This window comes from Chryseobacterium mucoviscidosis, assembly GCF_002177115.1.
Lineage (GTDB): Bacteria > Bacteroidota > Bacteroidia > Flavobacteriales > Weeksellaceae > Chryseobacterium > Chryseobacterium mucoviscidosis.
Map to the genome: position 1 here is coordinate 1 of NZ_MVAG01000080.1, position 95,455 is coordinate 95,455.

General features: G+C 36.9%; 87 protein-coding genes and 3 tRNA genes. 52 read left to right on the forward strand and 38 right to left on the reverse strand.

All coding sequences use genetic code 11. From position 1 onward, the window contains the following. The first annotated feature begins 317 nt into the window (after positions 1 to 317). Positions 318 to 2,843, forward strand: coding sequence for a DUF5686 family protein (locus B0E34_RS03755; RefSeq protein ID WP_087706874.1), 2,526 nt, complete (start codon positions 318 to 320; stop codon positions 2,841 to 2,843). A 41-nt stretch (positions 2,844 to 2,884) separates the two neighbouring features. Here B0E34_RS03755 and B0E34_RS03760 read toward each other — a convergent pair whose 3' ends face one another. The 3 genes from B0E34_RS03760 to rplU form a co-directional block, all read right to left on the reverse strand. Beyond that, positions 2,885 to 3,070 (reverse strand): bacteriocin-like protein, encoded by a 186-nt coding sequence (locus B0E34_RS03760; protein ID WP_076391300.1) that lies wholly within the window; start codon positions 3,068 to 3,070, stop codon positions 2,885 to 2,887. Positions 3,071 to 3,493: 423 nt separating this feature from the next. Beyond that, positions 3,494 to 3,751: a 50S ribosomal protein L27 gene (gene rpmA / locus B0E34_RS03765; RefSeq protein WP_047399085.1), complete on the reverse strand. Its 258-nt coding sequence runs from the start codon at positions 3,749 to 3,751 to the stop codon at positions 3,494 to 3,496. A 29-nt stretch (positions 3,752 to 3,780) separates the two neighbouring features. After that, positions 3,781 to 4,170 carry a 50S ribosomal protein L21 gene (gene rplU / locus B0E34_RS03770; RefSeq protein ID WP_076391298.1) on the reverse strand — a complete coding sequence of 130 codons (390 nt, stop codon included), beginning with the start codon at positions 4,168 to 4,170 and terminating at the stop codon, positions 3,781 to 3,783. A 181-nt stretch (positions 4,171 to 4,351) separates the two neighbouring features. Between rplU and B0E34_RS03775 the strand changes: the two genes are divergently transcribed. Together B0E34_RS03775 and B0E34_RS03780 are read left to right on the forward strand one after the other, a co-directional pair. Further along, a complete protein-coding gene (locus B0E34_RS03775; protein WP_087706875.1) occupies positions 4,352 to 5,239 on the forward strand; it encodes a neutral zinc metallopeptidase in 888 nt (295 codons plus the stop codon). Positions 5,240 to 5,349: 110 nt separating this feature from the next. After that, the gene (locus B0E34_RS03780; protein WP_087706877.1) at positions 5,350 to 6,441 is read left to right on the forward strand and encodes an acyltransferase family protein; all 1,092 of its coding nucleotides are present in this window, start codon (positions 5,350 to 5,352) and stop codon (positions 6,439 to 6,441) included. Here B0E34_RS03780 and B0E34_RS03785 read toward each other — a convergent pair. Further along, positions 6,438 to 6,680 (reverse strand): hypothetical protein, encoded by a 243-nt coding sequence (locus B0E34_RS03785; RefSeq protein WP_087706879.1) that lies wholly within the window; start codon positions 6,678 to 6,680, stop codon positions 6,438 to 6,440. The genes B0E34_RS03780 and B0E34_RS03785 overlap by 4 nt on opposite strands. Positions 6,681 to 6,832: 152 nt before the next feature. On the opposite strand from B0E34_RS03785, the gene B0E34_RS03790 reads away from it, so the two are divergent. The 5 genes from B0E34_RS03790 to B0E34_RS03810 all read left to right on the forward strand — a co-directional run bounded on the left by B0E34_RS03790 (position 6,833) and on the right by B0E34_RS03810 (position 13,145). Continuing rightward, positions 6,833 to 7,414: a MiaE family protein gene (locus tag B0E34_RS03790; RefSeq protein ID WP_087706880.1), complete on the forward strand. Its 582-nt coding sequence runs from the start codon at positions 6,833 to 6,835 to the stop codon at positions 7,412 to 7,414. Between the two features lie 11 nt (positions 7,415 to 7,425). Next, positions 7,426 to 8,043, forward strand: a complete 618-nt coding sequence (locus tag B0E34_RS03795; RefSeq protein ID WP_072963666.1) for a DUF502 domain-containing protein — start codon at positions 7,426 to 7,428, stop codon at positions 8,041 to 8,043. A 202-nt stretch (positions 8,044 to 8,245) separates the two neighbouring features. Then, positions 8,246 to 9,331 (forward strand): FAD-dependent oxidoreductase, encoded by a 1,086-nt coding sequence (locus B0E34_RS03800; RefSeq protein ID WP_087707057.1) that lies wholly within the window; start codon positions 8,246 to 8,248, stop codon positions 9,329 to 9,331. Between the two features lies 1 nt (position 9,332). After that, positions 9,333 to 10,490, forward strand: coding sequence for a pyridoxal phosphate-dependent aminotransferase (locus B0E34_RS03805; RefSeq protein WP_087706882.1), 1,158 nt, complete (start codon positions 9,333 to 9,335; stop codon positions 10,488 to 10,490). A gap of 219 nt (positions 10,491 to 10,709) precedes the next feature. Beyond that, positions 10,710 to 13,145: a TonB-dependent receptor plug domain-containing protein gene (locus B0E34_RS03810; protein ID WP_087706884.1), complete on the forward strand. Its 2,436-nt coding sequence runs from the start codon at positions 10,710 to 10,712 to the stop codon at positions 13,143 to 13,145. A 65-nt stretch (positions 13,146 to 13,210) separates the two neighbouring features. Here the strand turns inward: B0E34_RS03810 and B0E34_RS03815 are convergent, their stop codons facing one another. Next, positions 13,211 to 14,431, reverse strand: coding sequence for a PQQ-dependent sugar dehydrogenase (locus tag B0E34_RS03815; protein WP_087706886.1), 1,221 nt, complete (start codon positions 14,429 to 14,431; stop codon positions 13,211 to 13,213). Positions 14,432 to 14,538: 107 nt separating this feature from the next. Between B0E34_RS03815 and B0E34_RS03820 the strand changes: the two genes are divergently transcribed. The 3 genes from B0E34_RS03820 (at position 14,539) to uvrB (ending at position 18,429) form a co-directional block, all read left to right on the forward strand. Further along, positions 14,539 to 14,913: a BlaI/MecI/CopY family transcriptional regulator gene (locus B0E34_RS03820; RefSeq protein WP_087706888.1), complete on the forward strand. Its 375-nt coding sequence runs from the start codon at positions 14,539 to 14,541 to the stop codon at positions 14,911 to 14,913. A gap of 74 nt (positions 14,914 to 14,987) precedes the next feature. Continuing rightward, the gene (locus B0E34_RS03825; protein WP_228423013.1) at positions 14,988 to 16,283 is read left to right on the forward strand and encodes a M56 family metallopeptidase; all 1,296 of its coding nucleotides are present in this window, start codon (positions 14,988 to 14,990) and stop codon (positions 16,281 to 16,283) included. 154 nt (positions 16,284 to 16,437) lie between these two features. Then, positions 16,438 to 18,429, forward strand: coding sequence for an excinuclease ABC subunit UvrB (gene uvrB / locus B0E34_RS03830; RefSeq protein ID WP_087706892.1), 1,992 nt, complete (start codon positions 16,438 to 16,440; stop codon positions 18,427 to 18,429). Positions 18,430 to 18,482: 53 nt separating this feature from the next. Here uvrB and B0E34_RS03835 read toward each other — a convergent pair whose 3' ends face one another. The 4 genes from B0E34_RS03835 to B0E34_RS03850 all read right to left on the reverse strand — a co-directional run bounded on the left by B0E34_RS03835 (position 18,483) and on the right by B0E34_RS03850 (position 21,370). Further along, entirely contained in the window at positions 18,483 to 18,737 is a 255-nt protein-coding gene (locus B0E34_RS03835) for a DUF3820 family protein (RefSeq protein ID WP_087707060.1), read from the reverse strand. A 13-nt stretch (positions 18,738 to 18,750) separates the two neighbouring features. Further along, the gene (locus B0E34_RS03840; RefSeq protein ID WP_087706906.1) at positions 18,751 to 19,836 is read right to left on the reverse strand and encodes an AI-2E family transporter; all 1,086 of its coding nucleotides are present in this window, start codon (positions 19,834 to 19,836) and stop codon (positions 18,751 to 18,753) included. Next, the gene (locus B0E34_RS03845; RefSeq protein ID WP_087706908.1) at positions 19,836 to 20,573 is read right to left on the reverse strand and encodes a beta-carotene 15,15'-monooxygenase; all 738 of its coding nucleotides are present in this window, start codon (positions 20,571 to 20,573) and stop codon (positions 19,836 to 19,838) included. Before B0E34_RS03845 ends, B0E34_RS03840 begins: the two co-directional genes overlap by 1 nt. A gap of 74 nt (positions 20,574 to 20,647) precedes the next feature. Then, positions 20,648 to 21,370: a hypothetical protein gene (locus B0E34_RS03850; RefSeq protein WP_087706909.1), complete on the reverse strand. Its 723-nt coding sequence runs from the start codon at positions 21,368 to 21,370 to the stop codon at positions 20,648 to 20,650. A gap of 47 nt (positions 21,371 to 21,417) precedes the next feature. Between B0E34_RS03850 and B0E34_RS03855 the strand changes: the two genes are divergently transcribed. Then, positions 21,418 to 22,395 (forward strand): aminodeoxychorismate synthase component I, encoded by a 978-nt coding sequence (locus B0E34_RS03855; RefSeq protein WP_087706911.1) that lies wholly within the window; start codon positions 21,418 to 21,420, stop codon positions 22,393 to 22,395. Further along, positions 22,379 to 23,005: an aminotransferase class IV gene (locus B0E34_RS03860; protein ID WP_087706913.1), complete on the forward strand. Its 627-nt coding sequence runs from the start codon at positions 22,379 to 22,381 to the stop codon at positions 23,003 to 23,005. The genes B0E34_RS03855 and B0E34_RS03860 overlap by 17 nt, the downstream gene beginning before the upstream one ends. Here the strand turns inward: B0E34_RS03860 and menD are convergent. Further along, entirely contained in the window at positions 23,002 to 24,678 is a 1,677-nt protein-coding gene (gene menD / locus B0E34_RS03865) for a 2-succinyl-5-enolpyruvyl-6-hydroxy-3-cyclohexene-1-carboxylic-acid synthase (protein ID WP_087706915.1), read from the reverse strand. The genes B0E34_RS03860 and menD overlap by 4 nt on opposite strands. A gap of 86 nt (positions 24,679 to 24,764) precedes the next feature. Between menD and B0E34_RS03870 the strand changes: the two genes are divergently transcribed. Further along, complete coding sequence (locus tag B0E34_RS03870; RefSeq protein WP_087706917.1) at positions 24,765 to 25,715, forward strand: isopenicillin N synthase family dioxygenase; 951 nt, start codon at positions 24,765 to 24,767, stop codon at positions 25,713 to 25,715. Between the two features lie 83 nt (positions 25,716 to 25,798). On the opposite strand, the gene B0E34_RS03875 is transcribed toward B0E34_RS03870, so the two are convergent. Then, positions 25,799 to 26,068, reverse strand: coding sequence for a bacteriocin-like protein (locus tag B0E34_RS03875; protein WP_076391252.1), 270 nt, complete (start codon positions 26,066 to 26,068; stop codon positions 25,799 to 25,801). Positions 26,069 to 26,290: 222 nt separating this feature from the next. On the opposite strand from B0E34_RS03875, the gene B0E34_RS21225 reads away from it, so the two are divergent. Further along, positions 26,291 to 26,458 carry a bacteriocin-like protein gene (locus B0E34_RS21225; protein ID WP_165762945.1) on the forward strand — a complete coding sequence of 56 codons (168 nt, stop codon included), beginning with the start codon at positions 26,291 to 26,293 and terminating at the stop codon, positions 26,456 to 26,458. A 61-nt stretch (positions 26,459 to 26,519) separates the two neighbouring features. Here B0E34_RS21225 and B0E34_RS03880 read toward each other — a convergent pair whose 3' ends face one another. Then, complete coding sequence (locus B0E34_RS03880) at positions 26,520 to 27,566, reverse strand: PA0069 family radical SAM protein (RefSeq protein WP_087706919.1); 1,047 nt, start codon at positions 27,564 to 27,566, stop codon at positions 26,520 to 26,522. A 123-nt stretch (positions 27,567 to 27,689) separates the two neighbouring features. Continuing rightward, entirely contained in the window at positions 27,690 to 27,884 is a 195-nt protein-coding gene (locus tag B0E34_RS03885) for a hypothetical protein (RefSeq protein ID WP_087706921.1), read from the reverse strand. Between the two features lie 171 nt (positions 27,885 to 28,055). Between B0E34_RS03885 and B0E34_RS03890 the strand changes: the two genes are divergently transcribed. After that, entirely contained in the window at positions 28,056 to 28,406 is a 351-nt protein-coding gene (locus tag B0E34_RS03890; RefSeq protein WP_087706923.1) for a hypothetical protein, read from the forward strand. A 26-nt stretch (positions 28,407 to 28,432) separates the two neighbouring features. Here the strand turns inward: B0E34_RS03890 and B0E34_RS03895 are convergent, their stop codons facing one another. Genes B0E34_RS03895 through B0E34_RS03905 form a run of 3 tightly spaced genes read right to left on the reverse strand, consistent with a single transcriptional unit; the run spans position 28,433 to position 33,042 of the window. Further along, entirely contained in the window at positions 28,433 to 31,117 is a 2,685-nt protein-coding gene (locus tag B0E34_RS03895; RefSeq protein WP_087706925.1) for a hypothetical protein, read from the reverse strand. A gap of 32 nt (positions 31,118 to 31,149) precedes the next feature. Further along, on the reverse strand, positions 31,150 to 31,947 hold the full coding sequence (locus B0E34_RS03900) for a DUF2797 domain-containing protein (RefSeq protein WP_087706927.1): 798 nt from the start codon (positions 31,945 to 31,947) through the stop codon (positions 31,150 to 31,152). A gap of 36 nt (positions 31,948 to 31,983) precedes the next feature. Further along, a complete protein-coding gene (locus B0E34_RS03905) occupies positions 31,984 to 33,042 on the reverse strand; it encodes a DUF389 domain-containing protein (RefSeq protein WP_087706929.1) in 1,059 nt (352 codons plus the stop codon). Positions 33,043 to 33,117: 75 nt separating this feature from the next. On the opposite strand from B0E34_RS03905, the gene B0E34_RS03910 reads away from it, so the two are divergent. The 7 genes from B0E34_RS03910 to msrA all read left to right on the forward strand — a co-directional run bounded on the left by B0E34_RS03910 (position 33,118) and on the right by msrA (position 43,327). Beyond that, the gene (locus tag B0E34_RS03910) at positions 33,118 to 34,140 is read left to right on the forward strand and encodes a GDP-mannose 4,6-dehydratase (RefSeq protein ID WP_087706931.1); all 1,023 of its coding nucleotides are present in this window, start codon (positions 33,118 to 33,120) and stop codon (positions 34,138 to 34,140) included. A gap of 141 nt (positions 34,141 to 34,281) precedes the next feature. Continuing rightward, complete coding sequence (locus tag B0E34_RS03915) at positions 34,282 to 34,503, forward strand: DUF2795 domain-containing protein (RefSeq protein ID WP_027382805.1); 222 nt, start codon at positions 34,282 to 34,284, stop codon at positions 34,501 to 34,503. 127 nt (positions 34,504 to 34,630) lie between these two features. Next, positions 34,631 to 37,705 carry a preprotein translocase subunit SecA gene (gene secA, locus B0E34_RS03920; RefSeq protein WP_087706933.1) on the forward strand — a complete coding sequence of 1,025 codons (3,075 nt, stop codon included), beginning with the start codon at positions 34,631 to 34,633 and terminating at the stop codon, positions 37,703 to 37,705. 149 nt (positions 37,706 to 37,854) lie between these two features. After that, positions 37,855 to 39,990 (forward strand): TonB-dependent siderophore receptor, encoded by a 2,136-nt coding sequence (locus B0E34_RS03925; RefSeq protein ID WP_087706935.1) that lies wholly within the window; start codon positions 37,855 to 37,857, stop codon positions 39,988 to 39,990. A gap of 64 nt (positions 39,991 to 40,054) precedes the next feature. After that, positions 40,055 to 41,266: a PepSY-associated TM helix domain-containing protein gene (locus B0E34_RS03930; RefSeq protein ID WP_087706937.1), complete on the forward strand. Its 1,212-nt coding sequence runs from the start codon at positions 40,055 to 40,057 to the stop codon at positions 41,264 to 41,266. A gap of 84 nt (positions 41,267 to 41,350) precedes the next feature. Continuing rightward, positions 41,351 to 42,319, forward strand: a complete 969-nt coding sequence (locus B0E34_RS03935; protein ID WP_087706940.1) for an ROK family protein — start codon at positions 41,351 to 41,353, stop codon at positions 42,317 to 42,319. A 453-nt stretch (positions 42,320 to 42,772) separates the two neighbouring features. Continuing rightward, a complete protein-coding gene (gene msrA, locus B0E34_RS03940) occupies positions 42,773 to 43,327 on the forward strand; it encodes a peptide-methionine (S)-S-oxide reductase MsrA (protein ID WP_087706943.1) in 555 nt (184 codons plus the stop codon). A gap of 152 nt (positions 43,328 to 43,479) precedes the next feature. Here the strand turns inward: msrA and B0E34_RS03945 are convergent, their stop codons facing one another. Beyond that, positions 43,480 to 44,280, reverse strand: coding sequence for a hypothetical protein (locus B0E34_RS03945; RefSeq protein WP_087706946.1), 801 nt, complete (start codon positions 44,278 to 44,280; stop codon positions 43,480 to 43,482). Positions 44,281 to 44,688: 408 nt separating this feature from the next. Here B0E34_RS03945 and B0E34_RS03950 point away from each other — a divergent pair, with 408 nt between their 5' ends. From B0E34_RS03950 to B0E34_RS03980, 7 genes are all read left to right on the forward strand, one after another. Then, entirely contained in the window at positions 44,689 to 44,898 is a 210-nt protein-coding gene (locus tag B0E34_RS03950) for a hypothetical protein (RefSeq protein ID WP_087706948.1), read from the forward strand. Between the two features lie 66 nt (positions 44,899 to 44,964). After that, positions 44,965 to 46,605 carry a tetratricopeptide repeat-containing sensor histidine kinase gene (locus tag B0E34_RS03955; RefSeq protein ID WP_087706951.1) on the forward strand — a complete coding sequence of 547 codons (1,641 nt, stop codon included), beginning with the start codon at positions 44,965 to 44,967 and terminating at the stop codon, positions 46,603 to 46,605. Beyond that, positions 46,598 to 47,257: a response regulator gene (locus B0E34_RS03960; protein ID WP_087706953.1), complete on the forward strand. Its 660-nt coding sequence runs from the start codon at positions 46,598 to 46,600 to the stop codon at positions 47,255 to 47,257. The genes B0E34_RS03955 and B0E34_RS03960 overlap by 8 nt, the downstream gene beginning before the upstream one ends. 146 nt (positions 47,258 to 47,403) lie before the next feature. Continuing rightward, on the forward strand, positions 47,404 to 47,715 hold the full coding sequence (locus B0E34_RS03965; RefSeq protein ID WP_087706956.1) for a hypothetical protein: 312 nt from the start codon (positions 47,404 to 47,406) through the stop codon (positions 47,713 to 47,715). Positions 47,716 to 47,742: 27 nt separating this feature from the next. Continuing rightward, positions 47,743 to 48,081: a YegP family protein gene (locus B0E34_RS03970; RefSeq protein ID WP_087706959.1), complete on the forward strand. Its 339-nt coding sequence runs from the start codon at positions 47,743 to 47,745 to the stop codon at positions 48,079 to 48,081. Positions 48,082 to 48,085: 4 nt separating this feature from the next. Beyond that, positions 48,086 to 49,156, forward strand: coding sequence for a type I restriction endonuclease (locus tag B0E34_RS03975; RefSeq protein WP_087706962.1), 1,071 nt, complete (start codon positions 48,086 to 48,088; stop codon positions 49,154 to 49,156). Positions 49,157 to 49,158: 2 nt separating this feature from the next. Continuing rightward, positions 49,159 to 49,683, forward strand: a complete 525-nt coding sequence (locus tag B0E34_RS03980; RefSeq protein ID WP_087706965.1) for an SH3 domain-containing protein — start codon at positions 49,159 to 49,161, stop codon at positions 49,681 to 49,683. 142 nt (positions 49,684 to 49,825) lie between these two features. Here the strand turns inward: B0E34_RS03980 and B0E34_RS03985 are convergent, their stop codons facing one another. The 3 genes from B0E34_RS03985 to B0E34_RS03995 form a co-directional block, all read right to left on the reverse strand. After that, complete coding sequence (locus tag B0E34_RS03985) at positions 49,826 to 50,275, reverse strand: GNAT family N-acetyltransferase (RefSeq protein WP_087706968.1); 450 nt, start codon at positions 50,273 to 50,275, stop codon at positions 49,826 to 49,828. Continuing rightward, complete coding sequence (gene yihA / locus B0E34_RS03990; protein WP_087706970.1) at positions 50,268 to 50,891, reverse strand: ribosome biogenesis GTP-binding protein YihA/YsxC; 624 nt, start codon at positions 50,889 to 50,891, stop codon at positions 50,268 to 50,270. Before yihA ends, B0E34_RS03985 begins: the two co-directional genes overlap by 8 nt. 67 nt (positions 50,892 to 50,958) lie before the next feature. Continuing rightward, a complete protein-coding gene (locus B0E34_RS03995) occupies positions 50,959 to 51,720 on the reverse strand; it encodes an alpha/beta fold hydrolase (RefSeq protein WP_087706973.1) in 762 nt (253 codons plus the stop codon). Between the two features lie 272 nt (positions 51,721 to 51,992). On the opposite strand from B0E34_RS03995, the gene mraZ reads away from it, so the two are divergent. The 19 genes from mraZ to B0E34_RS04090 all read left to right on the forward strand — a co-directional run bounded on the left by mraZ (position 51,993) and on the right by B0E34_RS04090 (position 72,909). Then, a complete protein-coding gene (mraZ, locus tag B0E34_RS04000; protein WP_087706975.1) occupies positions 51,993 to 52,451 on the forward strand; it encodes a division/cell wall cluster transcriptional repressor MraZ in 459 nt (152 codons plus the stop codon). Between the two features lie 36 nt (positions 52,452 to 52,487). After that, the gene (gene rsmH / locus B0E34_RS04005; RefSeq protein ID WP_087706978.1) at positions 52,488 to 53,381 is read left to right on the forward strand and encodes a 16S rRNA (cytosine(1402)-N(4))-methyltransferase RsmH; all 894 of its coding nucleotides are present in this window, start codon (positions 52,488 to 52,490) and stop codon (positions 53,379 to 53,381) included. A gap of 71 nt (positions 53,382 to 53,452) precedes the next feature. Then, entirely contained in the window at positions 53,453 to 53,821 is a 369-nt protein-coding gene (locus B0E34_RS04010; RefSeq protein WP_076391186.1) for an FtsL-like putative cell division protein, read from the forward strand. Continuing rightward, complete coding sequence (locus tag B0E34_RS04015) at positions 53,805 to 55,796, forward strand: penicillin-binding transpeptidase domain-containing protein (protein WP_087706981.1); 1,992 nt, start codon at positions 53,805 to 53,807, stop codon at positions 55,794 to 55,796. Before B0E34_RS04010 ends, B0E34_RS04015 begins: the two co-directional genes overlap by 17 nt. 71 nt (positions 55,797 to 55,867) lie before the next feature. Then, complete coding sequence (locus tag B0E34_RS04020; protein ID WP_087706984.1) at positions 55,868 to 57,328, forward strand: UDP-N-acetylmuramoyl-L-alanyl-D-glutamate--2,6-diaminopimelate ligase; 1,461 nt, start codon at positions 55,868 to 55,870, stop codon at positions 57,326 to 57,328. A gap of 16 nt (positions 57,329 to 57,344) precedes the next feature. After that, positions 57,345 to 57,710, forward strand: a complete 366-nt coding sequence (locus B0E34_RS04025; RefSeq protein ID WP_087706985.1) for a hypothetical protein — start codon at positions 57,345 to 57,347, stop codon at positions 57,708 to 57,710. 17 nt (positions 57,711 to 57,727) lie between these two features. Then, positions 57,728 to 58,969, forward strand: coding sequence for a phospho-N-acetylmuramoyl-pentapeptide-transferase (gene mraY, locus B0E34_RS04030; protein WP_076391180.1), 1,242 nt, complete (start codon positions 57,728 to 57,730; stop codon positions 58,967 to 58,969). A 65-nt stretch (positions 58,970 to 59,034) separates the two neighbouring features. After that, on the forward strand, positions 59,035 to 60,372 hold the full coding sequence (gene murD, locus B0E34_RS04035) for a UDP-N-acetylmuramoyl-L-alanine--D-glutamate ligase (RefSeq protein ID WP_087706988.1): 1,338 nt from the start codon (positions 59,035 to 59,037) through the stop codon (positions 60,370 to 60,372). A gap of 22 nt (positions 60,373 to 60,394) precedes the next feature. Further along, positions 60,395 to 61,633, forward strand: a complete 1,239-nt coding sequence (locus B0E34_RS04040; protein WP_076391176.1) for an FtsW/RodA/SpoVE family cell cycle protein — start codon at positions 60,395 to 60,397, stop codon at positions 61,631 to 61,633. Positions 61,634 to 61,667: 34 nt separating this feature from the next. Then, entirely contained in the window at positions 61,668 to 62,828 is a 1,161-nt protein-coding gene (murG, locus tag B0E34_RS04045; RefSeq protein WP_087706991.1) for an undecaprenyldiphospho-muramoylpentapeptide beta-N-acetylglucosaminyltransferase, read from the forward strand. Next, the gene (locus tag B0E34_RS04050) at positions 62,828 to 63,478 is read left to right on the forward strand and encodes a hypothetical protein (protein ID WP_087706994.1); all 651 of its coding nucleotides are present in this window, start codon (positions 62,828 to 62,830) and stop codon (positions 63,476 to 63,478) included. Before murG ends, B0E34_RS04050 begins: the two co-directional genes overlap by 1 nt. A gap of 10 nt (positions 63,479 to 63,488) precedes the next feature. After that, positions 63,489 to 64,847, forward strand: coding sequence for a UDP-N-acetylmuramate--L-alanine ligase (gene murC, locus B0E34_RS04055; protein ID WP_087706996.1), 1,359 nt, complete (start codon positions 63,489 to 63,491; stop codon positions 64,845 to 64,847). A gap of 117 nt (positions 64,848 to 64,964) precedes the next feature. After that, a complete protein-coding gene (locus tag B0E34_RS04060) occupies positions 64,965 to 65,342 on the forward strand; it encodes a GxxExxY protein (protein ID WP_087706999.1) in 378 nt (125 codons plus the stop codon). Positions 65,343 to 65,458: 116 nt separating this feature from the next. After that, positions 65,459 to 66,403 carry a cell division protein FtsQ/DivIB gene (locus tag B0E34_RS04065; protein WP_087707001.1) on the forward strand — a complete coding sequence of 315 codons (945 nt, stop codon included), beginning with the start codon at positions 65,459 to 65,461 and terminating at the stop codon, positions 66,401 to 66,403. Positions 66,404 to 66,493: 90 nt separating this feature from the next. Then, positions 66,494 to 67,885 (forward strand): cell division protein FtsA, encoded by a 1,392-nt coding sequence (ftsA, locus tag B0E34_RS04070; protein ID WP_087707063.1) that lies wholly within the window; start codon positions 66,494 to 66,496, stop codon positions 67,883 to 67,885. A 100-nt stretch (positions 67,886 to 67,985) separates the two neighbouring features. After that, a complete protein-coding gene (ftsZ, locus tag B0E34_RS04075; RefSeq protein WP_087707004.1) occupies positions 67,986 to 69,890 on the forward strand; it encodes a cell division protein FtsZ in 1,905 nt (634 codons plus the stop codon). Positions 69,891 to 70,000: 110 nt separating this feature from the next. Beyond that, positions 70,001 to 70,447, forward strand: coding sequence for a GatB/YqeY domain-containing protein (locus tag B0E34_RS04080; protein ID WP_076391162.1), 447 nt, complete (start codon positions 70,001 to 70,003; stop codon positions 70,445 to 70,447). 431 nt (positions 70,448 to 70,878) lie between these two features. Continuing rightward, on the forward strand, positions 70,879 to 71,289 hold the full coding sequence (locus B0E34_RS04085) for a BrxA/BrxB family bacilliredoxin (protein ID WP_076391160.1): 411 nt from the start codon (positions 70,879 to 70,881) through the stop codon (positions 71,287 to 71,289). Between the two features lie 105 nt (positions 71,290 to 71,394). Continuing rightward, positions 71,395 to 72,909, forward strand: coding sequence for a GH3 auxin-responsive promoter family protein (locus tag B0E34_RS04090; RefSeq protein ID WP_087707007.1), 1,515 nt, complete (start codon positions 71,395 to 71,397; stop codon positions 72,907 to 72,909). Positions 72,910 to 72,957: 48 nt separating this feature from the next. On the opposite strand, the gene B0E34_RS04095 is transcribed toward B0E34_RS04090, so the two are convergent. From B0E34_RS04095 to B0E34_RS04170, 16 genes are all read right to left on the reverse strand, one after another. Beyond that, a complete protein-coding gene (locus B0E34_RS04095; protein ID WP_087707010.1) occupies positions 72,958 to 73,368 on the reverse strand; it encodes a hypothetical protein in 411 nt (136 codons plus the stop codon). 41 nt (positions 73,369 to 73,409) lie between these two features. Further along, positions 73,410 to 73,763 (reverse strand): hypothetical protein, encoded by a 354-nt coding sequence (locus tag B0E34_RS04100; protein ID WP_087707012.1) that lies wholly within the window; start codon positions 73,761 to 73,763, stop codon positions 73,410 to 73,412. Positions 73,764 to 73,767: 4 nt separating this feature from the next. Continuing rightward, positions 73,768 to 74,742 carry an endonuclease/exonuclease/phosphatase family protein gene (locus B0E34_RS04105; protein ID WP_087707015.1) on the reverse strand — a complete coding sequence of 325 codons (975 nt, stop codon included), beginning with the start codon at positions 74,740 to 74,742 and terminating at the stop codon, positions 73,768 to 73,770. A 74-nt stretch (positions 74,743 to 74,816) separates the two neighbouring features. Further along, positions 74,817 to 75,803: an endonuclease/exonuclease/phosphatase family protein gene (locus tag B0E34_RS04110; RefSeq protein WP_087707018.1), complete on the reverse strand. Its 987-nt coding sequence runs from the start codon at positions 75,801 to 75,803 to the stop codon at positions 74,817 to 74,819. A gap of 5 nt (positions 75,804 to 75,808) precedes the next feature. Continuing rightward, the gene (locus B0E34_RS04115; RefSeq protein ID WP_087707021.1) at positions 75,809 to 76,540 is read right to left on the reverse strand and encodes a rhomboid family intramembrane serine protease; all 732 of its coding nucleotides are present in this window, start codon (positions 76,538 to 76,540) and stop codon (positions 75,809 to 75,811) included. Between the two features lie 5 nt (positions 76,541 to 76,545). Beyond that, positions 76,546 to 78,333, reverse strand: coding sequence for a DNA mismatch repair endonuclease MutL (mutL, locus tag B0E34_RS04120; RefSeq protein ID WP_087707024.1), 1,788 nt, complete (start codon positions 78,331 to 78,333; stop codon positions 76,546 to 76,548). A 329-nt stretch (positions 78,334 to 78,662) separates the two neighbouring features. Further along, complete coding sequence (locus B0E34_RS04125; RefSeq protein WP_076391144.1) at positions 78,663 to 79,505, reverse strand: YoaK family protein; 843 nt, start codon at positions 79,503 to 79,505, stop codon at positions 78,663 to 78,665. A 28-nt stretch (positions 79,506 to 79,533) separates the two neighbouring features. Continuing rightward, complete coding sequence (locus B0E34_RS04130; RefSeq protein WP_087707026.1) at positions 79,534 to 80,028, reverse strand: hypothetical protein; 495 nt, start codon at positions 80,026 to 80,028, stop codon at positions 79,534 to 79,536. A gap of 164 nt (positions 80,029 to 80,192) precedes the next feature. Then, complete coding sequence (locus tag B0E34_RS04135) at positions 80,193 to 81,602, reverse strand: sensor histidine kinase (RefSeq protein ID WP_087707028.1); 1,410 nt, start codon at positions 81,600 to 81,602, stop codon at positions 80,193 to 80,195. A gap of 2 nt (positions 81,603 to 81,604) precedes the next feature. Beyond that, positions 81,605 to 82,312 (reverse strand): response regulator transcription factor, encoded by a 708-nt coding sequence (locus tag B0E34_RS04140; protein ID WP_087707031.1) that lies wholly within the window; start codon positions 82,310 to 82,312, stop codon positions 81,605 to 81,607. Positions 82,313 to 82,423: 111 nt separating this feature from the next. Further along, complete coding sequence (locus B0E34_RS04145; RefSeq protein WP_087707034.1) at positions 82,424 to 84,061, reverse strand: hypothetical protein; 1,638 nt, start codon at positions 84,059 to 84,061, stop codon at positions 82,424 to 82,426. Between the two features lie 3 nt (positions 84,062 to 84,064). Then, positions 84,065 to 87,397 (reverse strand): WGR domain-containing protein, encoded by a 3,333-nt coding sequence (locus B0E34_RS04150; RefSeq protein WP_087707037.1) that lies wholly within the window; start codon positions 87,395 to 87,397, stop codon positions 84,065 to 84,067. A gap of 46 nt (positions 87,398 to 87,443) precedes the next feature. Next, entirely contained in the window at positions 87,444 to 88,958 is a 1,515-nt protein-coding gene (locus B0E34_RS04155) for a reverse transcriptase family protein (RefSeq protein WP_087707040.1), read from the reverse strand. Positions 88,959 to 89,478: 520 nt separating this feature from the next. Next, a tRNA-Leu gene (locus B0E34_RS04160) sits at positions 89,479 to 89,562 on the reverse strand. A gap of 5 nt (positions 89,563 to 89,567) precedes the next feature. Further along, a tRNA-Gly gene (locus B0E34_RS04165) sits at positions 89,568 to 89,643 on the reverse strand. A 6-nt stretch (positions 89,644 to 89,649) separates the two neighbouring features. Continuing rightward, positions 89,650 to 89,731, reverse strand: a tRNA-Leu gene (locus tag B0E34_RS04170). A gap of 191 nt (positions 89,732 to 89,922) precedes the next feature. Between B0E34_RS04170 and B0E34_RS04175 the strand changes: the two genes are divergently transcribed. The 3 genes from B0E34_RS04175 to B0E34_RS04185 are packed head-to-tail and all read left to right on the forward strand — an operon-like array spanning position 89,923 to position 91,890. After that, a complete protein-coding gene (locus B0E34_RS04175; RefSeq protein ID WP_087707043.1) occupies positions 89,923 to 90,300 on the forward strand; it encodes a DUF3127 domain-containing protein in 378 nt (125 codons plus the stop codon). A gap of 59 nt (positions 90,301 to 90,359) precedes the next feature. Beyond that, a complete protein-coding gene (gene aat, locus B0E34_RS04180) occupies positions 90,360 to 91,013 on the forward strand; it encodes a leucyl/phenylalanyl-tRNA--protein transferase (RefSeq protein WP_087707045.1) in 654 nt (217 codons plus the stop codon). Beyond that, positions 91,000 to 91,890: a DMT family transporter gene (locus B0E34_RS04185; protein WP_087707048.1), complete on the forward strand. Its 891-nt coding sequence runs from the start codon at positions 91,000 to 91,002 to the stop codon at positions 91,888 to 91,890. Before aat ends, B0E34_RS04185 begins: the two co-directional genes overlap by 14 nt. Positions 91,891 to 91,939: 49 nt before the next feature. Here the strand turns inward: B0E34_RS04185 and B0E34_RS04190 are convergent, their stop codons facing one another. Further along, on the reverse strand, positions 91,940 to 93,319 hold the full coding sequence (locus B0E34_RS04190; protein WP_087707051.1) for a tetratricopeptide repeat protein: 1,380 nt from the start codon (positions 93,317 to 93,319) through the stop codon (positions 91,940 to 91,942). Positions 93,320 to 93,642: 323 nt separating this feature from the next. Continuing rightward, on the reverse strand, positions 93,643 to 95,025 hold the full coding sequence (glmM, locus tag B0E34_RS04195; RefSeq protein WP_087707054.1) for a phosphoglucosamine mutase: 1,383 nt from the start codon (positions 95,023 to 95,025) through the stop codon (positions 93,643 to 93,645). Positions 95,026 to 95,455: the final 430 nt, after the last annotated feature.

Consider the following 95,455-nt stretch of genomic DNA (forward strand, 5'->3'; position numbering starts at 1 on the left):
CCTTCTTTTTCTTCAAATTTCACAATATCAAAATAATCCACTAAGTATGGTGGAAGCAAAAACTTTAGTAATTCTTGATCGTTTAGCATTATACAAAGATAAAACTACTTAACATTCCTCCCCAACTTTTGAGACTGATCCGTTTAAACATCATCATATTTTAACAAAACAATAACTATAACACCGTCAAAACGATGGTGTTATTTCATTACATTTGCAGTTTTGTATTTAAACCCTGAAAAGTTTAAATAATATTTATTTTTTTATAATAAAAGTGCATAATTTTTGTTTATGCAAATAGCTTGAAGAAACAACAAATGTTAATTAATAATTCCAAATATTACTCCCTCTTTCTATTTCTATTTTTTGCGGATCTCGTATACTCACAAAATTCGGCAAACGGCAGAATTGTAGACGCAAAAACCAATAAAGAAGTTTCCGGAGTGGATATTTTCATCAATGAAAATGAAAAGGCTGCTCTTACCACAACTTCGGGAAACTTTTCCGTACAGTCGGACAGCGTGATTTATAAACTTCGGTTTTTAAGAAAAAAATATTCTTTAGAAAGCATAGATGTAACTCCTCAAAACGCCACCAATATTTTTGTAAAACTGGCTCAGGAAAAAGTAAGCAGCATACAGGAAGTTGTTATCCACAACGAAAAGCCGAAATACAAAAACAAAAAAGAAAATCCCGCTTATGCCATCATGCAGAAAGTCTGGGAACGAAAAAGAAACAACGGTTTAGATAAATTCGATACCTATACTTATAAAGAATACGAGAAAATTCAGTTTGATGCCAACAATCTGGACAGCGCATTTATGAAGAGAAAAATCTTTAATAAACTTGAATTTATTTTCGATTATAAAGATTCTACCGCAAGCGGAAAAATTGGACTTCCCGTTTTCCTGAATGAAGCCATCTATGAAAACTATGGCGAAAACAGACCTTCAAAAAGATCAAAAAGGCTTTTGACTGCTCAGAAAACATCAGGCTTTCAGGACAATCAGATCATTACTTTAACGGCAAAAAACCTTTATCGCGATATCAATATTTACGATAATACGTTAAATTATTTCGACATCGGATTCCCAAGTCCCGTTGGAGAAACAGGGTTCAGTACGTATGATTATAATTTGGTTGATACCATTTCCATGCGGGGAGAAAATGCCTTTAAAATCCGTTATCAGCCGAAAAGAACGGAAGTTTTAGCATTTCAGGGATATCTTTATATTGATACCGACAGTTATGCAGTTTTAGGGGCAACTTTGAAATCGACTCAAAAGATCAACGTAAACTTCATCAACGGGATTTCTACAGAACTGGAATACGACAACCCCGATGAAAACACTTTTCTGCCAAGAAAATTTGTAACGGAGATCGAGATGACTCCTTTTTCCAAGAAGAAAACCTCAAAGAGCATTATTGCCAAAAGATCCGTCGATTATTCGGAATATCAGTTCAACAAACCTCTTGAGGATAAAATTTTTAAAAGAAACGAGGAAGAATATGATGATAAATTCGTAGAAAAAGATGATGCTTACTGGGTAAAAGCCAGACCGGATTCTCTCTCAAAAAGCGAACAGGGAATTTATGATATGCTTGATAAGCTTCAGCAGACTCCGAAGTTCAACCGTATTGTAAAGCTTTATGAAACGTTGGGTTCAGGATATTACAACATTACAAAAGGAATCGATTTAGGTCCGATTTTCTCCGTTTACGGAAAAAATGATGTTGAAGGAGACCGAATCAGAATCGGAGCAAGAACTTATTTCACAAGAAATGATCCTTGGAGAGTTCAGTTTTACACCGCTTACGGTTTTAAAGACCAACAGGTAAAATATGGTGCTGAAGGAAGATTCATGTTTAACAGAGTAAACCGTTTTACAATAGGTGCAGGAACAAGAAGAGACATTTTACAGTTGGGTGTTCAGCTCACGAATGATGACGGAATTATGGCAAGAACGTTTGCTTCTTCAACGCTTTTCGCAAGAGGAGAAAATGCTTCTCTAAGCTCCGTTAATCAAACCAACCTGTTTACGTCTATTGAGCCATGGAAAAACTTCCAGATCAGATTAGATGGAACAATGCAAAGCATTAAATCGGCAAATCCGAGCGGATTTAATCTGATGTATTACAAAAACGGAGATCTGAGAAAAACAACCAACGATTCGCATTTTACTTTAAGTTTGATTGCAAGACCGGGGGCAAAATTCTCACAAACCGGAATCGACCGATATGAGCACGGAACTTTGGCTCCGACTATTGTCTTAAAATACACAAGAGGAATTGAGGGATTATTCGGTTCAGATTTTAATTATAACAAACTGCAGTTCATGTTCTATAAACCCGTCTTAATTGGAAGCTGGGGAAAAACATTAATCAACTTTGAAGCCGGAAAGAACTTCGATACGGTTCCATTGGCTTTGCAGAACGTCATTCCGGGGAACCAGTCGTACAGTCTGGCGCAAAATACTTTTGCACAGCTTAATTATTATGAATTTGTTGCAGACACTTATACAACGCTGCATTTAGAGCATCATTTTAACGGAAAAATCCTTTCTTATATTCCTTTGATCAAGAAATTGAAATTAAGAGAAATTGCCTTCATCAGAGGAGCTTACGGAACATTAAGCGATGCTTCAAAAGCAATTAATGTGGAAGGATTCAAATATTCTGCTCCAAGCGAACACGTTTATTATGAATACGGTTTCGGGATTGAAAATATAGGTTTCGGAAACCTTAGAATTTTCAGAGTGGATTTCAACTGGCGCGGAAATCACCTCAACAGACCGGATATTTCAACTTTCGGAATTAAAGCTGGTTTTCAGGTCGGCTTTTAAAATATAAAACTCCTTCAGCGCGAAGGAGTTTTTTTTATTTCTTAAGATTCTTCACCATAACCTTTGCAGCTATTGCAATGCGCTACAATGTAAACAATTTTACACGGAGGTCTCTGCCCTTCCGGAATGCTGCAATAGACATCGCATGGTAAACATCCCTGATCCGGAGCAGCTCCTCCCATTACATTTTTAAGATCCTGTCTTTTGATTTTTTTTAAATTTTTCATAGTAATAGATTTTATAAAGTTGACAAAAAGCCCCGATATGAGGCTTGAGTTTCAGATTTAGCAGTCACAAGGCATTACATCAATAACCGAATTAATACAGTGTTGTTTCTGCCATGCTGTCCACGTACACCATTCGTAACACCAATCTGCGGGAATCGGACATCTTTCTCCTCCAGCAATGGCTTTAAGCTGTCTTTTCGTTAGTTTTTTTTAGATTTTTCATATTAGCTTGGTTTAATTTGTCGCCTACTCTGTTTGCTTTTTGGCTTACGCAATATATTAGTTATTTGATAGTTACCAAATATATAAATATTTCCCGTTAAATTGAATAAATATAAAAACTTTAACTTTTCCTTACTTCATTGCACAAAAAAAAGCCTCAGCAAAATTGCCAAGGCTTTTAATTTTTATAAAACGCTGAAATTATGCGTTTGCTTCTACAGATACGAAAGATCTGTTATTTGCTTTCTTTCTGAAAACTACTTTTCCGTCAACTAATGCGAACAAAGTGTGATCTTTACCGATACCCACGTTTGCACCTGGGTGGTGTTGAGTACCTCTTTGTCTAACGATGATGTTACCCGCAATAGCATCTTGACCACCGAAAATCTTTACACCTAATCTTTTAGAGTGAGATTCTCTACCGTTTTTGGAACTACCAACTCCTTTCTTGTGTGCCATTTTATTTTAAGGTTTTTTGGTTTAAAAAATTATTCTGCGCTTTCAGTTGCCTCAGCGTCAGCTTTTTTAGTTGTCTTTTTAGCAGGTTTTTCTGCTTTTTTAGCTCCTTCAAATCCTGTAATACCAGTAATCTGAATTTGAGTTAAAGATTGTCTGTGACCATTTTTCACTTTGTAACCTTTTCTTCTTTTCTTTTTGAAAACGATTACTTTATCAGCTTTTACATGATCAAGGATCTCTGCTTCTACAGTGATTCCGCTTACAGCTGGGGCGCCTACCGTGATTGCTCCGTTTACAGTAAGAAGTACTTTATCAAAAGATACTTTTCCTCCTTTATCTCCTTTTAAACGGTTTACAAACAACTTCTGGTCTTGCTCAACTTTGTATTGAAGCCCTGCTATTTCTACAATTGCAAACATTGTTTATAGATTTTTAGTTATTTCGAGGTGCAAATATAAGAAATATTTTCTAATCTGTTCAAATTCAATTCAATCTTTTTTTAAAATAAAATTTTAACTATGTTTTGAATAATTTTTCACAATAAAGTGATATGAAATTCCGTTTAAATTTATATCTTCGTTTTCACCAAAATATTTATATATGAAAAGAAAAATCCAATTCCCGATTCTTTTGGGAGCCATCGCTGCACTTTCTTTGTCAGCATGTAACGACGACACCATGGAAACGCCTGTACAGCCAGAACAACAGGCAGAAAACCTGAAACCGGAACAGCCGAATGCTCTTGAAAAAGTTTGTTATTACGTAGATCAGTACTGGAGTTCTTCATCTGTATTGCTTACTTCACTGCAGAATTCTGCAGACACCAACTTTATGAATTCCCAGATGACAAAAATTGCCAGTATGTGGGGAAGAAGCAATCCAACCTTAAGATTTGTGAATGATCCCTCAAATTTTAATTCTACCTACAATGCCATTTCGTATTCTACAGGAAAAATTTATTACGGCTATGCCATTTATTATGATGCAAAAGCAAAAGGAGGAGATATTGTAAATGCAATGATCCTTGCTCATGAGTATGGTCACCAGTTACAGTATATTTTCGGACTTCCTACGGTAACAGAATCCACAGCAAGACCCAACGAACTGGAAGCAGACGGCTTTGCAGGATATTACCTTAGAAGACCCAACGGCTATAACCAGACAAGTTTTGCACAGATTGCAGCCGCTTATGAATTTGCACAGAGCATCGGAGATTATCAGACCACAAGTCCGGGACACCACGGAACACCTCCGCAGAGAAGATCCGCAGTCCGTTTAGGATTTTTATTAGGACAGTACAACCTTAGTGCAACAGATTTCGATTACAACTTCTTCTATTATTATCAGGGAGTTTTAAACGGAACCTACAAAATGGCAAAAAACAGCCAGTATCCGGAACTTGATGCTTACATGAAGCAGTATCTTGATGAGTTGAAACAAATTCAGACCGGCGAAATTTCTGCTGAAGAATTTAAAAACTTAAAGTAAATCATCATTTTTGAAATATCTTTCTCGGGAGGCAGGACATTATTCCTGTCTCTTTTTCTTTATCCTGATATTCGTAAAGTTTCTTACTTTTGAAGCATCATACCTAACAAATGAACAGAGACCTCTATATTGATTTCGCAAAAGGACTGGCTACCATTTCCATCATCTTTATCCATACCGCTTTCTGGTCGGGACAGTTTTATATTCAGCCGGAAGTAAGGGTTTTCTCTTTAGTTTTCGATGTTGCCCTGTTTTATGCCTTAAGTGGAATTACATCCGGTTCCAATATCGAAAAAACATTATACAGACTGCTGAAACTGCAGATCACGTATATGATTTTTGTAACATTCCTCTTCTTTCTGGATTATTTCTTTAAAGTTTTCGGGCTCACTTTCTTTTCTCTGGAATGGCTGCAGAATTTTTATTCAACCTTCGGATCAAAGTATGCTACCACAAGTATTTCTACCGCTCCGCAATGGGAAAATTTGGGCAACTGGTATCTTCACCAATACATCAATGCAGATACTTTTCCTGTGGTAATGGGAAGCTTCTGGTATTTAAAAGTCTATTATATTTTAACGGTGTTCGGAGTTTTAATATTAAAATTCTTCCCGAAACATGTTAACTGGTTCATTGGACTCTGTGCCGGATTAACTTTATTATTTAATATTTTTCCGGAAATTTATCCTTCGGGACAGGTGGGATATGTTGCTTTTTACATGACTGTATTTCTAACTGGAAACAGAATGAAAGGCAAGAAAATTCCCGACAGGATGATTCCTGTATTATACGGATTGGTTGCGGTTGCACTGGCAGGACTGTTCGGGTTTTACGGACAGGAAATATTTTACAAAATCAATAAAAATAAATTTCCGCCACAAATCCCGTACATTATCTGGACTTTCTTCTCTTTGGTAACGCTTTTTGTTTTTTATAACCGATTAAAGATCACAAAAGAAAATGTGGTGACCTACATTGGTAAAAACGCGATATTTTTCTATTTCGCACAAGGGATAAGCTCTTCACTGGTTTACTTTTTAGTCGTTCCAATGAAGGGAAATATGCCTTGGTGGATTTTAATGATTTTAATTTACGGGATCAATATTATTCTGGCATTCATCATTTCAGCCGGCTTGAAAAAAGTTGATGAATGGGGTTGGAAAATATTAGAGTTTTTAAGAAGCAAAACGGCTTCTCATTAATCTCTGCTTCTTCCGCCTCTTGCAATAAGGGCAACAATAACGATTAAAACAACAGCTCCGATAATGATGTACGTTGGATTGGTGTACCATTCTGTTGTCGTGGTGGTTGTTTGTTCAGTAGTTACCGTTCCGCCGCCCGTTGCTGTTTCCTGAGCAAAGCTGAAAGCCGACATGAATAGAATAAGCATTGCTGAAAGTAAAGCTCCTGCTTTAGATTTTAAAGTGGTAATAGTTTCCATTGTTTATATTTTTAATTTGGTTTCTTGGTTAAAACAAATTAAATACCAAGATTTTTAAATTATTAAGAAAAATATTTTTTAACCGTTCTGAATATTTAAATAAACTTTAATCGTATCGCAAATTATTTTAATTTTACAGAAAATTTTAAAACATGTTTAAGTTGAAACTTCCTACCGATCCAAGGTGGGCAAATATTGCTGAAGGAAACATCGAAGAAATTTTAACGGATCATGCATGGTGCGAGCAAAAAGCCGCTACCAACGCGATAGGATTAATTACCATGCTTCCTGAATATCCGGAAATTGTAACGGAACTTCTTGCGATTGCGCAGGAAGAGTTGGAGCATTTTCGTCAGGTTCATGAGATTATTAAAAAAAGAGGTTATACTTTCGGACGCACCCGAAAAGACGATTATGTAAACGAACTGGTGAATTTTATCCAGAAAGGCGGCAACAGAGATGATCTTATTGTCGATAAAATGCTTTTTGCAGCCATGATCGAAGCCAGAAGCTGCGAAAGATTTAAAGTTCTGACTGAAAATATTAAAGATGAAGAGCTTAAAACCTTCTACAGAGAACTGATGATTTCGGAAGCCAACCATTACACCACCTTCATCGGGTTTGCAAGACAGCTCGGAGACGAAGAAAAAGTAAACAAACGCTGGGAAGAATGGCTGGAATATGAAGCCAAAGTCATTCAGTCGTACGGAAAAGGCGAAAGCATCCACGGATAAATACTATAAGATTGAAAAAACTGACGTTTGAAAATATTGCCAATTTTTTCCTGAAAAATTTCTTTCAGGGACTCGTGATTATCGGTCCGATCGGGCTGACAATTTTTGTTATCTGGTATGTTGTAACGTCTATTGATAATATCATTCCTTCCGTTGCAAAGGAAATTCCGGGGCTCGTTTTCATCTCAACCATTTTATTTACAGCACTTTTAGGCTTTTTGGGAAATAAATTCGTGGTCGGAAGATTCTTTTTCGATGCAATGGATCGTCTTCTTGAAAAAACTCCGGGCGTAAAACACATCTACACGCCCACAAAAGACGTAATGTCCTCATTTGTAGGAGACAAGAAAAAATTCAACGATCCTGTCTGGGTAAAAACCAACGAAAATCCTGAAATATGGAGAATTGGCTTTTTAACACAAAAAGAAATGGCAGACGTTGAAAAACACAATTATGTAGCGGTATACCTTCCCCATTCTTATGCTATTTCTGGCTGGGTAATCGTTACCGAAGAAAAAAACATTAAACCCGTTGTAGGGATGACGGCGGCTTCGGCAATGAAATTTGCGGTAAGCGGCGGTGTTGCAGGGTTTCATTCCGATGATAACATTTTCAAGGCTCCGGAATAGTCTATCTTTTTTTTACTTAAAAATATCGCAAAAGATATTCTTAAAGATCATTTTCTTTATCTGATTGAATTACAAGATTAAAGAAAACATTATCCTGTTCATTAAAGAATACATCTGATTTTTAGAATAAAATTTTTTCGCAGATTATTCATTTTTAATGAAAATTTTACAAATTAAAACAAAACTAACAACAATAAAAAAGATGGGCAAAGTTGCAATCATAGGAGCCGGTGTATCCGGTCTGAGTATGGCAAATTATTTGGAAAAAAATAATATCGACTATCATCTCTACGAAAGAAGAACCCCAAATGATCTGAAAGGTCACGGATTTATCCTTCCCAAAGAAGGAATTGAACATCTTTCAGCCATTATTGATATTAATGACCTTTATGCGAAAGGAAGTTTTCTGAAAAAATACATCCATTATAACCAAAGCGGAGAAATTCTTTCCGAAAAAGATCTGGATGATGTTTTTGTGGTTTCCAGAAGTGCTTTGATCGAGATTCTTGCCAAAGGAATTCCTTCAGATAAAATTTCTTACAATTCAACAGTTGCGCTGAATGGATTTTCGGAGGGAAAAGCACAAATTACGCTGGATGAAAATAATATTTTAGAAGCCGATGTAGTTGTTGTTTCAGACGGATCAAGAAGCCGCATCAGAAGAACCATTTTTCAGGATGAAATCATGAAAGCCGTTCTGGAAAATGAAGTGGTAAACATCATTGAAAACGAAGAATTGGCAGGCAGAATTGAAAGCAATTTCCTGAAATTTCATCATGAAAACGGAGGGCTTACTTTTGGCGTTTTAAAACTTTCATCCTCAAAAATCCTTTGGTACTGCCAGTTTGATATCACCAAACATTTCATCAACGAAGATTATACTCCGGATTGCATCAAGCAGTTTATGTTGGATAATTTTGGCAACTGGAATCCTCTTATTTCATCCATTATCGAAGGTTCTGGCTATGAAAACGCACACATCTGGAGAGTTTATGAGCTTGAAAAATTAAATCCTTTTTATCATCAGAATGTCGTTTTCATCGGCGATGCAGCACATCCGCTGATTCCTTTTACAAGTCAGGGCGTTACCTCAGCGTTGAAAGACTCTTTCACTTTAACCCAACTTTTAGCCGAAGGAAATGATCTTCAGGAAACCTTCAGCAGATACGAAGAAGACCGGAAATCTGAAATCGAAATCCACATCAAAAACGGAAGAGCCCTGCTGGAACAATTCCTTTTACCTCTGAACGAGCAGCCTAAAAACACTTTACCAATTTCATACAAATAAAATGTTTACAAACAACGATATCAATTTTGAAGCACTGAAAAGAAAAGCCTACAACGGAAGATGGGCAACTCTGGAAGAAGGTATTATCCCTTTAACCGCAGCAGATCCGGACTTCAGAATGTCTAAAGAAATAGAAAACGGAATTATAGAATATATTAAGGACGGCTATTTGAGTTATGGCCCATTCTCCGGACTTCCTGAGTTCAAAAAAAGTGTTGCAGAGCATTTTAACACCGGTAAAAAAGGCAGCTTTACACCAGAAAATGTGTTGGCTGTTAACAGTGCCGCGATGGGAATGTATATGGTTGCCAAATATGTACTGAATCCCGGAGATGAAGCTATTATTTTCGATCCGGTAGATTTCCTTTTCAAAAAGACAGTGGATTCTGTGGGCGGAAACATTAAATTGTGTGCGGTAAATTCTAAAACCGGAGATATCGACTTTGAAATGTTGGCCTCTTTAATTTCTCCGAAAACAAAACTCATCAGCATCTGCAATCCTCATAATCCAGTCGGAAGAATATATTCCAGAGAAATTTTACAGAAGATCGCAGACATTGCGGCAGCTCATGATCTTTGGGTGATGAGCGATGAAATCTGGAGCGATATTGTGTATGATAAAAAAGAATTCAACACCTACTCTTCTGTTTCCGAGAATGCTAAAAAGAAAAGTTTTACCGTTTTCGGATTTTCAAAATCATTCGGAATTGCAGGGTTGAGAATTGGTGCGGTCTTATGCAACGATCAGGAATTAATGGATGATTTCACAGAAAAATCCATGTTCAACTCTACTATTGAAGGCGTTTCTACATTATCGCAGATTGCAGCAAGCGTTGCCATTGATAAAGCAAAACCGTGGTTTAATGATTTTCTTACGCATTTACAGCACAACAGAGATTTAGCCCATAGTATGCTGAGCAATTCGGGCGTTTTAATTCCTAATCTTCCCGAAGCCACTTTTGTTATTTTTCCTAAAATCAACAACGGTATGTCGAGTGACGAATTTGCACAACACGTTTTAAAAGAAGGAAAAGTAGCGATTGTTCCCGGCTCGGAACGATGGTTCGGAAAAGGCGCTGAAGGACACGTAAGGATCTGTTTTTCAACCTCACAGGAAATCCTCACTGAAGGACTGAACAGAATAATCAATAGTTTTTAAAAATATAAAAGCGGATTCAAAAAATTTTGAATCCGCTTTTTATTAAAAAATATTCAGAAATTCATTTTTTTCTTAAAATTATACAGAATAATCATTTCTACATAATCACTGTTTTTATTTAATTTAAATACATTTATCAAACAAAACCATATTTTATTAACGATTTAAAAATAAAAATTAATATTTTTGATATAATTGCCAATTTAAATCTAATACAATATGAAAATTAAATACATAAGTGCATTTTTTCTTGGAGCATCTTCCGTTCTGTATTCTCAACAGATTAATGACACCATATCAAAAGAAGGAAAAATTGATGAGGTTGCCATTACAGGAAGCCGGAATAAAAAAAGAACAGTTATAGACACTCCGGTTCCGATTGACATCATTGACATTAAACAGGTAAGCCAGTCAACAGGGCAGATTGAAGTCAACCAGCTTTTACAGTTTTCAGCACCTTCATTCAATTCCAATAAACAATCCGGATCAGACGGAGCGGATGCAGTAGATCCTGCAACACTGAGAGGACTTGGACCAGACCAGACTTTGCTTTTGCTCAACGGAAAAAGATACCACCAGTCTTCATTAATCAATCTTTTTGGTACAAAAGGCCGTGGAAATACAGGATCGGATATGAATACGATTCCTGTAGGTGCGATAAAGAGAATTGAAGTTCTTCGTGACGGAGCATCGGCACAATATGGTTCGGATGCGATTGCAGGAGTAATCAACGTTATTTTAAATGACCGTAATCATGGTTTTGAAGGCAATGCTTTTTATGGGGTGAATCTTTTTAAAAGTCCGGGAGATCAAGATGTGGTTTCTGACCGAAAAATAGACGGAAATACTTTTGATTTCTATGGAAACTACGGAACAAAAATAGGTTCTAAAGGCGGTTTCGGAAATTTTACGGCAGAATTTGTCAATAAAGAATATGCCATTCGTAATGCCAATCCTGAAAAATATGATGCTCCGAGACAAAGATTCGGGGATGCAAAATCACAGAATTTTTATTTTTTCGGAAATATTGAGATTCCAATATCCGATAATTTAAAATTCTATTCCAGACAGGGCTTTTCGCACAGAAATACAGACGCTTATGCATGGACAAGAAGCGCGGATGCAGACGGAAATATTCCGCAGGTTTATCCTAATGGCTTCAATCCCGTTCAGGATACAAGCATTTCAGATTTTACTTTTGACAATGGCTTAAAATTTAAAGTGGCAGACTGGGAAGTGGATGCGTATAATGCGTTCGGAAGCAACAGATTTACCTATCAGATCGATCATACCATCAATGCGACATTAGGCGTAAAATCACCTACGAGTTTTGATGCGGGAGGACATTCTCTGCTGCAGAATACAACAGGTTTCAATGCAACCCGACAGTTTTCGGTTCTGGAAGGGATGAATGTGGCATTCGGTTCAGAATTCAGATATGAAAAATTCAATATTATCAAAGGTGAAGAAGCTTCTTACGCTATGTATGATGTGAATGGAAATGTAGTGACGGCAAATACTCCCTCAACATTATTGGTAATCAATCCTTTAAGCGGAGATGTAAGACCGGGCGGTTCGCAGGGTTTTCCCGGATATTCTCAGGAAATTAACAAGTCCCGAAATAATTTTGCAGCGTATGTAGATACTGAACTCGATATTACCAAAAACTGGATGGTAAGTGTTGCCGGAAGATTCGAAAATTATAATGATTTTGGAAGCACTTTGAACGGAAAACTGGCAACACGATACAAAATAACACCACAGTTTGCATTCCGAGGATCTTTTTCTACAGGCTTCAGAGCACCGTCTCTGGCTCAGAAATATTACAGTCTGCAGTTTACGAATTTTCAGGGAGGAAGTCTTGTAACCATTCAATTGGCATCTAATGACAGTAATCTGGCAAAAGCAGTCGGAATTCCGCAGCTCAAACAGGAGACTTCTGTGAATGGAAGCGCAGGATTCACTTTTAACACCGGAAAATTTACAGCAACAGTTGACGGCTACTATATCAAGGTAAAAGACAGAATTGTTTTAACAGGAAATTTCTCGCAGGATGATGATGCGATCGGAAATATTTTAATTGAAAACCGTATCGATCAGGCTCAGTTTTTCACCAATGCAATAGACACGAGAACTAAAGGGGTTGATGTGATTTTAAGTTTTAACGAAAATATAGGAAAAGGGAAACTGACGGCAACATTAGCCGGAAACTACAACGAAATGGAGATCACAAAGGTGAATACTTCCGACCGGCTGAAAGGAAAAGAGGATATTTATCTCAGTCCGAGAGAAAGAGCTTTTATTTTAGCTTCTGCACCGAAAACGAAGATCAATTTAAACCTGAATTATAAGATCAGTAAATTCAATGCTAATTTACAGTTGGTAAGATTTGATAAAGTGACTTTGGTAGGCTATAACGGACCGGACGATTACCAAATATACAATCCAAAAGTAACCACGGATCTTTCTTTCGGCTACGAATTTTCAAAAAATATTAATTTGACGATCGGAAGCAAAAATCTCTTCAACCGATATCCTACATTGCAAAAAGAGGCGGCTTCAGCCGGAAATACAGAATCGGGAGGTATTTTTGATCCTGTACAGATGGGATTTGCAGGAAGACAGGCTTTTGCAAGATTTAATTTCAAATTTTAATCTTATCCCATAATAAATAATGGCTTCTGGAAATTCTGAAGCCATTATTTATCTGAACAAAACTATTATTTTTTAGAAATTTTATACAATTTTCCGCTGTCCGTAACAGCGTAGAAATTTCCGTCGCTTCCATTGAGAACATCGCGGAATCTTTCATTCTGATCTTCCAGAAGCCTTTCTTCACCCACCACTTTGTTATCTTTCATTACAATCCGGTTGATGTGTTCTCCACTTAAACAGCCGATCATTAGATTCCCTTTCCATTCTTCGATATTTCCGGTATAGAAAGTAACTCCGCTTGGTGAAATTACAGGATCCCAGTAATAAACAGGCTGTTCTGTTCCCGCTTTTTGAGTCGTCCCATTGTTGATTTTATCTCCTGAATATTCGATTCCATAGGTTACATCTCCCCAACCGTAATTTTTCCCAGGTTTTATTAGATTGATCTCATCTCCGCCTCTCGGTCCCATTTCTACATCCCACAAATTTCCATTCGGATCGATTGCCAGACCTTGCGGATTTCTGATTCCGTACGCATAAATTTCAGGTTTAAATCCTGTTTTTCCCATGAAAGGATTTCCGGGAGCCGGCTGTCCTTCTTTCGTTATTTTTAAGATTTTACCTAAATAATTATCTGTTCTCTGAGCATAAACTCTGGTTTGCTTATCTGATCTTTCTCCTGTACTTACAAACAGATTTCCGTCTTTATCAAACGCCAATCGGCTTCCATAGTGCTTGTCTCCGTCGTACGTTGGAGTTGCTCTGAAAATTACTTTTACTTCAGAAATCATTTTTAAATCCTGAGAAAGTTTTCCTTTTGCAACCGCAGTATGATTTCCATTTCCATAAGGTTCTGAAAAACTGAAATAAATGATATTGTTTGTTTTAAAATCAGGATCTAAAGCTACGTCTAACATTCCGCCCTGACCTTTGGAATCTACTTTCGGGAAGCCTTCGATTTTTGAAATTTCTTTTCCGTCGGCAGAAACCACTTTCATATATCCTCTTTTGTCCGTAATTAAAAATTTTCCGTCCGGTAAATTGACAATTCCCCAGGGTTTTCCAAGATCTTTATTTAAAATTTCAACCTTGTAAGGCGTTGAGGTTTTTACAGCTTTTATTCTGGTCTGTCCGGCAAAAGCAGGTTTATATTCGGGAGAATTAGGCTCTTTCGTTTCTACGCTTCCGTCTTTTCCGAGCTTTTGGGCATTAAGTTTATTTTCTTTGCATGATGAAAATAGGAGAATTAAACTGATTGCTAGAATATAAAATTTACTGATTTTCATTGAATTAGGATTATTATTTTAATTTCAAATGGAAAAATAATGCCATAAAATTTGGTGGTTTAAATTTTTATTCTATATTTGTAGAAACAAATAACAATCCGTAGAATATGAAAGAAATAAAACTGACCGATTCTGAGAAAGATCTCATGGAAATTCTTTGGGAAAAAGAAAAAGTTTTCATGAAGGACATTTTAGAATCCTACCCTGAACCAAAACCAGCCACTACAACTATTGCCACCCTTCTGAAAAGAATGCAGAACAAAGATTTTGTTGGCTACAAATTGTATGGAAATTCCCGCGAATATTATCCAAAGATCGCGAAAGGAGCTTATTTCAAAGAAGAAATGACTTCCATGATTGACCGTTTTTTCAACAGTTCCGTAACGCAGTTTGCATCGTTTTTTACGTCCAATGCAAAACTTTCCCAAAAACAACTGAAAGAACTCCGTGAAATTATCGACCAGCAAATCGAAGAAAAATGATGATCGTTTTAAAAATAATTCTGTGTTCTTCCTTGCTTTTGACCGTATATTACGTGTTTTTGCAGAAGGAGAAAATGTATGGTTTCAATAGGTTTTACCTTTTGTTTTCCCTTGTATTTTCTTGCACCGTTCCGTTCATTTCCATTCAATCGGAAGCTCAAAAACCTGTTAATCGTTTGCAGAAAACGATTGAAGCAACACAGCAGGTTATGGACATTACGCCGAAACAGGAAAGTTTTAACTGGATGAATCTGATCTGGATATTGTACGGAATCGTAACATTGATTTTCCTGACAAGAACTATTATTTCATATTTAAAAATTAAAAATCTGAAGGGTGAAAAAATGATCTATCAGAATCAAAATATCATCATCACAAATGAACCTATTTCGCCTTTCAGCTTCTGGAATACAATTTATTTAGGAAAAAACTATCTGATTGACAACAAAATAGATTCCAGAATATTTCTTCACGAAAAGAGTCATCTGGAACAGAAACACAGCATTGATATTATTATTGTTGAAATCATAAAGGCTTTTACGTGGTTCAATCCGTCTGTGTATTTCTACAAAAAAGCAATGATTACCAATCATGAATTTCTGGCGGACGAATCTGTCTTAAAAAATGATTTTACCATAAAAGACTATCAGAATTTAATTCTGGAAGAAATTATTTCAAACCAAAACTATAACCTTACCCATACATTCAATTTCAAAAACACCAAAAAACGATTTATTATGATGAACTCCAAAAAATCTAAGCTGGCAGACTTAAAAAAAGTAATCAGCATTCCTGTTTTAATGATTGCTTTCGGATTATTTATACAGAAAACCTATGCCACTCCGATGGAGAAGATGATCGAAAAAACACAGGAAACAATATCAGAACCGGTGAAAAAACAGATCGCTGAAAGTAATGAACCAATTAGGGATGATGTTAAAAACGAATCTTTAAACCCTGAAAGTGGAATTACTGAGCAGTTAAGTGAAAACATGATTAATGGAGGAGTTGTTCAGGATACCATCCGCCCGAAAGAGGGTAAAAACATGGCAACAAAAGATGAGGCAACACTGCTTCCTCAATATCCGGGAGGAATTAATGAAATGAGGAATAAAATGGCGAAAGCATTTGACGCGTCTAAAATGAATCTAGGCAAAGAAACGTATAGAACTGAAATCAACTACACTGTTCTGGAAGACGGAAATATTGCGGATGTGAAAGCATCAGGAAACAATGAAGCATTTAATGCAGAAGCAATAAATTCTTTTAAAAAAGCCAATGAAAACATCGTTTGGAAACCCGCTGAAAAAGACGGAAAACAAGTTCGTTACAGAATGAGAATTCCGCTAACGATGTACTTTCAAAATTAGAATCGATTTTTTTAAAATAAAACAGCATTCAGATTGGATGCTGTTTTGTTTTGAATATAATCATTCGTCTTATTTTAATGAATCTGTGGTATAAAATACTTCCCAATGTCAAATATTTCTTTCGTATTTTTGTTAGGATAACATCACAATTTTTATGAATTTTAAACTTCAATCAGAATATAAACCTACCGGAGATCAGCCACAAGCGATAGAAAAGCTCACCGAAGGAATCGAAATCGGGGAAAAATACCAAACGCTTTTAGGAGTTACCGGATCCGGAAAAACATTTACCGTTGCCAATGTGGTGCAGAATGTACAGAAACCGACTTTGGTTTTAGCTCACAACAAAACTTTGGCGGCACAGCTTTTCATGGAGTTTAAAGAATTCTTTCCTGAAAATGCCGTTGAATATTTTGTAAGTTACTACGATTATTATCAGCCGGAAGCATACATCGCCACAACCGGAACTTACATCGAAAAAGACCTGAGTATCAACGAAGAAGTTGAAAAATTAAGGCTTTCTGCAACTGCGAGTTTACTTTCAGGAAGACGGGACGTCCTGATTGTTGCTTCCGTATCATGTATTTACGGTATCGGAAACCCGACAGAATTTCACAAATCTTTAATTTCCATTGCGATTGGTGAAAAAGTGACCAGAACCGCACTTCTTCATTCTTTAGTTAATGCACTATATTCCAGAACATTAAATGAATTCCAAAGAGGTACATTCCGTGTGAAAGGAGATGTGATTGATGTTTTCCCTGCTTATGCAGACAACGCAATCAGGATTCAGTTTTTTGGAGACGAAATTGAGAAAATTCAGAGCTTTGATCCGGTTTCGGGAAATGTGACGGGAGCTTTTGACCAAATTCAGATTTATCCTGCCAATCTTTTTGTAACATCAAAAGAGACTTTGAACGGCGCGATCCGCGATATTCAGGATGATATGGTAAAGCAGGTTGACTTTTTCAATTCGGTTGAAAAACCACTGGAAGCCAAAAGATTACAGGAAAGAACCGAACTCGATTTGGAAATGATTAAAGAACTGGGTTACTGTTCCGGAATCGAAAATTATTCAAGATACCTCGACGGAAGGTTACCGGGAACAAGACCTTTCTGTTTATTAGATTATTTCCCTAAAGATTATTTGATGGTGATTGACGAGAGCCACGTTACAGTTCCGCAGGTGCATGCGATGTACGGAGGCGACCGCAGCCGTAAAGAAGCTTTGGTGGAATACGGATTCAGGCTTCCTGCTGCAATGGATAACCGTCCTTTGAAATTTGAAGAATTTGAAGCGATTCAGAATCAGGTAATCTATGTTTCCGCAACTCCGGCAGATTATGAACTGGAAAAAACAGGCGGTGCTTATATTGAGCAGATTATCCGTCCGACCGGACTTTTAGATCCGATTATAGAAATCCGTCCAACGCTGAATCAGATTGATGATTTAATGGAGGAAATCCAGAAAAGAGCGGATCTTGATGAAAGGGTTCTGGTAACGACGTTAACCAAGAAAATGGCGGAGGAATTAACAAAATATTTTACCAAATTCGGGATCAGAACACGGTACATCCATTCCGATGTAGAAACTTTGGAACGTATTCAGATTATGCAGGATCTGCGTGTCGGACTTTTTGATGTTTTAATAGGGGTAAATTTATTGCGAGAAGGTCTGGATTTACCGGAAGTATCTTTAGTAGCCATCCTCGATGCTGATAAAGAAGGGATGTTGAGAAGCCGAAGATCGATGATCCAAACCGTTGGTCGTGCCGCAAGAAATCTTAACGGAAGAGCGATTATGTATGCTGATAAGATCACCAAATCGATGCAGGCAACGCTTGATGAGACTGAATACCGACGTGCAAAACAAATGCAGTACAACGAAGAACACGGCAAAGTTCCGGTAGCTTTAAATAAGAAGATTTCTGAAAGCCTTGTCGGAAGAAGCAAAGATTTTCCGGATGAAAAATATACACAAAAAGAAATTTTACAGAAAGTTGCTGAAGCCAAAGCAAGCTACACTTCTGAAGATATGGAAAAAGTAATCGCGCAAAAGCAGAAGGAAATGGAAACCGCTGCGAAAAATCTTGATTTTATTAAAGCCGCGAAATTAAGGGATGAAATTGCTGCTTTGAAGGAGTAATAAAGGATAATAAAAAGTCTCGGCGGCATCTTCGATGCCGCCGAAACTTTATGCTAAAATTTATATGTTTTCGTTTTAGGCTTTTCAAAATTCATACTTCCTCCCCGAATTGGAGTCAGCAAATCCATTAAGCCGTTTAATTTTATTTCGTAAATCGTGGCTAACTGCATTCCCAGCTTTCCTTTGGGCATTCCTGTTCTGGCAAACCATTCCAGATAGCTTATCGGCAGATCCGCGAGAACCGTTCCTTCGTATTTTCCGAAAGGCATTTTTACGACACAGATCTCTTTTAAAATTTCAGGGTTTATTCCGTCTTCCATCTTATACCATTAAATCGATTTTGTCCTCCAGAGCATTGTCATTTCCCGGAAGCTTAAGTTCAGGAGTATCATCATCCGAAAATTCGTTTCTGTATACCTGAATCAGAAGCAAAGTTAATGAAATTAAAATAGGACCAAAAACCAACCCCATAAATCCGAATAAATTCATCCCCATAATAATCCCGAAAACCGTATTTAAAGGATGAATATCTTCCAACTTTTTGAGAAGGGTAAAACGCAGCACATTATCCGTTAATCCTACCACAATAAGGCAATAAGCTGCCAATCCAAGTCCCGCTCCGGTATTTCCTTCCGCAATCATATAAACGCAGACAGGAACATAAACAATCGCTGCCCCCACAACGGGAATCATAGAAGCTGCCGCCGTTAATGCAAAAAGCAAAACCGCACTTGGCGCACCAAAAATAAAGTATCCTACTAAAGCAACAACTCCCTGTCCGAGAGCAACAACGGGAATTCCGATGGCGTTTGCCATAATCAGCTTTCTCATTTTTTCTCCGATCATAGATACATTCGATCTTTTCAAAGGCGCTGAAGAGGATAGAATTCTCTCGAATAAACGAGGTTTTGCCAACATAAAATAAAGAATAAAATACACCGACATTACTACGGTGAGTGTATTTACGGTTCCGCTTAGCGCTTTGGTGGAAAACTGTCCTACACTGCTTTTCAGCTTATCCATATTTTCTTTGCTTAAGATATCAAACCCTACTTTATCGAAAATATAAGTATGAATTTTTTCCAGAAATACATTAAACTTATCCATGTAAGCCTGCGCATTTCCTAATTTTTCAATTAAAAGATCTCCTATAAAATAAATCGGGAGGATGAGAATTATAAGACTGGCAAACATCAAGGTTAATGAGGCAAGCCAGGGTTTCCACTTTTTTTCTTCCTGAAGGTAAAAGTTATACTTTCGGCAAACGACATAAATGGTGATTGCTCCCAAAACAGATGGTATAAACAAGGCAAGATTATAACAGATTAACGCTGCCAATATCAAAATAATTGCCAACAAAAATACCTGCTTTATTTTTACACTGCTTATTTGTTCATTTTTATTCATTAGTTGTTTATTATTTGTCTTGGTTTTCCTAAATGGGCACAGTAAGTAGAATACATTACGATCATGATAAACGGAAAAGTAGCTATGATGCCGATACAGCAAAGAACAATTCCGCTTATACTAATTAATCCGCCCAACAGACCTGCACCTAAAAACGTACCGTAATTTTCTTTTGCGATGTTAAAAGTCTTGCTGATTGCATCTATTGCATTTGCATTCTCAAACAAAAGAATAGGATAACCTAAAAGAAAAAGTGGATAAACAAACAAGAACGGGATCCCGCACAGTGCTGCGGAAATACCAAAAATAATTGTAGTGTATAAGCAGTACAGAAGGATATTTCCTAAATTTTGACGATATCCTATAAAAAGATCAGAAAATTCTATTGCATTTTTAGTATTAAATTTATTGGCAATATAAATTAGTCCTACATAAATAGGAGAAAACAGAATGCCAAAAACACTCGAAACAGAATAATACAAAGAAGCTCCCGGTCGGGTCAAATAATTATATTGAGAAAAATCGCCATCCTCAATATCGCTGAAACCGCTAAAGCCTTCCCAGGAATTATAACCTGTAACAGACTGTAATACAAAATCGCCAATTACATAAACGATCATTGCAGCAATCGCATAAAGAAAAATTCCTTTATAGATTTCGAAAGCATGAGAAATAATAGATCCTGTATTCCTTTCCGGAACAGAACCCTGCTGATCAAATTCATCAAATTCTGACATGGTGTGATTTTTTAATGTTGTTACTACCAAATTAATCTTTTTTTGGCAGAAATAATATTAAAATCACTCCAAATTTATTCCTTTTCGGAGAAAATAGTTTTGTAAAGCGAATAAATCATCGCATTCCAGAAAGGAAATGTAAATAAACCTCCTACAAAAAATAAAGTAAATCCTATGTATTTAAAAATTACTGCAACCATCACACACACAAATATTTCCAGAAAATACATCTTCAATGCTTTAAAATTTAAAGAAATCGATTCGAAGATGGTTCTGTTCATGAAAAACATCATCGGTGCTACAAAAATCGTAATGCAAACCCAGATAACAGGCAAAATTAAGGTATTGAAGATCATGGCATAGATCAAAAACCAAAACAGACCGTACGAAATATATCTAAAAAAGTTTGTTCCGTTATAACCCGCCAGTAAATCACTGATCTCAATTTTTTCTTTTAAATCAATCTTTCTGAAAATCTGAAAAAACCCAAGATTTAAAGGGTAAAGGAAAACCAGTGTTCCCAGTAAAGCATAGCTGAAATACCGAGAATTATCTGTTTGTCCAAGTTCCGCCGCTTTCGCCAGATAAGCATCCATCCCGTTTTGATAGGCTTCGATAAGTTGCTGTTGCTGCTCCAATACCCCGAATTTTTCTGCAAAGAAAAACATTGAGGTGAAAAATATGGCAAAGTAAAGCACCGAAAACATCAGCTGAAAAATCAGCGTCTTATTCCAGTAGAAAAATGCCTGCTTCAGTATAAAATCTAATCCCGGTTTCTGTGGATATTTGTTTTCCATTAAAAAAATTTTGTGCAAAAGTAAACATCAATAATTACTTTTGCGGAATGTTTTCGGCGAATCATCAAAAATTTATAGAAATGGATGAACTTTCACTACAGAAAGTTCCCTACTTTTTTATCATTGATTTTCTTACGGAGAATGTAGAAATCTTCAAAGAAGACGAAATTGAAAATTCGGGCTTATTAATTGATTTTCAAAACTTTTCAACCGTACAAACAGAGCCTCATTTAAACAAAAAATTAGAATGGATTTCTTATCCTGAAACTTTGGAAAGCTTTAAAACAGGATTCGATAAAGTTCAGAAAAATATTCGCTTCGGAAATTCTTATCTGGTAAATTATACCCGAAAAACCAAAATTGAGACGAATTTAACACTAAAAGAAATATTTTATCATTCTTCGGCGAAATATAAAGTTTTTTATAAAGATTTTTTCGTATTTTTTTCTCCTGAAACTTTTGTGAAGATCAACGACGGAAAAATTTTTACCTATCCCATGAAAGGCACTATTGACGCCTCTCTGGATAATGCGGCGGAAATTCTTAAAAATGATAAAAAAGAGAAAGCCGAGCATTACACGGTGGTAGATTTGCTCCGGAATGATCTGAGCATGGTGGCAGATGATGTGAAAGTTGACAAATTTCAGTACATCGATTTCATCAAAACAAAGCAAAAAGATTTATATGCCATGAGTTCCGAAATTTCAGGAAACATCAAACCTGAATTTAATGGAAAACTGGGAAGCATCATGAAAAAACTGCTTCCTGCAGGTTCTATTTTGGGAGCTCCGAAGCCTAAAACACTGGAAATTATTCTGGATGCAGAAGGTTATGAAAGAGGATATTATACAGGCGTTTGCGGTTGGTTTGACGGAAAAAATGTCGACAGTTGTGTAATGATCCGTTTTATTGAAAAAGAAGGAGAAGAACTTTTCTTTAAAAGCGGAGGCGGAATTACACACATGAGCAGGTTAGAAGACGAATATCAGGAAATGAAAAACAAAATCTATGTCCCAATTCATTGAAAGCATTAAAGTAGAAGATCAGGAAATTTTTTTATTGGAATTTCATCAAAAGCGTGTAGACCAGACTTTCGCCCATTTTGGAAAGGAAGGCTCCATAGATATTGCCAAAATTTATAAACATCTTGAGCATGATGAGGACGGACTTTTCAAGCTGAGAATCGTGTATGATCTCGATAAGAAAATCCGCACTCAGATGATTCCTTATGCGATTCCTGAAATTGACGATTTTCAGTTGGTAGAAAACAACAGCTACGATTATTCTTTTAAATTTGAAGACCGGAAAGAGCTCGAAAAAATGAAGATGAAATCCAAAGCCGAAGAAATAATCATCGTTAAAAACAATCACATTACAGACACCTCCTACTCCAACCTTTTATTTTTAAAAGGAAAAGACTGGTTTACTCCTTCAACGTATCTTCTGAATGGTGTACAGAGACAAAATCTTTTAAAACATAAAAAAGTAAAAGAAACCGAGATCACTTTACAGAACATTAAGCAATTTTCTCATTTCCAAATCATTAACGCGATGAATGATTTTGACGAAAACTTCATCTATCCTTTGGACAGGATTATCAATCTGCCGGGAAATGAAGAATATCTGGATCTTTAATTTTCTTTCAGAAAGTTAAAATACGATTTTTGTATATCTGCATTATGCAAAGCCTGCGTATTGATTTCCAATATTTTAGGCTGAACATCCGGTTTAAAGAAATTTTCAAGAACACGGTCTAAAGTTACCTCTTCATCTACTCTTGTGTAGGAGAATCCGAAATGTTTGGCTAAATATTCCGCGTTTTTATGGTGTTTTGTGGCGATAAATTCGTCTAACGTATTCGGATTGGCATTTCCCGGTCCCGGAATAATTTTGAAGATATTTCCTTCGCCATTATTGAAAATCATGATTCTTACAAACGGAGGAATGTACTGATTCCAAAGTCCGTTAATGTCATAGAAAAAACTTAAATCTCCGGTAATCAACAAGGTAGGATTAGAATTTTTGATTGCAAATCCCATTGCTGTAGAAGTGGAACCATCGATTCCGCTCGTTCCTCTGTTGCAGTAAATTCTTCTTTTGCCATAGTCGAAAAGCTGCGCATAGCGTATCGCAGAACTGTTGCTGAAATGAATATTATAATTTTCAGGAACAATCTGTGCCGTTTTATTGAAAAAATAAAAATCTGAAAAATCCACGGAACTTATGAACTTTTCATGTTTTGCATCTTTTTTATCTCTTAAAACATCCCAAAGGTTAAAATAAGGTTTAGGCTCGAGATTAACGAATTTCAATAATTTAGAAAAGAAAATTTCCGGTTTTACCTCGATCTTTTCGGTCAGAGCAAAATACGTATCCGGCTGCCATACAGGATCTAAATGCCAATGCTGTTTGGGTTTTGCTTTTCTTAAAAACTGTTTCACTTTTTTGGAAACAACATTTTGTCCCACTGTAATCAGCAAATCAGGCGCATACATTTTAAAATCTTCTTCCGTGAAATTAAAAACGTATCGGTCGATATGCCTGAAAAATTTTTCGTGATATAAATTTGAATTCGCTTCACTCAACACCACAACCGTATGATTTTTAACCAATTGTGTTAACTGATTCTCCAATTCCGGACTGTGATCTTTGGTTCCCACAAGAATCATGATTCTTTGCGAAGTATTCCAGTCTGCAATAAGGTTAGAAGGAATTTCATATTCTTTCTGTTTGATTGTTTTTTCAACCGTCGGGAAAGTCGGCAATTCTGAAATTAATTCATATAAAGGTTCTTCGAGAGGAATATTGATGTGAACCGGACCCTGTTTTTCAATACAAAGTTCAATGGCTTTTTTAATGATATCAAAATTAATGTCTTCTGCATTTTCTTTTCCGTCTTCCAAAAGCTGAAAATCTCCGTAAGAATGCTGATGAAAAAGATTATTCTGCCGGATCGTCTGTCCGTCGAAAATATCCACATAATCCGTTGGTCTGTCAGCAGTTAACACCAAAAGTGGAATATTGGAATAAAAAGCTTCCGTGATCGCCGGATAATAGTTTACAGAGGCAGAACCGCTTGTACAGGTAACTGCAACCGGTTTTTTCTCGCTCATCGCCATTCCCATTCCTACAAAAGCCGCACTTCTCTCGTCTACAATACTGTAACAGTTGAAACTGTCGATCTCTGAAAAATGAATCGCCAAAGGTGCATTTCTGGATCCCGGGGAAACAATGATATCTGAAATTCCGTATTGCTGAAGAAGGTGTGCAAGTATCTGAATACTTCTTTTGGAAGAATATTTTTTCATAATACAAATTTAACTGATAAATGCGTAACACGAAATAATTTTTAATTTAAAAATCTGTAATTTAGCAGTTCGTTAAATTTCTAAAAATGGATAAAATACCTAGTGTAGACCTGCGTGATTTCCTTTCGGGTGACCCGGAACGCAAACAGAAATTTGTAAATGAAATCGGAAAAGCTTATGAAGAAATTGGTTTTGTAGCCTTAAAAGGCCATTTTCTTGATGACAAATTGGTGGATGAACTGTATGGAGAGGTAAAAAACTTTTTTGAATTGCCAACGGAAACGAAACAGAAGTATGAGATTCCGGGAATTGGCGGACAAAGAGGCTATGTAGGATTCGGTAAGGAGACTGCAAAAGGCTTCAAAAAGGGAGACCTGAAAGAGTTTTGGCATTTCGGACAGTATGTGTCTGATGATTCCCAATACAAAAGCGAGTATCCTGATAATGTGATCGTTGAAGAACTTCCAAAATTCAACGAGGTAGGTAAAGAAGCTTACCAGATGCTGGAAAAAACAGGGCAGTATGTTTTGAGAGCTTTGGCGCTGTATCTTGGTCTTGATGAATTTTATTTTGATGATAAAATTGCAGAAGGGAACTCTATTTTAAGACCCATCCATTATCCTCCGATCACGGAAGAGCCGAACGATGCAGTAAGAGCTGCAGCTCACGGAGATATTAATCTTATTACCCTTTTGATGGGTTCTCAGGGAAAAGGTCTTCAGGTTCAGAATCACAAAGGTGAATGGATTGATGCGATTGCAGAACCGGACGAACTGATGATTAACGTTGGAGATATGCTTTCGAGACATACCAACAATAAACTGAAGTCTACGATTCACAGAGTGGTAAATCCGCCAAGAGAATTGTGGGGAACTTCAAGATATTCAATTCCTTTCTTTATGCATCCCGTGAGTTCCATGTCACTGAATGCTTTGGAAAACTGTGTAGACGAAAACAACCCTAAATTGTATGAAGATACAACAGCAGGAGAATTTTTACACGAAAGATTAATTGAATTAGGATTGATTAAAAAATAAATACAGACCGGGTAATTTGCCCGGTTTTTTGTTTTAGGGAAAGTATATAATAAAGGAAGGCAACAAACACCTTCCTTTTTTTATTATCCTGTAATACAATAGAACTCAGGACATGGAGTAGATTGCGTAAATGTTCCCCACGGACAAATACAGGTATAAACATCTCCGCCACCGCCAGGATTTCCCGGATCTCCTCCCGGATCCTGATACGGTACACATTTTCCGCCGGAACAGATTTCATTTGCGCCACAGCCGCCTGAACCGGGACCGCCTCCTTCAATACAATACGCAGGACCATATCCCGCAGAGATTCTTTTTTTGTCTTCTCTTGAAAGTTTTTTAAAATTTTTCATAGTCTTTGGTTTTGATGTACTCCTACTCTTTCAGCTTTTCGGAAACCGCTTTATTATGATAAGTGTTTAACTATAAAATTCTAAAAATATTATTCACTAATATAGGAAAATTCATTCATATTTTATTTCTATTAAAAAATCAACCAAAATATTACACAATAGTTTGATTTATTAAAATTTTGATTATCTTTACATTAGTATCAAATTTTTAACTAAAACAATATGAAAAATTTAAAAAAACTAAGCAAAAGCCAATTAAAGGGAATTAAAGGAGCAGGAGGAATTAAGTCTTTTCCGGATGAACCGGATTTCTGTATGTACGTTTGCGGAGACGTCATTGTATGCGCTGCATGTAGCAAAGATTTCGAATGTCCTGTAACGGATATGTAGACTGTAAAAAAGCTATAAAGAAACCGTTCCTGATTGGAGCGGTTTTTATTTTTGGGAAACTTTAATCAAACAACCTCAGCTGCTGATCTTTTGCTCCCGTAAAACCTTTAATGGAAAGTTTCGGAAATTCTTTTCCATCGAAAAACTTTTTTCGCCCTATTTTAAAGGTGTTATGAATCATTTCTGCAATATTTCCCTCCCCTTTCTGTCTGTCGAAGAACTTTTTCTCACCTAATTTTCCGTCCCGCATAGAACGGATCAGATTTAAAACTTTCTGAGCACGATCCGGAAATGCATTTTCAATCCAGTTCACAAAAACCGGCTCTACCGTATCATTTAATCTTACCAGAGTGTATCCGAAACTTTGCGCTCCTGCTTCAGAGATTGCTTTTAAAATGGTTAAAGGTTCATCGCTGTTTAATCCGGGAATAATCGGCGCGACCATGACATTGACAGGAATTTTGTGTTCAGACAGAATTTCTATAGCTTTCAACTTGTTTTTGGCTGTGCTGGTTCTGGGCTCCATCTTTCTTCGAAGTTCCTCATTGATGGTGGGAATGCTAAGAGAAACGGACACAAGATTCTGTTCAGATAATGGCTGCAGAATATCGATATCGCGAAGAACCAAAGCGTTTTTTGTAAGAACATGAACCGGATGCCTGTAATCCAGACAGACCTGCAGTATTTTTCTGGTAATCTCAAACTGCCTTTCTGCGGGTTGATAACAGTCTGTATTTCCTGAAAGTAAAATGGGAGCCGGTCGATATCCTCTTTTCTGAAAAAACTTTTCTAATAGTTCCGGCGCATTTTTCTTCACCATGATCTTCCTTTCAAAATCAATTCCTGCACTGTATCCCCAATATTCATGAGTAGGTCTTGCAAAGCAGTAGGAACAGCCGTGTTCACAGCCCTGATAAGGATTCATGGAATATTCCATCGGAAGATCATCGCTTTTTACCTGATTAACGATGCTTTTAGGGAAAACTTCGGTAAAGGAAGTTTTTATGGTTTCAAACTCATCATCTTCAGGCTCAAAAGTATATCGGTCGAAACGATTGCTTACATTTCGCTGTGCGCCCTGACCTTTTATGATATTTTCGTTCTGCATTGATGATGTAAAATTAGAGTGGAATGATGATAAAAAAATGAATTTTAACATTAAAGTTTTCCACAAGAAAAATCCGAAACTTTAAAAGCCCCGGATTTTAACATGATTGGATATATTTTTTAACTACTTCAGTGCATAAAATTCTACGCCATGATATTCATCGTCATAGTTTTTGTCTTCGAAATGTCTGTGATAATCCGAATAGGCATCACTGTATTTTTTATCTTTTCTGTGTAATATTTTTTTTATTCCTATGATACTTAATACTGCCAAAAGACCAACTCCTCCTGCCAGTAAAACTCCGACTTCTTTTTTCATATTCTGTCTGATTTATATATTCTCGTTATTGCAAAAAGTATACCCAAACATTTTCTGTCATTATAAATTTTGTTAACAGATATTGAAAAAATTTAAAAATATAATCTTTGCCAATACCACAACAAAGCGATCAATGGTTTAATTATTGTAGTTTAAAACAAAAATATTATTATGGAAAATACAGACAATATTGATAAAATGACAACCTTAAGTCAGGTAATGGCAAAATTGGCACAAAGAGGAGTACATCGTGAGTTCAGAATGAATGAAAAGTGCGAAATGAAGTTTGAAAATTCAGACAAGGTGTATCAGCCTTCAGAATTAACGGTTCTGAAAACGTACCGTTTTGAGGGAGACAGCAATCCTGATGATAATGCAGTGCTTTATCTGGTAAAAGATACGGCAGGAAACATGGGAATGATCATCGATTCTTACGGAGCAGACAGCAATTATCCCGGCGAAGAATTCGATCAGTTTTTAAGAGCCATCACCATTGATGAAAGCGATGATTACAATTTCTAAATTTAAATATGATAAAAATCCGGAACTTATTCAGTCCCGGATTTTTCTTTTTTCTTAAATATGCCTTTCAAGAAACCTTTCTTCTCAGTTTCTTTTTTGGGCTGCTCTTCTTTATTCTGATCGGGCTTATTCTTTATCTCCTGACCTATTTCTTTTACCGACTGCTTCATGCCTTTCACATCTTCTTTTACGTTTTTCACAGTCTTTTTGGCATTGTCAACCGTCTTTTTGGCACCATCAATGTTAATTCCGATCAAAGTTTTCTTCAAGCCCTGTTCAATTCCTTTCCAGAAAAGGTTGAAGAAGGATTTGGTAGGATCTCTTTCCACATCTTCCACTTGTACATCCTCAGGAAGTTTTCCCGAGTCTGTTTTTACCAGAAGATTGGCAACTGCGGTTAAAAACCCTTTCTTTTCACGGTTATTTTTATCTAACACCGCAATTTTAAGGTCTTTATGTTTCAGATTAAAACTTCCGTTCAGCCCTTTCGGATTCCCTCTGAAATTAAAAAGCATTTCCTGAATAGTTCCCGTTGCCGTTACATGAAGATAAGGACGGATGAACGGATTAATTCCTTGCGCCGGAAGATTGGTGGTTCTTCCCGAAATAGCAAACACATCACGCTGATCGGCAACATCGAAATTCCAGTTGACCGAAAGCGGCGCAAGCTTCATAAAAGAACAGTCTATTTTAATATCCACTCTTGTCGGTTTTCCTTTCATTTTGGCAGAGTTGAGGTTTTTAACATTCATATTAAAGTTGCTGAATGTCAGTTTTCCCGGTCCCGCACTTTCAGGCGTATCTTCTTCATAAACGAGAACAGAGTTTTTCAGATTAAGGTTATTAACAACCATCGGAATTTTTATAGACCGTAACAATCTGGAATATAAAGGTTTTTCTTTAGGATCATCTTTCGGGATTTTACTTCTGAAAATATTGGCATCGGCAGACTCAATAGTTACATTAGCAGCGTTAATCGATTTATTGTCAGAAAACAGATCCCATGTTCCGTTTGCTGTAATCTGATTTACTTTAATATCGTATAAATCTCTTTCCACGGGAATCATTTTGATAAACTGCGCTCTCGAAACGATAGGCTTCATCGCAAACTGAGAAAGCCGGATATTGTTTTGATCCACTTTTAGAGCACCCGAAGTCATATGATAAAACTGTGTTTTGTAAGAGAAATTGCCTGAAGTCAGCGCATAGTTTTTTACATCAACCGCAATTCCTGAGTTGTCCGGTTTTGAGGTAAGCTGAATATCATTAATGGTTGCATTGAGACGCGCAAAACTCAACGGCTGATTGTTTTTCTCATACGTAATATCAGAATTCTTCAGCACTACTTTTCTGATGATTACCGGAAACTGAATCCCACTGAGATTGGCTGATTTTTTTGCTGCCTGTACTTCTCCTGCTTTGATGCTTCCTTTCACCTGATCTACCAGAACATCTTTTACATCAAGGTTCAGTTTTTTATCAACGGACTCCCATTTATTGATGTTGAAACCAATATAATTTGCGACAAGATTCATTGAGGTTTTTCCTGCTGCTGAACCATTCGGAACGACGGAAATATTTCGGATTTCTCCTTTTTTCGGATTTAACGTGAAACTTTTTACATTAAAATCCTGATGATCGGAGTACAAAATATCCTGCGCCGAAAACTGAAAATCTTTATATCCTACCGGAATCAGCTCTTCTCTTGTTTCCTTATCAAATCTCAGTTTATTGATGTTCAGATTTGCCTTTTTGGTATAGAGAAGTTTTTCTCCGTTAGGTTTCATCACCTGAACAGTAGCATTGTTTAGCTTAATATCTTCGAGATCAATATCAAAATTAAGCGGTTTTTTAGGCTTTACCGGAGCTGCATCGGTGGTGTAAATCTTAAAATCAGGATTATAAAAATTTGCGTTTGCCAGAGAAACTTTATTCTTTTTCAGAACAATATCTTTGAACTCCATTTTTTCGATATTAAACTGAAAAAGCTGCGTCTTTTTAGGATAATATTTTTTAAACTGTTCAAAAGTAACGAGTGGAGTCAGTTGAAAATGATCAATCGACATCTGTCCGTTTCTCGTTTCTATTTTATTGATTTCCAATGCATAAACACTATCCGGACGGAAGAAGAAATTACTTCCTTTAATGGAGTACTGATCGAAAACCACTGGTAATTTATCTTCTACGGATTTTTCCGTCATCTGAAGATTTTCCACATACAGATTAAGATCCTGCACCGAAAAGAATTTCTGTTTCGTAAATCTGAAAATGCTGATATTTCCTTCATTGATTCTGATGTTGTCAAACCGTACTGGATTTCTCTTCTTTCCGGTTTTTGTATCAACCGGTTTCGCAAGAATAATATTCAGATTAGGTTTGGACAGCAGTAAATCTGATGAACTGATCTGTTTGTTGAAAATGGCATCATAAATGCCGAAACGGCTTATTTTCAAAGTGTCAATCGTACCCTGAAGTCCGATAACATTGAAATTCTGGGGGTTTTTGCTGTTGACGGTAATTCCTGTCGAAAGAATATTCCCCGACAGAAGATCAACATCCAGACTTTTGTAGGAGACTTTGTAATCCGTATTGTTTTTAATGTATTTCGGAAGCCTTGTTTTCAGCCAGAAATTAAGCCCAAGATTTGCCAGCAAAACAATTACCAGCAGGATTCCGAGAGCAAGAAATAATTTTTTTACCCATCCTTTCATTTTTTGTGATTTGGTTTTAATTCAATATTCTATTAATTTTTAACAGTCAATTCAATTACATACCCTTCATGTCCTCTTACGTTAATAAACTCGCCTCCATCGAAACCTAAGTACTGCCCTTTAATTCCCGTTAACTTCCCTGTATATTCAGGTCTTTTATCAAGAGTAAAAGATGTTACTTTTTCAGGCTTTTCAAACGGATAATCGAATCTCCACAGGTTTTCGCCTTCACTGTAGAACTTCTGGAAATCTTCAGGAAAATATTCTTTTATCTTCTGTTGAAAATCGGCAAGATCTATCTCGTCTTCAAAATCGTCCTGAAGCATTTTCTTCCAGCTTGTTTTATCGGCAACATGCTGCTTCAGAGCAACTTCTATCATTCCCGCTTCATATCGGTTTTCTGTTCTGGCAATCGGCAGCGCAAATGTAGCGCCCTGATCAATCCATCTTGTAGGAATCTGTGTATTTCTCGTAACCCCTACTTTTACTTCTCCCGTGTACGCAAGATAAACGGTATGTGGCTGTAACTGAATTTCCTTTTCTATATCCAAATCCCGTTCCGCAATTCCAAGATGCGCTGTGGAAAGTTCGGGTCGAATGATGGTATCGCTTGCATAAGGACTTTCAAAGAAGCAGTTTTTGCAGAAGCCCATTCTGTAAATCGGTTTATTTTCGCCACAGTTTACGCATTGGTAACCTGTATGTTTTATGGTAAGTTCTTTTCCAAAAAGTTCGTTCATGTGGATAAGATCACCGGAAAGATTAAGGTAATATTGGATCGGCTCGTCGTGGAAGCTCGTCATCTTTAAAATTTGCCCTTGAAACTGCATTGTATTAAGTTTAAGTAAATATAAAAAATTTAAAATTTATTTGATTTTGTTCTCTGATTTCAGCCTGCTGATTTCTTCTTTCAAAGCATCAATCTGATTCTGAAGTTTTCTTACGTCCGGATTATTCATATTTTCAGAATGTGGCGAATATTGCCAGATTAGATGAATGTCTTTTACCAGATCATTATGCTCATCAAGCCTTTTTTTACTGAGGGAAACACTGTCATTCAGTACCGTAATTCTCAGGAAATTGCTTTCTCCTTCCTTAAAAGGTTCATAATTGATGATGGCGAGTTCCGGATGATTTTCTCTGATCTTTCTGATGTAATTTTCAGACCGTTCTTTCAGTTTTTCTTTATCCCATTTCTTTTTGGTGAGTAAAACACTCGGAAGCAGAATAATAACAGAAGCCAGACTTATAATTAATGAATTCTTTCTGTTCGCCGCCTTTCCTTTTTCCATATAGTACTTCTGATAACCGAGTACGAGACTCAGAATCCATGTTCCTACCGCAATAAAGAAACAATTGATGAGGTAAAAATAAAATCCGCCCCAGAAATATTCCCAGTTTCCGTTGGCAATCCCGAATCCTGCTGTACAAAGCGGCGGAATACAGGCGGTAGAAACCGCAACTCCGGCAATTACTTTTATGGCTTCTTTTCTTACAATTCCCAGAAACCAGGCAAAACCGCCCAACAAAGCCAGAGAACAGTCGAAAATAGTCGCTGTTTTAAAACTTTCCAGTTGTGAAGTTTCCGAGTGAAAAGGAGAAACAAGGAAATACAGAGTGGAAGAACAAAGGGCAACGATAATCATCAGAAGCCAGTTGAAAATGCCCAGCTTTATCAGATGCCTGTTTCCGATAGAAAATCCGAATGCAATGCCTACAACAGGTCCCATTAAAGGAGAAATCAGCATCGCTCCGATTACTGCCGCCGAACTGTTGATATTTAAACCGATGCAGGCAATTCCCATAGAGATCACCAGAAGCCAGAGATTATGCCCGCGAAAGTAGATTCCCTCTTCAATTTCCTGAAAGGTAAATTCTTCCTCTTCTTCTTTTGGCAGGGTGAATAATTTTTGAAAATTAATCATTTATGATATTTATAGCAAAAGTATAAAAAGAGCATCCAAGTATTTTAATAAATTTGTGGAATTAAAAACCAACAAATGAATTATCTCATAACCGGAGGAAGCGGTTTTATAGGTTCCCATCTTGCTGAGCAATTATTGAAAAAAGGACATTCTGTCATAAACATTGACAATTTTGATGATTTCTACAGCTATCAGATAAAAATTCAAAATACTTTAGACGCTATTCAATATTTTTCGGATTTTGAATACTCCGGAAAAGATGATGATATTAAAAAATTAATTTCTCTTTCACAATCAGAAAATTACAGGCTGTATTATCAGGACATCCGCGATAAAAAAGGGTTGGAGGAAATATTTAAGAACCATAAAATAGACACCGTCATTCACCTTGCTGCACTTGCGGGAGTCCGACCTTCTATTGAAAGACCTTTAGAATACGAAGAAGTTAACATCCGCGGAACCATGAATCTCTGGGAACTCTGTAAAGATTTCAATATCAATAAATTTGTCTGCGCTTCCTCATCAAGCGTTTACGGAAACAACGAAAAGATCCCTTTTTCTGAAACCGACAATGTAGACAATCCCATTTCTCCGTATGCAGCAACCAAAAAATGCGGTGAAATTTTAGGACATGTTTATCATGATTTATACAAAATAGATATGATTCAGCTCAGATTTTTCACGGTTTACGGACCCAGACAAAGACCTGATCTTGCCATCCACAAATTCACAAAATTAATTTCCGAAGATCAGGAAATCCCCTTCTACGGAGACGGAACCACCGCGAGAGATTATACTTATATTGATGATGTTGTTGACGGTATTTTAAAATCAATCCGCTATCTGGAAAATCATTCAGATGTTTATGAAATTGTTAATCTGGGCGAAAGCGAAGTAATTAATTTAAACGAAATGCTTTCCACCATCGAAAAAACTTTGGGGAAATCTGCCATCCGCAAAAATCTGCCAATGCAGCCCGGAGATGTCCTGAAAACCAATGCCGATATTGCCAAAGCAAAGACATTAATTGGCTACAAACCTGACACAAACTTCCAAAATGGCATAAAAAAATTTGTGGAATGGTTTTTGAGAAAATGACCTCAGTAAGCCGGAAAAAGTACTGTAAACACTTTCTGAAGGCGCACGGTGAACAAAATTTAACAAAAAGAATTGAAAATCAAGTATAAAAAAGCATATAATATAAGCTAATTTTATACTTTTGCAAAAAATTAAAAAATTATGTACTGGACATTAGAATTAGCTTCATACTTAAGTGACGCACCTTGGCCAATGACTAAAGCAGAGCTTATCGACTACGCAATCAGAACTGGTGCACCAATGGAAGTAGTGGAAAATCTTCAGGCTATCGAAGATGAAGGAGAAATTTATGACGCCATCGACGAGATCTGGAGCGATTATCCTACGGACGAAGATTATCTTTGGAACGAAGACGAATATTAATGAAAAGCAATAAGCTTTAGGCTCTGCTTAGAGCTTTTTTGCCCTTTTTTATATATTATTTTTTTACACAATAAGTGTTATTTAAAACGCTTAAAGGATATCCTTTTAAGCATAAAGCAAAAAATTTATGAGTTTTTTAAACAAAGTTCTAAAAGGGTTTTTGGGAGACAAAAAAGCGCAGGACCTAAAAGAAGTAAAAAAAGTTGTAACAAAAATCAAAGCTGTTGAACCCGCTATTCAGCAATTGTCTGATGATGGTTTAAGAGAGAAAACTGCTGAGTTTAAAGAAAATATTAAATCTGCAACCAGCAAAATCACAGCACAGATAGAACAGATCCAGGAGCAGATCAAAAATTCGAAAAACGTTGACGAAAAAGAAGCGCTTTTTACGAAGATTGAGTCTCTGAAAAAAGAATCATACGAAATTGAAGAAAAAGTGCTTAGCCAGATTCTTCCTGAAGTTTTCGCTTTGGTGAAGGAAACAGCAAGAAGATGGGCGCAAAACGGAGAAATCCGTGTAACCGCTTCAGACTGGGACAGACAATTGGCTGCCGCAGGAAAAGATTTCGTGGAAATTCAGGGCGATCAGGCAGTCTGGAAAAACTCATGGGACGCTGCAGGAACTCCTGTAAACTGGGATATGGTACATTACGATGTTCAGTTTATCGGGGGTATTATCCTACACAGCGGTAAAATTGCCGAAATGGCGACCGGAGAAGGTAAAACTTTGGTAGGGACGCTTCCAATTTTCTTAAATGCACTTCCGGGAAGAGGAGTTCACGTAGTAACGGTGAACGACTATCTTGCGAAAAGAGACTCGGCATGGATGGGACCATTGTACCAATTCCACGGAATGTCAATCGACTGTATTGATAATCACCAGCCGAACTCGGACGGAAGAAGAAAAGCATACAATTCAGATATTACCTACGGAACCAATAATGAATTTGGTTTCGATTATCTGAGAGACAACATGGTAACTTCACCTTCAGAACTGGTGCAGAGAGAACTAAACTTTGCGATCGTGGATGAGGTAGACTCTGTATTGGTAGATGATGCAAGAACACCGTTGATTATTTCAGGTCCGGTTCCACAGGGAGACAGACAGGAATTTGATGTTCTTAAACCTTCTATCGACAGAATTGTTGAAGTTCAGAAAAAAACAGTTTCTACGATTTTTAATGAAGCGAAAAAATTAATCGCTGCAGGAAACACAAAAGAAGGAGGTTTCAAACTCCTACAGGCTTACAGAGGTCTTCCTAAGAGCAGACAATTAATTAAATTCTTATCGGAAAGCGGAAACCGTGCGTTGCTTCAGAAAGTAGAAGCGCAATATATGCAGGACAACAACCGCGATATGCCGATCGTAGATAAAGATCTATACTTCGTTATTGAAGAAAAAAACAATCAGGTTGATCTTACAGACAAAGGTGTTGAATACATGTCTCAGGGAAATTCTGATCCTAACTTCTTCGTTCTTCCGGACATCGGAACTGAAATCGCAGAACTGGAAGCTAAAAATTTATCTAAAGAAGAAGAATTTGAAGCGAAAGAAAGACTTTTCTCTGATTTTGCAGAAAAATCTGAAAGAGTTCACACGATGAGCCAACTGTTGAAAGCATATACATTATTTGAAAAAGATGATGAATATGTGGTTATTGACGGCGAGGTAAAAATCGTTGATGAACAGACAGGTCGTATTATGGAAGGAAGACGTTATTCAGACGGTCTTCACCAGGCGATCGAAGCGAAAGAAAATGTAAAAATCGAAGCTGCAACGCAGACTTTTGCAACCATTACCCTTCAGAATTATTTCCGTATGTACAATAAACTTGCGGGGATGACGGGTACTGCAGAAACGGAAGCAGGTGAGCTTTGGGAAATTTATAAATTAGACGTTGTGGTAATTCCTACCAACCGTCCGATTTTAAGACACGACAGACAGGATTTAGTTTTTAAAACTAACCGTGAAAAATACAATGCTGTAATTGAAGAAATTGAAAAATTAACGGCTGCAGGAAGACCTGTTCTGGTAGGTACAACATCTGTTGAAATCTCACAGTTATTATCAAAAGCCCTTCAGTTAAGAAAAATTAATCATCAGGTTCTGAACGCGAAGCTTCACAAAAAAGAAGCGGAAATTGTTGCAGGAGCAGGACAGCCGGGCGTTGTAACCATTGCAACCAACATGGCAGGTCGTGGTACGGATATTAAGCTTACCAAAGAAGTAAAAGAAGCGGGAGGTTTGGCAATTATCGGAACAGAAAGACACGATTCAAGACGTGTTGACAGACAGTTGAGAGGTAGAGCAGGAAGACAGGGAGATCCGGGAAGTTCTCAGTTCTATGTTTCTCTGGAAGATAACTTAATGCGTTTATTCGGTTCTGAAAGAATTGCTAAAATGATGGACAGAATGGGTCATAAGGAAGGTGAAGTGATTCAGCATTCCATGATCTCAAAATCTATTGAAAGAGCGCAGAAAAAAGTAGAGGAAAACAACTTCGGAACAAGAAAGAGACTTCTTGAATATGATGATGTAATGAACAAACAGCGTGACGTAATCTACAAAAGAAGAAAGAACGCTTTGTTCGGTGATCACCTGAAGTACGACATCACCAATATGATCTTTGACGTGGCAAATTCTATCGCAGCGAAAGGAAAAGCGACAGGAAGCTATAAAGATTTCGAATACGAGATCATCAAAACATTTACGATGGAATCTCCGGTTTCTGAGAACGATTTCAAGAATAAAACAGTTCAGGATTTAACGAACATTTTATTCAAAGCAGCTCAGGAAGATTATCAGATGAAACTGAACTTGCTGAAAGAAAAATCTTTCCCGATTATCGAGAATGTTTATCAGAATCAGGGTTCAATGTTCAGAATGATTCAGGTTCCTTTCACAGACGGTCATAAAACAATGACGATCGTAACCGATCTTAAAGAGGCTTATGAAACGCAGTGCGACAGCTTAATCAATGATTTTGAAAAGAACATTACGTTATCCATCATCGATGAAAACTGGAAGCTTCACCTTCGTGAAATGGACGATTTAAGAAGATCTTCACAGGGAGCTGTTTACGAGCAGAAAGATCCGTTGGTAATTTATAAGCAGGAATCTTTCCACTTATTCAGCGAAATGATCGAGAAGTTAAACAAAGAAATTATATCTTTCTTATACAAAGGCGAAATCCCTGCATAAGAATAATTAACAATAATTTAAAAACCGTTACAATTCAGTTTGTAGCGGTTTTTTGTTGCTCTTTCCTTTTGCTTTTATGACAAAAATCAATTTTATTATTTATTTAGAATAATTAAAAACAATATATTTGCATAAAAATTTAAGGTTTCATGAAAAATGTACTGATCTGTGCTTCGCTGTTAGGTTCTATTCTAACGTTTGCTCAGGAAAAAGATTCAATTAAAGGAAATGATATTGAAGAGGTAATTGTAAACGGAAAGTATTACAAGAAATATGTAGAAAAGGAAGGTTCTTCTTCTATTCGTCTGGACGAAGAATTAATCAAGATTCCTCAGAATGTTTCTATCATTACAAACAGAGCATTGGAAGATCAGCAGGTTACCACTTTGGGAGACGGTGTTCTTAGAAATGTTGCCGGAGCTCAACGATTGGAACACTGGGGAGATATGTACACCAGAGTAAATATGAGAGGTTCCAGAGCCGCAGCTTTCATGAACGGAGTGAATGTAACTTCAAACTGGGGACCACTTAGCGAAGATATGTCGTATGTAGACCACATTGAATTTATAAAAGGACCTTCCGGATTTTTGATGTCTAACGAAGAACCGAGCGGAATTTACAATATCGTTACCAAAAAACCGACAGGACAATCTTTAAACGGTTCTGCAAGAGTAACTCTCGGAAGCTTTAATATGTACAGAGGAGAAGCTGATGTAGATACTAAAATTACAGATAAAGTGGCTTTCAGATTAAATTTAATGGCTCAGAATAAAAACAGTTTCAGAGACTATGAATTTAATGACAGATACATCATTAATCCTTCCTTAAAGGTAAATCTTACCGATAAAACGACTTTAACAGCAGAATATATTTATCAGAAAGCAAAAATGTCTGAAGTAGGATCTGCTTATGTTTTCAGCTATGAAGGATACGCCACAAAACCGGTTGAATACACCATGACCGATCCCGGAATTGCACCCACCAATGTGGATAATAATACCGTAAATGTAAATATTCAGCATAAGTTTAACAGCAACTGGAAACTGACTTCACAGCTAACTTATGTGAATGAATATACTTTAGGAAGCGACATCTGGCCTTCTCAATTTTTACCGAATGGAGACATGATCAGAACGCTTTATTTTTGGGAAGCAAGCAACGTGATGAAATTCGGGCAGGTATTTCTTAACGGTTATTTCAAAACAGGAGCTGTTTCTCATAAAATCTTAACAGGGCTGGATCTCGGCTCTAAAAAATATATGGCAGACTGGAATCAAAAACATGATTTAGACACAGCCGCAAAACCTTTTAATATCAACTCCACTACATACAGCCCGCCTTCCAACGGATACGCTAGTTTTGACACAAGTACTTCGCTGGAAAGCAGAGCAACTCCATACGGAACTATTGAACAAAATTATACCGGATTATATATTCAGGATGAATTAGGATTTTTTAATGATGCTTTAAGATTAACCCTTGCTGCGCGTTATACGAATGTGAAAGAAAATTCTTACGGAACCAAAGCAGAAGCAGACAAAATTACGCCGCGAATCGGAATAAGCTATTCGATTGACGATAATACTTCTGTGTACGGTTTATACGATCAGTCTTTCGTTCCTCAGGCAGGGTTTTTCAGAACCGGAGGAATTCCAAAACCTATTACCGGAAACAACATGGAAGTTGGGGTGAAAAGAGACTGGTTTGGCGGAAAATGGAATACTACGTTGTCTTTGTACAACATCATTAAAAGAAATTCTACGGTTGCAGATCCTGCAAACAGTACTCTTGAAAACTTTATCATTGATTTGGGTAAAACAAGAGTTCAGGGAATTGAATTTGATCTGAAAGGTGAAATCACAAGAGGATTTAATGCCATCTTTAACTATGCTTTCACGGAAAACAAAATTACAGAATCCAATGATCCTATAAGAAATCCTGTAGGAATGAGAATTCCGGGTTACGCGAAACATACGATGAACGGATGGCTGAACTATACCTTTACACAGGGAACTCTGGAAGGTTTCGGGTTATCTTTTGGAGGAACCTATCTTGCAGACCGAAGCAGCTGGAACTGGGCAAATAGCGGAACGCAGAAAGATATGGATGATTATGTAAAATTCGATGCAGGACTTTCGTGGGAAAACACAAAATTCAGAGTCGGACTTAATGTATTCAATGTTTTCAACAGGTACCTTTATTCGGGATCGCCATACGGAGCGTACTACTATTATCAGGCTGAAGCCCCGAGAAACTTCAGACTTTCTGTCGGATATAAATTTTAATTATCAATCTTAAAAGTTAGCCTTTCCGGAGGCTGACTTTTCTTTCATTAAAAGTTTAATAAAAATGAGGAAAAAGCATCATCATAAAAAAAAACCAAGTGCTTTTAAAAAATGGACGGGAAAACTGCATTTGTGGCTGGGTCTTGGAATTGGGTTTCTAATCTTCATTATTTCGATAACGGGAGCATTGTACGTTTTCAAGGATGAAATTGAAAATGCGACGAGAAAAGACGTGATCTATCATAACGAGCAGAATATCGATCAGAAACAGATTCTTCCGATAAGAACGCTGGAAAAAGCAGTGGTGGAGCAGGTAAAAGAAAAATATCCGGTGCATTGGGTGAATATCCCGATTGATAAAAAGATGTCTTACCTCTTTTACTGGTACGAACACGATCCGAAAGGTTGGAATTATTTTGATGAATTTCCCATCTATAAAGTTGCCTACGTAAATCCATACAGTGGAAAAGTTTTAGGAACCTACGACGAGAAAAACGGATTTTTCCAGATCGTTAAAATGATCCACTGGAGTTTTCTTTTAAAACAGTCTTGGGGAACCTATGTTGTGGGAATTCCTGTGCTGATTTTTGTATTCATGCTGATTTCTGGAATCATTCTGTGGTGGCCTAAAAATAAAGCCGCAAGAAAACAGCGTTTTTCTTTCAAATGGAAAAATGTACAAAACTGGAAAAGAAAAAATTACGATCTACACAACGTTTTAGGTTTTTATGCTTCCGTTTTCGCACTGATTTTCTCCATCACCGGATTATTTTACGCCTTTTTATTCGTTCAGTCATCAATATATTTCATCTTTTCAGGAGGAAAAACCGCTTATCCCGACTTTTCATCAATCAAAACAAAAGCACCGATTGAATGGAGAACCGAAGGAACTTTAGACAAAATAAGCAATACCGTAAAAGCAAAATATCCCGATTCGTATAACTTTTCCATCGATCTCGGACACGAACATATGGACGATCATGAACATCCGAATTTCGAAGTCTATGTAAAACACCTCTCCTATTCTTACCACAAAAGCAGCAGTTTAATCTTTGATGAAAACTCGGGAGAACTGCTTCATACCCACGATATGAAAGACAAAAATTTTGGCGAAAAAACGGTAGGAGCCAACTACGATATCCACGTCGGATCCATTTTAGGACTTCCCACAAAGATCATTGCCTTCATTGTAAGTTTGATATGTGCCTCATTACCAGTCACCGGCTTCATGATCTGGTGGGGAAGAAGAAAAAAGAAAACCCCAAAAGCAACATAATATTTTTTTAAAATAAATCTTTGGTTAATCGTCTAATAATAAGATCTTTTTTATAATTTTAGCCTTTTAGAATTTTAGAACAGAATGTCATTAGTAGATTTGTCAAAAAACGTTGCGCTGGGAATTGATATTGGCGGAACGAACACAAAATTTGGAGTGGTAAACCACAGAGGCGAAGTTTTGGAAAAAGGAAACATCCGCACAGATGCCTATCCTACTGTAGAAGAATATATTGACGCTTTATACGAGGCGGTTCATCCCCTGATCGAAAGCCATGGAAAAGAGAAAAATTTTGATGGAATCGGGGTTGGTGCTCCCAATGCCAATTACTATACAGGAACGATAGAACAGGCTCCCAATCTTCCGTGGAAAGGAACCATCCCTTTTGCTGAACTCATGTCGGCAAAATTCGGGCTTCCGTGTACCATTACTAATGACGCGAATGCTGCAGCCATCGGAGAAATGCTTTTCGGAGCCGCAAGAGGAATGAAAGATTTCATCATGATTACTCTGGGAACAGGCGTTGGAAGCGGAATTGTTGCAGGTGGAAAACTCATCTACGGACACGACGGATTTGCCGGAGAACTGGGACATACCATCGTAAAACCGGGCGGAAGAAAACACTGGAGCACGGGTTCTGAAGGCTGTCTTGAAGCCTATGCATCCGCAACCGGAATTGCGATTACCGCAAAAAAAATGAGAGCCGAATTCCCTGAATCTTTACTCAATCAGTATCCTGAAGAATCCATCAATTCTAAAACCGTTCACGAATGTGCTATACAGGGCGATCCGATTTCTATTGAAGTGTTCCGATATACCGGACAGAAACTGGGAGAAGCTTTGGCAAATTTTGTAATGTTCTCTTCTCCGGAAGCAATTCTTTTATTTGGCGGCGTGATAAAAGCAGGCGATTTTATTTTAAAGCCTACGAAACTTCACATGGAAAGAAATCTGCTTCCTATTTTCAGAAACAAGGTAAAATTGGTTTTCAGTGAACTTGACGAAGCGGATGCGGCTATTTTAGGCGCAAGTGCTTTGGTTTGGGAAAAATAACCGGAACATTTTGATTATCTGCGTTGATTTCTATTAAATTTTTTAACGCAAAATCAGCACAGATTCTTCAATAATACAGGCATCCTTTTGTAAGGGTGCTTTTTTGTTTTTATATCATCTTTGTAGATGCTTCGACAGGCTCAGCATGACACCGCTAATACTAATCTCTATGAGTAACAAATTTGCGGCACTGTCATCCTGAGCGCGAAGCAGTCGAAGGATTTCTATTCTAACTCAATACTATTATTAAATTCTCTCGCAGATGTTGCGGATAACGCAGATTTTAGATTTTTATCTGATGAAAATATTTTTGAGAATTGTGTTTGAAAAAATTTGTCTCATCTATCATGACAATTTGAATTTTGAACGCCCGATTGAAAAACTTTTCCTTATTTTTGATAGGTTTTTCTCCATCTGTCACAGGAGAAAACAAGAAATTACAATAATTAATTTATGGATAACAACAATTTAGAACAGATTACTTTTGGGGGCGGATGTTTTTGGTGTGTGGAAAGCTGTTTCAATATGCTGAAAGGAGTACAGTCTGCGGTTTCCGGATATTCGGGAGGTCATAAAGACCATCCTACGTATGAAGAGGTATGCACCGGAGAAACCGGACATGCAGAAGTGGTACAGATCACGTACGATCCTGCCGTTATTTCTTACGAACAGTTAATGGATGTTTTCTTTTTCCTTCACGATCCTACGCAGCTTAACAGACAGGGAAATGATATCGGAACACAATACCGTTCTGTTATTTATTACAAAGATGATGCGGAAAAGGCAAAAGCTGAAGCCGCAATTGAGAAATCTAAAGAGTCCGGAAGATGGCAGGGAACCTATGTAACGGAAGTAACGAAATTCGATAAATTCTGGGCAGCGGAACAGTATCACCAAGGATATTATAACGAAAACCCGACCCAGCCGTATTGCAGTGCAGTGGTAGGACCGAAAATTCAGAAGTTTAAAAAGCATTTCGGGGAATTGGGAATGTTGAATGAACAATAATTTATTGTTTATCTGTGATCCATCATCGTGCTTTATTTTAGCACAAAGGATTTTTTAATATCACTGATTACGGATAGCTCCAATAACAACAGAATTCGGGCGGTTTCCTTTGGAAACCGCCCGAATTTTTTTGAAATAGCTGCAAATATATCCTATTCTTCTTCCAGTATCGCATTTTCTCCGGCATATGTTTCAAGGATGTGTTCGGTAACATCTTTTAAGGCTTTTCCATTTTCAGGATGCTTCCCGAGACTTGTAAAAAATTCTACATGATTATTGCTTTTATCGTACCAGACTTTTCCCATTGCATTATCAACAGTAAGTGTATCCGGTCGCATAATCTTTTTCATATTAATAAATGAGTAGCTATGCATTGGTACAACCTCAGCACGAGAATGCAGCGAACTGCTGTCCGTTGCCATATAACGGTCTTTGTCCCAATACATATACGGTTTGTCTGTCGCAGGAGAACCCCATCCCGACATAAATCCTAAAGATTTGGAAGTTTTGCTGTTAGAAAAAAAGACGCCTCCTGTTACCATTAATAAAACGAAAACCATTTCCATAATCCCCAATCCGTTTTTCTTAAAAACATCCGGCAAATTAAAAATTGGCTTATTGGTAATATTGATAACAATCTTCGATAAAGTTTGGCTTACAGCATATTCAATCGTTTTCCAGTCAAGACAAAAATCTCTAAAATTATCATATTCTAAATATCTGCTGAGATCGTCTAAAATTGTTGTCTTTATATTGTAATCTTTATCTTTTTCTACTATTGTTTTATAATAGGTTTCAAAAGATTTATAACTCAAAAAAATATTATAGTCATCATTTAATGATCTTTCGAGATGACTTACAATTCCGTAAAATGATTTTTCCGGAGTATCATTAGACGCTTTTTCGAAAACCTGTTCAAGCAGTTTTCTTTTCTGAGGTAAAAATTTTGACATATTCAACGGTTATTGGTGCGAAAATTATGAAGTTTTACATCAACATCATTACGGTTTTCCGTACTTCCCACTGAAAAAACTTTCCAAAAACTTTCCAAAAACTTTCTAACCCTTGCTCTTCCTTTCGCCGTTACTTTGCCATAGAAATCAGTGAGAAACAAACAATTAAAACAACAGAATAGAACAAAGTTACAAAACTGATTTCAAAAATTACCAGATAAAACGGAAGAAAACTCCGGGTTGGGAAGCAGATGTTTCTCTTCCGTTTTTGAAGGTTCACTTCCCAAAAAAAATTTAAGAAGCGCTTCGAAAATTTTAACAGTGTACAGCTCGGGATTTATCTCCTGAGAGGAAGAAAAATTATCCAAACTCTTATAAAATTTTTAAAAAATGTTAAACTTAATATTAATGCTAATCTCATTAGCGTTCGGGAATAATAATGCCAATACATCATGCAATAACAATGGAAATAATAATAACGGACAGCCAACCACTCAATTGGTAGATCCGGGAACAGGAACTGATCCGGGAGACGGAGTCGATCCGGATGGACCGGGAAGCGGTGGACCAGTTGGAGGAAATACAGGACAACTTCCACCTCCTTTTACCAATCCATAATTTAATACAGGACAGATTGCATAAATCTGTCCTTTTGTTTTACTTTGTAAAAACTAAATCCAATCCATGAAAAATTTTTTCCTAATAACTATACTACTTATAATAAGTTCATGTAAAAGAGATAATAAAAAAACTGAAGATAATGTAAATTTTCAGAAAGCATTCATTTGTAGAGAATCACAATCCTATGACTCCGCTTTTTATTATTACAATTTAGCAAAAAACGACTTAATTACAATTAATGATTCTGTAGGAACAGCAAGATCATTAATTAATATGGGAATGATCCAAACAAAAAAAGGAGATTTTTTAGGTGGAATTGAATCCTCTCTCGAAGCAAATAAATATATTAAGAAAAAGGATGATAAAATCAACAAAAATTTACTTGCAACAAATTATAATAATTTAGCAATCTCATCTAATGCACTCCGAAATTTCAATGATGCACTCTCTTTTTATCTCATTGCAATCAAATATGTTGAAGGAAAAGAAAACACATATATTTGCTATAATAACATTGGTGATTTACTTATAACATTAGATAGCCTTAAGTTAGCTAAGACATATTTAGAAAAAGCAACTCTTGCAGATAGTGCGGTTAATTATTCCAGAGCAATAAATAACTTAGCAAAAGCTAAATATCTTGATGACAAAAACTACAATCCATTACCCGAGTTTTATAAAGCTTTAGAAATAAGACAAAAAAATAACGATGGAGAGGGATTAAATTCAAGTTTCGAAACTTTATCAACATACTATTATGATAAAGACAAAAAGTTGTCTTTAGAGTACGCACAAAAAATGCTTAAAGAAGCAATACAAAATAATAGTCCAGATGATCAGATAACGGCACTAAGAAGAATCATAACTTTACAGCCTGAAAAATATCTTTCAAATTTTAACAAGTTTGATTCCCTCAATTATAATTTACAAACCATAAGAAATAAGCATAAAAGCCAATTTGCAATGGTAAGATATGATGTGGCACAAAAAGATGCAGAAAATCAGAGATTAATTTCACAAGGCTTAATAAAGAGCGCAGGAATTTCTGCTTTAATTTTATTATTATTAGGCACTACATATTGGTACATAAAAAGACAAAAACAATTAAAACAAGTAAAAGAAATCGAAGTCAAAAACACCCAGCTCAAAATGTCGAAAAAAGTGCATGATGTGGTTGCGAATGGATTGTACCATATGATGATTGATGTTCAGAACAATCCTGAAATGGATAAGACCAAGATTCTTAATAATATCGAAAAGATGTACGAAGAATCCAGAGATATTTCTCACGAAAATATCGCTGAAAAGGATTTTGCACAGCGCTTTATTAATATGATTACCTCCTACTCTTCTGAAGAAGTAAAAGTTCTGCCGGTAAGTTATAAAGAAAGCATTTGGGAAAACATTCCTTACAACACACAGCTCGAGCTGTACTACATCATAAGGGAAATTCTTGTGAACATGAAAAAACACAGCAAAGCTCAGCGTGCATCTGTAAAATTTGAAAAAAATGATAAAAATTTAACCATCAGATATACCGATAACGGCGTAGGAATCGATGATCTGGAGCAGCAAAAAGGCACAGGAATCCATAATACGGAAAACCGTATTGAAAGCATTGGAGGAGATATTACTTTTGAAAAAAATCCAACAGGTGGATTAATTATTGAGATAACCATACCAATACAATCGAAATATGTTTAAAAAAGTACTGATAGCCGAAGACCATGAAGTCAGAAATTTAGGAGTGGTAAATGCCCTTACCGAATTACAGATTCCGCATTTTGATTTTGTAAATTATTGTGATGATGCCCTGCAAAAAATAAAAGCCGCTGCAACTGCTGATTCCTATGATCTGCTGATTACAGATCTGTCCTTTGATGAAGATCATATTGAACAGAAAGTCAATTCCGGTCAACAGCTCATTGAAGAAGTCAGAAAAATTCAGCCCAGCCTGAAAGTAATAGCCTTTTCCATTGAGAAGAAACCGAAGATTATTGATGATCTTTTTAAAATACACAACATCAATGGTTTTGTAAGCAAGGGAAGAAATGACGGAAAAGATCTCAGAAGCACCATTAAAAAAGTTTTTTCCGGAGAAACCGTTATTCCGCAGGAGATTTTAAATTCCATAAGAAATACGTCTTTCGAATTTACAGAATACGATGTTACGCTTATTGAGCTCCTCGCCAAAGGATGGAAACAGGGCGACATTGAAAAGTATTTTAAAGAAAATAAAATTACGCCCGACAGCAAAAGCGCCATCGAAAAAAGACTGAATGATCTCCGCTACGAACTGGGAGCCAAAAACAACATCGAACTTGTTGTGATGTGCAAAGACATCGGCATCATCTAAATGCTATACTTCATCGAAAAACTAATAGCCTTTCAGAGATTCTGGAAGGTTTTTTTATTAAATATTCTGCGTTTACGGTTTTCCGTAACGGATCGAAAATTAATGCTCATATTTTTGAAATGTAAAAACAACTAAAAATTATCCGCATGAAAAAAATACTATTAACAGGAGTATTAGGTTTAGGATTATTGTTGCCGACAACCATATCCGCATCAGCAGACCATAGCAACTCAAAAGCAACTACCGAATTTTTCTCTAAAAAAACAAAGAAATCTAAAGCGAAGAAAAGCAGAAAAACAAAGAGAAGCAAAACCAGAAGCTCCAGAACTTATTCTCAAAGCAAAAGATGTACGTATAACGGAAAGCAATTATTCGTTGGATCGAGAGGAGGATGTTATTATTACTCCGGAAACAGCAAAGAATACGTAGATAGATCTTACTGTTCCGGCTGTAACTAAATGTAGAAATCCTAAAAACCAACAACCATGGGAAAATTCGTCATCACACAAAGAGTCAACAAAGAGTATCAGTTTAATCTGAAAGCCGCAAACGGTGAAATTATTTTAACAAGCGAAGGCTACGTTCAGAAAGCATCCTGTATAAAAGGAATTGAATCTGTAAAAATTAATTCTCAGGACGATTCCAGATACGACAGAAGAGAGGCGGTGAACAAGAAAGATTATTTCGTACTGAAAGCAAGAAACGGCGAAATCATTGGGAAAAGTCAGCTTTACAGCACAAAATCCGGAATGGAAAACGGCATTGCTTCCGTAAAACAGAATGCTCCGAAAGCAGAAATTACAGATGAAACTTTAAAGAAATAAAATCATGGATCTTAAAATTAAACTGGAACAGCTTCACCAGAAAGTAATCGGGCTAAAAGACCAGATCGGAACAGAAGAAGCCACAAAAAATGCTTTTGTGATGCCTTTTATTCAGATTTTAGGCTATGATATTTTTAATCCTACAGAAGTGGTTCCCGAACACGTTTGCGACATCGGAACCAAGAAAGGTGAAAAAGTAGATTATGTCATCAAAAACAATGACGAGCCTATTTTCATCATCGAATGCAAACACTGGAAAGAAAGTGCAGATGCCCACAATTCTCAGCTTCACAGATATTATCATGTTTCCAAAACACGATTTGGGGTTTTAACAAATGGGATTGTTTACAATTTCTACACGGATCTGGAAAAGCCCAATATTATGGATGAAAAGCCGTTTTTCACCATCAATATTGAAGATCTGAAAGACAGTTCCATCAAAATTCTGGAAAGCTTCACCAAAAAAGACTACAATCTGGAAAGCATTCTGGATTCTGCGGAAGCATTGAAATACATCAAAGCCATCAGAAAAGAATTCGAAAAGGAAATTGAAAATCCGTCCGATGAACTGGTAAAACTTCTTGTGAACCGTTTCTTCGAAAAGCCGTTAACAGCAAACCGAATGGTCTCGTTTAAAGAATACGCCAAAAAAGCATTAACGACTTCTATTAATGAATCCATCAGTTTCAGACTAAAATCTGCTTTAAGCATTAATGAACAGATCGAACAGCGGGAAGATGATGTAAAAACTTCGCAGCCCATCCATGAAACCAGCGAGTCTAAAATTGTAACCACGGAAGAAGAATTGGAAGGCTTCCAGATTGTAAAAGCTATTCTGCGGGAGAAAATACCTTCTTCAAGAATTGCTTACAGAGATACCCTTTCTTACTTCGGAATTTTACTCGACGACAACAACCGTAAGCCGCTTTGCAGACTGCATTTTAATACCGCCAATAAATATCTGGAGACTTTCCACAACGGAAAAGATGCCGGAGAAAAAGTTTTATTAAACAGTCTGGATGAAATCTACAACTACAGAAATCAGCTTCATCAGACATTAGAAAATTATAATTAATCATGAAAAAACTAATGCCATTCATCATAATCGCCTTCGGTTCTTTTCTTTTAAACTCGTGCTTTAAAGCAAACGACAATATAGGACACGAAGGAAGATGTACAGGTTCTGCCAATTGTACAGCCTGTTCCAACTGTTCGCGGTGCGGACATTGCAGCAGCGGCGGAACCTGCGGAGTTTGCGGAGGCGGCTCTTCAGAAAGTTATTCTTCCGGCAGAAGTTCAATTAGGAAAAGAAAAATCAAGAAACACACTGCTTCCGATTACTACACTTCTTCAAAAACAAAATCCAATAAACCTCAAAAAATTATTATTGATGAGGTAAACGTAGACCTTAGTTCCAACCGATACATTACCGGAATTGCCACCACCAATATTTACAAAAAGCCATCTCTGAAATCTCCCGTTCTAGTAAGAGTTTACAAAAACGAAAAGCTGATTCCACTTTCCAAAGAAGGTTCATGGTACAAAATAAAGGTAAAATCTTCCGGCAAGAAAGGGTATGTTTTTTATAAGGATGTGAAGTAATATCAATCTTAAATGAATCGAATTATTAAAAATAAAAATCTTTGATTTTCTTGCGCCTTAAAAAAGCTGAATTTTAGTAAACTTTGCGTCTTGACGAAAAATCCAACAACAAAAAAGCGAAGAATCAATTCCTCGCTTTTCTTTATTTTCTGAGCATTTCCGTGTGCGGAATGTCGTCTTCCAGATATTTTTTACCGGTGTCTTCAAACCCGAAATCTCCATAAAATTTCAGCAGATAATCCTGCGCAGAAATCCTGATTTCAGAAGTGTGGAAACGGTTTTCGATGGTTTCAACCGCATATTGGATCAATTGCCTGCCTAAGCTTTTTCCTCTTGCCTTTTCTGTGGTTAAAACCCTTCCTATTGAAGCCTCATCATATTTTATTCCTTTATCGAAAATCCTGCAGTTTGCCAAAACTTCGCCGTCTTCTTCTGCCCAGATGTGAACTGCTTTCTGATCATAACCGTCTAAATCCGGATAAGGACAGTTCTGCTCCACTACAAAAACATCAATTCGGGCTTTTAAAACCGCATACAGTTCAGGAACCGTAAATTCGTCAAACGTTTTTATTTTCCAGACAATATTACTCATCAAAGCTTACATTATTATTAATCAAAAATTCATTGGTTTTCTGGATAAAACTTAAAATTTCATCACCACCCTCCTTCTTTTCTGCTGAGGTTACATATAATTCCGGCAGATCTTCCCATGTTTTATGAAGCTCTGCTTTATAATCCTCCACATTTTTAATCACAACATTCGGCTTCAGCTTATCTGCTTTTGTAAACACGATAGAAAACGGAACGCCGCTTTCACCGCACCACTGGATAAATTCCAGATCAATATTTTGCGGTTTGTGTCTGGAATCTACCAGAACAAAAAGATTAACCAGATTTCTTCGGTTCAGAATATAATTGGTGATCAGTTTTTCAAAATCCTTTCTGATCGATTTCGAAACTTTTGCATATCCGTAACCCGGCAAATCCGTAAGATACCAGTTTTCGTTCACTAAGAAATGGTTGATAAGCTGTGTCTTTCCCGGAGTCTGGGACGTTTTAGCCAGATCTTTATGATTCATCATTGCATTGATGAGCGAAGACTTTCCTACATTCGATCTTCCGATGAAAGCATACTCAGGAAGATTCGGTTCCGGGCAATCCTGCCATTTTCCGCTGCTCTTTACAAATGTTGCTGTTTTAATAACCATTTTGTTGAATATTTTTAGAAAAACAAACCATTAAGAAAAGCTCTTAATGGTTATTTTATATTGTTTTTTAAACTTTATCTTTTACCCAGTTATAAAGAATTTCATTGAATTCATCGGGTTTTTCCATCATCGCTGCATGACCGCAGTGATCGATCCAGAACAGATCTGAATTCGGAATAAATTTGTGCATATCTTCCGCAACTTCAGGAGGCGTTACATTATCCTGTTTCCCCCAGATCAGGCACGTAGGTGTTTTAATCTTCGGCAGATCGTTCAGCATATTGTGTTTAATGGCACTTCTTGCCAACATTACGGTTTTTATACCCTTCATTCGATCATTTACCACGGCAAAAACCTCGTCTACCAGATCTTCGGTCGCTACGGAAGGATCATAGAAAACCTCCTCAGTCTTCTTTCTTATATAGGAACGGTCATTCTTTCTCGGAAAACTGTCCCCGAAAGTTCTTTCATAAAGCCCTGAACTTCCCGTAAGAACAAGATTCTTAATTAAATCCGGTCTTGCCAGTGTAAGAATAAGACCGACATGACCGCCCATGGAATTTCCAACAATCGTTACAGGACCTTCAATATGGGTTTCTATAAATTTAGCAATATATTTTGCTAATGTCGTAAGATTAGTATTGAGTACCGGCAAATCGTAGATCGGCAACTGAGGAACATATACCTTGAATCCTCTGTCTGAAAAAAAATCTACCATCTTATCGAAATTACTCAAACCACCCATTAACCCGTGCAACAGCACCAATGGATGTCCTTCCCCCGCTTCTACGAAAGTATATTTCTTTTCTTTTTTTGTACTAAATATCATAAAATGCCTTAATAAAGCCTTGCAAAAATACAAATTAAACCTCAAAAATATTTTGATTACCCTAATTTAAAATAAAAATAATATATCAAACTCTTTTTTAAAGTTTTTTTTAAAAATCTATTTATTATGGCGTAAATAAGAGGTTTATCAACGTCCAACATATCAACCTTTTACACCATCGAAATTAAATCTTTAATAAAACTTATTAACATTAAGGTAAAAAGTGGGAAAAAGTGGGAGATTTTAGAAATTATTATATAAATTTGTCCCAAATGAACAGTTTCATTGGAACATATGAGTGTAAAATTGACGACAAAGGCCGCTTAAAAGTTCCTTCATCTTTAATTAAACAGATGGAAAACTTCGACGACAAGGTGTTTGTAGTCAAAAGATCTGTGTTCCAACCCTGTCTGGAAGTTTATCCGATGAACGCATGGGATAAAGTGATGGGCAAAATTAATAAACTGAACAGATTCATTAAAAAGAATGCTGATTTCATTAGAATGTTTACGGCAGGTGTAAAAATTGTGGAGCTGGATAACGCCGGAAGGTTACAGATTTCGAAAGACCTTACTGTTTTTGCAAATCTTCAGAAAGATATTGTAATTACCAGTGCAGGAGAACTGTTTGAAGTCTGGGATAAGGACGGTTACGAAAAAGTAATCTCCATCAGTGAAGACGATTTTGCGAATCTTGCCGAAGATGTAATGGGCACGTTCGAAGAAGAATAACTGCGTTGTAAAAACGTAAAAAAACACAACTAAAACATGTATCATAACCCCGTTTTGCTGAAGCAGAGTGTTGATGATTTGGTGACGAATCCAGACGGAATATATGTGGACTGTACTTTTGGAGGCGGTGGCCATTCAAGAGAAATATTGAGCAGACTTTCGGATAAAGGAAAACTGTTCAGTTTCGATCAGGACTTAGATGCTCTTAAAAATACAATTGATGATCCGAGATTTACGCTCATCAATCAGAACTTCAGGTTTCTGGAAAACTCTTTATTAATTTACGGAGTTTCTCAGGTGGACGGAATTCTGGCAGATCTGGGCGTTTCTTCGCACCAGTTTGATGAAGCAGAAAGAGGATTCTCTACACGAAGCAACGCTCCGCTGGATATGAGAATGAACGTAATGCAGGGTCTTGATGCCAAAAGAGTCATTAACGATTACGATGAAGAGCAGCTTGCCGACATTTTTTATTATTACGGTGAACTGAGAGAAGCAAGAAAATTAGCAAGAGACATCGTTCATCACAGAAAAACAAACAGCATTGATACAACAGAAGATCTGAAAAAACTGTTCAGTTATCTTCCGCCGCATAAAGTAAATAAATTTTATGCCCAGTTGTTTCAGGCAATACGTATTGAAGTAAACCAGGAGCTGGAAGTTTTAAAAGAAATGCTTGTTCAGGCTTACAACGTTTTAAAACACGAAGGAAGACTGGTGGTCATCTCTTACCATTCTTTAGAAGACAGACTGGTAAAAAGATTTTTGAAAAACGGAATGTTCGAGGGAGAACCCGAAAGAGACATTTACGGAAATTATAAAAAAGCATTCGAGCTGGTAAAGAGCAAAGCCATCATTCCCGATAATAAGGAAATAGAAGAAAACTCAAGAGCCAGAAGTGCTAAAATGAGAACAGGAATAAAAGTATAAATAATGAGCAATGGGCAATAAGCAATTTTTAAATATTACACATTACTCATTACCAATTACTAATAAATAAAGTGGCAAAAAGAACAACAACAAATCGTCCTCAGAAGAGATTAACTTTTATAGACATTATAAAAGGTAACTTCCTGAACCGTGATGAGATTAAAATACATTACAAGTATTTTCTGCTGTTGTTTGTATTGATGATGGCAATGATCTACAGCAATCACCTCGTCAATAAGAAAATTAAAATTGTTAACACACTCAAAGAAGAAACAGAAGAATATAAATCGCGAAACGCTTACGCACAAAGTAAGCTGATAAAAGTAAAAATGGAATCGGAGTTGGGGAAAGAGGTTGCACGGGATTCTTTAATGACCCTCGAAAACCATCCTCATAAATTGCTAATAAAACTGGACAGTACAGATGCAAAAGCAAAATGAATACGACAACAAACGTAAAAAAACGTTACGATGGGGCTACCTCTTTGCAGTGGTGGCTTTGTGCGTGTTTGTAATGTTCCTTGCGCGCATCGTTATTCTTCAGAATACGAACGTTCAGGAAATTAAAGACGATTACATCAACAAAAACTACCGCGAAGCCACTTTAAAAGCAGCAAGAGGAAATCTTTTTGCGTCAGACGGCTCTATTCTGGCAACAACCGTTATGCGTTATGACATCTATCTGGATTTCAAAACGATGAAAGACACCATTTACACCAACAACATTGGTGCTTTAACGGATTCTCTCAGCAAAATGTTCGGAAAGCCAAGAGCAGAATTCAGAAAGAAATTTGACGAGCAGAGAAAAAAGAAAAACCAATACTACACTTTGGTTAAAGGGCTTGATTTTGATCAGTATGACAGAATCCGCAAATTTCCGATTTTTAAAAGAGGCAAAAACAAAGGAGGCTTTATCGTAGACCGAAACTATAAAAGAGAACTGGCTACCTCAGAAATCGGAGCAGGAACCATCGGAATGGACGACGGTGTTCACACAGCAGGTCTTGAAGGCGCTTTCTCTAAATATTTAAGAGGAACAGACGGAAAAAGACTGGAGCAGAGAATCAATTCTTCCCAGTGGAAACCCATTGATTACTGGAAAGTTCAGGAACCGGTTGACGGAGAAGATGTTTATACCACATTAGACCTTAGAATTCAGGATATTGCACATTCCGCTTTACAGAAACAGCTCGTGAACTTCGAAGCAAAACACGGAACCGTAATTGTAATGGAAGTGGAAACCGGAAAAGTCCGCGCCATGGTTAATTTAAGAAGAACTGAAGATGGAGATTATGTAGATTCCTACAATTATGCTTTGAAGGACAACATAGAACCGGGTTCTACCTTTAAAACCATTTCACTTTTAGCAGCAATGGATGACGGTTTCATCGATGAAAATACAACTGTAAATGTAGGAAACGGAATCTGGGTGTACGCAAAACAGAGAATTTCAGACGGTCACGGCGGCGGCACGTACGACATCAGTGATGTGTTGGCTAAATCCAGCAACGTAGGTTCGGCAAAATTAATTACAAAATATTACGCCGAAAAACCTCAGATTTTCTTAGATCATTTAAGAAGATGGAAGCTATTCGATAAAATGGATATTGAACTTCCGGGAATTACAAAACCAAAAATTTTAACTCCCGAAAGCAAAAGATGGAATGCCGCAACTCTCGCATCCATTGCCTACGGATATTCTACAAACATAAACCTGTTGCAGTTAGCCACTTTCTATAACGGAGTCGCAAACAACGGTAAAATGCTGAAGCCTTTATTTATTGATAAAATTATGAAGGACGGAAAAGTAATGTACACGGCAAAACCAGAAGTAATGGTCAACAAAATGGCATCCGAAAAAGCCATTAAAATGATGACCAATGCTTTAACAAAAGCCGTTGAAAAAGGAACAGCAAAAAGTATTTTCACACCAAATTTAAAAATGGCAGGAAAAACAGGAACCGCAAGATTTGAATACTGGCTTCCAGGTCCCATGAAATACCGCTCGTCATTCGCAGGCTTTTATCCTGCTGATAATCCGAAATACACCTGTTATGTAATGATCAGCGAACCGAATACATCGAAAGGATTTTATGGAGCTACCGTTGCCGCACCGGTGTTTAAAGAAATTGCAGGAAAAACATTCCTGAAAACCCCGCAGAATATTGAAAGAGAAATGCTTGTCGACAAAAAGGTAAACCTGAACAAAATGGTGGAACCTAACGTAAAAGTCGCAGTAAATAATAAACAGATGCCCAATGTGGTAGGACTCATCGGTAAAAATGTAATTCCACAGTTGGAAAATTTAGGCTACCGTGTAGATTTTAAGGGTGTTGGAAGAATTAAAGAACAGTTCCCGACAGAAGGCACAACCATAAGCAGAAACCAGAGAATTTATCTGTCTCTGCAGAATTAAAAAAAGAAAAGAACCCGAAGGGTTCAATTATGAATAACCGTAAGTGAAACTTATGGAACAAATAAAGAGAAATGCAGTTAAATGATTTATTAAAAAGAATTCCGGTATTAGAAATTCATGGTGACGACAGCCGTGAAGTTTCAGAATTGGTATTCGACAGCAGAAAGGTTACGGAAAACTCCTTGTATATTGCAATGAGAGGGACGGTTGTGGATGGACATTCATTTATTGCATCTTCGGTGGAAAAAGGAGCCATAGCAATCGTTTGCGAAGAATTCCCTGAAAATATTAATGAAAATGCTACTTATATTAAAGTAAAAGACTCATCTAAAACTTTAGGACATTTAGCATCCAATTTCTACGGTAATCCTTCAGAAAAACTAAAATTAATCGGAGTAACAGGAACCAACGGAAAGACTTCTGTTTCTACCCTGCTTTTTGATGTATTTAAAAATTTAGGATATGATTCCGCTTTGCTTTCTACAGTTGAAATCAGAATCGGAGAAAAGATCATTCCGGCAACACATACCACTCCGGATGTTATTACCATCAATAAAATTTTAGCTCAGGCGGTTGAAGAAGGGTGTGAATTCGCTTTTATGGAAGTAAGCTCCCACGGAATTGCCCAAAACAGAATTGAAGGACTTCACTTTAAAATTGCCGGATTTACCAATCTTACACACGATCATTTAGATTATCATAAAACGTTTGACGAATATCTGAAAACGAAAAAGAGATTTTTCGATCAGTTGGAAGATTCTGCGGTTGCCATCACCAATGTGGATGATAAGAACGGAAATGTGATGCTTCAGAACACAAAAGCCACAAAAAGATCTTATGCTTTGAAGACAATGGCAGATTATCACGGAAAATTACTGGAAGTAGATTTCAACGGAATGCTGCTGAATTTCAACGGAAAAGAATTCTGGACAACACTCACCGGAAAATTCAATGTCTACAACCTCTTATTGGTTTTCGGAATTGCTTCCGAGCTGGGTTTTGAATCAGACGAAATTTTACAGGCAATCAGCAGACTAAAAAGAGTGTCCGGAAGATTTGAGACCTTTAAATCAGACGGTGGAATTTTCTTCATCGTAGATTATGCACACACTCCGGATGCATTGGAAAACATTCTGGACAGCATTAATGATATCAGAACAAAAAATGAAAGACTGATCACCGTTTTCGGATGCGGAGGCGACAGAGATCATTCAAAAAGACCTGAAATGGGAAATATTGCTACGAAAAAATCAACATTGGCAATCATCACTTCAGACAACCCGAGAACAGAAGATCCGGCAGCAATCATCAAAGAAATCGAAGCCGGTGTTGAACCTCAAAACTTCAGCAAGTACACTTCAATTCCGGACAGAAAAGAAGCCATCAAAATGGCAATAAAGTTTGCAGAACCGAAAGATATCGTTCTCGTAGCCGGAAAAGGACACGAAACCTATCAGGAAATAAACGGAGTGAAACATCATTTTGACGACAAAGAAACCATTAATGAACTTTGGAAATTAATGTCAAAATAAGATATATTTAAAGTAAATGAAAACCTCTAAAATCATATTAATAATTTCCGTCGTTTTTGGATTAGGATTGTTAATAGTTTTTCTTTTAAATAATTATTCTAAAAAGAAAATTAAGATTTTAGATTGTGAACAAACTTATGAACTCGACAATCCAAAGCTTGGTTATTTAGAGGTGTCAGAATCAAATGCAAAAGTTGATGTAGCAATTTGCCTTTGTGAAAAATATCTTGAGAATAAAGATAAAAAATATAAAAAAGAAATTTTAAAGTTATATAATGAGCCTTTTGGAGGGATTAGACTAACAATTAAAAATCCCGAGAAAAATATTGATTCGTTATGCAAACACAGAAATAACGTTTTTAAAAAAATGTATAATCTTTAAGAACTGAAATAAAAGAAATGTTATACTACCTATACGAATATTTAACCAGCATGGGAATCCACGTTCCGGGATTGGGACTGTTGAAATACATCTCCTTCCGTGCAGGAATGGCGGTTCTGTTTTCTTTAACCATCGCTTTGGTGTATGGAAAAAGAATCATCAACTATCTGAGAGCAAAACAGATGGGAGAACTGGTGCGTGATCTTGGTCTGGACGGGCAGAAACAAAAAGAAGGTACTCCTACAATGGGAGGTCTTATCATCATTTTGGCAACCTTAATTCCCGTTTTGCTATTCACCAGAATCACAAACGTTTACATTGTTCTTCTGATTGTTTCCGTGATATGGATGGGTGCCATAGGTTTTCTGGATGATTATTTAAAAAAGATCAAAAAAAACAAAGACGGTTTAAGTGGTAAATTCAAAATTGTTGGACAGGTCGGATTAGGGCTAATCGTCGGAGTTACCATGTATTTTCATCCCGATATTACCGTAAAAAGAAAATATGCAGATGCAAAAGTGGTAAACAGAAATAATGTAGAGCAAAACTTTATGCCGACCGAAAAAATAACCGTTTCTACCGTTCCCTTTGCTAAAAACAATGAGTTCGATTACAGCGGAATTCTGTTTTGGATGAACGATAAAGATGCCCACGAATGGGCTTGGATTGTTTTTATCCCAATTGTAATTTTCATCGTAACGGCTGTTTCGAACGGAGCCAATATTACCGACGGAATTGATGGTCTTGCCGCAGGAACCAGTACTGTTATTTTATTAACACTCGGATTGTTTGCCTATCTTTCAGGAAACATCATCTTTGCTGATTATCTGAATATTATGTTCCTTCCAAACATGGGTGAAACCACCATATTCGTGGTCGCAATGGTAGGAGCCGTAATCGGATTCTTCTGGTACAACACCTATCCTGCTCAGGTTTTCATGGGCGACACCGGAAGTCTGATGTTAGGCGGAGTTATTGCCGTTTTAGCGATTATTTTAAGAAAAGAACTCATGATTCCTGTACTTTGCGGAATTTTCCTGATCGAAAATATTTCCGTGATGCTTCAGGTTGTCGTTTTTAAATACAGAAAAAGAAAATTCGGGTTGGAATATGCCCAAAACAATAGACTATTCAGAATGTCCCCTTTACATCACCATTATCAGAAGGGAGGCTTTCATGAGAGTAAAATAGTGAACAGAATGATCATCATCGGAGTAATGCTGGCAATTGTATGCCTGATAACCCTGAAGATGAGATAGAAAATTAATTTAAAAACTGGATGATTTACCTAAGTGAAAAATTCAGTCATTAAATCAAAAATTATATGAAAATAGTTGTTTTAGGAGGAGGAGAAAGTGGTTGCGGAGCTGCCTATCTGGCAAAAAAGAAAGGAATGGAAGTTTTTCTTTCCGATAAAGGTGCCATCAAGGATAACTACAGACAGTTTCTGAACGAGAATGAAATTGAATTCGAAGAAGGAAGCCACGATGAAGAAAGAATTTTAAACGCCGACTGGATTGTAAAAAGTCCGGGAATTCCGAAAAAGGCAGAAATGATTCAGAAAATTAACGAGAAAGGAATAAGACTTTCTTCTGAAATTGAATTTGCTTCGGAATTTACAGATGCGAAAATCATCGCCATCACAGGAAGCAACGGAAAAACAACAACAACGTCTCTCATCTACTACATCCTGAAAAACGACGGATTAAACGTAGGTTTAGGCGGAAATATCGGGTACAGCTTTGCAAAGCAGGTTGCCGATGAAAACCATGAATATTATGTTCTGGAAGTAAGCTCTTTCCAGTTGGACGATATTCAGAATTTCAGACCGTATATTTCTTTATTGTTGAATTTGTCACAGGATCATCTGGATCAGTACAATTATAACTATGAAGAATATGCTCTGGCTAAATTCAGAATAACGGAGAATCAGGAAAATGACAACTTCTTCATCTACAATAAAGATGATGAAATGAGCAAAAATATTCTTGAAAAATTAGAAATTAAAGCGAAAATGATTCCTTTCTCCACCAAAGAAAAACTGGAAGAAGGAGGTTTCATTAACGGCGATACCATTGAGGTAAAAATGAAAGATAACTTCTCAATGAAAATTGATGAATTATCTCTTCTGGGAACGCACAATGTTGCCAACAGCTTAGCCGCGTCAATTGCCGGTAAAATATTGGAAATCAATAATGAAAGCATAAGAAATTCATTAATGACTTTTCAGGCGGTTGAACACAGACTGGAGCTTGTGACTGAAATTGAGGGTGTAAAATACATCAACGACAGCAAGGCAACCAATGTTAATGCAACGTATTACGCTTTAGAAAGTATGAAAACTCCGACCGTTTGGATTGTAGGAGGTTTAGATAAAGGTAATGACTATACTGAAATTGAAGAATTAGTCAAAAGAAAAGTAAAAGCAATTATCTGCTTAGGAATTGATAATGAAAAGATTATCAACTTCTTTAAAGACAAAAAAGAATTTATTTACGACACGTCGAGCATGGAAAAAGCAGTGGAAATCTCAAAATCTCTCGCTGAAAAAGGAGATACGGTTTTACTGTCTCCGTGCTGTGCAAGTTTTGATTTATTCAAAAACTATGAAGACAGAGGTCATCAGTTTAAAGAGCAGGTATTAAAAGCCAATGGCAATTAGCCAAAAGCCAACAGCATTATATATGAACGAACAAGACACAGAAAACAGATTTGAATTCCTGAAGGGCGATAAAGTACTTTGGATGGTCATTCTTGTGATCTCCATTTTCTCTATTTTCCCGGTTTATTCTGCAAGTTCGAATCTGGAATATATCGTCAACAACGGGACCACAACCGGTCACGTTATCAAACATATGTTCTTCGTGGTCTTAGGTTTGGGAATCATGAGAGTAGTCGGAATGGTAAAATACGAATACATCGGAAAACTCAGCAGCATCATGCTTGGTTTAATGGTTATTTTACTGATTGTCACCATGTTCACAGGACAGACCATTGATGGAGCCAGTGCTTCACGATGGCTGAAAATTCCCGGAACGCCGATTTCATTCCAGCCGTCTTCCTTTGCTTTTTTAATGCTGATTATTTATCTGTGCAGATATTTAACCAAGAAAATAACGCGGGAACGGCTTCCGATTGAGAACATCATGTACATCTTCGGTCCCATTCTGCTGGTTTTTGTTTTGGTAGCAAAAGATAATGGTTCAACGGCGTTGATGATTTTAATGGTTTCGGTGATTGTGCTCGTTATCGGACAGTTACACTGGAAGTACATTGCAGGATTTATTTCTGCATCATTCATTGCAATTGTTTTGTTTTTACTGGTGGCTTTAAACACAAACCTAATCGGAGGAAACCGTGTTCACACGTGGATGAGTCGTATTGAAACCTTTACATCCAGCAAAGCAAAAACAGCCGATGTGGATGACGAAAGTGTAAAAGCTAAAAATTATCAGGTGATGATGGCAAAAGCAGCTATCGTACACGGCGGAGTTACAGGAATGGGACCCGGCAAAAGTGCTTTAAAACAAATGCTTCCGCAGTCTGCCTCCGACTTCATTTTCGCCGTGATTGTAGAAGAATACGGAGTGATCGGAGCGGTTTTTCTGGTAAGTTTATATTTAATCATGATTATCCGTATCGTAATGATAGCCAGCAAGATGCCCGCATTTTTCGGCTCTTTGCTCGTTCTCAGCCTCGGAGTAATGATTTTTATACAACTTTCTGTAAATATTGCAGTTGCCGTCAATTTAATCCCTGTTACAGGGCAACCGCTGCCTTTAATAAGTTACGGAGGAACCTCAATGTTGGTAACATATTTGCAGTTAGGAATTATTTTAAACATAAGCTCCAGAATTCAGATTTACGATGAAGAAGGAATGGGCAAAAAACAAAGCATAGCAGAGATTAACGACATTGCTTAAGATAAAAAAAGAATATAAAAAGATTTAAACAGAAATGAATAGTCAATCAGCAGATAGCCAAAAATCAAAATCCATCCGCGTTTTATTATCCGGAGGAGGAACAGGAGGACACATCTTTCCTGCTATTGCTATTGCGGACGAAATCAGAAAAAGATTTCCCGATGCTGAATTTTTGTTCATAGGAGCCAACGGAAAAATGGAAATGGAAAAAGTTCCGCAGGCAGGTTATAAAATCGAAGGAATTGATATTTCCGGAATCAACAGAGGAAATCTTCTGTCGAATCTAGGATTGCCTTTTAAAATTTTAAAAAGTTTATCCAAATCGAAGAAGATTATTAAAAGTTTCGCTCCGGATTTTGCCGTGGGAACAGGAGGTTTCGCAAGCGGACCGGCTTTGTACGAGGCAAGTAAACTGGGAATTCCTATTTTTATTCAGGAACAGAATGCTCATGCAGGAGTTACGAATAAAATTTTAAGTAAAAAAGCAAAAGCCGTATTCACCGCCTATCCGAAAGTGGAAGGATTTCCGGCTGAAAAAATAAAATTTCTGGGGAATCCGATTCGGGAGAATATCATTTCGGGAATGCAGGAAACCACTCAGGCAAAAGAAAAAATGGGCTTGGATAAAGATAAACTGACGATTTTATCTGTCGGAGGATCTTTAGGTTCAAGAACATTAAATAACGGATGGAAAGACAATCTGGAAAACCTTAAAGAAAAAGGATACCAGTTGATCTGGCAAACCGGAAAATTGGATTATAAGGAAATTGTTGATAGTTGGCAGTTGGCAGTTGATGGAAAGACAAACGACCAGCAACTATCAACCAACAACCAAATACAAATTAAGGAATTTATAAAAGACATGGAAACAGCCTATTCTGCAGCAGATGTCATTGTTTCCAGAGCAGGAGCAATTGCCATTTCAGAGTTGGCGGTTGCGCAGAAGCCGGTGTTATTGGTTCCCTTCCCTTTTGCAGCGGAAGACCATCAAACCAAAAACGCAATAAATCTGGTTGAAAAAAATGCAGCCCGAATGGTAAAAGACTCTGAAATGCAGGAAAAATTCTGGAATACCCTTTCAGAAATATGCGAAAATGAAAAAGTAAGAAAAGAAATGTCTGAAAATCTGAAATATTTTGCCAAACCAAATGCAGCAAAAGAGATTGTAGACGAGATTTTTAAAGTGATAAAATAATGCCACGCGAGCTTTCTACATATAGAAAATTCATTTACGAAGATGATGCTTTAGAATTAATAAAAATTCTGGAAGAGAATCATATTGCTTATGAATTGGCAAATAATTCTTCACAATTAGACTCCAGTTTTGGAGGCGATATAAACACAAAACAGTTTGAATTAAAAATTCAAAAAGAAGATTTTAGTCAGGTCGAGAAATTAGAAGAAGATTTAGTTAAAAAAGAAATTGAAAATGTAGATCAAGACTATTACCTTTTTGATTCTTCTGATGAAGAACTGATTGAAATTGTAACAAAAAAAGAAGAATGGAACAAATTTGATTATTTACTCGCTCAAAAAATATTAAAACAAAGAGGAAAGGAAATTAGCCCGGAACTTTTAAATGTGATAAATAAACAAAGAATTAAAGATCTTTCAACTCAGGAAGAAAGTCCGACTTGGTTAATAATAATCGGATACACTTCTGCCTTTTTTGCCGGATTTTTAGGTGTATTTGTTGGAGCTTATTTAATGTATTATAAAAAAGCTTTACCAAATGGTGATAGAATTTATGGCTTTACTAAAAAAGACAGAAGCCACGGACAAAACATTCTAATTATCTCTGCAATAGCTTTTTTTGTATGGATTGGAATAAAACTTTTTAGTTAAATTATAATAAATGAACAATTTAGAAACATATCAAAATTTTTACTTCGTTGGGATCGGAGGGATCGGGATGAGTGCTTTGGCGCGCTATTTCCATGCTTCGGGCAAGAAAGTTTCAGGCTACGATAAAACCAACACCAAACTTACTCAGACTTTAATGAGCGAGGGAATTGATATTGTTTTTGAAGATGTTATTGATGAAAAAATCTCTTCGCTTCAGAAAGAACATACATTAGTTATTTACACTCCGGCGATTAAGAAACTGGACATTTTAGATTATTTCAACAACAATGGGTTTGAAGTATTAAAACGTGCAAAAGTTTTAGGGTTAATCACGGAAAATACAGACTGCATTGCTGTTGCCGGAACTCACGGAAAGACAACCACTTCCACTCTGGTTTCACACCTGTGCAAAGAAGCAGATTTGCCTTTTTCATGTTTTCTGGGAGGAATTTCTGAGAATTTTAAGTCAAATTTCCTCTACAACGGCTCACAATATTCCGTTGTGGAAGCAGATGAATACGACAGAAGCTTTCTAAACCTTTCTCCGGATTGGGCCGTTATTACTTCCACCGATGCGGATCATCTGGATATTTACGGAGATAAAAATACCATTGAAGAAGGATTCAGACAGTTTGCAGCTTTGGTTCCTGAAGACAAACAGCTTTTTGTAAGAAAAGGAATTGAAATCGGAAGACCTCATCAAACCTACGCTGTAAACGAAGTGGCTGATTATTATTCAGATAACCTGAGAATGGAGCATGATAAAATTTATTTTGATTTCCATACGCCAAACGAAACGGTAAAAGATTTTGTCTGGGAAATTCCGGGAATTCACAACGTAGAAAATGCAACCGTTGCGTTGGCTATTTTAAACAGTTTAGGAGTAGATTTCGAAACACTGAAAAAAGCAATTGCCAATTTCAAAGGAATTAAAAGAAGATATACAAAACACATCTACGAAAACGGTAAAATTTACATCGACGATTATGCACATCATCCAACAGAAATTAATGCGGTGATGGGTTCAATCCGGACATTTTACCCTGAAAAGAAATTATTGGTCGTTTTCCAACCTCATCTTTTCAGCAGAACAAGAGATTTTGCAGACGGATTCGCAGAAAGTTTAAGTAAAGCTGATGAACTGATTTTGCTTGATATTTATCCGGCAAGAGAACTTCAGGAAAATTTTGAAGGAATCACTTCCGATTGGTTACTGGAAAAAGTTAATTTAGATAAAAAAGAAGTTTCAACATTAAGCGAAGCTTTCAGCAAAATAAAAGAAAAAGATTTTGACATTCTCCTTACAGTAGGGGCAGGAAATATAGACACGCTATATGATCCCGTCTGTGATTGGATAGAGAGAATTTAATTAATATAACGCAACGGACACAAAGAATTTTTTGAAAACACGAAAATTTGTTCGCAAAGGCGTTTCACTCAGCAAATGATAGCTGAAAATATCATTTCAGAGTAAATAAAACACACAATGACAGAAAATGAAATTTCAAATATTGTTTTTGATGCAGGGATGAAAGTGCACCGAAAACTGGGAATCGGACTTTATGAAAATGTTTATGAGCAATGTTTAATTCACGAGTTAAAAAATAGCGGATTGAACATTGAAAGTCAAAAAGATATTAGTGTCAATTATGAAGGTTTAATTATTGAGAAAGCATTCAGAGTTGACTTATTAATTGAAAATAAAGTAATTATAGAAATAAAAGCAGTTCCGGAAATTAATAAATATCATTTTTTCCAAATTCTTAATTATTTAAGAACTACAGAAATGAAATTAGGGATGATTTTAAATTTTCATTCTACCTTATTTAAAGATGGAGTAAAAAGAGCAGTAAACAAATTATAAAAAATATTTTCAGCTATCATTTGCTGAGTGAAACGCCTTTGCGAACATAAAAATAAAAAGCAAGAATTTAAAGAAAAACCTTGCGCCCGTAGCGTTAAAAAAGCTAAAAAACAAAAATGAAAAATAAATACAGAATATTAAAAATTGCCATCACAGTAATCATCCTTGGATTTCTGTTGAGTTTCTCTTTGAAGAAATTCAGCGGACAGAAGATTACGGACAATAAAATTTCTGTGAAAATGAATGAAAAAACACCGGTTTACTTCATTGATGAAAAAGATATCCGGGAAATTGTAAAAAAGGAAAACCCTTCTGGAAAAGTCGGGGATCTTAATATTCCGGCGCTGGAAAAAAAGATCAACAATCTTCCGGCGGTAGACAGTGCAAATGTTTATTTAAACCTGAACGGAAAACTTAATTTAGACATCAAACAGAGGGTTCCTATTTTCAGATTAAATAAAGAAGGCAGAGATTTTTATGTAGATGAAAAAGGTATAGAATTTCCGATCTCCAAAACCTATTCTCATCCATGTATGCTCGTAACAGGAAATGTGAAAAAAGAAGAGTATGAAAAGCTTGCCGAACTGGTTGAAAAGATCGACAAAGACGATTTCAGCAAAAAATATTTTATCGGAATATCCAAAGACCGAAACGGCGACTATAATCTTCTTACCAGTGAAGGAAATTACAAAGTCGAGATCGGGGATTTAGATAATATCGATTTCAAAGTAAAAGGATTTAAAGCCTTTGTAGAAAAATATCTTGTGTATCAGGATCCGGAAAAATACAGTATGGTTTCTATTAAATATCAGAACCAGATTGTAACCACCTTAAATCCTAATTACAAAGAAAACGACAGTATTTTAAAAGCAGCCAATATAGAACTGGCAAAAGCTCCGGTTGCCGTTGCCAAAAGTGTGGAACCAAAGCCTAAAGCCGAAGTTAAAAAAGAAATTAAGAAAACGGGGAATCCTTCAAAACCGAAGGTAACCCAAGCAAAAAAAACTGAGAAACCTACGGCGTCAAAACCGAAAACTAAAGCAAAAGTTAAGATAGAATAAAAATAAAAAAACATCAATATCCATAGGCAAAAACCTATGATCCTTATTAAAACAGGAACTGAAAAACGAAAAAATCAAATCGGTATAAAAATGGAAAATCAAGAGTATTCAGTAGGTCTGGACATCGGGACAACAAAGATTGTTGCGATTGTCGGAAGGAGGAATGCACACGGGAAAATAGAAGTTCTCGGTGTAGGAAAGGCGAAAAGTCTTGGTGTTCACAAAGGTATTGTGAATAATATTTCACAGACCATTAATTCAATCAAAGCTGCTGTGTCTGAAGCACAGTCCAGCGCAGGAGTTCCGATCCGTAAAGTTACGGTAGGAATCGCAGGGAAACACATCCGTTCTCTGCAGCACTCCGATTATATTATGCGTGAACATCCGGATAAATTCATCACAGACGACGACATTGAAGCATTAAAAGATCAGGTAAAAAAACTGGTGATGCTTCCTGGAGAAGAAATCATTCACGTTTTACCGCAGGAATACAAAGTAGATTCCGAAGGTGAAATTCAGGAACCGGTCGGGATGCACGGTAAGCGTTTAGAGGCTAACTTCCATGTGGTTGTAGGACAGATGGGAAGCATTCGCAATATCGCGAGATGCGTGAGAGAAGCAGGGCTTGAAATGGAAGCTCTTACCCTTGAACCTTTAGCATCCTCTGAAGCGGTTCTTACAAAAGAAGAAAAAGAGGCAGGAGTTGCCATTGTAGATATCGGAGGCGGTACTACAGACATTGCCATCTTTAAAGATAATATCATCCGTCATACCTGTGTTATCCCTTACGGAGGAGGAATTATTACGGAAGACATCAAGGAAGGCTGTTCTATCATCGAGAAACATGCAGAACAACTGAAAGTAAAATTCGGTTCTGCCGTTCCTGAGCTTGAAAAAGACAGCACGTATGTTACCATTCCCGGACTTCACGGAAGACCGGATAAAGAAATTTCCCTGAAAACTTTAGCACAGATCATCAATGCACGAGTGGAGGAAATTCTGGAAATGGTAAATACAGAGCTAAAGGCTTACGGAGCTTTTGAACAAAAGAAAAAACTGATTGCAGGAATCGTATTAACGGGTGGTGGATCCAACCTGAAACACCTTCGTCAGCTTGCCAATTATACAACAGGATTCGACAGCAGAATCGGATTTGCAAATGAGTATGTGGCGAATGATAAAAATCAGTATCTTAAAGGTCCCGAATTTGCGACTTCCATTGGTTTATTAATGGAAAGTTTAAAAATCAGGGATAAAAAGCTGAACACGGTAGAAGACACTCCTGTTTTGGAAAAAGAGCAGCCGGAAAATGCTGCTGCACAAGCTGCGATTGAAACTTCACAACCCGCTCCGCAGGAAGTTGCCCCGATACAGGAACAACAGCCTAGAGAAGAACAGCATGAGAATAAAAAGGCGGCAAAACTCACTTTCGGGCAGTCGCTGATGGAAAAAGTAAAAAAATTCTTTGAAGAAGTAGAATAAATGATAAAAGATCAGTGATAATTGATGATTTATTTTTAATTAAAACAAAATCATTATTCATTTATCGCTTATCAATTATAATTATTAAAAGAAACTAATTATGGAAAACATAGGTACACAAGGATTTTCATTTGATTTGCCAAAAGGAAATTCATCAATCATAAAAGTAATCGGTGTTGGAGGCGGTGGAAACAATGCGCTGAAACACATGTACGAAAAAGGTATTCACGGAGTGGATTTCGTGATTTGCAATACAGACGCTCAGACTTTAGATAATAATCCGGTTGCCAACAAAGTACAGTTGGGAACTACCATTACGGAAGGTCTTGGCGCAGGAGCCGATCCTGAAGTGGGAGAAAAATCTGCCATCGAAAGCATCGAAGATATTAAAGCTGCTATGGGACAGAATACCAAGATGGTTTTCATCACTGCCGGAATGGGTGGTGGTACAGGAACAGGAGCTGCTCCCGTTATTGCTAAAGTAGCCAAAGATATGGGAATCTTAACGGTAGGAATTGTTACCGTCCCTTTCAGTTTTGAAGGGAAAAGAAGACTGGAACAGGCTGAAAACGGTCTGGATAAATTAAGAAATAATGTTGACTCATTAATTGTCATCAACAACGATAAATTAAGACAGCAATTCGGAAACCTTGGCTTCAAGCAGGGATTCTCAAAAGCCGATGAAGTTTTAACGAACGCTGCCAAAGGAATGGCGGAAGTTATTACGGGTTACTTTGATGTAAACATTGACTTTAGAGATGCTAAATCTGTGCTTCAGAATTCAGGAACGGCATTGATGTCTACAGGAATTGCTTCCGGTGAAAATAAAGCCGAAGAAGCAGTTAAAAAAGCACTTGATTCCCCACTATTGAATGACAACAAAATTACAGGTGCGAAAAACGTTCTGTTACTGATCAGAAGTGGTGTGGAAGAAGTGACCATGGACGAGATCGGAGTAATCATGGATCACATCCAAAAAGAAGCAGGAAACACGGCGGATATCATTTTCGGGGTTGGAGCAGACGAAGAATTGGGAGATTCTGTAAGCGTTCTTGTAATCGCAACAGGTTTTTCTAACGATAACAAAAAATTTGCAGGACCCACAGAGAAAATTAAAATCAGCCTGAACGACAGCTTTGATACCCCAAAAGAGTCTCCTTTTAAAACAAGAGAGGAAAGACATTCTCATGCGGAGCAGGATTATGATTTCGGGGGTAAAAACCTTTTCAGATTAGACGATGAAGACCACGACCATCCACAATTCGGGGTTACTTCTACTGAAAAAAAAATGACTATTGGCAACGAAGAGACTAAAACTGAAATAAAATTCTTTGATAAAGAGGAAGATACGGTTAACAGCACTCAGGACTGGAGAAACGAAGACAATGAAGAAGAATCTTTCAGCTTATTTACTTTAGATGAAGAAGTAGAAGATCCGAATGATCTGGAAATAGAATCTTTTAAGTTTGATTTTGATCATAAAAAAGAAGAACCACAGTCTAATACTGCTTTCAATAACACATTTTCTGAGGAAAAACCTGTTGAATTCAGCTTCTTCGTGAATGAGCCCGTAAAGAATGAGCCTAAATCTGATTTCGGACAGCCAAAAGCAGAACTTGCAGCAATCAACGAAGTAAATCAGCTTACGGAAGAGCCGTTTCAGAAAGTAGAACATTTCTTTCAGCATCTGAAAGAAGAGCCTGTTGTTGAAAATAAGACAGAAACCGAAGCTCCGAAACCGGCAGAAGAAGAATTCACCTTCGTGAATAAAACCGTGGATCAGGAAAGAGTAATGGAAAGAAGAAACAAGCTGAAAGAGTTTAACTCTCGTTACCAGAGTTTCGACAGCTCCAGCGAGTTTGAGTCTGTTCCCGCATTCAAGAGAAAAAATATTTCAATTGAAGGAACCAATGCATCAGACCAGAATATCAACACATATTTGTCTGATAACAACGGAAATATGCAGATCAGAGAAAACAGATTTTTAAATAAAGATGTAGACTAAAATTTAATTTGAAAATGTGGTCATTTGAGAATTTGAAAATTATATATTCTCGATTCTAAAATAATTGCATTTTCAAATTGTCTCATTTTTCAAATTATCAAATTAAAACCATGAGTTTAGAAAATACAATAAACGAAGCTATAAAAACAGCAATGAGAGCCAAAGACAAAGTGGCTTTGGATTCTCTTCGTGCTGTAAAATCTCAGATATTACTGCTTAAAACGGAAGCCAGAGGTGCAGAAGTTAGTGCAGAACAGGAAATTGCTATTCTTCAGAGAATGGTAAAACAGCGTAAGGATTCTGCAGAACAGTTTACTGCGCAGGGAAGAAATGATCTTGCCGAAGTGGAGGAAGCTCAGATGAAAGTGATTGAGCAATTTTTGCCAAAACAGCTTTCAGCAGAAGAACTGGAAGCAGAAATGAAAAACATTATCGCTGAAACAGGCGCTGAATCTATGAAAGATTTAGGTAAGGTAATGGGAATTGCTTCAAAATCTTTAGCCGGAAAATCGGACGGAAAAAGCATTTCCGAGATGGCGAAAAAACTGCTTTCATAATTGCTGATCGTTGGTAATTTTTAGTTGATTGGTACTTCTATCCATCAACTAAAAACCAAAACATCAGCTATTTTATAAGGATATTCAACCTTTGCATATCGATTTGATTAAAGAAGCCCGAAACTTTTCAGTTTCGGGCTTCATTTATTTTTTCTGAATGACATCAGTTCATGCTTCGGTAAAAAGCAAAAACTGAAAGAAAATAAATTGAGAGGGATCAGTGTAAATATTTTTTCATGGTCAACTGTTTTCAGAATCATTTCAAATTTAGTAATTATTTTTGATAATTAACATATTTAATTTAAAATTTTGCAATTATTATTAAACTATTAACATTCAATTCATTTTGTTTTCTAAAACAACCGATAGTTTTTATATATTGATGAAACGTAAAGAATTGCTTAAATTTGTACTTTACAAAAAACAAAAATATGTATCCACAAGATTTAGTAATGCCGATGAAGGCTGAACTTACAGATAAAGGTTTCGAAGACTTGACAACTCCGGCTCAGGTAGAAGAAGCATTAAAACAATCAGGAACTACCCTTTTGGTCATCAACTCTGTATGCGGATGTGCTGCAGGAGCTGCAAGACCGGGAGTTGTATATTCTTTAACAGGAGACAAAAAGCCTGATCATTTAACTACTGTTTTCGCAGGTTTCGATACAGAAGCCGTTGTTGAAGCGAGAAAACATTTAGCACCGTTCCCTCCAAGCTCACCTTGCGTAGCGCTGTTTAAAGACGGAGAACTGGTTCATATGCTGGAAAGACACCACATTGAAGGAAATCCTGCAGGAGCAATCGCTGCAAACCTTCAGGCTGCTTACGACGAATATTGCTAGTAAACGAGCATTTCTGATATAAACCGTTACAATTTGTAGCGGTTTTTTTATTTTATCATCACAAAAAAATTCTCTGAAAATCCAATTATTATTATATTTGTTGAAATGGCAACGAAAGCACTTTTCAATACTGTGGTCAATTGGTTTATCCGCCAAAGGATAGATCAGATTCAGAATTTCATGGATCATCCTATTGAAACACAGAAAGGTATCTTATTTTCCCAGTTATTTCATGCAGAAGATACGGAGTATGGGAGAAAATATGGTTTTAATTCCATTTCGAGTTATCAGGACTTTAAGAACAAAGTTCCGGTTGTTACCTACGAAGAAATGGAGCCTTATATTGAAAAAGCAAGACAGGGACAGAAAGATGTAAGCTGGCCCGGTTACATCAAACATTTTGCAAAATCTTCCGGAACCACGAACGCCAAAAGCAAATTCATCCCGATTTCTGCAGAAAGCCTTGAATACTGCCACATGAAAGCCGGAAAAGATATGGTTTCCATTTACGCCAACAATCACCCCGAAAATCAGCTTTTTAATTATAAAAATTTACGTCTGGGCGGAAGTTCTGAACTCTACGCGGATTTTAATACCAAATTTGGCGATTTATCGGCTATTCTGATTGACAATCTTCCTTTCTGGGTAGAAGTTACCACCACTCCGAGTAAAAAGGTTTCTTTAATGGGAGAATGGGAAAGCAAACTCAGAGCCATTACTTCCGAAGTTAAAAAGGAGGATGTAGGAAGTATTTTGGGGGTTCCGAGCTGGATGATGGTTCTTTTACAGAGGGTTCTGAAAGAAACTGACTTCAAAAATATTTCTGAATTGTGGCCGAATCTTGAAGTATTTTTCCACGGAGGAATCAGCTTTAAGCCTTACAGAGAACAGTATAAGCAGATTATCGGAAAAAATATCAATTACTACGAGATCTATAATGCTTCCGAAGGCTTTTTCGGAATTCAGGACAGATCCAACAGCGATGAAATGCTTCTGATGCTTGATTACGGTATTTTTTACGAGTTTATTCCGATGGATCAGTTCCATTTTTCCAATCCGAAAGTCGTGAGTCTGGAAGATGTGGAAATCGGGAAAAACTATGCCATGGTAATTACGACAAACGGCGGATTATGGAGATATCTCATTGGCGATACCGTTGTTTTTACCTCAACCAATCCGTTCAGAATAAAAATAACAGGAAGAACGAAACATTACATTAACGCTTTTGGAGAGGAGCTGATGATTACTAACGTTGAATCTGCGCTCACCAAAGCCTGCGAAGAAACCAATGCATCCGTTTCCGACTTCACAGGAGCCCCTGTTTTCATGAAAGAGAACGAAGGCGGAGCTCATGAATGGATTTTTGAATTCTGCGAAAAACCGGACAATTTAGAGCGTTTTATAGACGTTTTTGACAATCATCTCAAATCGATTAATTCCGACTACGAAGCAAAACGTTACAACAATATGACCCTGAAAAGACCGATTGTGCATATTGCAAAACCTAATCTTTTTTATTGCTGGCTTGAATCCAAAGGCAAACTGGGCGGACAGAACAAGGTTCCCAGACTGAGCAATGACCGGGAGTATATTGATCCTTTACTGGAACTTAATAAATAGAAAAACCGCAGAAATACTGCGGTTTCATTTTTATCAGAAAGATTTAATTTACTTGCTTAAATCTTCTTTTAATTTTTTAGCGCCTTCTTCAACTTTGGAAGCTCCTTTAGCTGCGGCACTTTTTACATCTTTTCCTACTTTATCAGCCCCTTCTTTGATGTCCTGCCCTGCTTTCTGAAGATCCTGTTTCGTTTTGTCCGCAGTAGCATCAATTTTATTTTTTGCATCTTCGGCAGCATTATCAATCTTTTGTCCGGCAGCATCAATTTTAGCCTGAGTGTTTTCTTTCACTTCATTAATTTTTGCCGAATCTACTCCCACTCCGTTTTCTGAGATAGTAGTGGTGGTAGTGGTCGTAGATCCGTCCGGATTTTCAACAGTTTCTGTTTTTGATGTTGACTTTGTACATGACACAACCACGGCTGCGATCATCAGTACAGATAAAATGCTTTTTTTCATACTTTATAATTTTTTTTAAAAACGTTTTTTTGTGATTTATATTATGCAGATTTTACCTCTGCAGAAGGCTCAGATGTCTTCTTTTTCTCCTCGTCTGTTTTTTTCTTTTCTTCTTCCGCCTTCTTTTTATTTTCCTTTTCAAGTTCTTCTTTCAGTTTCTTTTCCTGCTCCTGAAGTTTTAATGCCTCTTTTACCGAATCCTGATACTGTTTTGAAGACATCCTGATCTGTCTTGCAACATCTACAGAAATCGCGCCATTCGAGAAAGAATCGATTGCGGTGGTATCATAATTTGCTTTCGGGCTGTCTGCGGGGTAAAAATCTGCCGGTTCTTTTTTTGAACAGGAAATCACAACTGCCGAGAAAATAATAGCTGCAAAAGATAAATTTTTCATGGAACTAATTTAACAGAAATTCTGCAATTACAGGATAATGATCCGATAATCTTACTGAATTATCTACTTTATAGCTTAAAGGAATAATTGATTTTGAACTGAAAATATAATCGATTCTCAATGGAACTTTATAATCGTGAAAGCTTGAAGAGCTGCCGTTTCCCGTTGCTAAAAAAGCATCCTGAAGATCTTTTCCCAGATTATAATATTCATAAGAATTGGGAACAGAGTTGAAATCTCCCGCCAGAATTACAGGATACGGCGAAAGATCTACCGCTTTTCGGATTTTTTTAATCTGATCTTCATGTGCTTTAAAGGTAGGAATCATGTGCGATAACAATGTATTGATTTTTCCGCCTTCCTTTTTCAGCCCATCGAACTGAAGCATCGATTTATGCAGCCTGAAAGGCTCAAGGTAAACATTAACAATCCGAACGATTTTGCCATTGATATCTACGTCTGCATAGAACGAATTTCCACGCGATTTATCGGTTATTAATTCTTCCTGTCTTACAATTTTATGTTTGGTTTTTAAAATAACCGAAGGATATTTCACCAGATCCTGTCTCAAGGCACGGTTGGTATCTTTTTCCTGAACCAAAATGATATCCGCATTCTGATCCTGAATATATTTCTTTACTTTATCCCAGCCAAAATCGCCGTATTTTACATTAAACGTAATGACTTTTATATCTCTTATTGATTTCTGACTTTCTGCTTTGGGCGTAAAATTGATCCATCTTCGGATAGGATTGTAAAATAAAAATGTTCCCAGAACGAATGCAATGGCAATTTTTTCCTTCCTGAAAATCCAGATCACTGTAAAAATAATATGTAATGAAATAAGATAGGGAAAACCCAGAGAGAGGAGATTCAGATTTCCAAGCAGATTAGGCGGAATCCATGCGTTCCCCAATGTACACAGGAGTAAAATACCAACAATAATATGGAAAAATAACAATACTGGACGCGGCTTCATGAAAACAGTCTAAGGGATATAGAGCTTTTCAGCAAAAATCCTACCACACGAGAAAAATTAACGGTTTTTATGATTTAATTATTGAGCTTAAATGTCGCTACAACAGGATAATGGTCTGAAAGTTTCGCAGAACGGTCGACCTTATAGCTCAAAGCTTTAACGGATTTTGAAGTGAAAATATAATCGATCCTGATCGGGAATTTATAATCATGGAAACTGGTTGCGCTTCCGCTTCCTGCTTTCATAAAAGCATCTTCAAGATCTTTTGACAATTCATAATATTCATACGAATTAGGAACTGCATTAAAATCTCCAGCCAGAATAACCGGATAAGGCGAACTTTCGATGCTTTCTCTTATCGGAACAATCTGCTCCTGATGTATTTTAAATGTGGGAATCAATTTTCTTACGATATCTTTCAGTTTCTGCTCGTCTTCTTCACTGTCGCCGTTCAGCTTTACCATACTTTTATCAAATCTGAAAGGCTGCAGATACACATTGATGATCCGGTAGGTTTTTCCATTGATCTCAATATCTGTCTGCGTTGCATTGCCGTTTTCATATTCGCCATCAAGCAAATTTTTCTCAGCAATGACTTTATGTTTTGTAAAAACGCTAGTAAGAAGGGTTTTGCTGCTTTGCTTCAGACCTTTAAAATCATATTTTTTATTAACCATCTCCTGAAACAGAACAACATCCGCATCCTGACTGTTGATAAAATTTTCGATATTTTCTTTTCCTAAAACACCGTTTTTAACGTTGAAAGTAACGATTTTTAAATCTGCTTTTTCATTTTTTGGCTGAGAAAAATTAATCCAGCGTAAAACAGGATTGAAAAACAGCAGTCCCGCGAAAAAAAAGACAAAAGCTCTTTTCTTCCAACTGAGGATCCAGAAAATAGTAAGCAGAATATAAGCAATAATCAATAAAGGAAAACCTAAAGAAAGTAAATTCAGCCAAGGAAATATTTTGGGTGAAACATACGCATTCATCAACATTCCGGATAATAAAATAAATATTCCGGTATGAAGGATAAGAAAAATAAGACGAAGAATTTTCAAGATGTTTAATTAAATCTGTACAAATGCTTTCTCCAAATTCTTGCCAAAATAAAACCCACGATCGCTCCTCCTACGTGAGCCAAATGTGCAATTCCGCCTCCATTTCCGGAAACACCCAGATAAATAGAACCAATAACGACTACCGGCAATACATATTTAACTTTCATCGGGATCGGAATAAACATAATTCCAATTTTTGCATCTGGATAAAGTGTGGCAAATGCCGCCACAACACCGAATATTGCTCCGGAAGCTCCTACCATCGGTGTTCCCATAATTCCGTTGAGTTCTCCAACCAATTCCTGTTGTCGAAGTACAGATTGTGAAGAACCTGAGTATTGTACAGAGGAACCCGAAAGATATTCATTCAGATTAAATCCTAACTGCTGCAATTCGTTGGAAATTTGCTGAACCTCAACAAAATTCCACAGATTGAACAGGAAAAAGGCTCCCAAACCACTTAAAAAGTAAAGAATTAAATATTTTTTTTCTCCTAAGCTGTTTTCCAGTATAGGTCCGAAACTGAATAAAGTAAACATATTGAAGAGGATATGCATAAAACTTCCATGCATAAACATATGTGTAACAATCTGCCAGGATTTGAAAAATGGCGAGAAAGGATAAAAAGCAGCAAGATATCCTACAAATCTATCCTGAAACAGCAAATTGGCTATAACAAATACAACAACATTGATGATAATGATATTTCTTGTTACCGGAGGTATACTGTTAAACATAGTTTCTAAAATTTGTTTTTAAAATCATTAAACGGAACTTCGTAGAAACATCTTTTTCCGTTGGGTAAAAATTCAGGGAAGCCTAAAGCGGTAAAATCCTTGATAAGCTGCTCCGCATCTTTTTTGTATATGAAATCGAATCTTGATTTCGACTGAAGCTTACTCCACTGATTCTGATAATACTGCATAAATTCTTCCTCAGACTTATATTCCAGAATTTCAAAAAGATTTTCAAGAAACTTCATAACCTGCGTTTCTTTCAGTCCTTCCGGAACCGCATCTATTCTCAACACACTTTCGTGGGCAATGCTCATTTCAAAACCAAGCTCCGGAAGATATTTTTTAATGGAATTGTATTTCGCCTTTTCAATCTCATTCATATGATATTCTAGAGAAAAGAGTAAAGCATGACCATTGGTTGTTCCTTTTTTTACAGGTTTTGTATTTTCAGAAACCACGAGTCTGTGCATTCTTCCCAAATCGAGCATTAAAGTTTCATCCCCTTTGTTGAACAGCCAGTATCCGTTCGGTAACCTCATCAGATCTTCATCAAAATCTTCATCCTCAAACAGATTGATCTTGGAAGGTTCTGCGGTAATATTCTGATGGTACATTTCCGTAAGATTCTGAATTTCCGCCTGCGCAACTTCACGTTCTTCAATAAAAGGATTGTAGTCTTTATCTACGATGATTTCCGGCATTTTCAGCGTTGTTCCGCCTCCACTGTTTCCTTTACTCGGGAACGTTTTGTGCATAATTTCATCAAAGTGAGGATCTTTTTCGAAATCCAGACTTGGAGAAACGTTATAAATTCCCAGAGAGCGTTTAATGGTGGAACGCAATAAAGCAAAGATCAGATGTTCGTCTTCGAACTTTACTTCTGTTTTCTGAGGATGAATGTTAACGTCTATTTTTTCAGGATCAATATCTAAAAAAAGGAAAAACGTAGGCACATAACCCGGCAACAACAATCCTTCAAATGCTTCCTGAACGGCTTTATTGAAGTACGGACTTTTAAAATACCTTCCGTTGACAAATAAAAACTGTTCTCCTCTTGTTTTTTTCGCTCCTTCCGGTTTGGCAACATACCCGTGAAGTTTACACCAGATAATATCTTCTTTGATGGGAATAAGCTGCGGCTGCAGTTTTCTTCCGAAAACATCCACGATACGCTGCATCTGGCTTCCTTTTCTCAGCCTGAAAATGGGCTCATCATCATGAAACAGAGAAAACTCAAGCGTTTCGTGCGCTAAAGCAACTCTTTGAAATTCATCGATAACGTGTCTGAATTCTACGTTGTTGTTTTTCAGGAATTTTCTTCTTGCCGGAACGTTGTAGAACAGATTTTTAACCAGAAAATTAGAACCTTCCGCCGTCTGAACGGGATCCTGAAACTGGAAAACCCCTCCTTCAATGTAAATATTTGTTCCGATGGTAGCGTCTTTCTGCTTGGTTTTCAATTCCACCTGAGAAACGGCCGCAATCGAAGCCAGCGCTTCGCCACGAAAACCTTTGGTAGAGATTTTAAAAATATCTTCTGTTCCCCGGATTTTTGAAGTCGCATGTCTTTCGAAAGCCATTCTTGCATCCGTCTCAGACATTCCTTTTCCGTCGTCTACAACCTGAATCAGATTTTTTCCGGCATCCCGGATAATCAACTCAATTTTTGTGGCATCTGCATCGATGGCGTTTTCCAAAAGTTCTTTCACAATGGAAGCCGGTCTCTGCACTACTTCTCCTGCCGCAATTTGGTTGGCTACATGATCGGGTAAAAGCTGAATAATATCTGACATAAAAAACGTAAATCAACTTACAAAAATAGTCATTCAAATTAAGAATTAAAACTATAAACTTCTGAATTAAAATTAATTTATCAACATATCAACATTCCAGCCATGCTTAAGATTCAGACAAAATGTCTCGTTATCAGTGTTTTCATAAAAACACAATCCCCCAATTGCGTTATACAATTAGAGGATTGATTCACAGCTAGTTTACACAAAATTAATACTGATATTTATATCTCTTATTTAACATTGTCTGTTTATTCAGGTACGTTTTACGAAAAATATTCAAAATGTTATCAAGAATTTTGATCTTTTACAGTAAACTTTTACCCTTTTCATTCATCAAACACAAGCTTCCTTTTCTTGTCTCTCTTCTGCTCTTTAATCACCGGAATTCCGTGGATTTTATCGTAAAAATATGCCATCAGATTCGGTTTCTTATAAATTTTGCTGTATCGGTATTTCGTATTGAAATGTCTGATATGAATTTTGTACGCATCATAACCGATAACCACCAGCAAACACAGACTGATTACATAAAACACTCTGAATTCAAGATAATAATAGGTTAACCCTGAAAAAACCGCACCCAAAACATAGGAAATCATGATGCTCATCAGCAGTTTTGCTCTTCCGACCAGTTCACCGTTTTTTCTGAATTTTTTCTGCGTAAACATGGAGAATAAAATCCCGAGATCGGTGGTTGTTCCTGTAAGGTGAGTGGTTTTTACCGAGAAATTAGAAATACTTGCCGTTAAACCATTCTGCAAACCCGTTGCGAATAGCATTAAAGCGACCAGATATTCTGTTTCTTCCAGCGTTTTCCGGTAATAAAACTGTCCGTAGATTCCCACAAACAATAAACACGCGATCTCAAGAACCAATGGCATTGCATGGGCGAAATATTTACTTTTCTGATTGAATGTGATCACAATAAAATTCGACACAAATCCCCCGAAAAAGAACAGGAAGATCCACATTCCCACCACCGCAACCTGTGACCAGTTTGCTTTACTGATTTCTGCCGCAAGAATAGCATAATGTCCCGTTACATTGGAGGTAAAAGAGAGAAATATCAACAGAGAAGCAATGTTTATAGTACCTGCCGTAAAGGCAGTCAGCGTTCCCAGTCTGATGTTGTCTCCCAACGTTCTGCTGTTACTATAATTCCTTAGCATTTTTCTAAATTTTTAAAGTTCTTTAGTGTTAAGCTTCCACAAAGATTTCCGCCAGTCTTCCTTTTTCCGGAAGGCTTTTGCGAACTTCAACCGAAATTTCCTGAGATTTCAGGTCTTTACATTTTTTGATGTAAGGAATAAGATCGAACTTACCATTTCCTTTGCTTTTAATAGAAGGAGAATAGTATGCTTCTTCAATATTTTCCGCTTTCACATAATTATTGAATGTTCTCTGGAAACTTCCGGTGAAAATATCGCACACAATCTTATTGATCAGGTGAGGATATTTATTCCTGATAATTTCATACGCATCGCAGAATTCCTGCGGTCTGATTTTATTGAAAATGGTACTTTTTGTATTAAAAAGAAGATCTCTGATGGAATCTCCCATATCATACCCCGAAACCAAAAGAATGTTATATTGATTCTGGTCTTCCGAAGCATCTTTTTCTCTCATTACTTTTTTCAGAATGTTCAAAGATTCAAGAGAATAATCGGTGGCTATTAAAATCGTCTTGTTCATATTAATGAGATTTAGATTTGTATTTATTCTTTTTTGATGATACAAAACTAAAACGACCAAATTAGAACGTCTTTGGAACGGAATTAAAATGTGATTAAAGAGATTAAAATACGATTAGAATCTGTTAAAAAGAATTAACAGTTTAAAAATTAACGATGATTATATTAGATCTCTTTTCCGTCTGTCTGCATACTGTAGAAATTCGGGAAACGCAACTGAACGGTCGTTCCCTGATTTTCGTGCGAGCTTACGATTAGTTCTCCACGATGTATTCTCACGATATTTCTTGCCAACGGAAGTCCGATTCCGTAGCCTTCGTAATTTTTGGTGTTGGAAGCCCTGAAGAAAGGATCGTAAATTTTATTCATTTCCTGTCCGGGAATTCCGATGCCGCTGTCTTTTACAATAATATAAACATCTGAATCAGTTGCTCCCAAAGAGACTTTAACCTGCTGAAAATTAGAATATTTGCAACCATTCTGAATAATATTTGCAACCGCAAGATGCAGCAACTGTTCATTGCCCTGAACTTTCAGTTTTTTAGGATTGTCGGGCAACATACTGATATCGAGATAGATATTGTTTCTTGAATCTATTCTTCGGAGGGTTTCAATTACATCCCAAAGCAACTGATCGATCCGCACTTTATCCATTTTCTGGATTTTGCCGTCAAATCCGGTCTGTGCGATCATCAGCAAAGCCTTGATTTTTTTGTCTAATTTTTCGGCTTCATTCAGAATGATTCCTAAAGTTTCTTTATACTCTTCATTGGTTCTGGAAATCGAAAGTGCAACATCTGCTTCACCCATAATTGACGTTAACGGTGTTCTCAGCTCGTGGGAAACATTTCCGATCAGGTGATTCTGGGTTTCAAAAGAAGTTTCGATGCGGTTCAGCATTCCGTTGAAAGTGTCGATGAGTTCGTTTAATTCCTTATTATCGGGTTGTGGCTCCAGACGCAAATGCAGATTTTCTGAGCTGATTTCCTTTACTTTTCCGGTAATTTTAAGGATGGGCTTAAATAACGTTTTCGATAAATAAAAAGAAAAGATCATACTGAAGAACAGCGAAAGAACTATGCAGGTAATCAAAGTTCTTTTTAAAAAACCGAGATAGTAAACCACATAATGGTTTTTGGCGGATGCGATGGCAATATAATTTTTATCATCATGCTTAAAAGTCTGCCCGATGTAGTAAAACTCCTTGTCATTAAAATTTGCTTCTCCTTTTTTAACAATGCTTTTAAAAAAATAGTCCGGAATATGAACTTCATCCGAAATTTTCTTAAAGTTTGAATCTGCCGGAATTGCAAAAACATAATCCCGTTCCATCGGAAGCTCTTCATCATTTAATCCGTTCAGAATGTAATTTTCCGGAAGATCCAGATTATCTTTGCCTTTTTCGATCTGAATAATGGTGGTGGTACGGATTTTCAGGAGCTCATAAAATCTCTGATGAGAAAAGTTGACAATTGAAAAATACACCAATCCACTGAACAACAATATGATGGCGGTAAAAACCAACATCAGAAGCACCATCGTTTTGGTCTGATTTGTGACAACTTTATTAAACATTCTTAAGATTTTTTCAGAACATATCCCATTCCTATCACCGTATGAATCAGCTTATTATCTTCCTGATTATCAAGCTTTTTACGCAAATAATTCACATAAACATCTACAACATTAGTTCCCAGTTCATAATTTACTCCCCAAACCGCTTCTAAAACTTCTGTTCGTGAAATTACTTTTTCAGGATTGTTTAAAAAGTACAAAAGCAGCTTGTATTCTGTGGAAGTAAGTGAAATTTCTTCGCCCGCACGCATCACTTTTTTGGTATAATCATTTAAAACCAAATCTGAAAACTGATACACATATTCATTATCTTCTTCATCTTCAACACTTTCATGCTGATTTCCGCTATTGCTCCTTCTCAGTAAAGATTTGATCCTTGCAACAAGTTCTATGAATTTAAACGGCTTTACGAGATAATCGTCTCCTCCGCTTTCCAAGCCCAAAACAATGTTCTCGGAAGTTCCCAAAGCGGTTAAGAAGAGAATCGGAACATTCTGATTGGTTTTGCGGATTTCTTTGCAGACATCCAGCCCATTCATTTCCGGCAGCATAATATCGAGGATCACCAGATCAAAATCATTCGACTGCACCAATTGAACGCCGGTTTTACCGTCAAAAGCCACAGAAACTTCATATCCGCTTTCCTGCAGCCCTTTTTTGATAAAGGACACTACACTGGTTTCATCTTCGATAAGGATTATTCTTTTCATTTGAAATTTGGAATTAGACAAAAATAGGGAAAAGATGGGACATGAATAAAGGAGGAAATTTAAAAATAAAAAATCCTCCTTTATCAAATTTTAAAAAAAAATTATGTTCTATTATTTTCTGTTAATCATAATCCTTGAAGCCAGAATATGTTCGCAGGGTCCCTGTCTCAATCCGTTTGCCCTGTAAAAACCGCACTGGCAGTTTCCGTCGGTCAATCGTTGGTCTTTATCAATAAAAGCTTCCGTCTGATAGGTTACATAGCTTTCCTGAATGGTTCCCTGAATTTTAAGAATATCATTTTCAGCGATGTAACTTATTTTCACTTTATCTTCTGCAATCAATTGGTTAGCTTTTTCTTCCTGCGGACTGGAGAACCGCAACTGTTTCATATCCAAAGGCTCCTGAGTAAGCTCGCGAACCCTGTATAATCCGAGATTAAGATCATAAATCACTCTTCCTGCCTGTGTATAAGATGTCAGTGAAGAAGAAATTGTTGCCGTATTGAGATTTAATTTTTTTGAAAGCTCAGAAGGAGTTCCAAACCAGGTTTCTTTTAATGTATTAAAAACTTTTTCCTGAGTAAGCAGATCCACATTTCCTCTGGGAGCCATAAGATCAAAATTTCCGGCTCTGCTCCAGTCATTTGTCGTCCATCCTGAAAGTCCCAATGTGAAAGCCATATCTCCCAAATCTGCAATATAAAACGAGGGCAATCCGTTTCCTAATAAGACCACTCTGAAATTTTTAGCAATCGGGATTAGTCTTTCCAGAATCAGCAATCTTCTTCTTCCCCAAATCCTGATGGTTTTGCTTTCTGATCCCGTATAAACCGAACGGTGAAATGTTAGAGTTTCGTACCACGGTTCGAAAACCGCCTGAACAGGTTTTCCGGGTTCAAGGATAAAACGCAATGCTCTCGGTCCTTTTTTTTCTTTAAATCTTCTTAAAAACTGACAGATACTGAAAATATCCATCGGATGAAGATCAAAAGTCGTCGCGGGTAAAGTCATGGCTGAACTTACCTGTAAAAATCCTCTGACCCAGGAATCCGGCAAATCTATCTTCTCTTCTTTGTACACTTCTTCATTGGTGGTAAGTGCCTCAAAACCTGAAGGATCAATTTTAAATTCCGTATCCTTATAATCTCTTATTTTTTGGAATTCATTATAAAGCGCAGCCGAGTAATCTATATTTGTAGTTCCGCATTTAAACTCGCTGATCTCTGTGAAAACATTATAACTGCTGCTCAGTTTTCCGTAAGTGGATTCGTCCTGACTGAAACATTCAAAGAAAACTTCGTCGGGATGAACCGTGATAACAGGATCCAGAACAAACCACGCGTCTTTGTCTTTTTGGTACAGATAATCAAAATAAGCTTTTTTGGCTGTATTGAAAGGACCTAAAACCCTGTTCTTTTCTTTATATACCAAATCCAGTTCTCCTCTTACCTCTGCCATTCTCTTCCGGATCTCTTCCACCTGAAATTCAGCCATATAATCGCTCAGCCAGAGCTTTTCCTGCTCGGTAACCCATTCTTTGTATTCTGCCCTGTCTTTCGGTTTAAAACGAAGATCAGAAACCACCACATCATGCAGTGCAGAGATGGCTTCCCGAAACGGGATTTTTTTATTCAGCTTTCCTACAAAAAATGTGGGATCTCTCTGCAGATCCGGCGAAAAGCTCATTTGTGTGCTCGTTGCGGAATTGGTAACGGCAGTATCTTTGTGAAATTTATAATCGAATAACATGGCTTAAGAGATTAATTGAAGATGAACATTAAGCTGAGGATAAATCATTTTCAGTTCGGAAATGATGTCAATACATTTTGCTTTATCCTGAACAGCGCTGGTTGCCGACAAATCGTCCAGAATTTTGCTTACGGTTTCGGCAGATTCCTTATTCTTTCGCCCTTCTTTTTCCAGAAAATCCAAAATCCTGTTTTTGGCTGTACGGGATTTATTAACCCTTGAAAGCACAGATCTAAAGTAAAACTCCAGCTCTTTAAGCTTTTCCGGTTTATCACTTGCATATTCTTCAAGATAAGAGGTTACAAAAAGCTGCATATTCTGGCTTGGATGCTGACTGAGTTTTGTAAGGTACTCCAATCCGTGTTCTTTTCTGAAAAATTTCATGATAAGGTTTTTACCGAAATTTTCTACATCAGAACGCACAGAATCTGCAATTACTACCAAGCAATCTGTATCCCAGTCTTCGTCTGTAAATTCAGTGCTGAAGAAATGAAAAGCAAATTCGCGGCTGTCATCCCATTTGGCATCCAAAATGCCAAGCGCATGATTACGGTCGGATTTTATTCTTTCAACATTCTTTTTATAAAAATTCCAAGCCCATTGTCTTACGGCTAAAAATTCATGATTGGCAAGAGCAATGACTTGTTTTAAGGTGAATTTACTATTGTCTTCTACTTTTTTAAGAAGTTCGAAGCTAAAAAGCTGATTTTTCACGCTGTCCGCAAACAGTAATCTGAGAATCCATTTTACCGGAATTTTATTAATATATATTGATGCTGTTTTTTCAAGATACTCTCTAAACAACTGATGAGAATTTTCAAATCTCTGTTCTTTCATCAGAAGATCAAACAACTTTTCAAACGTTTCCATCTGAGATTCAGACTGAGAATCCAGTCGGTCGTTTTGTGAAAAAATACATTCCACAACTTCTTTATATTCAGAAGAAAGCAGGGGGAGAATTTCCTGCCAGTTTCTTGTGATTTCTTCTTTCGGGTACTGTGCTAAAAGACTGATCCCGTTTTGTCTGATGGATTCGTTGGTGTTATTCAGCAAGAGCTCAATAATTGAGACAGGAATTTCCGTTACAGAATATTTTTCAGACTTCGAAAGCAGGATTTCACCTGCCAGAAACCTGTTGTTATTTAAAGGAGAAGTAAATAACTGGGCAACAATTTCCCAACTGATCTCGGAAAAATTATCCAAAGTGGTTATTTTAAGCTTTTTCGTTGCAGATTCCGCGACAGCATTATTGTTATCGCTATTTTCCATAGAAAGCAGCTCTATAATTACTTTTCCAAGCAGTGTTTTCTGTCTTTCTTCGGATAAAGATGCACTCTGAAGCAGATTATTGATAAATTCATTAGATTCTTTTCGTGAATTCATGATTAAATGCATCATAAAATCTGTGGAAGCCAGAAAATATCCTGTATTATTATCGATTGCTGTTTTTGCCCAATTTCGTGCTTCTTCGGTCTCGCACACCAACAGTTTTGCGACAAAACTTTCGTTTCTTTTCAGCTCCTCCTGTTTTTCAGATAGCACTTCGAGTCCTAATTTCTGAGGATATTCAGAGGATTTATTAAGCAGCGAAACCATCATTTCAGGATCTATTTTTTGTAGCAAATCTCTGTATTTAGAGTGAACAGAAACGTTTTCGTATGCAAATTTCATTACCAGATCCATTTTTGCCTGCATCAGAAGCTGCAGGTAAGCTTCAGGCATTTCATCCCAAAATTCAGGATAAAGCTCCAGTCTTTCCGGATTTTCCTCAGATTTTATAACAGATTCTTCCTGTTTTTGAGGAGAAGGTGTCGGCTTTTCTTTATTTGAGCCAAAAATATTTTTAAATGTATTGATTATCTGATGTAAAGATCCAGATTGTTTGTCATCCGAAGCAGTTTCAGATGATCCTGAATTTTCCTGCTCCACTTTGTTGATCTTATTTGCCTGATAATAGTATTCCGTGCTCCAGAATTGTTCTTTTTTTATGTAGAATTCAAGATTTGAATCCATTTTGCGATTCTTATCTCTTCCGAAAAGTATAATTGTAAGAAGCGGTGAACGGTAACATTCGGGAGATTCTACAACGGTATAATAATATCTTCGTTCCTTCCAATTATAAGTTCCATAATGACTTAGAGGGCTTTTGCGAGCCGGAAGATAACTGTCATCGGTATATTGGATAAGCACATTAACAGCAAATCTCAGATATTCTTTTCCTTTGTTCTGCTCTCCCAGTTCTTTTAAATAATAAAAACTGTTTTTCTGAAAATAAAGCTTGGTGAAATTTGAAAATGCAATTCTGCTTTCTTCACTGGAAAGCTCTTTTCTTACATTCACAGAAGTTCCGATCTGGTAAAAGTACTGGTTCTGATTCCATGCTTCTTTATCCAGACTAGCTGTTCTTTTGAACATCGGAGATTTTTTTTCAAATAAATAGGAAAGCATTCCTAAAATCTGAGCATCATCCCGAAAACGGGCTAATTTATAAATTGCCCGAATATTTCTGAAGTACGGTGACGCGAAAGGAATTTTCCATATTAATTCTTCCATCATCCGAACCAAAGAAGGATATGCTTTTGATAAAAGATAAAGATAAACCAACTCGTCCGTTTTCTCTTTCTTCTTAAATTTCCCGAAATAATACTGTTTTAAACCATCATAATTTCCCTGATCAATAAAATCTTTTATTTCAGAGGGCAGACTCTCCAGTAATTCTGAAACAATTTTTTCCAAGCCGGAAGTGTCACTTATTGCTAAAAGCGCATCAAAAGCAACATTTCTGATGTACTTTTTGTGTCTGGAACTGCGCGCAATACTGTAAAGAAGTTCCGAAGCCTGAGTAATTTTTAAGGTTCTGATGGCAAAAACAGCAGCATATAATTGCATTTCACTGCCTTTTGTTGCCAGTTTTAATATATAAGGAACGGCTTCGTTGATTTTCATCTGAGCGGCTTTCCAGATAACCCGGGAGGTTTTCCATTCGGTTTTAAAAGAATTAATTCCTTGTGTCGCATCTTCCAAACGTTTTAAAATAACACCTTCTGCGGAATTCATATTCAGTGCATCCAATGAAGGAAGCTCTACAAAAACTTCGATTTCAGACTGATAGCCTTTATTTCTTTTTTCTTTTTCGAGCTGGTCAAAAATATTTTCTGCTTTTTCTCTGGAAACAAAAGTGGGCGTTTTGCTGCCTTCCTTCAATGCTGCACCGCGTCTTCCGTAACGGAAATTGACGATGAATGCATCGGGATTTACTTCACAAAGGTCTATTTCGTAAACTTTATCTGATTTTCCTTCGTGGAAAAAAAGTTTGGTCTGTTTAATGATTTTCATCTATCTTATGAATTAAGATGTTGATATTTATGTGTTTCGGTTCAGATTAAAAGATATTCCACCAATCTGTTTTTTCCTCTTTTGGTGTAACCGCATCTTGTTCCGGTTCTAAAACTTCAGCCAATTCTACCACGTCTGGGATCACTTTTTGAACTTCAACAAAAGGCACTCCGTGTTTTGCTACAATTGTTTTTAATTTTTCTTTAAAAACAGATGCCTTGGAAGGATTTACCATATTAACGAAATTAATATATCCTTCAATAGCATTGATAAGATGATACGCTTTCCCCCACGTTTGGTTTTGCCATCCATTGACTTCAATATTATGCAGAAGAGCCCTGAATTTTCTGAGCTTTGTCCGTTCCACATTCAGCTTTTCATTAACTACAATTCCTGTTACTTTTTGCTGATGCTTCCGTCTCATAATGTGAAGTTTATCCGGATGAATCGTGAAATTTTCATCTTTAATAATCTGCTTTACAAAGTATAAAAGCCTGTTAATATTCTGTTCTGAATCACGATCAGCAGAAAAAGTAAGATCATCCGCATAACGCGTGTACGCAAATCCGAATTTTTTAGCGAGTCCCTGTAATCTTTTATCTAATTTATAGGCAATACTATTGCTGATTGCCGGACTTGCGGGGGAACCTTGCGGTAAAAACCGTTCTCCTTTGTGAACAAAATATTTAACTCCGTCCAGCAAAACTTCTTCTGTGTGAGCCTGTGTGCAGATCAACGCAAAAACAGTAGATAATTGTTCAGAATATCCGAATTTTGAGAACAGTCCTTTTACCCGTTTATAACTTATTGAAGGAAAAAAATCCTGCAGATCAATATTAATCACAATATCTTTCCCAAGATGGGGCGCTGCATTGGTAACAATTGATTTGTTAGGTGTAAACCCATGAACAACCTCTCCTGCTGAGATTCTGTTTAAAATATTTTCTAAAATCCATTGCTGAAATAATTTGAGCTTTGGCTTTGGAGCTGATATTTTTCTCTTCCCTCCCGATTTTTTTGAAATTTCAAAAGTATGGTAGTGTGATTTTTCCGAAACGTTTCTGTTAAAAGCAAGATACCTGATCTGGGAAAGACTAAATCCCGATTTCTGGCTAAAATCTAAAATATTTTCGAAAACGGGAAGTGAAAACTGATGCAGTTTTTCCGTATCAGACTGCATTTGATGAAGCCCTTTGGAAACATTTTCGCCCAGATAAATAATCTGCTCCTGCTGCAATTCTTTCCAGCGATCTGCTTTTTCCTGACGTTTTTTTTCGTTTTTCTGCCTGGTTACTTCCCTTTTAGCTTTTGCTTCCTGCATGCGCTTTTTGCGCATTTCGCGAAGCATTGCTTCCTGATTGCCGTATTTTCGGTCTTTCGCAAGTAATTCCTGCAGTTCTTTTTGTAAAACGACCTCTTTTTGGATAAGCTGCTCCGGCAAAGAAGGCGTAGAAGTTTCCTGCCAGAAACCAAGCCTTTTCATTTCTTCTAAAATATAGCTGTCTTTGGAAGAAGCTTTTATACGGTCATAAATTTGTTGCCTGCTCAGGTTTTGTGACATGGTTGTGTTTTTTTATAAATAACAAGCCCTATCATTTATAGGGCTTGTTTGGATAAACCTTCGTATTTTCCAAGGACTATATCTATCAACTCCCAGAAAATGGTACTAGTGGGTACCTTTATTTTCCCGGAAAATGAACTGAAAAGGTACCCACTAGTACCATTTTCCCCATTAAAGATAGTATGTAGTGCCGTAAGCTAAGCAATTTTACAGTGATGACGAAACATCATCTTTTCTTAAAAAAGAAAGCAAGGATCTATCTTTTTCAAATATATTAAAAATTACAGTTTCACCAAATTTTATCTGCATTATTTTATTTCCCTGAAAATCTCAACTGCATCTTAAATATTAGATTTAAGCGTAATTAATAAAAAATTGAAGAATGGAAAGTTTCTTTTTAGAAAATGAAAAATAATTTTCAGAATCACAGAAAATCAATTTCATGTATTATTTAAAGTTTTAAGAATAAAACTGATAAAAAATAAAAACCCTCCGTAAAATTAATTACAGAGGGTTTTAGTACCCCAGGCGGGACTTGAACCCGCACGCCAAAAGAGGCACAGGATTTTAAGTCCTGCGTGTCTACCAGTTCCACCACCAGGGCAGGCGTGGAGCGAAAAACGGGATTCGAACCCGCGACCCCAACCTTGGCAAGGTTGTGCTCTACCAGCTGAGCTATTTTCGCATACTGTGCGGATGAAGGGACTCGAACCCCCACGCCTCTCGGCACCAGATCCTAAGTCTGGCGTGGCTACCAATTACACCACATCCGCGTTGATTATGATGAAAACTTATTTTTTAAAAGAACTTGTTTCGTTTTGTCGTTTTCAGTGGTGCAAAGATAGGATAAATTCTTTTACCTCCAAACTTTTCAGGAAAAAAAATTAAAATTTTTACATTTTTTTTTTCGCGTAGCCTTTATTACGATTGATTTTCTTACTTTTACAGCGTTAATTAATATGATATGGAATTACAAGGAACGGTAAAGAAAATATTTGATGCTCAGACTTTTGCGAGCGGTTTCCAAAAGAGAGAAATGGTGATTCTGACGCAGGAGCAGTATCCACAACCGATAAACATAGAATTTTTGTCTGATAAGATCGGTTTATTGGATAATTTAAGAGAAGGAGAGAATGTGAAAGTAGGAATCAACATCAGAGGAAGAGAATGGGTTTCTCCACAAGGCGAAACAAAATACTTCAATTCCATTACAGGATGGAGAGTAGAAAAAGTATTTGATAATGCTTCAGAACCTACACAGGCAGCACCATCGCAGTCTGCTTCCCCGGTTTCCAACGAGAATCCTTTTGCAGATGACGAGGACGATGATCTTCCTTTCTAATACAATAGATAACACTGAAAATACAAATCCTGCTTTATAAAGTAGGATTTTTTTTGAAAATGGTTCGATTAGACGAAAACGAAATTTCATTTCCCGATCCACAGGTTTATGACGGACACGAAGGAGTGATTGCTTTTGGCGGTGATCTTTCGATCGACAGAGTTTGGTTTGCCTATCAGTTGGGAATTTTCCCATGGTTTAATCCTGATGAAGAAATTCTCTGGTGGTGTCCTGATCCGAGATTTGTATTGTTTCCCAAAGAGATCAAAGTCTCGAAGTCGATGCGAAAAATTCTCAACAGGAATACTTTTACTTTTTCGGAGAACAAAAATTTCAGAGAAGTTATCAGAAACTGTCAGGAAATTAGCAGGAAAGGACAAACCGGAACATGGCTTTCGGATGAATTAATGGACGTTTTCATGAGACTTCATGATTACGGACTGGCAAAAAGCATTGAAGTATGGCAGGATGAAGAACTGGTCGGTGGTTTTTATGGTTTACAGATTGGAAATGTTTTCTGCGGCGAAAGTATGTTTGCAAAAGTGAGCAATGCTTCCAAAGCCGGATTTATTTATTTTGCCGAAAAATATCAAAACAGCCTTGAACTTATCGATTGTCAGTCTCACACAGACCACCTTGAAAGTTTGGGAGCCAGAATGATTCCTAAAAAAGAGTTTTTAAAAATTTTATACGAAAACAATGAACGCAGATAAAGAAAAATGGATTCTTCTGGTTGTACTCAGTATCATTTGGGGATCGTCATTTATTCTGATCAAAAAATCTCTTGAGCATTTCAGTCCTTATCAGGTGGGAGCTTTGAGGGTATTGATCGCAGGAATTATTCTGATGCCTGTCGCGATTTCAAAATATAAACTGTTTCCTAAAAAACATTTAAAATGGCTGCTTTTGGCGGCTTTCACGGGCAACTTTTTCCCGATGTTTCTGTTTCCGATTGCAGAGACAGAAGTAAGCAGCAGTATTGCGGGAATTATCAACTCCATGATGCCGATTTTCGTGATTATTGTGGGCGCTCTGATCTGGAAGTTTGAAACAACAAAGAAACAGCTTATCGGGACTTTAATAAGTTTCAGCGGAGTTTGTCTACTGGCTTTTGGCGGAGACGGAGAAGGCGGAAAATTTAAACTGATTCCTATTTTACTGCTTCTGCTTGCGACTTTTTGCTATGCTTTGAGCACAACAACGGTTAAATCCAAGCTTATGGAAGTTTCGTCAACCGTTTTATCGGCTTTTGTTTTTGGATTTGTTTTATTTTTTCCTTCCTTAATTGCTTTAACTTTTACCGGATTTTTCTCGACATTCAGTTTTGATGAAAGTAATCTGACGGGACTGTTTTTTGTAAGTCTTCTATCAATTTTCGGAACCGGACTGGCTATGATGATGAATTACCGTCTGTTAAAAGTTTCAACGCCATTATTTGCATCAACGGTAACTTTACTGATGCCTATTGTTGCAATTATCTGGGGAATTCTGGATGGTGAAAAGCTTTCGGTTTTACAGTTTTTGGGGGCAAGTATTATTATTGCCGGACTCATCTTTTTAAGGACAAAATCTAATATAATTAAAAAATAAATCCTGCATTTCTGCAGGATTTTTATTGTGTCATTGGAAAATCAAATGACTAATTTTTCTTTTTAACTTTTGCCTTCGCTTTTTTAACCTCATCTTTAATGAAAGGATACTTTTTCTGCATATCCGTTACTAAAGAAGGATCAAGCTCAAGTGCATCATGAAGGGATTCAACGCCTTTTTCCTGATCTTTAAGGTTGAAATAACAGTTGCTGAGCTGATAATACAATTCGGCTCTGTTATGCGATTTTAAAGCTTCTTTTAAAACGATAATTGCTTCTTCATATTCTCCCAAAAGCATTAAAACTTCCGAGTAAGCATACCAGTTGTAGAATCTTGAAGGTTCTACATCCACCAGCTTTTTAAGGCATGAAAGGCTTTCCTCGAACTTACCTGAATCAATGAACAGAAATGCTAATCTTTTCTGATAATCAAGGTTATTTTCGTTAAGATACGTAGCTTCTCTTGCAAAATGCAATGCTTCCGTCATTCCGCCCATTTCCTCGTAAAGATACGACTGCTCCATCATAGCAAGATAGAACTGCGGATCTTCTCTTAAGGATTTCTGGAAAAAGTTTAAGGCAACGATAGGCTGCTTCAACGCTTTATAACACAATCCGATTTTATAGAAGGTAAATGCTTTGGTATATTCCAGTTCCAGCATTTCTTCGTAAACTTCGATTGCTTTTTTATACTGCCCTAAAGCTTCATAACAAGCCGCTTTATTGGCATAAACTCCTACAGAGTTGGAATTGATCGCCAATAAATAATCGTATCCTTTTATTGCTTCTTCGTAATTTTTCCTGTTGAAATAGAACTGTCCGTATTCCAACCACGCCACTTCAGAATAGGCAAACTCGTCCAGATATTCATTCAGAAAGGCAATTGCCTCCTCGCTCTTATTAAGATCTGCAAAGCACACCATACAATTTTCCAGCGAATATTCATCCGTAGGATCTTCTTTCAGTGCTTTTCTGTAATGTTTAAGAGCGTTAAAGGGGTCTCCTAAATTTACATATTCATCTGCAATAAAGTTGTGAAGGAAATTCTCTTCTTCCTTCAGCTCCAGTGCTTTTTTACAAATTTCTATGGATTTTTTAGGATTTCCTAAATTCGAATAATACTTTGCGTAGCATACCAAAAAGTCTGTGTTTTCCATTGAAGAACCTTTCAGCTCATCGATAAGATCTTTCGCCGCATTATAATCTTCCCATTCTAAAAGAACTTCAAGTTTTTTAATCTTAATGTCCAAAGAATTGGGATGAAGCTTCAAACCATAATTCACCGCCATATCGGCGTAATTAAAGTCTCCCAGCTCCAGGTAGTAAACAATGATGTCTTCCAATTCTTCTGTATCAAAGTAGAATTCATCATTATTTTCCATCATTTCTTCGAACTTCTTCACAAGTTCATTTCCAAAATACTCTTCCAATACTCACATCCTTCGTCGGCCAATGTCTGAATCTACTTACAAACCTCGACAAACTTTTTTAAATTAATATTACTTCTGAAATTTATGATTCAAAATGTATGCAAAGTTGCGAATTTTTTTTGACATTTATTTTCGTAAATTTCTATCTGAAAGATAGTAAAAAGATCATTATCATCAAAGAATTGTGGATAAAAAAGGAGGAGTTATTGTTAATTTAACATAATGATGAACGCTTTTTGCGAAGATTCAAATCGTCAATAATTTTGAAGTTTTCGATTTTTAAACAAAAAAACGGAGCTAAAAAGCTCCGCTATTATTTCAGATTAAATTAAACTTTTAATTTTTGCGATGATATCTTCTCCCAATTTATCGGCTTCTTCCTGTGATTTTGCCTCTGTATAAATTCTGATGATCGGCTCTGTATTTGATTTTCTGAGGTGAACCCAGTTATTTTCAAAGTCGATTTTCACGCCATCAACGGTAGAAACTTCTTCATTCTGATATTCTTTCTCCATTTTGGATAAAATATCATCTACATTGATTTCAGGTGTTAATTCGATTTTCTTTTTACCCATGAAATAACTTGGATAACCTGCTCTCAGTTCAGAAACGGTTTTATTTTCTTTTGCCAAATGGGTTAAAAATAAAGCAACTCCTACCAAAGAGTCTCTTCCGTAGTGAAGATCCGGATAAATAATTCCTCCGTTTCCTTCTCCTCCGATCACTGCATTTTTTTCTTTCATTAAGGTTACTACATTCACCTCTCCTACGGCACTGGCAAAATATTCGGAATTGTGGGTGTTTGCCACATCTCTTAAAGCACGGCTTGATGAAAGGTTGGAAATTGCCACTCCGTTTTTATTTTTCAGCAAATAATCTGCAACGGCAACCAAAGTATATTCTTCGCCAAACATTTCGCCTTTTTCATCGATTAAAGCTAATCTGTCTACATCCGGATCAACAACGATTCCGAAATCTGCGCCTTCTTTTTTTACCAGCTTACAAATATCTCCCAAATGCTCCTTTAACGGTTCCGGATTGTGGGGAAAATGACCGGTTGGTTCACAGTATAATTTTACTATTTCGCATCCTAATTTATCCAAAAGCATCGGAATTGCAATTCCTCCCGTAGAATTAACCGCATCCAACACCACTTTGAAATTTTTAGCTTTAATGGCTTCTGCATCTACCATCGGCAAGTCTAAAATCTGCTGAATATGAATATCAAAAGCATCTTCTCTTGTCTCATATTTTCCTAAATCGTCTACTTCTGCATAGTTGAAATCTTCGCTTTCTGCCAAAGCCAAAACCTCAGCTCCGTTTTCTCCGCTGATGAATTCTCCTTTATCATTTAGTAATTTCAAGGCGTTCCACTGTTTCGGATTGTGGGAAGCGGTGAGAATAATTCCTCCGTCTGCTTCCAGTTCGGGAACCATAATTTCAACGGTGGGTGTTGTGGAAAGACCTAAATCTACTACGTTAATTCCGAGTCCCTGTAAAGTTGCCGTTACCAGAGAAGACACCATTTGTCCGGAGATTCTTGCATCTCTCCCGATAACCAGGGTTAAATCTTTTTTATTTTTATTGTTCTGAAGCCAGGTTCCGAATGCGGAAGCGAATTTCACCACATCAAGCGGCGTTAAATTATCGTTTACTTTTCCGCCAATGGTTCCACGGATTCCTGAAATGCTTTTTATTAGTGACATTAAGTATGTTTTTATTTATATTCTTCTGAAACCATTTTTCCGACATGATGAAATGGAATCTTTCGCAAAAATACAAATAAAACCTGTGAATTGATTCTGAAAAATATTCCTGAATTTTTAAATAATCATTAAAAGTCATCTTATTTCAATCAAATATAATGAGGACTTATTATCTGATGAAATTACGGTCGAATGGAGAAAAGCACAACATCTTGATATCGGTTGTTTATTGAGATTGCTTCGTCATTTCATTCCTCGCAATGACAGAAAGTAATGATTATGGTAAAAAAACTAGCCCCGATTGCAGCATTGTCTGAGCTCATTTTAGAGTTTCGGCGGCGGGGGGGGGGCCCCCCCCCACCGAAAAAAGCGGGGGGGGCCCCGGGGCCCCCCCCCGGAAAAAATTTTTAACAAGGGCCCCACTGCGACA

What these genes read in the sequence shown, in the direction of transcription:
- B0E34_RS03755 (WP_087706874.1), top strand. Translation starts at nt 318, where the DNA reads ATGTTAATTAATAATTCCAAATATTACTCCCTCTTTCTATTTCTATTT.
- B0E34_RS03760 (WP_076391300.1), bottom strand. Translation starts at nt 3,070, where the DNA reads ATGAAAAATTTAAAAAAAATCAAAAGACAGGATCTTAAAAATGTAATG.
- rpmA (WP_047399085.1), bottom strand. Translation starts at nt 3,751, where the DNA reads ATGGCACACAAGAAAGGAGTTGGTAGTTCCAAAAACGGTAGAGAATCT.
- rplU (WP_076391298.1), bottom strand. Translation starts at nt 4,170, where the DNA reads ATGTTTGCAATTGTAGAAATAGCAGGGCTTCAATACAAAGTTGAGCAA.
- B0E34_RS03775 (WP_087706875.1), top strand. Translation starts at nt 4,352, where the DNA reads ATGAAAAGAAAAATCCAATTCCCGATTCTTTTGGGAGCCATCGCTGCA.
- B0E34_RS03780 (WP_087706877.1), top strand. Translation starts at nt 5,350, where the DNA reads ATGAACAGAGACCTCTATATTGATTTCGCAAAAGGACTGGCTACCATT.
- B0E34_RS03785 (WP_087706879.1), bottom strand. Translation starts at nt 6,680, where the DNA reads ATGGAAACTATTACCACTTTAAAATCTAAAGCAGGAGCTTTACTTTCA.
- B0E34_RS03790 (WP_087706880.1), top strand. Translation starts at nt 6,833, where the DNA reads ATGTTTAAGTTGAAACTTCCTACCGATCCAAGGTGGGCAAATATTGCT.
- B0E34_RS03800 (WP_087707057.1), top strand. Translation starts at nt 8,246, where the DNA reads ATGGGCAAAGTTGCAATCATAGGAGCCGGTGTATCCGGTCTGAGTATG.
- B0E34_RS03805 (WP_087706882.1), top strand. Translation starts at nt 9,333, where the DNA reads ATGTTTACAAACAACGATATCAATTTTGAAGCACTGAAAAGAAAAGCC.
- B0E34_RS03810 (WP_087706884.1), top strand. Translation starts at nt 10,710, where the DNA reads ATGAAAATTAAATACATAAGTGCATTTTTTCTTGGAGCATCTTCCGTT.
- B0E34_RS03815 (WP_087706886.1), bottom strand. Translation starts at nt 14,431, where the DNA reads ATGAAAATCAGTAAATTTTATATTCTAGCAATCAGTTTAATTCTCCTA.
- B0E34_RS03820 (WP_087706888.1), top strand. Translation starts at nt 14,539, where the DNA reads ATGAAAGAAATAAAACTGACCGATTCTGAGAAAGATCTCATGGAAATT.
- B0E34_RS03825 (WP_228423013.1), top strand. Translation starts at nt 14,988, where the DNA reads ATGTATGGTTTCAATAGGTTTTACCTTTTGTTTTCCCTTGTATTTTCT.
- uvrB (WP_087706892.1), top strand. Translation starts at nt 16,438, where the DNA reads ATGAATTTTAAACTTCAATCAGAATATAAACCTACCGGAGATCAGCCA.
- B0E34_RS03840 (WP_087706906.1), bottom strand. Translation starts at nt 19,836, where the DNA reads ATGAATAAAAATGAACAAATAAGCAGTGTAAAAATAAAGCAGGTATTT.
- B0E34_RS03845 (WP_087706908.1), bottom strand. Translation starts at nt 20,573, where the DNA reads ATGTCAGAATTTGATGAATTTGATCAGCAGGGTTCTGTTCCGGAAAGG.
- B0E34_RS03850 (WP_087706909.1), bottom strand. Translation starts at nt 21,370, where the DNA reads ATGGAAAACAAATATCCACAGAAACCGGGATTAGATTTTATACTGAAG.
- B0E34_RS03855 (WP_087706911.1), top strand. Translation starts at nt 21,418, where the DNA reads ATGTTTTCGGCGAATCATCAAAAATTTATAGAAATGGATGAACTTTCA.
- B0E34_RS03860 (WP_087706913.1), top strand. Translation starts at nt 22,379, where the DNA reads ATGTCCCAATTCATTGAAAGCATTAAAGTAGAAGATCAGGAAATTTTT.
- menD (WP_087706915.1), bottom strand. Translation starts at nt 24,678, where the DNA reads ATGAAAAAATATTCTTCCAAAAGAAGTATTCAGATACTTGCACACCTT.
- B0E34_RS03870 (WP_087706917.1), top strand. Translation starts at nt 24,765, where the DNA reads ATGGATAAAATACCTAGTGTAGACCTGCGTGATTTCCTTTCGGGTGAC.
- B0E34_RS03875 (WP_076391252.1), bottom strand. Translation starts at nt 26,068, where the DNA reads ATGAAAAATTTTAAAAAACTTTCAAGAGAAGACAAAAAAAGAATCTCT.
- B0E34_RS21225 (WP_165762945.1), top strand. Translation starts at nt 26,291, where the DNA reads ATGAAAAATTTAAAAAAACTAAGCAAAAGCCAATTAAAGGGAATTAAA.
- B0E34_RS03880 (WP_087706919.1), bottom strand. Translation starts at nt 27,566, where the DNA reads ATGCAGAACGAAAATATCATAAAAGGTCAGGGCGCACAGCGAAATGTA.
- B0E34_RS03885 (WP_087706921.1), bottom strand. Translation starts at nt 27,884, where the DNA reads ATGAAAAAAGAAGTCGGAGTTTTACTGGCAGGAGGAGTTGGTCTTTTG.
- B0E34_RS03890 (WP_087706923.1), top strand. Translation starts at nt 28,056, where the DNA reads ATGGAAAATACAGACAATATTGATAAAATGACAACCTTAAGTCAGGTA.
- B0E34_RS03895 (WP_087706925.1), bottom strand. Translation starts at nt 31,117, where the DNA reads ATGAAAGGATGGGTAAAAAAATTATTTCTTGCTCTCGGAATCCTGCTG.
- B0E34_RS03900 (WP_087706927.1), bottom strand. Translation starts at nt 31,947, where the DNA reads ATGCAGTTTCAAGGGCAAATTTTAAAGATGACGAGCTTCCACGACGAG.
- B0E34_RS03905 (WP_087706929.1), bottom strand. Translation starts at nt 33,042, where the DNA reads ATGATTAATTTTCAAAAATTATTCACCCTGCCAAAAGAAGAAGAGGAA.
- B0E34_RS03910 (WP_087706931.1), top strand. Translation starts at nt 33,118, where the DNA reads ATGAATTATCTCATAACCGGAGGAAGCGGTTTTATAGGTTCCCATCTT.
- B0E34_RS03915 (WP_027382805.1), top strand. Translation starts at nt 34,282, where the DNA reads ATGTACTGGACATTAGAATTAGCTTCATACTTAAGTGACGCACCTTGG.
- secA (WP_087706933.1), top strand. Translation starts at nt 34,631, where the DNA reads ATGAGTTTTTTAAACAAAGTTCTAAAAGGGTTTTTGGGAGACAAAAAA.
- B0E34_RS03925 (WP_087706935.1), top strand. Translation starts at nt 37,855, where the DNA reads ATGAAAAATGTACTGATCTGTGCTTCGCTGTTAGGTTCTATTCTAACG.
- B0E34_RS03930 (WP_087706937.1), top strand. Translation starts at nt 40,055, where the DNA reads ATGAGGAAAAAGCATCATCATAAAAAAAAACCAAGTGCTTTTAAAAAA.
- B0E34_RS03935 (WP_087706940.1), top strand. Translation starts at nt 41,351, where the DNA reads ATGTCATTAGTAGATTTGTCAAAAAACGTTGCGCTGGGAATTGATATT.
- msrA (WP_087706943.1), top strand. Translation starts at nt 42,773, where the DNA reads ATGGATAACAACAATTTAGAACAGATTACTTTTGGGGGCGGATGTTTT.
- B0E34_RS03945 (WP_087706946.1), bottom strand. Translation starts at nt 44,280, where the DNA reads ATGTCAAAATTTTTACCTCAGAAAAGAAAACTGCTTGAACAGGTTTTC.
- B0E34_RS03950 (WP_087706948.1), top strand. Translation starts at nt 44,689, where the DNA reads ATGCTAATCTCATTAGCGTTCGGGAATAATAATGCCAATACATCATGC.
- B0E34_RS03955 (WP_087706951.1), top strand. Translation starts at nt 44,965, where the DNA reads ATGAAAAATTTTTTCCTAATAACTATACTACTTATAATAAGTTCATGT.
- B0E34_RS03960 (WP_087706953.1), top strand. Translation starts at nt 46,598, where the DNA reads ATGTTTAAAAAAGTACTGATAGCCGAAGACCATGAAGTCAGAAATTTA.
- B0E34_RS03965 (WP_087706956.1), top strand. Translation starts at nt 47,404, where the DNA reads ATGAAAAAAATACTATTAACAGGAGTATTAGGTTTAGGATTATTGTTG.
- B0E34_RS03970 (WP_087706959.1), top strand. Translation starts at nt 47,743, where the DNA reads ATGGGAAAATTCGTCATCACACAAAGAGTCAACAAAGAGTATCAGTTT.
- B0E34_RS03975 (WP_087706962.1), top strand. Translation starts at nt 48,086, where the DNA reads ATGGATCTTAAAATTAAACTGGAACAGCTTCACCAGAAAGTAATCGGG.
- B0E34_RS03980 (WP_087706965.1), top strand. Translation starts at nt 49,159, where the DNA reads ATGAAAAAACTAATGCCATTCATCATAATCGCCTTCGGTTCTTTTCTT.
- B0E34_RS03985 (WP_087706968.1), bottom strand. Translation starts at nt 50,275, where the DNA reads ATGAGTAATATTGTCTGGAAAATAAAAACGTTTGACGAATTTACGGTT.
- yihA (WP_087706970.1), bottom strand. Translation starts at nt 50,891, where the DNA reads ATGGTTATTAAAACAGCAACATTTGTAAAGAGCAGCGGAAAATGGCAG.
- B0E34_RS03995 (WP_087706973.1), bottom strand. Translation starts at nt 51,720, where the DNA reads ATGATATTTAGTACAAAAAAAGAAAAGAAATATACTTTCGTAGAAGCG.
- mraZ (WP_087706975.1), top strand. Translation starts at nt 51,993, where the DNA reads ATGAACAGTTTCATTGGAACATATGAGTGTAAAATTGACGACAAAGGC.
- rsmH (WP_087706978.1), top strand. Translation starts at nt 52,488, where the DNA reads ATGTATCATAACCCCGTTTTGCTGAAGCAGAGTGTTGATGATTTGGTG.
- B0E34_RS04015 (WP_087706981.1), top strand. Translation starts at nt 53,805, where the DNA reads ATGCAAAAGCAAAATGAATACGACAACAAACGTAAAAAAACGTTACGA.
- B0E34_RS04020 (WP_087706984.1), top strand. Translation starts at nt 55,868, where the DNA reads ATGCAGTTAAATGATTTATTAAAAAGAATTCCGGTATTAGAAATTCAT.
- B0E34_RS04025 (WP_087706985.1), top strand. Translation starts at nt 57,345, where the DNA reads ATGAAAACCTCTAAAATCATATTAATAATTTCCGTCGTTTTTGGATTA.
- mraY (WP_076391180.1), top strand. Translation starts at nt 57,728, where the DNA reads ATGTTATACTACCTATACGAATATTTAACCAGCATGGGAATCCACGTT.
- murD (WP_087706988.1), top strand. Translation starts at nt 59,035, where the DNA reads ATGAAAATAGTTGTTTTAGGAGGAGGAGAAAGTGGTTGCGGAGCTGCC.
- B0E34_RS04040 (WP_076391176.1), top strand. Translation starts at nt 60,395, where the DNA reads ATGAACGAACAAGACACAGAAAACAGATTTGAATTCCTGAAGGGCGAT.
- murG (WP_087706991.1), top strand. Translation starts at nt 61,668, where the DNA reads ATGAATAGTCAATCAGCAGATAGCCAAAAATCAAAATCCATCCGCGTT.
- B0E34_RS04050 (WP_087706994.1), top strand. Translation starts at nt 62,828, where the DNA reads ATGCCACGCGAGCTTTCTACATATAGAAAATTCATTTACGAAGATGAT.
- murC (WP_087706996.1), top strand. Translation starts at nt 63,489, where the DNA reads ATGAACAATTTAGAAACATATCAAAATTTTTACTTCGTTGGGATCGGA.
- B0E34_RS04060 (WP_087706999.1), top strand. Translation starts at nt 64,965, where the DNA reads ATGACAGAAAATGAAATTTCAAATATTGTTTTTGATGCAGGGATGAAA.
- B0E34_RS04065 (WP_087707001.1), top strand. Translation starts at nt 65,459, where the DNA reads ATGAAAAATAAATACAGAATATTAAAAATTGCCATCACAGTAATCATC.
- ftsA (WP_087707063.1), top strand. Translation starts at nt 66,494, where the DNA reads ATGGAAAATCAAGAGTATTCAGTAGGTCTGGACATCGGGACAACAAAG.
- ftsZ (WP_087707004.1), top strand. Translation starts at nt 67,986, where the DNA reads ATGGAAAACATAGGTACACAAGGATTTTCATTTGATTTGCCAAAAGGA.
- B0E34_RS04080 (WP_076391162.1), top strand. Translation starts at nt 70,001, where the DNA reads ATGAGTTTAGAAAATACAATAAACGAAGCTATAAAAACAGCAATGAGA.
- B0E34_RS04085 (WP_076391160.1), top strand. Translation starts at nt 70,879, where the DNA reads ATGTATCCACAAGATTTAGTAATGCCGATGAAGGCTGAACTTACAGAT.
- B0E34_RS04090 (WP_087707007.1), top strand. Translation starts at nt 71,395, where the DNA reads ATGGCAACGAAAGCACTTTTCAATACTGTGGTCAATTGGTTTATCCGC.
- B0E34_RS04095 (WP_087707010.1), bottom strand. Translation starts at nt 73,368, where the DNA reads ATGAAAAAAAGCATTTTATCTGTACTGATGATCGCAGCCGTGGTTGTG.
- B0E34_RS04100 (WP_087707012.1), bottom strand. Translation starts at nt 73,763, where the DNA reads ATGAAAAATTTATCTTTTGCAGCTATTATTTTCTCGGCAGTTGTGATT.
- B0E34_RS04105 (WP_087707015.1), bottom strand. Translation starts at nt 74,742, where the DNA reads ATGAAGCCGCGTCCAGTATTGTTATTTTTCCATATTATTGTTGGTATT.
- B0E34_RS04115 (WP_087707021.1), bottom strand. Translation starts at nt 76,540, where the DNA reads ATGTTTAACAGTATACCTCCGGTAACAAGAAATATCATTATCATCAAT.
- mutL (WP_087707024.1), bottom strand. Translation starts at nt 78,333, where the DNA reads ATGTCAGATATTATTCAGCTTTTACCCGATCATGTAGCCAACCAAATT.
- B0E34_RS04125 (WP_076391144.1), bottom strand. Translation starts at nt 79,505, where the DNA reads ATGCTAAGGAATTATAGTAACAGCAGAACGTTGGGAGACAACATCAGA.
- B0E34_RS04130 (WP_087707026.1), bottom strand. Translation starts at nt 80,028, where the DNA reads ATGAACAAGACGATTTTAATAGCCACCGATTATTCTCTTGAATCTTTG.
- B0E34_RS04135 (WP_087707028.1), bottom strand. Translation starts at nt 81,602, where the DNA reads ATGTTTAATAAAGTTGTCACAAATCAGACCAAAACGATGGTGCTTCTG.
- B0E34_RS04140 (WP_087707031.1), bottom strand. Translation starts at nt 82,312, where the DNA reads ATGAAAAGAATAATCCTTATCGAAGATGAAACCAGTGTAGTGTCCTTT.
- B0E34_RS04145 (WP_087707034.1), bottom strand. Translation starts at nt 84,061, where the DNA reads ATGTTATTCGATTATAAATTTCACAAAGATACTGCCGTTACCAATTCC.
- B0E34_RS04150 (WP_087707037.1), bottom strand. Translation starts at nt 87,397, where the DNA reads ATGAAAATCATTAAACAGACCAAACTTTTTTTCCACGAAGGAAAATCA.
- B0E34_RS04155 (WP_087707040.1), bottom strand. Translation starts at nt 88,958, where the DNA reads ATGTCACAAAACCTGAGCAGGCAACAAATTTATGACCGTATAAAAGCT.
- B0E34_RS04175 (WP_087707043.1), top strand. Translation starts at nt 89,923, where the DNA reads ATGGAATTACAAGGAACGGTAAAGAAAATATTTGATGCTCAGACTTTT.
- aat (WP_087707045.1), top strand. Translation starts at nt 90,360, where the DNA reads ATGGTTCGATTAGACGAAAACGAAATTTCATTTCCCGATCCACAGGTT.
- B0E34_RS04185 (WP_087707048.1), top strand. Translation starts at nt 91,000, where the DNA reads ATGAACGCAGATAAAGAAAAATGGATTCTTCTGGTTGTACTCAGTATC.
- glmM (WP_087707054.1), bottom strand. Translation starts at nt 95,025, where the DNA reads ATGTCACTAATAAAAAGCATTTCAGGAATCCGTGGAACCATTGGCGGA.